We start from the raw sequence: 113,976 nt of genomic DNA, 5'->3' as shown, positions 1-113,976 counted from the left end.
TGGACGGGCGGCAGTAGTCGCGTTCTTCCTGGGAGTCTGGTTGTGATGGTGACCACTGGGCCAGTTTGGAGATTCAGGACAAGGTCGAAATGAATAGGCTATTTGTTGTTCTGTGCTTTGGGCTCGTGGCGTGCAATTACGATGTGGGAGAGTGCTGGGTCCGCGGTGAGGGAAACGAAGGTGCCGGCGGTAGCATCATCACCCCGACAGGAGGGGATGGGGCCTTCGGGTATGTGCCGAGAAGGCCGCAAAACGCACCGGTGGGAAGCGGAGCATCAGAGGCGATGGCAGGGTGCACTCCCGACTGCAAAGAGGCGTGCAAGGAAAAGTGTGACAAAATCCATGATCGATGCCACGAAGACTGCACCAAATATGACCGCACTCAAAGCTGTCGCAAGAAGTGCAACGACGAGTATGCCTCGTGCCTCAGGGACTGTGACCGAAACTGCTAGGAGGATCAATGCTGGAGCTCACCACGACATTTACACCCGCGGACGGGAGCTCGCCTCGAACCATCACGCTCCGGATCAGCGACGTGCGTCCGGACCCGGATGGCTTCACGTGGTCCATTGCCGTTGATGTGCTTGGGTTCAAGTACGATGACAGTGTGCGCCTGAAACAGGTGGACTGGGCGGCTGCGATTGAGGACGCAGGGCGATTTATCAAGAGGATGGTGGCAGACAAGGTGGAACTTGCAGGCGGAGGAACGCTCGATCCGTCTATTCTTCCTCCGGAAACATAGACCTTCGACTACACGATGCCGCGCGGCGACTACTGCGATGGCGGCCCGCGGCACCGCGGGAGCGCGCCCTCGCGCGTACAACGGCGACCTCCGCGGCACGGTCGACGACAGGCTCGGCGTCGAGCGACGTGTCCGCTGCTCGGTCGCGAGCTTCAGTGCGATCGGCGCCATCGTCGACGGCAGCCAGCTCGTGGCGACCTTGCCCGACGTCTTCGCGGCGCAGCTCGTGCGGCAGCGGCCGCACCTTCGCAGCGCGCCCTTTCCCTTCGCGCACCCCGCCGGCGGCATGGACCTGCTCTGGCCCGCCGCGCTCGACGGAGACGACGCGTGCGCCTTCGTGCGCGCCGCGATCATCGATATCGCCAAGCAGCGATCGTCGGTGTGACGTCGTACGGCGGGAGCGAGGGATACCCGTGCACGAGCGGCTGGCACACACCGGTCGACCGCTACGTCGACTTCATCGACCCGTTCGTCAACGCGCCGTAGGCCCGCGGCGCCCCGAGCGAGACCGCGGGGACGCGCGCCCTCCCTACCGCCCCGCGGGGCCGAACCGGCGCGCGTCGGCCGGCGTCCCCGGCGGCGGCGCCTCCGGGACGAGCTCGCCGCCGTGGGTCAGCACATGCCAGCGCTCGTCCCGCGTGTACCAGGGCTCGCCCCGGAGCTCTGGCGCAGGCTTCGGAAGCACGCCGACCCGCACGCGACCGTCGTGCACCTCGATCCGCATCAGATTCTGGGACACCTCGACCCCGCGCACCAGGGCGAGCACCGGGTGACCCGGGCGATCCAGCGACACATCGAGGCGCCCGCCCGCCGAGGCCGCGGGCGAGCTCGCGAGGAGCGCCGCGCCGCCCGGAGCCGGCATCGCCGCGACGCCGTCCGGCACCACGACGCGCCGCCACGCCTGCGGCGCGCCCAGCGGCAGCGGGCTGCGCACGAGCGCCTGCAGCGGCTCGCGCTGCGGGGCGCTCGCGTGCCGCATCCGCTCGAGCAGGAGCAGCGTGCCGTCCGGCGCCGCGATGATCCGCCCGATCGCGTCGGCCGGGATCGCGTGGGTCCCCTCGGCGCGCCACGGGCCCTGCGCGCCCCGCACGAAGAGCGCCGCGCCCCCGCCTGCGGCACGGCAGACGAGCACGCCGACGCCGGCCGCGTTGCGCAGGTGGACCGGCTGCGCGCACCCCTCCGGCGCCGCGACGGGCGTCACGGCGCCCGCGCGCTGGTCGACGACCGCGAACGTCGGCGGCCGCACGAGGTGCGCGGCGCATTTGCCGCCCGGCGGGACGCGCGCCGGATCGCAGAGGCCGTCGCCGAACGCCGCGAGCCACGTGCGCGTCGGCGGCGGCTGCCGGAAGTCCAAGCGCAGGCACAGCGCCCCTTCGCAGCCACCATAACCGCCGCCGCCCTCCCCGATGCCGGTGAGCCCGCTTAGCATCCCGGCGACGTCCTTGCACTGCGGCTCCCGTCCGACCGCCGCGGCGCCGCGCGCAGGCGGCTCGGGCGCCGGCGGGACGAGGGCCGAACGGCGAGCGCCGGCCTCCCGGGCGATGATCGTGGTGTAGAGGCTGAGCGCCAGGCCGAGGGGCGGCGGGTGGTACAGCAGGTCGGCGGGAGCGGCCCGGGTCCACGCCCGGCCGTCGCGGCTCAGCACGGCGGGGCAGACCCGATCGCCGTTCCAGATCCAGGAGCCCGCGCGCTCGAGCGTGCGCGGCTGGAACGTGGACCGCGCCCAGGTCTGCCCGCGATCCGACGAGACGAACGTGCCCGGGGGCGCCGCACGCCCCGGCGGCGCCGGGCGCCCGTGCGAGGGCGCCTCGGCGGGCACGCGCGCGACGAGCACGCCGTCGGGCCGCACGAGCACCGCGCGCACCGGCTTGCCCGGCGCGACGACGGCCGAGGTGAAGGTGCGGCCCTCGTCCGCGGAGACGCTGACGCGCTCCCCCGCCGCGGCCGCGATGAGGCCGCCGGCCGCGTCCCAGGCCGTCGCGCCGGGGACGCTGCCGCGCAGCTCGAAGCCGTCGGGCCGGAGCGCGGCGCGGACGTCGGCGGCGCGGTGGAGCGCGCCCTCGGGCGTCGCCGCGTAGAGGGCGTCGTCCCGCTGGCCCGCGACGCCAACCCAGATGAAGCCCGCGGGCAGCTTCAAGGGGCCGACGACGCCGAGGTCCTGGTGGACCGCGAAGGCGCCGACAGCGGCTGCGCCCGGGGCGCCGGCGCCGCTCGCACTGTCGGCTCGCCCTGCGGCGCCGGCGCCGTCTCCAGGTGCGGCGAAGACCGCGACGCGCGCGCCGAGGGCGATCTCGCGGTGCTCGCTGAACAGGTCCCGCTCGGCCAGCTCGCGTTCCTGCTCGTCGAGGGGCGGCTCGATCCAGGGCGCAGGCGGGATCGCGGCGGCCGGCAACACCAGCGGGGCCGACGGATCGACGGGACCGCCGGCGGGCCCGCCCTCGGCGCGCACCGACGCCTCCGGCGGGGCGGGAGGAATGGCGACCGACGCGGGCGCCGCTGGAGCCGGACCGGCGGCAGGACCACACGAGATCGCGAGCAGCGCCAAGGTGAAGGGCGAAAGCCGTCGAGAGATCTTCAGGGAGAGCCTCCTGCTCCACCTTTACCAGGCATCCCCGACCGGATCACCAGGCCGCGCCGCGCGGGACCGGCGGTGACGGTCTGCGCCCGGCTCGCGTGCGCTCGGCGGCATCGATCCCGTCGGGGCGCGCTCGCCGAAGGGAGACGGGAGGTGGGGGACGGTTTGCCACGGCAAACTCGTCCTGGCCAACGCGGTGTTACTGCGCGCCGATCGAGCTGAGGAAGTCGTAATAGGCGTCGATCTTGTCCGCGGGGACCACGTCGAGGCCGGTGTTGACCCGGAACTCGTCGATCATCTGCGGAGCGAGGATCGCCTTGGTCGCGTCGAGGCCGATGGCTCTGATGCCATAGAGGATATACGGCACGAGATACCCCTCGTAATGCAAGCGCCGCTTCAGCGCTTCAGCGCCACCTCGTTCCGCAGCGCCCTGCGGCGGCTCCGCCCGAAGCGCCGCGGCAGCGCCGCCGCGCCCGACGAGCCTGCGCCGCCCGAGCCTGCGCCGGTCGAGCCGACAGGTGCGCCGGTCTGACGCCGCGCCGGATCGAGAACGCGGCGCGCTAGCGCTTCGGACCCGCCGCAACCCCTCCGTCATTCCGGCAGGAGCGCCTCGCTCAGCCGATCGCGCTCCGCCACGGCAGGGCTCTCCTCCGGGAAGACCAGGTTGACCTGCTCTGCGCCCCGCGCGAGGCACCGCACGAAGTCGGCGAGCCGCGCCAGGTTCTCATCGGCGCGCGCGTTGGCCGCTTCGGGAGCGCCTGCGAGGGGCTGCGGCGCGGGCCTTCGGCCTGGGTGCGGCGCGGGCGGGAGCGCCGGGGAGACCACGCCTGCGCCGAGGGCGCGCGCCGCGAGCGCGCTCGGTGGAAGCGGCGCGCGGCTGCGCGAGAGCTCGCGACTCCGCGCGACGGCGGGCGGCCGGCGAGCCACGCGCGCCGCGCCGCGGCGGCCTCCTTGTGCGGCCGCCGCGCTCGGATCACGAGGCGCGCAGTCGCCCGTGGCGGGTGCGGGCCGAACGCCTGCGGCATCTGCCGCGGGCGCGGAGCGCCCGTCGGCAGCAGCGGCTGGTTGGGCGGCTTCATGGTTCAATCCTCAGGTGGATGCCAACCCGCGATAACCCAACCCCGCCGGGCTTCCACGAGCTCGGCACGATTCAGGCGAACCGCAGCGATCGTAGCTCGGCCAGTTGGCGTCTTGCCGATGATAAGAGATCCCTCCGCGCTCCAGCCGAAATGATCCAACCAGACCTGCTGTCGTGGGTTGAAGAGACGCACGACTTCCCCGGTGTGCGGGTCGGGAGCGGCGATTCGATTGCCCTTGTGATCGTTGCACATCGAGCACGCGAGCCAGAGGTTCTCCCTGGCGGTAGGTCCGCCCAGCGACTCAGGGATAATGTGATCGATCTCCATCGGCGCGCCGATGATACGCGCCGAGGTCAGGCAATAGCCGCAGCGATGGCGCGCCTCACTGGAGACCTGCTCACGCAGCGCCCTCCCGATGTAGCTACGGCTCATGTCCTTGGTGAAGCCACGAGACGTCATGACCTCGCTGTTTGAGCAGGGCGGCAGATCGGGAACGAACCAACATGATCCGCGTGTACTCCTTCATGAGCGTCGCGAGCGCCTCGATGTCCGACGCAGAGAGCCCTTCGCTCTGGCGCTTGATGTGCAGTTCCTCGAGGTCCGCGGCCTTCTCCGGGGCGAGGCTCTGCCTGGCGGCCCGCCATAGATCCTCGTCATCTAGCAAGTGCAGCGCCGCGATGGCCTCCGCCATGTCGACCGGCAGCTCGTCGGGCTCGTCCGGGAGGGAGGTTGCCACCGCATCGACGAGCTCGGCCTCGACGGTTCGTTGCGTCTTCTGCGCACGGCGAGCCAGGCGCTCGTACAGCGGCTCGGGCAGGTTCACGGTAACGGCTTGAACGGCCATGTCCTAGTTTACGATAGGCCGCCGAGGCAGGCAAGCTCGGCGGCGCACGGCGCCGCCGACGCGCGGCCGGCCGATCTCCTCTGCTGCGCCATGATCGGTACCATCGTCTGCCCAACGCCCTGGCAATCAGCCCGCGCTTGCGCCGCCGAGCGGAGCGAGGCTGCGCAAGCGTCGGCTGCATTGCCTTGTTGGGCGGCACCTTCGCCCCCAGCACCTCGTCGACGGACGAGGCCGTGACCACCAAGCCGGCCCAGACGTCCAGCTCGGCGGCTCCCGCCTTGTCGATCCGTGTAACGGTTGCCACGAGGAGGTGCCTGAAGCGTTGGCGGAGCTGAAGGAGGAGCGTTCCCCGCTTGCCGAGGCTCTCACCCTCTTGACGTTCCTCACCGACGTCCCTGGTCTCGTCCCTCTCGCCTGAGCATCTCCGCCGTCGTCATGATCTCCTCCGTGGCCTCCCGACCCAGTCTCAAGACAGTCGAACATGGCGTCGAAGAGCGCCTTGGGGTGATGCCGCCGATTAGTGACGTGAGCCGTACTTTCGGCGGCTTACGTCGTGGCAGTCGCGGTACTTCCGACCGCTGTTGCACGGACATGGCGCATTCGGCTTTGCGGGTGGTACGTACATGGGCACTTCCCTACCATCCGGGCCGAACCCCCTGATGCGCAAGCCCGCGCTGCTCCAAGACCCGTCTGGGTGCGCAAAGACGATGTCGGGTCCCGGCTCCGTCAGGCATACCTTTCGAGCGTGATAGTACGATGGGACCAGCCCGGGCTTGTCTCGCCAAAGAATACAAGAGAGCAGTTGCTCCCCGATGGCGCCCTGTGCGCGAGGGCGGTTGGCGAGCTCACGCATCAGGGCTACGGCGCGCCCGATGACGTGCTCCGGCGGCAGACGGCGCGCGAGCAACTCGCGAACGGGTCGCAGCACCTCCACTCCCCAAGGGAAGGTTCCAGCCGGAATCACCCACTGGTGATCCTCGGGTAGTTCCGGCGGCTCGTTCATGCACGTGATGGTGAATTCGTCATTAGGTTTCTCCAGCGCACCATTCTCGAAGTTGCTCACGAGCGCCACCGCGCCGAGTGGCGGCGTCCCGTCCACGTAGTGCATGTAAGCCGAGAAGATGAACGTCGTGCGCCGCGAAGCCGCGGCTACCCTCTGTATGTCGGGGCACGTCCGGAAGTGCGCGGTCGCACGCTCAGAAAAACGCTGCAAGATGCCGCCTAGGCTGTAGTCGGGTTGCCCGCACGCCGACAAGGTCTGCCGCAGCCAGCTGCGCATGTTGAAGCTTCCCGCTTCGGCGAGGCCGGTGAAGCTCACCAGGGCCGATCCGTTCCCGAACACCAGGTTGCATATCTTCGTAGCGTCGTCGTTAACGAGCATCTTGCCGGCCGTGAGTCGCCGGTCGCATGCCTGGATGATGTAGTCCCGGCTGCCCATCGAGAGGATCAGCGTCATCTCGAATCCGCTTTTCTGATCTGGCGCATCCGCCCACCGTAGCACGTGGAACGTAGAGGATCCAAAGGGGTTCCTGCGGCCATTGACGTAATGCCGACACCCGGGAGAGGAGCCCCCTCGGACGAACTTCGCCAACTTCTCTGTCTGAGGGGCTTCCTTATGCGTCCCTCCAGGAAGTTGATCAGGATGGCCCCCCGCCTCCTCCATCTTCCGCCGGGCCTCTTCCTTTTGTCATGCCGACGGCACCGAACCTACCCTGTACCGCGGCCTCCGACGGGGACCAGAACGCGTCGGATTTCTCCAGATCGGGATGGCCGCCTACACCACCCGATGCGCTGTCCGAGAGCGCCCGGCACAGCGCGCGGAGCAGGCCGCGTGAGTGGCGCGGCTTGGAGAACGCGGCCTTGAACAGCGCGTCGTGGGGCGTGGTCGTCACAGCGCCCACCATGCCTGCGGTCAGGTCGCGTCGCTACGGAGATCGACAGGCTCCACCCCGTGCCGGCCGCCAACGAGCGGCACCGCATCGCTGCACATTCATGGCGGCTCCCGGGGTTCGGTCATCTCGGGTCGACGCCCGCCCAACGCCCTGGCAATCAGCCGCGGGGCACGCTGGCGAGCGGAGCGAGCCAGCGTGCCCCGCGGCTGCATTGCCTTGTTGGGCGGGAAAGATCGGAAGGTCAAGACGGCGGCCCCAGCCTGGCCGCGATCCGTTTTGCGACACGCTCTCCCAATTTTCCAATGGAGTGCTTTCGCAACTCGGCCATCTCCTTCTGAAGTCGCTCACGGATCTTTTGGTTCTTCGAATGGGACAGAAGCTCCAGTCGCAACCAGACATGAGCATCGTACACGCGGCGCCCTACGTGAGGGGGCTGCTTGTATGGAGAAAGATATGAGGGAAGGCGAATATCGTCTCCGGCACGGATGCGGTCCAGAAAGTCAACAAGACTGCCCAGTCGAGGAGAAGGCTGCCTGGAAGCCTTAAGAATAACCTCAACCTCCTGCTCTTCTCGGGCGAAAAGAACTGCCGTCACAGTGCGACGAATTTCCGGCAACGAGTCAAAATCCTGATTGTCCAAACATGACAGCAGAGTCCTAAGCGAACGCCTGTCGCTAATCCAATAGAGCACCAACGCCGCCAGGGCGCGCGGGCGCTCGCGTCCGCTACCGAATGATTCGTTGACGAGAAACTTCTTCGCACAGACCTTGATCCGCTTGTGGAATGCAACAGGAGGAGAATTGGCAAGAATCGATTCGAACCAGGCGATTTCAACATTCTCGTAGATCGATTCCCGTTCGCCGACAAACTTCGAGAAGATGTCGATCAAATCCTGCCACCTGTTGCGTGAGGCGAGGTACTCAAAAATTCGCTCCGAAAGCAAGGGCGCGTCCAGAAGATCGAGGTAGCACTGGTTGAACGTGACGACATCCAGGCCAAACCGCATCGACTGGGCGTACACTCTCTTGGCAACCTTGTCCCAGTGTCCCTTCCTCGACGCCAATCGCGAGTAGACAGATCGGAGTTCCGCTTCAACCACGTGAATTCTGTAGATGGCCTCGAAAATCCGCAGGAATCTGACCGCGACAATCCGCGGAAACGTGACCCTCGCGTCCGCAGAGAAATGACCGCGGCGCCCGCGGGAATCTCACCCTGGGCGCCGCGGAAATCTGACCCGATCTCGCCCGGGTCAGCGCCGCTTCGTTGCCGCGGGCGCAGGCGGCTCTGCGGCCTCCGCCCTCGGCCTGGAGCGCGCCTCGCTCATGGCCAGCGACTCCTTCTGCCGCCACGAGTCGGCATCGATGTCGAGGATGTGGCAGTGCTGGACGAAGCGGTCGATCAGCGCCGAGACGCACGCCGCGCCTGGAAACACCGTGCTCCACTGCTTGAATGGCAAGTTCGTCGTCAGCACGAGCGAGCGGCTCTCGTGCCTGCGGCTGATGATGTTGTAGAGCAGGTCGGCGGACTGACGGCTGCACGGCAGGTAGCCGATCTCGTCCAGGATCAGCAGCGACGGGGCCGTGTATTTCCGCAGCCGCCGCTCCAGGGCCGGCAGCGACTCCTGCTTGAGCAGATCGGCGAGCGCGGCCGACAGCGTCGTGAAGCGCACGGTGTAGCCGCGCTGGAGCGCGAGCATGCCGAGGTTCTGGGCGAGCATGGTCTTGCCGACGCCGCTCGGACCTCGGAGCAGGACGTTGTGCCCCTTGGCGATGAAGTCGAGGGTCATCAGCTCCTCGACGAGCTCACGCTGGATCGTGCGCGGGTGGTTCCAGTCGAAGCGTTCAAGGGGCTTGAAGGCGCCGAGGGTCGCCGCCTTGGCGCGCGCGGCGAGGTTGCGCTCCGCGCGCTCGCGGCGGGCGATGGCGGCGAGCTCCTCGAAGGTCTGCACCGGCGACAGGCGCGCCGTGGTGGCGTGCGCGATGAGCGCGAGCAGCGCCTCGCGCGACACGCGTACGCCGAGAGAGCGAATCAGCTCGGCGACGTCATCGTTGGGCATCGTAGGACTCCAGGTCGTGGGGGATCACGTCGCGATCGGGGACGTGGGCTCCGAGATCGATGTCGATGGGGACGGGGCCGTCGGCGGCGCGGCGGCGCTCCTCGCAGAGCACGGCGAGGGCGCCGGGATCGTGGGTGCCGCGGGCGATGGCCTCGCGCGCCGCAGCGCCCAGGATCTCGACGCCGTACAGGTCGAGAAGGCGCAGGGCCTTGGCGGTCATGAAGCCGACGTTGCGACCGGCCTCGACCCAGCGCGCTTGCAGGATCTCGAAGCCGGGGATCGCGGCGCCGAGCCGATCTCGCCCCTTGGCCTCGCGCGCGGCGCGCTTGTGGTCGAGCAGCTCGGCACGATGCTCGGGCGCCTCGATGATCTGGCGTCGTCCCCAGCAGCGCGCGTGCCGCGCTACCTCGGTGCTGCCGTCCGAGAGCCGCACGGTCCTGTCACTGGCGACGAGCGTCAGCGTCTTGCCGTGGTGGATCGACGGCGCCGAATAGCGGTTTCCGTCGAAGTGCACGAAGGCGGTCTTGTCGACGGACACGGGCTCGACGAGGTCGGTCTCCGGCAGCGGGTCGGGCAGCGCGAGCAGCCGCGTCCTTTCCTCCGCGAGCACCTGGTCGACGCGCCGCTCAGGCCACCGCGGGTGCGGGCGCACGTTGGCGATCTCGTCGAGGAAGGCGAGCAGCTCGGCGTTGCCCTGATCGAGGTCACGAATCGTCCGCGCGGCGAAGAAGCGGTCGCGCAGGAAGCGGATCGCTCGCTCAACCTTGCCCTTGTGCTGCGGCTTGCGCACGGCGCAGAGCCGCGGCGCGACGCAGAGCTGCCCGGCGAGCGAGAGCAGGTCCGGGTGGAAGCGCACCGCGTCGCCGTGGCGCTCGATGACAACGGTCTTGGGGTTGTCGAAGAGCCACTGTCTGGTCGCGCCGCCGAAGTAGCAGCACGCGCGCACGAGCGAGCGGCGGAGCGAGCTCGCGGACAGATCGAGCACGAGCTCGCCCCAGATCGCGCGCGAGTACGACAGGACCATGACGAAGGCCCAGAGCTGACGCGTGCCTCCCGCGACGCACAGCTTGCCGATATAGGCCCAGTCGATCTGGGCCTGCTCGGCGATGAGCGGCTCGACGCGGAGGAAGGCCTCGCTCTGAGGCGCCGGGCGCACGAGCCGGACATGCCGTCGCACCGTGCGGATGCTGCCCTCGTAGCCGCGCTCCACCAGCATGTCGTACAGGCGCGTGGCGCGGAGCCGGGGATACTGCGTCAGCGTCTCGATGACGAAGGCCTCGTAGCCGCGCAGCGGCAAAGGCACCTCGCTCATCGCGGCCTCCGCGTCGCGAACGATGGGCAGCGAGCGCGCCCCCTTGCCGAGGCCGAGCACGCGCTCGACGGTGTCGTGGTGCAGACCGAGCTGCGTCGCGATGGTGCCGACCTTCCAGTGCTCGGCGAAGTGCAGGCGGCGGATCTCCGCCTCCTTGGCCTGGTCGATCGTCATCGACCGAGGCTCCTGCGAAGGCGATGCTCGCCACGGAAGTTACCGATCCCCGGCAGCCGTTGACCACGGCGGGGCGGGGCGTCCATGAACAGAGGCTCGACAACGTAGTGAAGCGTCGCGCGCGCGACGCCGAGGCCGTCGCACAAACCCAGGGCGAACAAGACGTCCTCGGACTCCGCAGAAACGACAGCGCGGACCCTCTGATCGTGCCAGAGCGCCATCGACTCGCACAGCATGGGTCCGGCGAACCGATGCGCCGGCGTGGCCACCGACCGCAGCCGGGCCTTCATCACCTCGTCGGGCCCCTGCGTCAGCAACACCCGCGTCTCCCGCGGCGTCGCGGAGATCGTCATCACCAGCTCGTCCATCCCTCGACTCCTGCGGGCCGGCGACGGCCACGTCGTCCCTCGACGTCGGCGCGCCGGCCCGCGGGCACACGCTGGCGGACGGGGGCAAGTTATCGGAACCCGTATCCATCACGCGCCGGCCTTGTCGGGCGCGGTAGGCACGCTGGTGATCGCGGTGATCGAGGCGCCCCTCGGGGGAGCGCTGGTGCCGCAGCCGCGCCGCGCGCTGGGCCCGCTGGCGAGCCGCGTCGCGGCAACCGCTGCCGCAGTACATCTGCCCTCGATCACACCGCCCGCAGACGAAGAAGATGGCGGCGCAGAGCCCACAACGGGCGAGCCGGAAGCTGCCTTGCACGAGTCCCCGGACGAGCGCGCCGAGAAGTTGCCCTCGGCGGCTGGGTCGTGCGAGACAGGCCGAACATCGGTCTGTCGCCGATCCCCGGAAGGCCCTGGTCGCTACCCAGGGCCTTCGTCTTTTCGGCGCGCTGCTTGGGCGCGATCTCTACCGCCGCCCCTCGCGCTGGCGAACTTCCCGGCCGCCGGCGCTCGCCCCAGGCGTAACGACGCGAGGGTCACAAATCTGCGGATCGGGGTGGCCGTCTACAGAATTCCACCAAAATCATCCGCCGACTTCAGCTGCTCGAGTACATCCAGTTCGTCGTTCGCCGTAAGGTGAAACGTCTGCTCCACGTCCACGGGGCTCAAGAATTTGGTTTTTCCTGAGTTCAGAGTGAGCCGGTGCCTATTGAGCGACTGCACCAGATGGCGCACCGTGTGGCGCGCTCTGGTTCGGTTGGGCACAATGATCGTCTGGTCATCCATCCACCGAACATAGTTGTGATTTCCGGCCTGCTTGATCATGTGGCGATCATGCTCAAAGAGAAAGACGTGAGCGAGCGGCCTGGAACAGTCGTAGAAGTCAACAGGAAGGCCAACGTGGGGCGTCGGAGAGTGCCCGGCGCGAGGCCGCAACACATCGAGGAGCTTACCCAGGATGCCCGTAACCTCGCGGGGGAGGCCGTACTGCGCAAGGCAGTCAAAGAGGAGAGTGTGTTGGATGCTATCGAAGTAGTTTGCAATGTCGGTTGTAATTACGACGTGATCAATCTTGTTCAGCAGAAGCTGCTTCGATACTGATTGTAGCGGAGCCAGATGTGGAAGAAGTATTGATAGTCTTCGTTGGAGATCTTGTCGACCTTCGGTCCGATGGCATGCTTGCCGTGACGCTGGGAAAAGAAGGCGTTCTCGGGCTCATACGGCCTGGCGCTGGCATAGATAGCGTCCGCAATGTGTCGGTACACCAACACATCAGTAAGGATGGGCACAGTGAGGGTACGGAAGGCGCCTCGCGACTTGGACTCTTCGGCGCGATCAGGGTTGGTCGGGTAATAGGAGCCATCTCGGAGCGAGTGCCAAAGGGCACGGATCCATCGGCTCGCACTTGCCTGCATGTCGAGGTGGTCAATGCAATCTCTCACATAGTGCTTGTGGAATTCCTTGCAGAGACGTGACCAGGTTTTCAGGAGAAGAGGCTGCGTGAAGAGCTTGGCGAAGGTCAGAGATGGCAGTGCCAGGCTTGCTTGCGCATACCGTTCACGAGGCGGCGCCTTCTTGGTGGTGTCACTACGCGGGGCACGTTCGGCCGGGACTGGTTGGCCCTTCGGCGCCGGTGCCCGGCCGCTCTTCTTCGGCGCCGGTGCCCGGCCGCTCTTCTTCGGCGCCGGTGCCCGGCCGCTCTTCTTCGGCGCCGGTGCCCGGCCGCTCTTCTTCGGCGCCGGTGCCCGGCCGCTCTTCTTCGGCGCCCGCCTTGAGTCCGGACCGGGCGGCCCATTTCTGGGCGCCGTAGCGCTCCTGGGAGACTCTGCGTGCTCTCGGGTGGCCATCGACAAAGGTCCGCGTGTTGTCCGCCGGCGCCCCGGTAGTGCACCAGAGCGCCCGCAAAATTGCAAGTCCCGTCGGCCAGGCGTGTGGATCGATGGGTCCGATCTGCGTCACCGCAGCTCGGCGCGCCTCCGCCCAACGCCAGCTTCTGCCGCGGAGCGAAGCGACGTCGGCAGCAGGCGCTTGTTAGCCGGGCTCCGGCGTTCATGGCAAGAATGTCAGTACATCGGCTTCTGACGCAGATTTTCCGGAAAGCTCCACTCGAATTGGTTCGGCGTGAAGGAACGTCCAACCGCTGCTTGCATGCGTCGTTTGCCGGAAGACGATGTCGAGGTAGCCCCCCCGGAACCACCACCCGAATGGCGCGCCACTCTGCCCCATGAGAATCCATGTCAAGGAAGAACGCCCTGCTGGGACGATTGATGGGCTTTGAGGCGTCCCGAGCCAATTCGCCCCCGCATCCCTGTCGGGAGCCGTCGGATTGGGCTCAAGGCGCAGAGTGACTTCATGATTTGTATACCGAGAAACCGCGGACCAATCGGATTGCACAACATTCGTTTGCACGGCAGCAAACGCAGCGTACGATGGGCCTGGTTGGTACTGAGCCGCAAGACCAGTCCTGAGAATGTCGTTGAGATAGCGATAGAGACTCTGCGAGTTAGAATTGATCCCTACCAGCTTGAGTTCCATCACATGGTCTGGATAGTTGGCCGACGAAGTTCCCGCCCAAGCGACATCAAACTCTTTTCCGCGATATTTGAATTTCCCCTGTGCCGACTGGCATGGAAGTACCAGGCCATCTTTACCATCGCCCCAATACGTACGTGCAGACAGCATCGATGACGTGAGACGTGCAACCTCTCTGGCGAGTTGCGGCTCGCCCGCACTGACGGGGAGCTGGAAACTAGAGACTAAGGGTCGAAGTGGCACTTGTTCCTCCGGCTAACGATTTGCCGGTCTGCCGCGACGCGAAGCGGCGTCGGCAGCAGCGGCTTGTTCGGCGGCTCCGGTACAGCTACGGTCGCTGAGCAGGTCGAATCTCGAAGAGTTGACGTGCTCGGAAGAAGCATACGTCGAACTCCAGGAAGAAGTTGATCTGGCCCAGAATGATGGGCACGGTGTCTACTCTTGCCCAGGCGAACGCCAAGCGCACCGGGGCGAAGCTCGCCACGGCCGCCGACACGAGGACGGCGCGGGCCTCGGCTATCGCCAGGTTCCCGCTGAGCTGCACCGCGGTGGTCTGCTGGTCCCAGTCGAGCCCAAGGTTGACACCGACCATATAGGGCAAGACGTTAACAGCAGCCCCCGTATCGAGCAGGCCCAGCGCTGGCACGCTGCGCCCTCCCACCAGCGTCAGCGGGAGCATCGGCGCAAGGCTTCCGGCACCATGCTCGGAGGCCCGTGCAACGAAGGGGAACTGCTGACCCGTAGCGGGCACGTCGCCGCTCCTACTCGGTATGCAAGGTCTGGAGGAGCGTCTCGGCCGCCGCGAACGCCTGATCGGGCGACCACACCGGGTAGGACTGGCCTGCCTGGAGCGATGGCGGCCCCTCCGCCTCCGCGAGTTCCTGCGCGAGGAACTGGATCAGTTTGAGCTTATCCGCGCGCGGTAAAGACTGGATATACTGGAGCATTTCCACGAGGGACATGACGCATTTCCTCGGTTATCACTCTTACCATGGGTCGACCATCGCCGCAAGCACCGCCGCGGTGAGCAGCCCGTCGGGCCCGGGCTCGCATCCGCGATCCATCAGCGCATCGACACTCCGGACAAGGTGAGAAGCTGCTGCCGGTCACGCGCTCCTCCGAGGTACGAGCTGGATCCCTGCCTTGCGGTACGCCGCGTCTGGATCCGGCCGGTTACTTCGGTGGCCCAGCAGGGTCAACTCGGCGTCTTCGGACTTTAGAATCCAGGCTACCCGCAAGCGACCCTTGAGGACCGCAAGGACCGCGCTTTCGCTCTGCTGCTCGCAGCAAGCGGCGCGGATGGCGGAGACCGGAACGACGTGTTCAAAGTGAAAGATCTCGCGCCCCGCATCGAACGACGGCTGATCGTGCCAGTTCCGCGTGCGAAGGTCTACCTGGAGGTGCTCGGCCTCGGCCAGCGCCGCTTCGCTCACCTCCGGCTCGATGAAGTTGGTGCACTTCTTGATGTCGTCGGACATCGATTCGAGCAAGCGGGCGCGTTGGCTAGACGACAGCTCGACGGAGTTCAGCGTGCTGGCCTTGGCGTAGAGCGCGCAGGCGAACGGCTTCAGAAGCTCGTCAATTGACGCCATGAATGAGTATCTCCCTTGATGGTCCACAATTCCTGTGGCCGATGCGCCGGTCCAGTCGGTAGAGATAGCGCCGCCGCGGCCGCGCCGCCGAACGTCGCAATCAGTTGTGTCGCAGGGCCTAGCGGCGGGTTATGGCATGTAGGCGGCGAAGCGCCGCGGCATATCTGCGTATTCCCGCGAATAGGTCGCGACGCTCCGCGGCATATCTGCGTATTCCCGTGAATAGGCAGCGACTTCCGCGACCTATCTGCGCATCGCCGAAGATAGGCCGCCGCTGCGGAGACCCGGCGAGGGCGGGGCATCGGCAACCCCGCGGATCCTGCTACCTGGGGGGCGAGGGCGGCGTCGCGGTCGAGATACTCCAGGGGCGCCAAGCGCGATGGTTTCCCGTTGGAGCGTTCTGTGGAGGGTACGGGCGGCGTCGTCATGCTTGGAGTCCACAGCGTTCGCGAAGATTGACAACGAGACGACCCTTCCGTTGACGTCGAGCGGCAGCCGCCGAGCGTTGTAACCGCGCGGCAGCGGGTCGCGTCTAGAACGGTCTTTCTGGTCCTCGGTATCTCCCCAGCTACACCCATGGCTACCCCGACCTGCGAGGGCAGCGGAGACACCGCCCTGTGTCGAGAGCAGCCCGTTCGGCAGGGGGGACTACCGCCAAGGGGTAGGGGCCGGCGGCAGGGCGGGGACCGCACCTGCGCCTACATCACGTTGCGTCTGAGCCTGCTCGCGTGGCTCCTGGTTGCGCCAGCACGCCAGCATGCAGACTCGGCACCCAGATCGGCCGCGGCAGCTCGGTTCCAGCCGCTCGCTCGTCGTAAAGCCTCGTGGAGCCCCGTACCCTGGCGTCACCCTCGGCGCCCGCGCCCCGTGGTCCCGCCTACGCCGGGCCTGCCCCGGATCCAGCGTCGCCGAAATTCATCAGGTCACACGCAGGGCACACAAAAGAAAAAAGACACGGCTCTCGCCGTGTCTTCTTGGTGGAGGCGCCGGGAATCGAACCCGGGTCCGCAAGGCATCCAGTCTACCTTCGTTCACGTGCGTAGTCGCCATGCGCCGGCGACGGCGTTCGTAGATTCGGCTACGACCTATCCCTCACTGAATCTCGGCCGCGTTATCGAGGGCGTCCTCACGCGACCCAGCCCTGTGGTTGACACCCTTGGAGTACTAGGACGACCTTCTCCTCGGATGGCTTAGCGGTTCTTAGGCCGCAACAGCGTATGCGTTGTCGTTCGCACTTGTAACGTCCCGCTTGATAGGCGGAGCAGGAGCCGCCAGCACGCAGACAGACCTTCAGTCCCCACGTCGAAGCCGATCGCCCCCTCGTGGTTCGTTCAGACGGACCAAACATTGCTAGGAACTGGGCTGCCGTCAACCCCTTCGCGCCAGATCGCTCCGTCGCTGGCGGTCTTTCCCGGGGCTCCGTCTCGTTCGACGTGGGGCGGGGCGGCTCCTGTCGGCTCCGCTTGTCGTCTCTGTCGGCTCCGCTCGCCGTCCTGCCGCTCGGGTCGTCGTCTTTCCCGTTCCGCTCGTTCCTGCGGGCTCCGAGCTCCTCCGGTTCCGAGGGGTCGCGCCTCCCCCTCGCTCCGGCGGGCCTCGCCCTCCCGCCCGACCCCCCACCGCGCCCTGTCCTGGCCTTCCAGCTCCCTCGCCCGCCACCCGCCGCCCTCGTTCGTCTGCCCGCCGCGCTCGACGGCTCCCTCCGGCTCGGCTAAGACCCGGCGGTACGGAAAAGGAGACGTGCACGTCATGGCGAGGATGGTCCAGTGCGTGAAGCTCGGCCGGGAGGCGGAGGGGCTGGAGAAGCCGCCGCTCAAGGGCGAGGTGGGCAAGCGGATTTACGACAACGTCTCGAAGGAGGCGTGGAGGATGTGGCTGGAGCACTCGAAGATGCTGATCAACGAGTACCGCCTCGACCTCATCTCCGAGGCTGGCCAGCGGATCTGGATGACCGAGCTCGACAAGTACTTCTTCAGCGGCGGGGGCGAGGCCGCGGCGCCTCCCCCCGACTACGTGGCGCCGAAGGACAAGCAGGAGTAGCCGTCACGGCGCGCCCGTCACGGCGCGCCCGTCTCGGTCACCCTCACGGCAGCGGCCCTGGCGTCGGCAGCGCCCCGCCGCTCCGCACGTACTCGATCAGCGCCGCGCCCATCTGCTTGTCGACCTTCTCGCACTTCGCGCTGACGGCCCCCATCGTCGCTCCCTTGCACTCTCGCCGCCGCTCCGCGATGAGCGGCCCCAGCTTCTCGTCGGCCTGGAACGCGTCGCGCGTCTTCTGGTCGAGGCTCTTCCACGGGATCGGCGCGAACTTCGGCTTCGGCGGCACGTGCTGCCGCACCTCCTCCGTCATCAGCGACGCGCACGTCCCGTCCCACCGCAGCACGTCATAGCCGCCCCCGGCGCCGCTCACGACCATGCCCCCGGTGTCGGCCTTCCGGCGAGAGAGGATCAGCACCTCCTCGTCGAAGAGCAGCTTGTCGTTCGAGGACGACCCGCCCGACGCGTTCCACGCCTCGGTGTCGCGCGTGAGGTACCCGCGCGTGAACGGCGTCCCCTTGGCGAACAGGCTGAGCGCCACGTCCGGATGGAACCCGCTGCATAGCCGCTTCACGAACCCCGCCGGCGGCAAACACATGTTGTCCTGCTGCTCGCACGTCGTCGGGATCTGCCTCGACGCCTCCGCCGCGGCGTCCTCCTTCTTCCCGTCCTTCTCGCCCGCCTCCGCCGCCGCCTCGCCGCCCGCCTTCTCGGCCGGGGCCGCCGCCTCGGCCTCCGCAGGATCCGGCTCCGCCGGTGGAGGCGTCGCCCCGCCGCACGCGACAACAAAACCCATCACAAAAAGCGCAAAAGAGCTCTGGACAGACCGCATGGCCCACGAACCTACCGGAGCCGGCCCGCCCCTCCGCATGGAAAAACAACCCGAGCCCGCGACGCAATGCGCCAGCGCAGCGTCGAAGCTGCATGGCGCATTGCAAAAATTTTGCCGCACGTTCGCGACGCAATGCGCCAGCAGGCCAGACAGCAGGCCAGACAGGTTCAGTTTTCCGACAGCGCTTGACACGAAGCTTCCTTCGGCGGAGTCTGCGCTGATTCCGGCAGGAGGTGGTCGTGCTGGATCTTGCTTCGTCAGCAGTCTCGTCCGCGTGCAATGGCGGTTCGCGTAAGTGCAAGTCTCACACGGACGCTCGCTCGAGGCGAGGACGGGTGTCCGCTGGTCTCGGAGGGTGTGCGATACTCGCCTCCTTGGCTCTCCTCGCCGGCTGCGGCGCCGCCGAGGAGCAGTTCGATCCGTGGGGCACCGGCGAGGTGATCACGGGCGCCGGCGGCGGCTCCGCCTCGGGCGGCTGGATGGGCGACCCGGACGACTCGGACGGCGCCGGCATCGGTGGCGGCTGGCCTTCAGGGAAGCTCGGCCCGCCGTATCCCATCGTCCTCGCTCACGGCTTCTTCGGATTCGAGGACTTCGCCGGAGCGGGATACGTCAGCTACTTCTACAACCTCAAGCACACGCTCGCCGAGGGCGGTGAGGCCGTTTACACCCCCTCCGTCGATCCGTTCAACGGCTCGGCCTACCGCGGCGCCCAGCTCATCGCGCGGATCGAGAAGATCCTCGCCGAGACGGGGCACGAGAAGGTCAACATCATCGCCCATTCGCAGGGCGGCCTCGACGCCCGCGTCGTCGCGCACGAGCGGCCCGATCTCGTCGCCTCCGTCGTCACGGTCGCGACGCCCCACCTCGGCTCGAAGATCGCCGACATCGCGCTCCAGCTCGTCGCGCACGAGCGCCTGCAGGACGTGCTCGACGATCTCCTCAACGCCATCGGGGCGCCGCTCTATGATCAGATTGGCAACGAGACGAGCGTCTTCGCCTCGCTCGAGCAGTTCTCGACGCCCGGCATCGCGGAGTTCAACGCGAAGTATACCGACGCGCCCGGGGTGTTCTACGCCTCCTTCGGCGGCCGGACGGATCGCGCGGTCGGCGGCAGCGATTGTCTTTCGCTCGACCCGGCGCCGTTCGTCGCGCAGTTCGACGACGGCCTCGACCCGGTGCACCCGCTGCTCTCGCTCACGGAGACGATCCTCGACGGTGGCTTCGGCGCGTCGATCCCGAACGACGGCCTCGTGCGCGCGCGCGACGCGCGGTGGGGGACCTTCTGGGGCTGCCTGCCGGCCGACCATTTCGACGAGATCGGCCAGCTCTTCGGCCAGAGCCCGGGGGAGGGGAACACCTGGCTCTACATCGACTTCTACCGCTCGGTGATCGAGCGGCTCCGGCAAGAAGGCTTCTGAGCCCCCGCCGCGGCGCGGTCCAACCCCGCCGCAGCGCGGTCCAACCCCGCCGCGGCGCGGTCCATCCCCGCCGCGGCGCCGTCGAAAACCGCCCCGAACGTCGCCCCGTCCAGTACCATCACCCGCCGATGCTCAAGGCGCTGTTCACCGGCTCGCTCCCGCTGCTCGCCCTGCTCAGCGCGGCCTGCAGCGCCGACGTGCGCCGGTTCCCCCTGCGCGACCCGATCTGGCGCGACGCCGATCTGAACCCCGTCTCGCTGCCCTGCCGGCCCGACCCCGAGGCGTCGAAGGACGACCCGCAGCACCGGCTCTGCACGCCCGAGGAGTACGAGTCGTCGTTCGCGTGGGACGCCGCCGACAACCTCGTGTTCCGGCCGGTGGCGCGGTTCTTCGCGGTCGAGCCTGGCGGCGAGTCGATCAACGTCAACAGCCTCGACGAGGTGCCCGACTCGAGCTGGTTCACGAACCGCATCGGCAAGCGGCCGATGACCGCCGAGGAGCTCGTGCGCGGGCCGTGCGGCGACAGGACGCTGGACCCCGACGCCCCTGACGGCTCCTGGGTCATCGACATGGGCAAGCCGAACGGCGCGAACCCCGGTTTCCGGGTCAAGGTCGAGGGCGTCGGCAAGTTCATGCTCAAGGCCGACCCCGCGGACCAGCCCGAGCGCGCCACCGGCGCGACCGCCATCGCCGCGCGCCTCTACCACGCGGCCGGCTTCTGGGCGCCCTGCGACTCCGTCGTTTACCTGAAGCCCTCGGTCCTGAAGCTCTCGCCCGGGCTCACCGTGACCGACAACAGCGGGATCTCCAGGCCGTTCGACCAGGCGGCCCTCGACGGCGTGCTGGCCAAGGCCGCGAAGCGGGGCGACAGGATCCGCATGGTCGCCTCGCGCTGGCTGCCGGGCCGCGCCCTCGGCCCGTTCCGGTACGAGGGCACCCGCGAGGACGACCCGAACGACGTCGTCCCGCACGAGGACCGGCGCGACCTGCGCGGCGGCCGGGTGCTCGCCGCGTGGCTCAACCACTTCGACTCGCGCGAGCAGAACTCGATGGATGTCTGGCTCGCCGAGGACGGGGACGACAAGGACGCGTCGCCGGGCCACGTGCGCCACTACTACATCGATCTCGGCGACTGCTTCGGCAGCGAGTGGGAGTGGGAGGGGATCTCGAAGCGCCTCGGGCACGCGTATTACTTCGACGCCGAGTACGTCCTCCTCGACTTCCTCACGCTCGGCATCCCCGAGCGGCCGTGGGACCGCGCGAGGTACGACCCGCAGGGCGACATCTTCGGCTTCTTCAGCGACCGCGACTTCCGGCCCGAGGACTGGCGGGGCGGCTACCCGAACCCGGCGTTCGCGCGGATGACAGAGCTCGACGGCGCCTGGGCCGCGCGGACGCTCGCGCGCTTCACGCCGGAGCTCATCGAGGCGGCGGTGCGGACCGGCGACTTCACGGCGCCGCGGCACACAGCGTTCCTCGTCGACAAGCTCGTTCGCCGGCACCATGCGATCATGGCGCGGTACCTCACGCGGCTGTCGCCTGTCGCCGACGTCGCCCTGTCCTCCCCGGCGGAGCTGTGCGGCGTCGACCTCGCGCGGCGCACCGGCGTCGCCCGCCCGCACGATCTCCGCTACGAGGCCGCGCTGTACGCCGGCGACGCGCTCTCCCTGCGCGCGCGGCCCGCCGTGCGCCCTTCTCCGGACGGCCGGGTGTGCCTCTCGCTCCCGCGCATCGCGGCCGACGGCGGCGCGCCCGACGACGCGCCCTCGCGCTACGCCATCGTCGATGTCCTCAACGGCCAGGCGCGCGGCCCCCTGCGCGCCCACCTCTACGACCTCGGCCCGCGCCGCGGCTACAAGCTCGTCGGCATCGAGCGCCCCGACGACGCCGACCCGCCCGGGTGAGCTCTCTGGCCGCGCGCCTCCGCCCTCGACGTCTGCAACGGTCTCTCTGCCAGGGGAGGGGAGAGAAAATGAACCACAGAGGCACAGAGGGCACAGAGGGAAGAGAAAGAGATTTTGTTATCTCTCCTGCTCCCCTCGTGCCTCCGTGAAGGCGCAAGGGATCAGAGAAAAAGAACCCTCGTTACTTCTCTCGCCGCGTGGGCGCATTCAGCGCGCACGGGCCGAGAAATCCAATTCTCTTTCTCTCTCTCCCCTCTGTGCCCTCTGTGCCTCTGTGGTTCATTTTCTCTTCATGAACCCAGAAGAACCCGCTCCACAGCGCCCCCAGGCGCCCTCTCCGCGACCGCGCCCCCGGGGACCCCTTGCCGCGGAGCGCTCAGAACCCGCGGCTGGCGCCGGCCATGAGGCGCAGCTCCTGCAGCCGGGCCCCCTGCGCGAAGGTCTCGGTCGCCGAGCCGATCAGCAGGTCGAACGAGTGGTCGCGCGCGCTGCTCGTGCGCAGGCCGAGCGTGAACGACATGCGGAGAAGGTCGAGATCGAAGTCCCGGAGGTGCTCGCCGAACACGTTGCCCGCGGCGACCTGCACCGCGCCGTCGACGAACGCCCAGATCGGGTAGCGGTACTCGAGCGTCGCCGCGGCCGCGCTCCGCCCGTGGAGTCGCCCCTCGCGGAAGCCTCGCATCGGCGCGCCGCCGCCGAGCACGGCGAGCTCGGTGAAGGGGACCTCCGCGACGCCGAGCGGGTCGGCGAAGGCCGTTGAGACGGACAGGCTCACGATGCGGTCGTGCCCGGTGAGGTCGACGAACCCGCCCAGCGAGCCGCCGTAGCGGACCCACCGGCTCTCCAGCGGCCGCTCCAGGTCGGCGGCGTGCTCCCCGAACAGCTCCAGCCGGACGCCGTGGCCCCGGGCCGGCCGCGGCCGCCGCGAGTCGAGGGCGGCGCTGGCGCCGATCCGGTAGGCCGTGTAGCCCGTGTCGAACGCGGGGGGCAGCGGATAACGGCCGTTCGCGACCCGCCAGCCCACCGTCGGATCCTCGCCCCAGACGTCGTCGAACTCGACCGTCTTCGCGCCTGTGTACGCCTCGACGAAGCTGAACGCGTCGAAATCCGCGTGGAGCGTCAAGCTCCCCTGGAAGCTCTGGGCGCGGTAGCGGGCCGAATCGCGCTCGAGCGACCTCGGCCCGATCCCCGCGAACAGCCAGTCAGGCCGGGTGTCCGTCTCCCCGCGGAGCTTCACGTACGCGCGCGAGCCGAGCGGGATGCGGTCGGCGACCGTGAGCCTCAGCCAGTCGATGCCGCCGGTCGCCGCGTGGACGCGGAGCTCGTTGCCGGGGAAGAACAGGTCGTCGTAGAAGAAATAGACGCCGATGCTCGCGCGAAGGTCGAACTCGAAGAACGCCGTCGGGACGATGCCGATGGTGTTGTTCGGCCCGAAGGTGAAGATGTCCTTGAGCTCCTCGATCCACTCGCCCTTCTCCGCCGCGACGGTGAGGAAGCCGAGCGGCCGCCGGACCAGGTACTCGCTGACGAGGTAGGCGGGGAAGAACACGACGCGCGGCACCCAGAGCAGCGCGTCGCCGACGCTCGTCCCCTCGTCGGGCCGACCATCGTAATCCGGCAAGGGGCGCTTCGCGCTCGGCGCCTGCTGCGCCTGCTGCGCCTGCTGCGCCTGCTGCGCCGCGCGCACGCGGCGGGTCCCGGGCTGCGCGTTGCCGGCCCCGGGCTGCGCGTTGCCGGCCCCGGGCTGCGCGTTGCCGGCCCCGGGCTGCGCGCCGCCGCCCCCGGGCTGCGCGCTGCCGCCCCCGGGCTGCGCGCTACCGCCCCCGGGCTGCGCGGCGTCCGCCCCCGCCTGGGGCAGCGCCAGCGCCTCGGTGCACACGGACAGCAGCGCACTGCCGGCGAGCGCGGCCGCGCGCCGCCGCCACACCGTGCCGAGCGCGCGCGTCCATCCCTTCTGTCTGATGCCCAATCCGCCTCGCCTCTCGCACGGGACCCCGTGACGGCGCGGGAGCATAGCGGAGTTCCCGACCCGGACGACCTTTGTCTGTATCCACGCGCGGCGCGCGCGTCGAGAGCCTGTACGGGCCTTCACAGAGCCTGCGCCGCGAGGGAGGTTGCCGGCCGGGAGCAGGCTCGATAGCCTGCCGCGCGCGGGCATCGGTCCAGTTCCGGTGCCGCCGGATCGGCGGTCTTCCCGGGATGGAGCGGCGCGTGGCGAGCACAGGCGAGAGCGAGAAACAACCCCCGGGCGCGCTTCACCGGCTCCTGTCCATCTTCGCCGAGGTGAGGCCGCGCGAGGTCTTCAGCGTGCTCATCCTCACGCTGAACGTCTTCCTCCTGCTCACCGGCTATTACCTCCTCAAGGTCGTGCGCGAGCCGCTGATCCTCGCGGGCGGCGGGCTCGAGATCGGCGGCCAGAAGCTCGACCTCGACGGCCCCGAGGTGAAGGCCTACGCGGCCGCCGGCCAGGCGCTCCTCCTCGTCGGCGTCGTCCGCGCCTATGGCGCCATGGCCAGGCGCTTCGGGCGCATGCAGCTCACCACCGCGCTCACGCTCTTCTTCGCCGCGAACCTCGTCCTCTTCTTCTTCCTCGCGCGCCTCGGCGTCCCGCTCGGGGTGCCGTTCTATCTGTGGGTCGGCTGCTTCAACCTCACCGTCATCGCGCAGTTCTGGTCGTTCGCCAACGACGTCTACACCCCCGAGCAGGGCAAGCGGCTCTTCGCCATCGTCGGTATCGGGAGCTCCCTCGGCGCCATGTTCGGCGCGCAGATCGCGAAGCGCGTCTACGTGCCACTCGGCCCCTACAACATGATGCTCGTGGCCGCGGGCGTGCTGCTCGCCTGCCTGTGGCTCACCTACCTCGTCCACCGCGACGACCTCGCGCGGCCCGGCGGCGCGAAGGCCAGCGCCGACGCCCCGCCCGGCGGCGCCTCCGGCGGCTTCAAGATCATCGCGCGCGACCGCTATCTCCTGCTCATCGCCGGCCTGACGCTCGTCCTCAACTGGGTGAACTCGACCGGCGAGTACATCCTCGATCGCACCCTGATCGAGTCCGCCACGAGCGCGCTCGCGCCGGGCGGCGAGGCGCGCGACGGCGCGCCACAACCTGCCGCCCCCGGCGCGGCCCCGGCCCCCTCCGGCGCGGCCCCGGCCCCCCCCGGCGCGGATCCGTCCGCCCCGCTCGCGGTGGGCGCGCCGGTCTACCTTGTCGACCCGCAGGCGTCGCGCCTGCTCGAGGGGAAGGTCACCGCCGTCAAGGGCGGCGCCTTCGACGTCGAGGCGGGCGGCAAGGTCGTCGAGGGCGCCGCGAAGGGGCTCGTCCACCCGCGCACCGAAGAGGGGAAAAAAGAGGCGCTCGGCGCCGTCATCGGGATGTTCAAGGGAGACTTCTTCTACTGGGTGAACACCCTCGGCGTCCTCCTCCAGCTCTTCCTCGTCTCCCGCATCTTCAAGTACCTCGGCGTCCGGTTCGCGCTCTTCATCCTGCCGACCATCGCCCTGCTCGGCTACGCGTCCCTCGCCGTCTTGCCGGCGCTCGCCGTCGTGCGCGTCGCGAAGATCGCGGAGAACAGCACCGATTACTCCATCCAGAACACCGCGCGGCAGGCGCTCTTCCTGCCCGTCGGCCGCGACGCCAAGTACAGCGCCAAGGCGGCCATCGACACCTTCGTCGTCCGCGCGGGCGACGTGCTCGCCGCCGGCGGGGTGATCGCCGGCCACGTGCTCGCGCTCTCCACCCGCCACTTCGCGATGATCAACATCGCGCTCGCGGCCGCGTGGCTCGCCGTCGTCGCCGGCATCGCCAGGGAGCACCGGCGGCGCACCGCCGACGAGGCCGAGGCGCCGCGGCCCGACGACGCGAGGGCCGCGTAACCTCAGCGCGGGGCCGCGCCCGCGCTCGCCTTCCAGCCCTCGTACGCCTCCATCAGGGCGAGGTACAGCCAGCGGCCGATCACCTCGGCCCCCGCGCCCGACGGGTGCGCGAGGTCCGCGCCGCCGAGCCCGCGCCGCGCCCAGATCCCCATCGAGCCGGAGCCGCCCATCGCGCCGAACGTGTCGAAGTAGCCGCAGCCCACCTGCTCGGCCACCCGGCGCTGGATCGCCGCGAGCTTCGGGATCACCGGGCGGCTGCGGTACACCTCGCCCTTCTTGTCGGCCCTGTCCATCGGGCCGACGAGCAGGCACGACGACCCGGGCAGCGCCGCGCGCACCTGGTCGAGCACCGCCTTCATCGTCGACTCGACCTGATCGAGCGGGAACAGCTCGCCGTCCTCGCTCTCGTTCATGCCGTACTGGAACACCGTGAGCGACGGGCTCCGCGCGCGGAGCTGCTCGGCGAAGTGCGCGTCGTCGCTCTTGTCGAGGAAGCGGATGCGCGCGCCCTGGATGCCGATCGCGTCGAGCACCACCCCCGGCGTGTCCCGCTCCATCCACACGCCGAACGCGCGCACCCCCGGGCCGCGCGCCCACACCTCGAGCATGTGCGGGCCGTCGGGCACCTCGTACGTCGCGATCGCCGAGGCGGCCTCGTCGGCCCGCGTGTCGATCACCTCGCGGGTCTCGCCGTCGATCTTGATCTCCATCGGCCCCCCCTCGGGGTGCTTCAGGTAGTCGACGGCGAACCGCGACACGGCGCGCCCGAACGTCCCTGTCTCCGCCGTGGCGAAGCGCGAGAACACCCCCGCGCCCTGCGAGCGGAACGACACGCCGCCGAGCCCGTAGAGCCCGTCCTTGGCGTAGGGGCCCACGACGCGGCTCACCTGCCAGCCGGGGCCGGCGAGGCGGACAACGTCGTTGTGGAAATACCCGGGCCAGGCGTTGGCCATCAGCATGAACCCGTGGCCCGCGTCGCCGAACCGCTTCTGCAGCTTGCGCCGCAGCGTCGACGTCACGAAGTCGCTCGCCACGATCGAGTCGCCGAAGTAGGTGATGCGCGCGATCGACCCCGGCGCCTTGCTCTCCACCGCGGCGAGGGCGCGGAAGAACGGCTTCATCGCCTGGCCGCTCGGGTCCTCGATCGGGCGCGGCGGCTTTCCCTCGAGGGCGACGGCGGCGGGGACGATCTCGGCGGCGGCGGCCGGCAGCGCGACCTCCTCCGGCTGGCGCAGCTCGGCCTGCTCGGTGGTCTCGACGACGAGCGTCGTCTCGCCGACCGACGCCGAGGGCGCCGCGGCGGGGACCACGACGAGCCCCTTGCCCTCGGGCAGCGGCGTGAGCAGCCGCAGCCGCCACAGGCTCGGGTGCGCGTAGGGCACGAGCACGAGGAGCGCGAGCGTCGCCAGCGCCGCGGCCGCGGACGAGGCGAGCCCGTTGCGCGGCGGCGAGGCCGCCGACGCGCGCGCGTCGTCCGCGGGGCTGGCCGCGTCGTCGCCCGAGGGCTCGATGGCGGGCGCCTCGCGAGCGGACCGGTCGTTGCCCGAGTGCCCGCTGGCGGACGCCTCGCGAGCGGACCGGTCGTCGCCCGAGGGCTCGCCTGCGGGCGCCTCGCGGCTGGGCGGCTCGTTGCTGGGCGTCCCGTGGACGTTCGCCTCGTGAGCGGGCGGCTCGGGGGCGCTTGTGCTGCGGGGGGATGTCATCGACGCGCGCGGAAAGGACGGACGGGGGATACGCTCCGGCGGCGCGACGCCCTGCTCAGGGCGTGCGCTTCTCCAGCTTGTCCAGGGCCGCGCTCGCCTTGTCGCGGCAGCTCGCGTCGCCCTGGTGGATGCAGATCGCGCGCAGCAGCTTGATCTCGCTCGCCGACGCGCGCCCGCCCCAGACCTTCGGCTCGAGCGCCTTGCGCTGCGCCGGGTACGAGCTCGAGTCGAGCGGCGAGCCCCCCTGCGCCGTGCCCGACTCCGCCGCCTTGGGCGCCGAGGCCGAGGCCGAAGGCGCCGGCGTCGGCGCCGGGGGCCAGAACGACGGCGGGCCGCCGTGCGGCACCGGCTCCGGCTCGGGCGGCGCGTCGGGGTCCACCTGCCGCCGCAGCTCGGCCACCTTCTCGCGGAGCGCCGCCGGGACGCTCGTCGTCTTGGCGATCTCGTTGAGCAGCCCGAGCTTCTCGGCCTTCGTCCCGGCCCGCTCGACCTGCTCGAACATCCGCTCCGCCCAGCGCTCCTCGATCTGCTTCTCGACGTCCTTGAAGCGCTGCGTCTCCCGGATCGGCGCCGTCTCGGCGATCTCCTGCAGCTTCCGGTGCGCGGCGTCGACGTCCCCCGCCTGGAAACGCTCCAGCACGGCGTCGAGGATCTGCGCGTCGCTGCCGCCCACCTCCGGCGCGGTGGGCCGCGTCTCGGGCTGCGGCACCGGCCCGTCCGAGCGCGCCCGCGTGACGGCGACCACGGCGATCGCGAGGATCACGGCGACCGCGAGCAGGATCCCCATCACCTTGCTCGCCCCGCCCGATCGCGACGACGCCGCCGCAGGGACGACGCTCCCGTACGACCCGGGCGCCGCGGAAGCGCCCGGCGGGCCGTCCGGCCCCGCGCGAAAGATCTTGCCCGCCGCGACGAAGCGGAGGCGCACGTCGCCGAGCTCCAGCGCGTCGCCCGCCTCGAGGAGGCCCCGCTTGAGCTCGACGCCGTTGATGCGCACGCCGTTCGCGCTCTGCTTGTCGACGACCTCGTAGCGGCCGTTGCCGAGGCTGATGAGCTCCGCGTGCAGGCGGCTCACGGAGCTGTGGTTGATCGAGATCGTCGCGTCCTCGGAGCGCCCGACCGTGAAGCGCTCGCCGTCGAGCGGGAACTCCGCGCCCGGCGTCGGGCCGACGACCATGACGAGCCGGTTCGGGCGCGTGTGGAGCGGCAGGTGCGCCGTGCTGCGGCTGCCAGGCGGCGGCGTCGGGCTCGTCACGGCGGACGAGAGCGCCTCGTCGACGATCTCGATGCGGTAGTCGCCGAGCTGCACGAGGTCGCCGTGGCGCAGGTGCTGCTCGCCGGTGACGCGCGCGCCGTTGACGTACGTGCCGTTGTAGCTGTTGAGATCCCGGATGACCCAGCCCTGGCCGTTCTTGGCCAGGGTCGCGTGGCGGCGCGAGACGTTGCGATCGGTCAGCCGGATCGAGTTCGACTCTCCGCGCCCGAGCGCATACTCCTCATGGGCGAGGGGGAGCCCCGTCTGTTTCCCCTCGTCATCCTCGATCGTCAGCTTCCACATAGCGGGTTCGGGGCATTCAGGCGAAGCCAGGCTCGCTCCGCGAGCCTCCGTGGATCCGTGGCACCCACCGCTCGCCGCGCGAGCCTCCTCAGCGAGGCCCGACTACTTTAGCGAGTCCGCCTCCGGGAAGGCAACGACGGCGCGCCAGCCTCTGCCGGGCGGCCGGGACCGCGCCGCCGCCATCCGCCGCCGTCGCCGGACGAGGCGCGGGCGCGCCCCGCGAGGACCGGCCGTCGGCTGCCCGCGCCGCCCGCGCCGGCGCTGGCGGCGGCGCGATCGGCGACGCGCCCGGTGCGCCGCGCGATCCGCGCGCGCTGCAGCCGACCGGCGGGGCGACGCGCGCAGCCGCTCGTCGACCGGCGCCCGCGCGGGCGCTGGCGTTCCGCCGCGGCCGCGCGCAACCTCGGCGGAACGCCAGCGCCCGCGCTGCATTCCGCCCTGGACCTCGGGATTCTCGGCGCGCCGCGGGTCAAGCGCCACCGCCCACGGGCCGGAACGGGTGGAGGAACGCCGAGAGCGCCCCCGGGTTGCGGGTCTGCAGCCAGAGCCTTCCGTGCCCCTGGAACTCGCAGACGAGCCCCTCGCCCGAGAGGAACAGGCCCTTCAGGCCGGCCAGCTTGCGCACCTGGTACCGCAGGCCCTCGGTGAACGCGAGCAGGTGTGTGTTGTCGCAGATATATCCCTCGTGCTCGCGGCCGACGTCGATCGTGTGGATACCGCCGTAGCTCGAGAACCAGATGAGCCCCTCTCCGTAGGCGCGGAGCAGCGACAGGCCGCCGGCGAAGAAGCCCTTCGCCCCCTGCCACTTCGTGTCGAGCGTGATGCCCGGCGTCGAGGCGAGATAGGCGCCCGACTGGAGGAAGACCTCCATCCCCGAGCGCAGGATGATGCGCTCGATCGACCCCTCGGGGGCGGGGGCGAGCCGCATCGACTGCATGGGCGCCGTCGCCGTGAAGGTGTTCTGGAAGAGGCTCTCTCCCGCCGTCACCCTGCGTTTCAGCGCGCTGGCGAGCCCGCCCTGGAGGCTCGTCTTCATGTCGATCGCCGTGTCGCGCGCCACCATCGCGCCGCTCTCGGCGATGATCTGCTCGCCGGCGTGCTCGAACGTCACGTGGAGCACGCCGAACTCGGGGTTGTCTCGGATCTCGTCGCGCACGCTGTCTACCGTTCGTCTTCCGTCTGTCCTTCGTTCGTCCCGGCGTCCGTCTTTCCCGTCCATTCACGGTTGCCGCGGGGCGAGCCGCGCGCCGATCGCCGCGCCGTAGCGGCCGGCGTTGCGCGACTGGACCCACAGGCTGCCGTGGCCCTCCACGTGGCAGACGAGGCCCTCGCCCGAGAGCCACGTGCCGAGCCACGTCGACGTGTTCTTGCCGATCCGGCACGAGAGCGTCGACTCCCACGCTGCGAGGTGGCCCGTGTCGACGACGACGTGGCCTCTCACGGGGACCTCCTCGAGCGCGCCGAAGGCGCCGATGATCATCTGGCCCTGTCCCGCCGTCTCCAGCGCGAAGAGCCCCGCCCCCGAGAAGAACCCCCGCAGCCCGCCCGAGCGCGTCTTGACCTCGACGTCGGGGCTCGACGCGACATAGGCGCTGCTCTGGACGCACCATTGCCTGTCGCCGACGTCGAGCACCGCCATGTCCCCGGAGAGCGGTGTCGCGAACAGCACCTCTCCGGGCGCGCCCTCCGCCGTGAACGCGTTCCGGAAGAACGACTCTCCGGCGAGCATCCGCTTCAGGCCCGACATGATGCCGCCCGACTGCGTCTCCACGCGCACGTTCGTCGACATGCCCACGAGCGCGCCGCTCTCGGCGATCACGCGCTCGCCCGGCGCGAGCCGGCACTGCGCGAGGGCCTGCGAGGGTCGGTAAAGGAGGTTCACCTGCATCGGACGTCTCCCCGCTCGCTCAGGGAGGCAGCAGCGGCGCCAGCCAGCCGACGAGCGCGCCGGCGCTGCGCGACTGGATCAGCACGCGGCCGCGGCCGGTGAGCTCGCACACGACGCCTTCGCCGGAGAGCACGAGGCCCATGAGCCCGCCGCCAGGGCTCCTGATCTTGAGCGCCAGCGACGCGTCGAACCCGACGAGGTGCCCGCCGTCCACGACGAGCGACCCGTCGCAGGGGAGCTCCTCGATCGCGCCATAGCTCGTGATCCACAGATCGCCGACGCCGGAGGCCTCGATGAAGAAGATGCCCTCGCGCGCGAGCACGCCGCGCAGCCCACCCCAGCGCACCTTGACATCGATGTCGCCCGCGCTCGCGAGGTAGGAGCCCGCGCTGAAGAGCATCGTCTCCCCCCGGAGCGCGACGTGCTTGACCCGGCCGCTGAGCGGCGGGGCGAGCCACACCCACCCGCCCTCCGGCGCGGAGATGTGGTTCACGAAGAACGTCTCGCCGCCCGCGACCTTCCGGAGCAGCGCGATGAAGAGCGCCTTGAGCCGCCCGAAGAGCCCGGCCCCCCGCCCGGCGTTGAGCCGCACCTCGGTCCGCAGGCTCGGCGAGCGCGCGACCATCGCGCCCGCCTCGGCCATCAACGCCTCGCCGGGGCCGAGGGTGACCTCCAGCAGCGCGGACGACGGCTCGTGCTTGGTGCGATGCTGCATTCGTCCACCCGCGGGGCACGTACATATAACGGAGCGACGCCGGAAGCGAAAGCAGGAAGAAGGTATGTCGAGGTGAGCGCGTCACACCGTCACGCCGTCATCCGGTCACGGGGTCACGCTGTCCACGCCGTCACGTAAGTTCCAGCTATTTCTGTCCAGCGTCTCGGTCGCGCTGACTTCCACCCTCTGGCGTGGCTAGACTGAGCGCGTGAGCGACAGGCGATTGACGGCCTCCGAGCCGGCGCCGCGCACGGAGCCGCGCAGCAGCCAGCAGGGCCACGGCTCCGGCTTCGTCTCCGCGCCGCAGCGCATCGCCGGGCGCTACGAGATCCTCGGCCTGCTCGGCACCGGCGGCATGGGCAGCGTGTACCGCGTCCGCGACGTGGAGCTCGACGAGGTGGTCGCCCTCAAGATGCTGCGGCGTGATCTCGCTGACTCCGCCGGCATGCTCGAGCGCTTCCGGCAGGAGGTGAAGCTCGCGCGCCGCGTGACGCACAGGAACGTCGCGCGGACGTTCGATTTCGGCGACCACGACGGCGAGAAGTTCCTCACGATGGAGTGCGTCGACGGCGAGTCGCTGCACAGCGTCCTCGCGCGGACGGGCCCGATGCCGGCGCAGCAGGTCATCGGCATCGGCTGCGCGCTCTGCGACGGGCTCGGCGCGGCGCACGCGGCGGGCATCGTGCACCGCGACCTCAAGCCCGAGAACGTGCTCCTCGACCGGGGCGGGCGGGTCGTCATCACCGATTTCGGCATCGCCCGCACCTCGTCCGGGCCGAGCGCCGGCGAGTCGTCGGGCTTCGTGCTCGGCTCGCCCGCCTACATGTCGCCGGAGCAGCTCACGGGCGAGCCCGACATCGACGCGCGCACCGACATCTACGCGCTCGGCATGATCCTCTTCGAGTGCCTCACCCACCGGCGCGCCTGGCCGGGCTCCGGCGCGATCGCGGCCGCCATGGCCCGGCTGCGGTCCCCGCCGCCGGACCCGCGCGCCGTCCGTCCGGACGTGCCCCTCGCGGTGGCGGACGTCGTGCTGAGGTGCATGGCGATGCGGCGCGAGGACCGCTACGCGAGCGCCGCCGAGGCGCACCGCGCGCTCTTGCTCGCGCGCTCGCGCGTGTCGATCGCCCCGCAGCCGGCCCAGTCGCTCGTCTCCGTCATCGCGTCCTCGTCCGCGTCGTCCTCGTCCGTGCCGACGGCGCCGCAGCCGATCGAGCAGAGCCCGACCCGGGTCGCCGCGGCGCAGCCCGAGGCGGTCACCGCGCAGCAGCGGCTCCAGTCGCCGACGCTGGCGGCGCCGGTGCCGGCGCCGACGCCGTCGCTCTCGTCGCTCTCGTCGCCCTCGTCGGATTCGTCGCCCGCGCTGAAGACGGTCGCCGTGCTGCCGTTCCGCAACGTCGGCGCGCCGGACGACGAGTACCTCGCCGACGGCTTCACCGAGGAGCTGACCGACACCCTCTCGATGACCGCCGGCCTCAAGGTGCGCCCGCGCGCCGCGGTGGCGCGGGTGCGGCTCGACGGCCGCGACCCCAGGGACGTCGGCCGCGAGCTCGGCGTGCAGGTCGTCGTCGAGGGATCGATCCGCCGCACCGGCGGCGGCTACGCCCAGGACGCGCCGCGCTCGCAGCCGCTGACGCCGCGCTCTCGGCCGGTGTCGCGCCTGCTGCCCGGCGGCGTGCGCGTGACCGTGCGGGTGATCAGCGTCGAGGACGGGTTCCAGCTCTGGGCGAAGCGGTTTGACAGCTCGCCCGAGGCGCTGCTCGCGGTGAGCGACGACGCCGCGGGCGCCATCGCCGACGCGCTCACGGTCGACGTCGCCAGCCGCGACCGCGAGGCGCCGAGCGACCCGCGCGCGATCGACCTCTACCTGCGCGCGCGCCACCAGCTCCGCCACCTCTGGTACGGGGACGCCGCGCCGGCCGTCGCGCTCTTCGAGGAGGCGCTGTCGTTCTCTCCGAACGACCCGAACATCCTGTCCGGCTACGCCATCGCGTCGGCGCGGCTGATGGCGGCGCGGGGCGACGGCAGGGCGCAGCTCGCGAAGGCGCAGCAGGCCGCCGAGCGGGCGATCGCGCTCGCGCCCTCGCTCGGCGAGCCGTGGGTCGCGCTCGCGACGGTGCGCTTCAGCGCGTGCGACCCTGTCGGCGCCGTCCCGGCGCTGCGCAAGGCGCTCCAGCGCGCGCCGAGCCTGGCCAAGGCGCACGAGCTGCTCGGCCGCATCCTCCTCGAGGCCGGGCTCGTCGAGGAGGCGGTCTTCCGGCTGGAGACGGCGCTGTCGCTCGACCCCGTCGAGCTGTTCCCGCGCTGGGAGCTCGCGCGCGGCCGCGCGCTGCACGGCGACTGGTCGGGGGCCGCAGCCCTGCTCGACCTGCCGGCCGACGACCCGTCGAGCCGCTTCCACAAGGCGGTGATGCGCGCCCGGTTCGGCCTGTGGCGCAACCGGCCGTTCCCGATCGACGACCTGCCGATGGCGACCGAGACCATCCCGATCCAGTACGCGCGCATCTACCGCGACGTGCTGGCGACGTCGCGGCTATCGGACGAGCAGCGGGCGTTCTTGCGCGCGAAGGCGGACAGCTCCGAGCCGGGCAGCCGCCTGCGCCCGCTGTTCCTGCAGATGTACGTCGAGATCCTCGCCTACCTCGGCGAGGACGAGGCGCTCTTCCCCGCGCTCGCCGGCGCTGTGGAGGCGGGGCTCTTCGACGCCCTCTGGATGCAGCGCTGCGCGGTCCTGGAGCGCGCCCGGTCCGACGCGCGCTTCGCTCCGCTGCGCGCGCGGGTCGAGGAGCGCGCCGCCGCGATCCTCGCCGCGCTGAGCGCCTGAGGGCCGCCGGCCTCGCCGCGCTCGAGGCCAAGAGGGCCGCCGGCCTCGCCGCGCTCGACGCCTGAGGGCCGCCGGCCGCGCCGCGCGGGCGGCGGCTCAGCCCCTGCGCGCGTTCTTCGCGCTCCGCGTGAGGGCGGGCATCAGCACGTCGCCCTCCACGTGGCCGGAGACGTCGAGGATCGTGCGCCCCTCCGCGTCGCGCCCCGGGCGCTCGCGCGTGTAGCGCTCGGCGGGGGCGGCGAGCACGACGCCGAGCTCGCGCGCCGCGGTCGTGAGCTCGGCCGCGAGCGTCTCCTCGACGATCCGGGCGCGCGCGCCGCTCGAGGTGCCCGGGGGGATGGCGACGGCCACCGATCCGGTGACGCGCCCGTCCTTCGCGAGCAGCCCGTGCGGCGAGCCTGTCTTCTGCGCGAGCTTCAGCGCCACGCGCGCGGCCTCGACGCGGTCGCGCGCGGCGGCGAGCGACGCGGCGCCGCGGCGGAGGATCTCGTGCGCGTCGGCCGACGGATCGAGGCGGTAGTCCTCGGCGAGCCGCGCGTTCTCTTCGCGGATCCGCGCGACCTCGGCCTCGGCGGCCGCGACGTCGGCCTCGTACTGCGACAGATCGATCGAGCTCATGGCGTTGTTTCGTCACCCTCGGTTCGTGAACAGGAGGCTCCCGGCGAGCAGCACCCCTGCGGCCGCGGCGCCGTAGAGGCAATAGCGCGCGAGCGCCGCGTGGCCAGCGAGGTAGAGCTGGAGCCCCGCGAAGCCCGCGGCGATCGCGAGCGCCGCGTAGATGAGCTGGCGCACCCCCGTGTAGACGAGCGACGCGGCCTGCGACAGCCCGCGGATCCTCACCTCGGCCTCGCCGCGGTTGGCGCGCGTCAGGTACTTGCGCAGGTCGTCCGGGATCGTCAGCGCCTTGATCCCCATGTCCTTCGCGGCCTCGAGCGCGATCTGGGCCCAGTCGCGGTTGCCGAGGACGAAGTCCTGGACGTAGGGGCGCACGACATCCATCGGGTTGAGCTCCGGATCGAGCTGCGTGCACACCCCGGTGAGCAGGAGGAGCGTGCGCTCGAGCAGCACGAAGTCGCGCGGCACGTGGAAGGCGCCGGAGAGCTCCTTCAGGCCGATGTTCATGCGCCGGAGGTCGATGAGGCTGTCGATGCCCTTCTGCGGGTCGAGCTTGATGTCCTTCAGGTTGAAGGACTCGAGCTTCACCTCGTCCTGGAAGCGCTGGTGGAAGAACTCGACGACGCGCTCGCTCACGTCGACGGTGTCGCGCCGCGACAGGAAGCCCATCTTGCGCAGCGCCTTGATGATCCCGTCCGTGTCGCGGCGGATCACGGCCTCGAGGAACTCGGGGATGCCCTCGCGCATCTCCTTGGAGAGCTCGGCGACCGCGCCGAAGTCGAGGAGGATGAGCTCCCCGCCCGGCCCGACGAGCATGTTCCCCGGGTGCGGATCCGCGTGGTAGACGCCGTCGACGAAGATCTGCTGGCAGAAGACCTGGACGATCTGCCGGGCGAGCGCCTTGCGGTCGACGCCGTTCGCCTCGAGCGCCGCGACGTCGCCCACCTTGATCCCCTCGACGAACGTCGTCGTCATCACCCGGCGCGTGCAGTAGGCCGCGATGGGCGTCGGGAAGCGCACCTGCGGCTGGCTCGCGAAGTTGTCGGCGATGCGCGTGATGTTCCTGGCCTCGCGCACGAAGTCGAGCTCCTCCAGGATCATCGAGCGGATCTGGTGGTAGTAGGCGTCGAGCCCCTGCACCGGGACGAACTTCGCGACGATCGCCATGATGCGGCGGATGGTGAGCAGGTCGAGGCGGACGATCTCGTCGATGTCGCGGTGCTGCACCTTCACGGCCACGCGGGTGCCGTCCATGAGCCACGCCTCGTGCACCTGGCCGAGCGACGCGCTCGCGAGCGGCTCTTTGTGGAAGCGGGCGAAGAGCTGCTCGATGGGTCGCCCGAGCTCGTCGGCGATGCGCGCCGCGATCTCCTCGTAGGGGCGGGGCGGCACCTGGTCCTGGAGCCCCTCGAGCCCCGCGCGCAGGGTCGCGGGGAGGAAGTTCGCCATGATGCTGAGCATCTGGCCGACCTTGATGAAGAGGCCCTGGAGCTCGACGATGGTGCGCTCGATGCGGCGCGCGTTCTTCGCGTGGACCTCGTCGACGCGGCCCTGCGCCCAGGCGTCGCCGAGGAGGCGGCGCAGGAAGGAGAACCAGAGGTAGCTCGCGATGACGGTGAACGTCGTGAGGTAGGCGCGGACGAAGCGCCCGCTCTGGGCGGCGTTCTGCCGGAACGACCGGGGCGGCGCGGCGGGGCGCGGCGGGAGCGGCGTCCCGCGAACCGCCGCGGGCGGCGCGGACGGCGCGGCGGATGGCACGGGCGGCGTGGACGGCGCGGCGGACGGCACGGGCGGCGTGGACGGCGCGGCGGACGGTACGGGCGGCGTGGCGGGGGCGCGAAGCAGCCCGGAGGACGAGCTCAGCTCTTCGGGGGCGGCGCCGTGTGACACCGCGGCAGCCTAGCACCGGTCGGCGCTGGCCCGCGAAAACGCGGGTGCGCTGCGGTGCGCCATCCGTCGACGTGCCCGCGCGCCCGCGCCGTCTGCGCCCATGACCGCGCGGTCGGCGCGTCATCCGCCGACGCGCCGGCGCCGGCGCCGGCGACGCGCCCGCGCCGTCGGCGCGTCACCGCGCCTGCGCCATGGCCTCCGCGAGGGCGTCGTAGGCGGCGGGCCGCGCGCGGCGGATCGCGTCGGAGGCGCGCGTCGGGTGGACCCGGTTCGTGAGCAGCACGCCGACGAGCTCCGCGTCCGGATCGATCCACAGGCTCGTCCCGGTGAACCCGAGGTGCCCGAAGGTCCGCGGCCCGAACCTGGCGCCGGAGCTCGGCCTCTCGCCGCTCCTGCCGTCGAACCCTGCGCGCAGCGACCCGCCCGGCCGGGGCGCGACGAGCCGCCCGACCTCGTCGCGCGAGAGCCACGCCGGCCGCTCGCCCGCGAGCGCCTCGAGCAGCGCGACCCCGAGCCGCGCCACGGACATCGCGTCGCCGAACAGGCCCGCGTGCCCGGCCATCCCATCGCGCGCGATCGTCCACGCGTTGTCGTCGTGCACGGCGCCGCGGATCACGCCCCCGCGGAACGCGACGTCCTCCGTGGGGACGACGCGCTCGTCGAACCGCGGATCGCGCCGCCTGAGCGCGCGGGCCGACGCGATCTCGAGCCCGAGCGGCCCTGTCACCTCGCGCGCGACGATCTCGTCGAGCTCGTCCGCGCCGCGCCGCGTGACCGCGGCGCCGAGCAGCAGGTACCCGAGGTCGCTGTAGACCGGCGCAAACCCGTCGCCGGGCGGATCGCCCGCGCACGCCTCGCGCCGCCCGTCCGCGCACTCGAGCAGCGCGCGGCGTGGATCGATCGGCGCCGCGTCGCCGGCCGGGTGGAGCACGCGGTGCGCCTCGAGCCCTGCGCGGTGCGCGGCGAAGAGCTCGAGCGGCACGCGGCCCGAGCGCGTTCCCGCGAGCTCGGGCAGCACCCGCCCGAGCGGCTCGTCGAGCCTGACCTCGCCGGCGCGCGCGAGCCGGGCGAGCGCGAGCGCCGTGAGCGGCTTCGTCACCGACGCGAGATCGAAGATCGCCTCGCCCGTCGCCGCGGGCGGCGTCGTGCTGCGCGCGCCCGCCGGCGGGCTCTCCTGGAACCAGAGGCGCCCGGCGGCACCGAATCCGTACTGGACGTTGTCGCGGGTGCGCACGGCGGCGGCGACGCATGCGCAGGGGGCGGCGTTGTGTTCCTCGACAACGAGGGCTGCGACCTGCGTGAGATCGACGAGGGGCATGCGTGGCGATGAGAAGGCCGCCGGTGTGCCCCTGTCAAACGGGCTCGGGTGGCGGCCGGACAGGGGCCCGAGAAAGGCGGAACGAGCCCCTGAAAATGTCGAGCGGTGCGGGCGGTCCTGCTTCAGGATCTCGCCGTGACTTCCCCCACGAGCACCGAACTGCGGGCCGCCGTCGCGTCGCTCGCCGCGCTTGCGTCGAGGTATGACGGTCGTCGTCCCGATCGCTGGTCGCCGGTCCCCGAGCAGCTCGACGCGGCGGTCGCGCACGACATCGAGCTCGCCGAGGCGGGGCGCGTCGCGCGCGCGCCGCTCGTGGCCGAGCTCGCGCGCCGCTTCGAGTTCCCCGCGCACTACCTCGACGCGATCCTTCTCGTCCCGCGCGAGCGCTTCGTCTTGCCGGAGGATCTCGCGGCGTCTGCGGACGACACCCCGTTGCCGCTCGATCGTGCCGGGCACGCGACCGTGAGCGCGCCGCACGCGTACCTGCTCACGTACAGCCTGCTCGGCCTTGCGCCGGGCGACCGTCTGCTCGAGCTCGGCACGGGGACGGGCTACGGCGCTGCGCTCGCGCGGCGCATCCTCGGCCCTGCCGGGCATGTCACGTCGATCGAGATCGACCCCGCCCTTCACGCGCGCGCCGCGCGGCTGCTCGGCACGCGGCCGGATCCTCGGGGCGACGACGCGGCGCTCGCGTGCAGCAGCGCCGGGCCGGCGTTTGACGGCGCGAGCGTCACGCTGATGTGCGGCGACGGCCGTTCGCTCGCCGAGCGTGTGCTGTCGGTCGGCCGTGCGCTCCCCTCGGAGCGGCCGTGGAAGGTCGCGGTGACGTACGCGCTGACCGATCCGCCCACTGCGCTCGAGGAGCAGCTCGCCGACGGCGGTGTCCTCGTCGCGCCGGTCGGCGCGTGGGAGGGCCACCAGGAGCTCATGCGCGTCGAGCGCCGGCAGGGCGCGCTCCTCCGCGAGGTCCACGGGGCGGTGCGCTACGTCGCGGAGCGCGGGCGAGGGTAGCTGCTCGTTGGGCGATGCCGGGGAGCGCGGCCGCCGGCCGCGGGCCAACCCGCGGCTGCCCGGTGGATTGCGCGCAGGTGTGCGCCCGACGGCTGTCGAAGGCTGGTCCTGCGCGCCGCGTGGCCTCCTGGTTCACGGCGAGGCGCCGCAGCGGCGCGGGGAGGCTCCTGTACCCGGCTCCGATCCCGGGTTAACGAGAGAGCGGCGATGCTGACGGAAGCAACCTTCAAGAATTTCAAGCTGCTTCGAGACGTGAGGCTGCCACTCGGTCGGCTCAACGTGCTGGTCGGCCCGAACGCCGTGGGCAAGAGCACCGTGCTGGAGGGGATGCACACCCTGCTCCAGCTTGCCGCCGCGAAGCCCGGATGGTCCGCGAGCATCCATTCGGGGGTGCTCTTCAAGGGCAAGGGCGCGGTGGAAGACCTGGTCGCGAAGCCGGACGCCACCGAGCTCGAGCTGGGAGCCGTCCTGGAGGACGGAAGACGATTCTGTCTTCTCGCGCGGGCCGCGGAAAAAAAAGAGCCGCAAGTCGAGTGGGGCCGCCTGTGGTTCGGCAAGGAGGGGCAGGAGACGGAGCTCTGTCTGCCTTGCGACGACCAGAAGGAAGAACAGCGCTTCTTTGAGGGCCCCCGCGAGGCGGAGCTCGGATCGGTCGCCCGGCTCAAGCTGCACGCCGAGACGCTCGCCGCGGAGCACTACTCTGAAGAGGAGATCCCGGGCGTCGGGCACGACGGTGAGGGCCTGGCTTCCGTGGTGCAATACCTGCAGGGGCTGCGAGACGGGACCCTGGAGTCGATCGAGCACGACCTGGCGACCATCGTTCCCGGCGCGCGGCGTATCCGCGCGCTTCCTGCTCGCGTCCGGCGCCGGGAGAAGCAGCGGATATCCGTCGATGGCCAGGACTTCTGGGCCGATCGGTCGCGCGACGTCACCGGCGCCCGCTTCGAGGTCGAGTGGGAAGGGCTGGGGTGGGTGCCGGCCGGTCAGCTCTCCGAGGGGACGCTGCTCGCCCTCGGCCTCATCACGGTCGTGCGCTTCGACGCGCCGCGCCTCGTCCTGCTCGACGATCTGGACAAGGCGCTGCACCCGGTCGCGCAGCGCAAGCTCATCGCGCACCTCCGTGGCGTCCTCGACGCGACGCCTCACCTGCAGATCGTGGCGACGAGCCACTCGCCGTTCCTCCTGGATGAGCTGCGCGTGGAGGAGGTCATCGTCATGAGCCGCGGAGCGCGTGGCTCGGCGCTGCGCCGGCTCGACGAGCACCCGACAGCGCAGAAGCGGGGGGCCTATCTTCGTCCGGGTGAGCTGTGGAGCCTCGTCGGTGAGGGGTGGGTGAGCGAGGGCGGAGGGTGAGCCCTCCCGCGCTGGGAATCGCCGCCGAGAGCGCCGGCGATGTGCGGATCGTCCAGATCCTCGTGGACCGGGTGCTCATCGGCGAGATCGGCTGGGTGGCGGAGACCTTCGAGGGGTGTCGGGCGTCGATGGAGGACGGCCTATCCCCGTGCCGGAGCTGGCGAGGTGTGGAGGGCTCCGGCTGGCTCGACCTCCACCGCGCCTCGGAGCTCGCCCGCGAGCGTGGGCTCCGCATCTACGGCAGCTTCGCGGGGGCTCCGGGGGAGGCCGATGCGCGGATGCACCGAGCCGCGCTCCTGCTCTTCGCGGAGGAGGCCGAGCCGCCCGTAGCCGTGGTGCTCGCACGCGATCTGGACCGCCGGTCGGAGCGCGCCGAGGGGTTCGCCCAGGCGGTGGCGGCCGGGAGCTGGCCGTTCAAGGTCGTCCTCGGTGCCCTTCCAGAGCCCGAGATCGAAGCCTGGATGATCGCGGCGTGGATCCCCGAGGACGACGCTGAGCGCAAGCGGCTTGCGGCTCTCCGCGGCGAGCTCCACTTCGACCCCTGTACGAAGCCGGAGCAGCTCACCTCGAAGAACGAAGCGGACCGCAAGGATGCGAAGCGGGTCCTCGCGGTGCTGACCACCACCGGCCGGGATGCCCTCGCGCGCTGGCAGGACGTTCCTCTCGAACGTCTCGAAGCTCATGGTGGGGCGTGCGGTCTCGCTCGCTTCGTGCACGAGGTGCGGGAGCGTCTCGTGCCGATCGTGGAACGCGGCTGAGGTGCCGCCTCGGCCGCGGGTCGGTCGTTGCGCTTCCGGACCCGATGCTCCGTCGCCTCGAGCACGGGAGCCGTCGCGCGACGTCGCACCGAGGCGCCACGTCGTCCGGGTCGACCCGCAGCATGTCCGGGTGGCACACCCCTCACGTCCAGATGGCGCACCCCCATGTCCAGATGGCGCACCCCCATGTCCAGATGGCGCACCCCCATGTCCAGATGGCGCACCCCCATGTCCAGATGGCACGCTCCCGTGTCCAGATGACACACCTCCCTGTCCAGATGACGCTATTTCGCGTCCGGGTGGCACACCTCCGTGTCCAGGAGCGAGCTGTGACAGTCCGTGCCAGCCGTTCAGGTGACGGCGCATCGAGCGCCGTGCAGATCGGTGCACGGCCCCGGCGCTCGTCGGCACCTCGGAGCTGCCTTCCGGCGTTGCGGTGAGCGCCGGCGGGGGTCTCCGCGCGGCGGGGGCGGGTGGGCGCGTCGAGCGCCGACCGAGGTGCCATAAGGTCTCAGGGGGCTCCACGTCACAGGCGCGCCTTGTGTGGCGCGCGACGAAACGTCTCAGGAGGCATGGCCCGAAGGGAGACATGCCGGGCGGTGTTCTCAGCGCAAGCGCTTCGTCCCCCGTCTTGGCGGATGGCCGAGCGCCCACCCGCCCCCGCCGCGCGGAGACCCCCGCCGGCGCGTGCAGTTCGGATCCCGCTCGCCAGCCGTCCGCGTCCGCGTGCGCGCCCGCCGTGCGCGTCCCACGTCGCACCACCACCGCGCCCTCTGGATCAGAGAACGCCCCACCGTCTTTGACCCCCGGCCTCGCGGAACTTTATCCTGGCGTTCCCCGAGAGGCGGGGCCGCCCCGGCGCGTCGGCTCGGCCCGTCGCGGACCAGGGAGAAGACCGGAAGCACTATGGCGGAGTTCGTGTGGGAGGCGCGCGGCCGCACCGGAGAGATCCGGAAGGGCACGATGGAAGCCGAGAACGAGGCGGCGGTGCAGAACCGGCTCCGCGCCCAGCAGCTCAACCCGACCCGGGTCAAGAAGAAGAGCGCCGCGCTCAACATCAACCTGAGCTTCGGCTCCGGCGTCGAACCCAAGGACCTCGTCAAGTTCATCCGCCAGTTCGCGACGATGATCGACGCGGGCCTCCCCCTGGTCCAGTGCCTCGAGATCCTCTCGAACCAGGAGCCGAACAAGATCTTCCAGGCCGCGCTGCGCGACATCAAGAACACGGTCGAGCAGGGCGCCACCTTCAGCGACGCGCTCCGGCGCCACCCGAAGATCTTCGACGACCTGTTCGTCAACCTCGTCCAGGCCGGCGAGGTGGGCGGCATCCTCGACAGCATCCTGAACCGGCTCGCGATCTACATCGAGAAGCGCGTCAAGCTCGCGCGCCAGGTGCGCGGCGCGCTCGCGTACCCGATCGCCGTCATCGTCATCATGATCGTCGTGATGGTCGTGCTGATGTCGTTCGTCATCCCGTCGTTCGAGACGATGTTCGCGGAGTTCGGGGCGAAGGACGCGCTCCCGCAGCTCACGAAGATCGTCATCGCGGCGTCGAAGGCGTTCGTCACCTACCTCCCGCTCCTCATCGTGCTGGGGATCGCGGGGACCGTCGGCTCGGTCTACTTCTACCGCTCCCCCGCCGGCAAGCGCATGGTCCACCGCGTCCTGCTCAAGCTGCCGATCCTCGGCCCCGTCATGCAGAAGATCGCCGTGGCGCGCTTCTCGCGCACGCTCGGCACCCTGCTCGGCTCCGGCGTCCCGATCCTCGACGCGCTCGACATCGTCGCGAAGACGGCCGGCAACGTCGTCGTCGAGGAGGGCCTCATGTACTCGCGCCAGAAGATCTCCGAGGGGAAGAACATGGCCGAGCCGCTCGGCGAGATGCAGGTCTTCCCCGGCATGGTCGTGCAGATGGTCGCGGTCGGCGAGCAGACCGGCGCGCTCGACACGATGCTGAACAAGATCGCCGACTTCTACGAGGAGGAGGTCGACGTCGCCGTCTCCGCGCTGACGTCGCTCCTCGAGCCGCTGCTCATGGTCGTCGTCGGCGGCATGGTCGGCGTCGTGCTCATCTCGATGTACCTGCCGATCTTCGATCTCGCCGGCAAGATCAAGGCGGAGTGATGTCGCCGCCGGCCGCCGCGCCCGGCGCTCCCGGCGGCGACGAGGCGCCGCTCGCGAGCCGGCTCACCTGGCTCATCGCGCTGCGCCTCGCGGTGCTCACGGTCTTCCTCGTCGTGACCGCCGCGGTCTACCTCGGCGGCTTCACCCCCGGCAGCTTCTCCAGCATCGTCGCGCTCGTGACGGTCGCGGCGGCGTACGGCGTCTCGGGGATCTACGCCGTGTTCCTGCGCATGAACCGCGCCCTGCGCGCGATCGCCCGCGCGCAGCTCGTCACCGATCAGATCACCTGGACCGCGCTCGTGTACATCACCGGCGGGGCCACGAGCGGCGCCACGTCGCTCTACGGCCTCACCTGCCTCACGGGGGCGATCCTCCTCGGGCTGCCCGGCGCGATCGTCGCGGCAGCGTCGGGCGCGTCCGCGTACCTCCTGCTGTGCGCCGCGCTCGGGCTGCACCTCGTCGGCGTGCCGCCGGATCAGCCCTCCGGGGCGTACGTGACGCACTGGGGCGAGCTCCGGTACCCCATGTTCGTCAACCTGCTCGCGATCATGGTGGTCACGCTGCTCGCGAGCTACCTGGCCGAGCGGCTGCGCGCGACGGGCGGCCGGCTCGTGCAGGCCACGGCGCGGGCCGAGCAGGCCGAGCGGCTCGCGGCGCTGGGCCGCCTCGCCGCGGGGCTGGCGCACGAGATCCGCAACCCGCTCGGCTCGATCGCGGGCTCGATCGAGCTCCTGCGCACGGGCGGGACGCTCTCGGACGAGGACCAGAAGCTCTGCGAGATCATCGAGCGCGAGACGGCGCGCCTGAACGACCTCGTGGGCGACATGCTCGACCTGTCGCGCCCGCGGGCGCCGGCGCTCGAGGCCGTGGACCTCTCGGCGACCGCCCGCGACGTCGTCGTGCTCGCGGGCCGGTCGGGCCGGGGCGGCGACGTCGAGGTCCGCTTCGAGGGCCCGCCGTCCGCGCCCGTGACCGCCGACGCCGCGCAGATGCGCCAGGTCGTCTGGAACCTCGTGCGCAACGCGATCCAGGCGAGCTCGCCGGGGGCGGCCGTGACCGTGCGGCTCTCCCGCGACGCGGGCGCCTGGGCCCTCGAGATCCGCGACAGGGGCCGCGGCATCCCCGCGGGCGCCCGCGACCGCCTCTTCGACGCGTTCTTCACGACCCGCACGCACGGCATGGGCATCGGCCTGGCCGTGGTGAAGCGGATCCTCGACGATCACGGCTTCGCGATCGAGGTGGACAGCCGCGAGGGCGAGGGCACCGCGTTCCGGGTGAAGATCCCGGACCGGCCGCTCGAGGCGGGCGCGGCGGAGCCCCTCGAGGTCGCCGCGCCCGCCGCGCCGCTCTCCGAGCCGCTCCCGCGATCCCGCTCCGCCGTCTGACGCGGAAGCGCCCGCCGCCGCGTTCGCCGCGCGCCACACCGGCCGTGTGGCGCGCCGTTCACGCGCCGTCGCGCGCCTGTCGGCGCGCTGCCCACGCGCCGTCCGCGCGCCCGGCGCTCGCTGGCGTGTCGACCCCGGCGCACCGCGGCAGATTGCGGCGGAGCCCGCTCCCGCGCATGAATAGCCCGCGATGACCGTCGTCTGCCCCTCGAGCGCGGACCAGCGCCGGCGGATTGCCGTCTCTTTCCGCGGTGTTCATGGAGAGCCGGGCCAGGACGTCATCGAGCCGCCGGCTCCCGTCCGACCTGGCAGGCCGTTTGCCTGGCGTCTAGAGACGGGGCGAGCAGTACAAGCGACCGAGGCCCGCCCGCGGCTCGCAGGGAGAGAAGGAGATCACACGTGACACGCAGGATGAACCACCTCTTCGCGGCGACGTTCTCGCTGCTCGCGCTCACGCTCGGCCCGGTGGGCCTCGCGAACGCCGGCCCGGCGACCGACGTCGTCAAGGCCAAGCAGACGGCCCTGTTCGACCTCCTGAAGCAGGGCGGGGGCGAGAGCCAGAAGAAGGTCGGCGCGGTCTTCGACGAGATGCTCGACTACTCGGCGCTGGCGGAGAGCTCGCTCGGCAGCGAGTGGGCCGCGAGGACCGACGCCGAGAAGAAGCAGTTCACCGACCTGCTCAAGCAGCTCGTGCGCAAGGCCTACGAGCGCAACCTGAAGAAGACGCTCGACTTCAACGTCGAGTACACGGGCGAGAGCGAGAGCGGCGGCGTCATCACGGTCAAGACCCGGGCCGTCTCGAAGAAGGACGCGCGCGAGGAGCCGGTCGAGATCGCCTTCAAGCTCTCCCAGAAGGGGGGCACCTGGCTCGTGCGGGACATCGTGACCGAGGGCGTCAGCCTGGTGGGGAGCTACCGCGCGCAGTTCACGAAGATCATCAAGAAGGACGGGTTCCCGGTCCTCCTCCAGAAGATGAAGGACAAGCTCGCCAAGGGCGACGTCTGACCCGCCCGCAGGCGCCGCTCGCCGCGCCGCCGCCGGCGCTCGCCGCGTGAGCCCGCCGGGCGGCGTTCCGCAGGAGCGCGCCGCCGGGCGCGCGGCGCAGCCCGGCCGCCCTGACCGCCCGCGCAGCGGTTGCCGTGAACTCGCCTGAATTGCCGCAGGGTTGATAGCCTTGGCGGGTATGGCTGCTGGACAGAGGCGCGGCAGGTCGGCGCGCGCGCTGGGCCTGCCGCCGTCGCTCCGCGCGCTCGCGCCCGGCGGCGGTGCGGCCCCGCGTCCGCCCGACGACCGCCCTGTCCTCCGGCTCGCCGTCAGCAAGGGCGCGCTCGCGATCGAGCTCGGCGAGCCGTTCGCGCTCGGCCCGCTCCGCGTGACCGAGCTCGTCGTGCGGCTCGCCGGCGTCCGGTTCCCCGTCGATCTCTCCGGCGGCGTCGCGCGTTTCCGGCACCGCCGCGGCCAGCTCGCCCAGATCGCCGTCGAGGCGCAGGGGACCGACCTCACCGCCTGGGCCGCGCCGCGGCTCCGCGGCTTCTTCGGCGAGGGCACCCCGCAGCTGCTCATCGCGCCGATCGAGGACGGCGCGCTCGTCGCGCTGCGGTCGGGCGAGGCGGCGCTCGCGTTCGACGTCGCCGTCGCGCCGGCGGAGCGCGCGCTGAGGCTCCTGCCGGAGCGCGCCCGCGGCGTCGGGCTCGAGGCGCCGCCGCACGCGCTCGCGCTCCGCGCGCTCTCGCTGATCGCGGGCGCGCACGGGCGCCTCGTCGAGGGCGCCGTCGTGCTGGACGCCGCGGTCGAGCGGATCGTCCGCGTGCTCCTCCCCGCGGCGGGCGCGAGGGCCCCCGCGGTGGCCGGGGTGCAGTGGACAGCGACGGCCGCCGAGGCGGGCCGCTTCCGCGCCGAGGGCGCGCTCGGCGAGATGCCGCCCGCGCTGAGCGATCGGGCGCTCCGGGCGCTCGAGGTGGCCGAGCTCGCGGGCGCCGCCGACGAGCTCGCGCTCGCGGGCGGGCTCGACGAGGCGCGCCACGCCTACCTCTCCGCGCTGGAGCGCGCCCCGCGGCACCCCGAGATCTCCTCGCGCCTCGCCTGGCTCGACCTCGTCATCGGCGAGCGCGCCGAGGGCGCGCTCTCCACGGTCGTCGAGGCCATGCCCGCCGTGGACGCCGGCCTGCTCGGCGGCGCGCTCCTCGAGGCGGTCGGCGACCGCGACGGCGCCTTCTCGGCGCTCGCGCGCGCCGCGCACGCCGAGCCCTACGGCCCGCTCGCGGCGCTCGCGTGGCTCCGCGCCGCGCGGCTCGCGGACACGTTCGACGTGCGCCTCGACGCGCTGAACCTCGGCGTCGCGCGCGCGCCCGGGCTCGAGTCGCTGCGCTGGGCGCGGCTCGAGGCGCGGCTCGACGTCGCCGACGTGCGGGGCGCGCTCGCCGACGCCGAGCACCTCGAGGCCTCCGCGCGCGGCCCCGACGCGCGCCACGCCGTCTACCGCAGGGCCGCCGAGATGGTCCTCGCGCGCGGCCACGCCGCCGACGCGCGGGCGCTCTTCGAGCGGGCGCTCCGTTACGCGCCCGAGAGCCCCGACGCCGTCGCGGGCCTCGCGCGCTCGCTGCGCGCGGCCGGGGAGGGGAGGCGCGCGCTCGACCTCCTCGCCCGCGCGCGCGCGCTCGCCGCGCGCAGCGGCGCGCCCGCCAGCGCGCTCGATCTGGAGCTCGCCCGCGGCCTCGCGGAGATCGCCGGCGACCTCCCGGCGGCGGTCGCCCGCGCGCGGGCGATCGCGCCCGGCGCGCCGGAGGCGCTCGAGGCGCGCCTCCTCGAGGGCCGCTGGTGCGCGGAGCTCGGCGATCTCGGCGGCGCGTCGGTCGCGCTCGGGCGGCTGCGCGACGCGGTGGAGCTCGCGCTCCAGGGCCGCGGCGCCGACGACGTCGGCTCGGCCCGGGGCCGCGGCGCGCCGCTCGGCGGCGGCCCGGCCGCCGTCGCGGCCATGCTCGCCGAGGCCGCCGAGATCGAGGAGCAGTCGCGCGGCGATCTCCTCGCGGCGCAGCGCCACCTCGGCCTCGCGCTGCGCCTCCGGCCGCGCGATCCGGGCATCCTCGCCTCGTTCCGCCGCGTCTCGGGCGAGCTCGCGCCGCGCGCTGCCGCGCCGTCGGTCGGCGCCGCGCCCGGCCCTGCGCCCCCGCGCCCCCGCGCGACGGAGCAGCGGATCGAGGTCCACGTCCCCGCGCCGCGCCGGCGCACGCTCCCGCCCGAGCCCGTGGAGATCGCCTCGGCGCCGGCCGTCGCGCCCGTCGTCCCCCGGCCGCCGGTGGCCCCCACGCCGGTCGACGCCGGGCTGTTGATCGAGGAGATGCCCACGCTCGACAACGCGGACACGTCCACCGAGCTGACCGCGCCCGTCCCGCCCAGCGTCACGCTCGCGGAGGGGCAGTCGCCGCTCGCGCGCGGGGGCTTCGACGACGAGCTCCTCGCCGATCGGCTCGCCGATCGCGTCCGCGCCGATCCGACCGACCACGGCGTGGCGATGGCGCTCGCCGACGTGCTCGCCCGGCTCGGCCGCGATCTGGACCTCCTCGCCCTGCTCTCGGCGCGCATGGAGGAGGGGGACGACGCGGTCCGGCAGGAGATCGCGCCGCGCCGGCGCGACGTGCTCGCGCGGCTCGCCGCGAGGGCGCGCGACGAGGGGCGCGACGCCGAGGCGGAGCTCTACGAGATGCTGCTGCACGCCGACGTCAGCTGAGCCTCCCCTCCGCGGCCCGGCTCGCCGCGCGCCGGTGGCCGCCGCGTCGCCGCGCGCCGGTGGCCGCCGCGTCGCCGCGCGCTGCCGCGCGCTGCCGCGCGCTGCCGCACGCTTGGCCCGCGCGCTGCCGCACGCTTGGCCCGCGCGCTGCGCTCGTGATAGCCGGATCCCCTGCGCAGCGCGCGCAGCCTTGGAGGTGCAGCATGGCCGACGAGCTGTCGAACCGCGGTAAGCCTGGGGGCTCGCCGTGCGAGCCGGGCGCCTCGCCCGCGAGGGCGGGCCGCCCGATCATCGTGCAGAAGTATGGCGGGTCGTCCGTCGCCGACGTCGACAGGATCGGCAAGGTCGCCGATCGCGTCGTGGCCGCGAAGCGCGCTGGCAACGACGTCGTCGTCGTGGTCAGCGCGATGGGCAAGACGACCGACGGCCTGCTCGCGCTTGCCCGGCAGGTCGCCGGCGCAGGCGGCGCGGGCGGCGCGGCCTCGGATCCTCCCCGGCGCGAGCTCGACATGCTGCTCTCGACGGGCGAGCGCGTCTCGATGGCGCTGCTCTCGATCGCGATCCAGGCCCGCGGCTTCGAGGCGATCTCGTTCACCGGCTCCCAGTCCGGCATCCTCACGAACGATCGCCACTTCGACGCGCGCATCATCGAGGTCCGCCCGTTCCGCATCGAGGACGAGCTCGCCCGCGGCCGCATCGTGATCGTCGCCGGCTACCAGGGCATGAGCTACCGCCGCGAGATCACGACGCTCGGCCGCGGCGGCTCCGACACGACCGCGGTGGCGCTCGCGGCCGCCCTGCGCGCCGAGCGCTGCGAGATCTACAGCGACGTCGACGGCGTGTACTCGGCCGACCCCCGTGTCGTCCCGGACGCCCGTCACCTTCCCGAGCTCGACTGCGCCGTCCTCCAGGAGATGGCCGAGTGCGGCGCCAAGGTGGTCTGCGCCCAGGCGGTCGAGTGGGCGCGCCGCTCCGGCGTGGCCCTTTACGCCCGCTCGACCTTCGACGCCGGCCCCGGCGCGCGCGAGACCGTCGTGCGCCGCTTCGCCTCCGGCACGGCGCCTCCGACGATCGCGGCGCGCGCGATCGTCGCCGAGGGCAACGTCGTCCTCGCGCGTGTCCCTGGCGGTCACCGGCTCGACGCGCTCCTTCGCGCCGCGGGCGAGCTCGGGGTGAGCTTCCGCGATCTCTCCTTCGGCCCCGGCGGCGGCGCCTTCGTCCTCCCGCTGCTCAACGTGCCCGACTGGCAGGGCGCGAAGCGTCAGCTCACCGCGCTCGCGCCGTCCCTGGAGCTCGTCGAGGGCCTCGCGTCCGTGAGCGTCGTCGGCGACGGCCTCACCGCCACCGCCGAGCCGCTCGCCCGTTTCCTGGACGTCCTCGAGCGCTCCGGCGTCGTGCCTCGCTTCACGGTCGCCGGCCCGCTGCGCCTCGGCGCGCTCGTCGACGCCGCCGACGCCGCCGACGTCGCCGCCGCGCAGCGCCAGCTCCACGCGGCGTTCGTCGAAGGCTGAGCTCCCGCCGCCCAGCTCTCACCGCCGGCGGCCGGGCCCCTCGGAACCCCCTGTGGCGTGGCGCGCCGTCCTACAGCGATGAACGGGTTGAATCCGCCTGAAACGAGCAGAACTTGGAACCGCCAAGACGCCGAGGACGCCAAGCCATTGTCTTCTTCTTGGCGTCCTCGGCGTCTTGGCGGTTCATTTCTCGCTCGATCAACGTGATCGTCGTTCTAGTGCTTGCGCTGCCTGGTGAGCGCGACGAGCCCCGCCGAGCACGCCACCCACACGACCTCGCGCGACGCATCCCAGGCGATCGCCGCCCGCGCTCCCCCCGCCGCGTCCTCCTCGGCGTGCCCCGTCGCCTCGATCTCGGCCACGAGCGTGGGCGCCGCGCTCGCCGGCACATGGACGAGCTGCGCCTTCGGCTCGCCCTCGCGCGCCACGAGCGCGAGCAGCGGCGACCCCCGGTGGTCCCCCGCGAACGCCAGCGCGAGCACCAGCGGCAGCCCCTCGATCACGCGGAAGTTCTCGCCCCCGTCGCGCGACACGCACAGGAGCCCCGCCCCCGCCAGCGCGACCGACCGCCCCCCCGCCGCCGCCGCGAGCCGCCCGTCGACGGCCTCCGCCGCGCGCCGGGCCGCGCCCGACAGCGGCACCGCCGGCGAGCCCTCGTCGTCGCCGCGGAGCCGCTCGAGCTGCGGCCCCGCCGGCGTGCTCGTGAGCGCCACGATCACCCCCTCGCTCGCGCTCATCCGGAGCACGCCGTCGCGCAGCGCGGGCCCGAGCGACAGCGACAGCGCCCCCCGCGACGGTGACGCCTCGCGCCGCGAAGGCCCCGGCGTCACCGCGGAGCCGGCCTCCGGCGGCACCACCACCGCGCCCGCCGCGGGCGACCACAGCGTCTTGCCGGACAGCACCCAGAGCCGCCCCGGCGTCATCGCCAGCGTCACCGGCGCGCCGCCCGACCCCCACGCGCCCAGCGGGCTCGCCGTCTTCCCCCGGTCGTCGCTCAGCAGCAGGTTGCCCCGGCGCGTGGCGATGAGCAGCGCGGCGTCCGACAGCGCGATCGACGACGCCGACGCGTCGACCCCCGCGCGTCGCGCCGCGAGCGCCCCCGCGTCGACGACGAGCACCGTCCCGCGATCACCCCCCGTCCGGTCCGCGCGCCGCGCGCGACCGCCCGATCGCGCGGCCGGCTCGCCCGTCAGCCCCGGCTCGGCGCCCGCGCCCCCGGCGACGACGTGGCCGCCGGCCACCGCGAGCGTGCTGCACGGCACGGCCGCGCCGGCGCCCTCGACGACGACCCACGGCAGCGCGTCCCAGACCGGGGCCTGATCGTCCGCGAGATCGGGCAGCTCCTCGAGCAGGTCCTCGCCCTCGTACGCGCCGTCCTGATCCGCGTCGAGCGCCGGCAGCTCGCCCTCGTTCACGTCGTCCGACGGGTCTTCCCCGGTCCCCTCGGCGCCGCCGTCGTCGCCGTGCGCCCCGCCGTGCTCGTCGACGTCGTCGTGATCGTCGCCCTCGTGCCCGGTCGCCTCGTCGGACAGCCACGAGCCCGCGTCGGCGTCCTCGATCCCCTCGTGGAGCGCGCCCACGTCGACGCCCTCTTCCGCGGCGTCGTCGCCGCCGGCCCCGCCCTCGTCCTCGGCGATCTCGACGTCGACCTCGAGGTCGCTCGCGTTCACGTCGTCGAGCCCGCCCTCCGCGTCGTCGAGCGTCTGCAGGAGCTCCTCGAAGCTCTCGTCGCCCTCCTCCTCCTCGTCGTGCCCGAGCGGCGGCAGGTCGAGCAGCTTGCTGTCGTCGTGCTCATCGCGCTCGTCGTGCTCGCGCTCGTCCTCGTCGACGGCGCTCTTCGGCTGCGGCGCCGGGCACGCCTCGAGGCGCCCGGCCATTCGCTCGCTGCAGGATCGGGGGGCTGACATCGGCGGGAGTGTAGCGCCCCTCGCGGCGTTTTCGCCCCGCGCGGCGCACCGCGCGGGCCTCCGTGCGGGCGCGCTGCGCTCTCCAGAGCCCGCCCGCCGACGACCGCGGCGGCCGCTCCCTCCCGGCCCGGACAGCAGCCGGCCCGCGCTCTGCCGGCCCCGCAGGCGGCCTCCCGGCGCGCATCAACTCTGTACAATCTTTGTTGCACCTGAGCCGTCGGAGCAGATTCAGTGATATTTCATACACAATGTGCGGCACACGTACCTCAATTTCCGGATGATTTCATGCCGCCCCGGAGCTGGCTGTTTGTATAATCTTTGTTTATGATATTTGACGAAGAATGGCCGTGCTCCTAGAGTCCGTCTTGCCATGTTCGACATCGTCGTCTCCTCCGCGCCGGCAACGCCCTTCGCTCATCGCGTCGCGTCGGCGCTCCGCGAGGCCCGCATGCGGGTGGTCACCTGCGAGCTCTCGCCGAGCCGCCCGCCGCCGGACGCGCTGCGGGTCGACGCGGCCGTCGCGTGCGCGCAGAGCCCCGCGGCGCTCCTGGACATCGCCCGCTCGCTGCGCGCGGTGCTCGACGGCCCGCCGCCCGTGATCGGCGTCAGCTCCTCGCGCGCGATCTTCTCCATGGCGGAGCTCTCGGGCGCGCTCGCGGACGACGTCCCGGGCGCGGTGCTCGCCGCGCAGGTGCAGCGGCTCGCGGCGCAGGCCGAGCGGCAGCGGAGCCGCGTCATCCTGCGCGGCGAGCTCGACGACGTGGGGCTCGACGGGCTCCTCGCCTCGCTCGCGTCGCGCAGCCGGAGCTGCTTCATCCGCGTGCGCGCCGGCGCGCTGCGCGCCGAGGTGACGGTGGACGCGGGGCGGCCCGTCCACGCGCGCGCCGACGGCGTCTGGCCCTCGGAGCAGTGGACCGACGCGCTCGTCGCGCTCGGCGACTGGCGGGGCGCCACCTTCGAGGTCGTCGCGAGCGAGGCGAGCGGCGCGCAGCGCGGCGAGCGCGAGAGCCAGAGCCCCCCGCCGTTCCCCTCGGACGACGCGACCGACGTGGCCCTCGCCGCCGCGGTGGTGAACGCCTGCACCGCCTACGCGCGCGCCTGGCTCGGCCCGCCGATGACGGCGCGCCTGCTCGCGGCGTCCTGGATCACGGCGCGCGAGCACCACAGCGCGCTCGACGCGTTCGCGATCAGCGGCGACGCGATCGTCTCCGTCGCCCAGATCGATCGCGCCCGCTCGGCGATCCCCCAGGCGGTCGCCGCATGGATCGTCGCCTTCTTCGACGCGGCCGCGGAGAAGGTCCCCGCGCGCTTCCAGCGCCGCCGCATCCGCGAGGTCCTCGGCGGCCTCACGCGCCTCGTCGAGCAGGTCGGCTGGGCGAGCGTCCTGTTCGAAGGAGTCGAGCGATGACCCAGGGTATGACGCAGGGTTCGACGATCGATGAGGTGCCGGAGGGCCTGAAGGAGCCGCTCCCCGCCAGCGTGGAGCGCCTCGCCGAGATGACGGCGCAGGAGGTCGACGACCTCCCGTACGGCTTCATCGTGCTCGACGAGGAGGGCGTCGTGCTGCTGTACAACCGCTACGAGCAGCGCATGAGCCGCCTGCCGTCGGAGCGCGTGGTCGGGCGGAACTTCTTCCAGGACATCGCCCCCTGCACGCGGGTCGAGGCGTTCCTCGGCCGGTTCCGCGCGCTCGCGCAGCAGCCGCCGGGCGCGACGGACCGGTTCGCGTTCCGCTTCCACTTCCTCCACGGGGCGCAGGACGTCTACGTCCAGTTCGCGCGCGCGCCCGTGCGCCGCGTGTTCATGACGGTGCACCGCGTCCCGCTCGAGCACGACGAGCACGAGCGCCCGGCGACGATCCGCCACGAGCGCGAGCGCGGCCGGCTGAGCGGCCCGCTCGGCGCCATGTTCCCGCTCGCGTGGGACCAGGTCGCCGCGCTGCTCGCGCGCGTGGGTCAGGGCGCCGCGCGCGAGCTCGGCCGCGGCGTCGGCCGCAAGATCGCGGGCGTTGCGGAGCACACGGTGGTCGAGGCGGGGGCGGCCGCGCTCGACAAGGCGCCGGTGCTGCTCGCCGTCGGCGCGCTCGACCAGGCGCTCGCCGAGCTCGGGATGGGTCGGCTGGCCGCGGATTTTTGCGTGAATCCCCCGCGCGTCGCCTGCTTCGTGCGGCCGCCGGTCGAGTCCGGATCGGTCGAGCTGTCCGCCTTCTACGAGGGCGTCCTCGAGACGACGATCAGCGCGGCCCTCAACGCGGCGCACGTCGCCCGGTGCATCGAGGGGGCCGAGCTCGCGGCGACGCCGTGGCGCTTCGTCGTGGTGCCCATCGAGCGCGCCCACGAGCTCCGCGCCCTCGAAGGTGAGCGGCCCGACGATCTCGCGAAGCGCTTCGGTCTCCTCGAGAGCAGCTCGGGGGCCGCGGATCGCGGGGGGATCGCGGCCTCTTGACGCGGGGCGGGCGCCGGACATCCCCGGCCGCCGCCGACCGGTGTGCCCGCTGGATCCCTCCGGCGAGCGGTGCTTAGCTCCGCCGTCTCATGCGCCGGCGCGACAGCAATTCAACGCGCATCGCCTCCGCGTCACCGGCCGGCGAGCGGTCCTCGGCGGCGCTCGGGCCTGCCCGCGGCCCCCTCTCGATAGAGGAGGCGAGCGCCGGGATGCTCGTGCAAGACATCGTGGTCCACCCGGCGGACGTCGTGTTCGTGAAGGGCATCGTCGAGGCGAGCGATGGGGTCGCGCTGCTGCTCGCCGACCGCGGCGGGGAGCTCACGCTCGCGGCGCCGCAGGGGCGGGGCGACGAGTTCGCCGAGCTGCTGCTCGATCTGGAGCGGGACGTCGGGGTGCGGCGCCGCGGCGCGACACGCTGAGGGAGGCATGACGGAGCGCCGCGACCCGAGCTCGGTCGATCTCACCCAGGAGTCCGCGCTGGACCCCGTCGTCCACGAGGGCGCGGCGCAGGGCCTGCCCGCGGCGTCGGGCGCGCTGCTCGATCCGCGCATCCTCGCGGCGTGGCGGGAGTGGCTCGCCGCGCTCGCGACCGACGCGGAGGCCGCCATCGCCGCGGCCCACGTGTACGGGGAGCTCGGCCCCGAGGCGCGCGACGCGTGGCTCGACGTGCTCGCGGAGGACGCGCCCAAGCTGCCGGTGCCGCCCGTCGCGATCTACGCGCCGCTGCTGTCGGTCGAGAGCGACGCGGCGCGCCGCGAGCGGATCGAGGTCGCGATCGGGGAGGGGGAGCGCGCGTCGGGTCCCGTCGGCGGCTTCGCGCTGCGCGGGATCGCCGCGGGGGGCGACCGGGTGGTGGCGCTCGTGACGCCGCTCTACCTGCGCTTCGTGCGGGTGCTCTGGTGCCGCTATCTCCCCGAGGACGGCATCGCGTGGGCGCGGCACGACCCGATCGTCCGCGCCGAGGAGGCGCCCGGTCCCGGCATGGTGCTCGACGGCGCGCACCTCGAGGCGACGCCGATCAAGATGGTGATCGAGGAGCTGTGCCACGCGATCCTCGCGCAGCAGCGAAAGGGCGCAGAGCTGCCGCCGTCGCTGCAGCTCTGCGCGGATCTGTTCGACGCGCACCTGGAGGGGGATCCGCTGCCATGAGGCCGCTCGCGCCGCTCGTCGTGCCGCTGGTCCTGCTCGCGGTCGGTTGCGGGGGCGGCGGCGACGCGGTCCGGGAGCCCGCGGCGGGCCCGCCGGCGGCCGCCGAGGTCCCGGCGCGCGGCCCGGTGCGGGCCTTCTCGTACGAGACGCTCGACGGGCGCGAGCTCTCCACGGCGTCGCTCGCGGGCAGGTTCAGCGTGATAGGGTTCGTCGCGACGTACGACGTGGCGTCGCAGGCGGAGGCGCGGTTCCTCGCCGGGCTGTTCCGCGATCACACGCCGCGGATCAACGCGGCGCTGCTCGTCCTCGAGGCGAGCGAGAACCGGCCGTTGATCGAGGCGTTCGTCGCCACGCTCAAGCTCCCGTACCCGGTGGCGCTCGCGGACGCCCCGACGATCGCGGGCGAGGGGCCCTTCGCCGGGCTGCACCACGTGCCGAGCGTCGTGATCCTCGACCCGGAGGGGAGGGAGGCGTTCCGGCACGTGGGGCTCATCACCCAGGAGGCGCTCGAGGAGGTCCTCCGCCGTCTCGAGCGCGAGGGCGTGCGACCCGCGAGGTAGGTGGCGGCAGCGCCGCGGGCTGGCGGCTGCGTCATTTTCCAGGCCAGCGCGTGACCGGCTGCGCGATGATGGCGCGCATGCTCGACCACATCGGCTTTCCCGTTTCGGACTTTGCGCGAAGCAAGGCCTTCTACCTGGCGGCCCTGGCTCCTCTTGGTTACGGGCTCGTGATGGAGATCACGCCCGAGATGACCGGCGGCGCGGGCAGCCATGCTGGCCTGGGGCCCCCTGGCAAGCCGGATTTCTGGATCGGCACGGGCGCTGGCCTGCAGGGCAGGCTGCATGTCGCCTTCGTCGCGAAGACGCGGGCCGACGTCGACGCCTTTTACGAGGCCGCGCTGGCGGCGGGGGGCGTCGACAACGGTCCTCCGGGGGTCCGGCCGGAGTACCACCCGAACTATTATGGCGCCTTCGTGCTCGATCCGGATGGGCACAACATCGAGGCGGTGTGCCATGGGCCGTGAGCGGTGATGGCTCCGGGGGGGCCTGTTGAGCCACGGGCATCGTGAATTGATAGGAAGCGAGATTTAACGCAAAGGCGCAAAAAAACAAGAGAGATGAAGGAGGCCTGATCCTCTCTCCTTGCGCCTTTGCGCCTTTGCGCCTTTGCGTTGAATCTCCTGATCCCCTGTCGACCCGGTTGACGCCGGCGTTCCGCGCGACCTCGCGATCAGAGCCTGCTCAGGAGATCCGTCTTCTTCGCAGCAAACTCCTGCTCGGTGATGATCCCCTTCTGCCGTAGATCCGCGAGCCGCTCGATGGCAGCGAAGATATCCGCCTCCTGGGCCGACGACGCGCGGGCCGGGGCGGCCCCGGCCTGCGCCGGCGCGGCCGCAGGCGCCTGCTGACCGGCCGCGTCGCCGGAGATGATCGGCAAGCTCTGCACGCTCACCACACCGTACTGGCTTGTGAACGTGACCGACGCCCCCGACCCCTGCTGCTGCGACACGCCGCTGATCTGGTGGTCGAGCGTGTCATAGACGCTGACGCGGCCGTTGACGTCGACCGCCAGACGCCGCGCGCCGGGGAAATAAGCATACCGGATGTCGTTCTGCGACCCGGTCGAGCTCGGCACGCCGAGATCACCGGGCCACCAGCTCCCCGAGCCCCCTCCCGACGCCGGGACGAACAGGCTGACCGGAGAGCTGCCGAAGCCGCCACTGCCACCTTGCTGCTGCTGCTGCCCACCCTGCGTCTGGGACTGTTGGCTCGCGGGCGCCGAGGCGAAGGGCTGGCTCGCCAGCAGACTGGACAGCTCGGAGCACAGGCCCTCCACCTTGGCCTTGAGCCCGCTGTTGAACATGTCGCCGATCATGGTCATGCCGCCCTGCATCCACTGCCCCGAGCCGCCGAGCTCGGGGTGGTAGAACTGCGCCATCGTTCCATGACCGTTCACGAGCGCCTGCAGCAGCGTCATCACCGCGTCGGTGCTGACGAAATAGCGCTGTGACAGATCGGAAACTCTCCGCTGACCTTCGGGGGTGAGTGACTGCATGGGAAGGCGCTCCAGATGAGGAAGCGCCGAGCGTGGCACGGCGGTCTATCGCTCGCAATGCGTGGTGCGATCGCAATGCGTGGTTCGCTCGCAATGCGAGCCGACCGCCCCCAGGAGCCAGGCTCATGGCGCCTGGCTCGTGGCGTGATTCAGCCAGCGAGCTTGCGCGCGCTCGCGAGCTGGACACAGATCGCGACGACCTCCATCGCGATCCGGATCTGATCGAGCGGCGGCATCGACGGCGCGATCCGGATGTTGCGGTCGCGCGGATCGCGGCCGTACGGGTACGTCGCGCCGGCGCCGGTGAGCTTCACGCCCGCCTTGTCGGCCAGGCGCACAACCTCCTTGGCGCAGCCGTCCGGGGTGTCGAGGCTGACGAAGTAGCCGCCGCGCGGCGAGGTCCAGGTGGCGATGCCCTTGCCGCCGAGCTCGCGCTCGAAGATGCTCGTCACCGCCTCGAACTTGGGCCGCAAGAGCTCGGCGTGCCGCTGCATGTGGCTGAGCAAGCCCTTGTAATCCTTGAAGAATCGGACGTGCCGGAGCTGGTTCACCTTGTCCGGGCCGATGGTCTGGATGCCGAGGTGCTTCTTCGCGTCGGCCACGTTCGCGGGGCTCGACGCCATCGCCGCGATGCCGCTGCCGGCGAACGAGATCTTCGACGTCGACGCGAAGACGATCGGCCGGTTGGGGTTGCCCGCGGCCTGGCACGCCGACACGATGTCCGCGAGCCGGTCGCCCTCGGCGTAGAGGTCGTGGACCGCGTAGGCGTTGTCCCAGAAGAGACGGAAATCCGCGGCCGCGGTCTTCATGCTCGCGAGCCGGCGGACGACCTCGGGAGCGTACGTGGTGCCGGTCGGGTTGCTGTACTTGGGGACGCACCACATGCCCTTGATGGACGCGTCCTCGGCGACGAGCCGCTCGACCTGCGCCATGTCCGGGCCGGCGTCGCTCAGATCGACCGTGATCATCTCGATGCCGTGGTGCTCGCAGATCGCGAAGTGGCGATCGTAGCCGGGGCTCGGGCAGAGGAACTTGACCTTCGGCTGCTTCGCCCAGGCGCCGCTCCCGTCGGGCACGCCGTGGATGAGCGCGCGGACCACCGCGTCGTGCATCATCGTCAGGCTGCTGTTCCCGCCGACGATGACCTGCGCCGCGGGCACCTCGAGCATCTCGGCGAAGATGGCCTTCATCTCCGGCAGGCCGTCGAGGCCGCCGTAGTTGCGCGTATCCGAGCCGTCCGAGGCGACGAGGTCCTTCGCGCCGGGCAGGGCGAGCATGCCGTTCGCGAGATCGAGCTGCTCGGACGACGGCTTGCCGCGCGTCATGTCGAGCTTGAGCCCGCGGGCTACGAAGGCATCATAACGGGCCTCGAGCTCTTTCTTGAGCGAGGCGAGAGCATCCGGGGACAACGAGCGCAGTTCGGTCATGGCGGCCGATGTCTAGCAGAACTTCGCGCGCGCGTCGCGACCCGCGTGGATCCCCGCTGTTCGCCGCGGAAATGCCGCAGCCGGGCCGCCCGCCGGCCGGCCCGCCCGCGCGCCGTCGGGCCCGGCGCCTCGCCCTGCCTGGGCCCGCTGTGACAGGCGCCCTCGACATGATGCGTTTTGCCACGAGCGCCCGGTCACATCGCCTCTGCTCACGCGTGCAGCCGTGGTGGCCGGCGCTGGTATGCGCGCTGCATGGAGGCAGTGACACCCCGTGATCTGACGTTCAGAGGAGGATCCATGGCTGTCGAGGCCCTGCGCAAGAATCACATGATGGCTCACCTGCTCGGCGCGCTCGAGCGCGGCGAATCGATCGGGCGCTACGGCCGCCTCGTGTTCGCGATGATCGCCCACCACTTCCTCGATCGCGACGAGCTCATCGACTGGCTCAGCCGCGATCCCGAGGGGGGCGCCGAGGAGGCCCGGTCGCTCGCGATGCAGGTCGAGCGGCGCGGCTACAGCCCGCCGCGGCGCGACCGCATCCTGGAGTGGCAGCGGCAGCAGGAGTTCCCGATCATCCCGAACCCCGACGACCCCGACGAGGGCAATGTCTACAAGGACCTCGAGTTCCCGGAGGAGGTCTATCAGCACATCAACGAGTACTATGAGCAGAAGGCGGCGAGCTGACGGCCGCGGCGCGCAAGGCCCGAAGCCGCCGCTCGGGCGGCGCCGCCTGCTGGGCATGGGGAGTGCTGGCGTCGCGGCGGGGCTCTTCGGATGCGGGCGCGGTCAGGCGACCGCGGGCGCGCCCGGGCCCCCGCGGGAGGACCAGGGAATGAACGCCGGCGACGAGAAGAACGACCCTTCGCGCCTGAGCGCGCGGCCCCGGAAGACGCCGGGGGACGGGCTCTCGCCCGGGCTTGCGCCGCTCGGGCTGGCCCCGCGGCGCGACGGGCTGCTCTACGTCCCGGCGGGCTACCGGGCCGACCGCCCGGCCCCGCTGGCGGTCCTGCTGCACGGGGCCGGGGGCAACGCGCACCACGGCATCGCGCTGCTGAAGGACCTGGCGGACGCGGCAGGCCTGCTGCTGCTCGCGCCGGACTCCCGCCACGCGACATGGGACATCATCGCCGACGACAGGTACGGCCCCGACGTCGCCTTCCTGGACCGCGCGCTCCACCAGCTCTTCCGCGACGCGGCGGTCGACGCGGCGAGGGTCGCGATCGGCGGCTTCTCCGACGGGGCGTCCTACGCGCTGTCGCTCGGGCTCACCAACGGCGATCTGTTCACCCACGTGATCGCGTTCTCGCCGGGCTTCATGGCCCCCGCCGAGCAGCGCGGCAGCCCGCGCATCTTCGTCTCGCACGGCACGCAGGACCAGGTGCTGCGCATCGACCCGTGCAGCCGCCGCCTCGCGCCGCTCATCCGGCGCGCGGGCTACGATCTGCGCTACAAGGAGTTCGCGGGGCCGCACACGGTGCCCCCGGAGATGGCGCGCGACGCGCTCGAGTGGTTCGCGCCAGGGACGGGATGAGCTTTCGTCGGTGAGGACCGTCGCCCGGCCGGAGGGACGTCGGCGAGGCCAGGGGGCCGCCGCGCGACCCCCCGGCGACCGCCTCACTCGGCGGCGATGGGCTCGTCGCTGTACGCCGTGTGGCGCACCTCGGGGTTGTTCTCGAAGTACGCCTTGCCGGCCAGGCGCTTCACCAGCGGGCTGAAGCGCTCGGCGGCCTTGCCGGCGAGGAGGTCGCGGGCCAGCGCGACGTCCTCGCGCGCCCGGGTGAGCGTCTCGGGGTCGGTGAGGAACTCCTTCGCCGCCATGGCCCTGGCCGGGGCGGCCTTCACCGCGTCGCGGAGCGCCCCCGCCGCGGCCCTGGCCTTCACCACGGCGCGCTCGGCGGCCGACTGCTTGATGAGCGGCGCCACCTCGTAGACGAGGTTGGCGGCCGACCCGGCGACCCGGTGCGGCGCGTGGTGGAGCGGGCTCGCGTACTTCGGGTTCTTCTCGAGGAACGCGCGCACCTCGGCCTCCGTGACGCCCGCCTCCTCGTAGGCGCGCGCGAGCTCCTGCTCGGCCAGGATGCGCGCCTTGAACATGTACATCTGGATGCGCGAGTAGAAGTTCGTCGCGCCGTCGCCGCTCGTCTCCACCGCGCAGAAGATCGTCCCGGGGTAGCGCGAGGTGATCAGCGACTGGACGCCGTCGGAGACGCCCGACGAGGGCATGCACCCGAACGGCTTCACGCTCACCGTGACGTGCGCCTTCGACTTCACGGCGTTCACGATGAGCTTGCCGACCTCCATGTGCCCCTCGCCGCCGCGGAGGTCGTTCGAGTAGTAGTCCTTCGCCACGTCCGCCACGAGCTCCATGTCGGGGAGGTGGTAGTCGAAGAGGCCGAGCGGCAGCGCGAACGCCTGGAAGCCGACGCGCAGCGCCCCCTCGGCGAGGCGCATCGTCGCGAGGCGCTTGGCCACGCCGAACTCGTCGAGGCCGGCGAGGCCGTAATTGCCCTCGTCGGCGCCGCGCAGATCGCGCCGCTCGCGGGTGTCGCGGGCGCACTCCCAGATGTTGTAGAGCAGCCACGCGGTCGTGAGCTGGATGTCGTTCTCGCCGCCCTCGCTCTCCAGGAACCTCTGGAGGGCGTAGTTGCCGTCGCCCTCGGTCGTCATCGCCCAGAACTCGCCGATGATCGACGTCTTCGCCTTGGGGCGGAGCTTGTCCACCTTGACGGCCTCGAACTCCTTGCGCGCCTCGTAGAGCGCGCGGAAGACGTTCGTCTGCTCGAAGAGCGCCTTGTAGAGGATGCGCTTCGCGCTCTCCATCGCGCGGTTCGTCGCGCCGGGCTCGATCTCGTAAGGCCGGATGCGGTAGCCGAGCGCGTTCAGCGTGTCGCCGCAGACGATCGCCTTGATGATCGCGATGAAGAACGCAGGGTTCATCTCGAGGCCGACGTCGTCGCCCGTCGCCTGGGAGAGGCCGCCCGTCTGCTGGAACAGCATCACCCGGAAGCCGTCGAAGCCGGCGTCGCGGAGCGCCTTCCGGTACTCGGTCACGTACATGCCGAAGCGACACGGGCCGCACGCGCCCGCGGTCAGGAACACGTAGTTCTTGATGATGTCCTCGGTCGACATCCCCTGCTTGTCGCGCAGATCGATGAGGTACTTCACCAGGCCGCCCACGGTGAAGTACGTCGGGTTGCACTGCCCGCGGTTGCCGAACTCCTTGCCCGTCTGGAGCCCGGCGTTGTCGCTCATCCCGAAGTAGTGGACGTTGTAGCCGAGGCCCTTCAGCGCGCCCTCGCACAGGAAGTCCTGCGCGGCGGTGAGGCCGCTGATGAGGAGCGTCACGTTCTCGCGCTCCTTCTTCGTCATCTTCGGCTTGAGCATGTTGTCGACCCACTGGCGGCGCTCGGCCTTGAGCCCGAGCCGCTCGCGCTCGGCCTCCTCGAACGCGCGGAGCTCCGCCTCGATGTCGATGTCGGCCTTGTTGGATCTCGTCTCGCCCACCAGAGGAAGGCGCGTCTTCTGCGTGCTCGTCTGTTCCATGGCGTGGCTTCCCTTCGCTTGGATGCGGGGAAGGGCGGACGCGCCGTCCCCCCCTCGAACTCGGCTTTCTTTCACGCTTCCAGGGGGACGACGGTCCCGTCGGACTGCTTCTTCTTGAGCTGCACGAGCCCCGTCTTCGGCGCCTCGGGCGGCGACGCGGGCGCGACGTAGCTCCGCACCCGCTCGGCGAGCGCGGCGATCTCCCGCTCGAGCGCGGGATCCGTGATCTTGCGCGCCGCCTGCTGCTCCTGCTTGAGCCGGAGCAGCTCGAGGCGCTTGCCGTCGATGCGGTGCGCGAGCTCGGCCTTCTTCTTCGCCGCGTCCTCGAGCGCCTCCTCGTGCAGCTTGAGGCTGTGCGCGTACGTCTTCACGCGGATCTTGATCGAGCCGCCCGGCTTGTTCGCGTCGATGTCGTGCAGCGCCGCGTACGGCGTGGCGCTCGCGCTCACGATGCTGTCGATGATGCCGTACGTCGGCGCGTCGTGGCCGCACTTGAAGCTCGAGAGGTCGAGCAGCACGACGTTCGGGTGGCGGGCGGCGAACTTGACCGCCCAGACCTTCTGCGCGCTGTTCGCCGAGTAGTTCTCCGGCCAGACGTCGTTGATGTCGAGCGGGTGCTGGCCGTTCGCGATCTCCTCCTTGAAGTACCGCGCGAGGTACTCCATGTCGCGCGGGATCGACCGCACCGAGAGGATCGGGTAGCCGAGCACCTGGAACTCCTCGGGGATGCCGTGGTTGAGCCCAGGGTCGGAGTGGTACGGCCGCCCGACCATCAGGATGGCGACCCGGTTCTCGGCCTCGACCGTCTCGAGGATCGCCCGCCCCTTGTCCTGGAGATCGCGCTCGAACTGCGACAGCGCCCGCATCCCCTCGCGGTGCGCGTGGTCGCTCTCGTCCTCGGTGATGCCGAGCCGCGGGCCCCACGTCTCGAACATCCGGCGCGCCGTCAGCGTCATCTCGGAGAACGTGAGCGGCGGATCGAGGTACTCGATGCCGCGCGTCTTGAAGAAGTCGATCTCCTTCGTGAACGCGGCCTTCATGACGTCCGGCACGCCCGCGACGATCGGGCAGCTCGTCTTGTCCATCACCCCCTCGCCGAAGCTCGGCACGTGGGTGAGGATGGGGAAGAAGATGTAATTGAGCTTCTTCTCCTCCGCGTGGTGGTGGAACAGGAGGTTGTGGATGTGGGCCTGCGCCACCTTCGAGGGGAAGCACGGGTCGATGGAGCCGTATTTGCCGCCCTCGACCCACATCTCCTCGCTCGTCGCGTCGCTGAAGACGACGTTCTGCTTGGGGACGCCGAGCGCCTCGAAGTAGGCCCGGTAATAGGGGCCCGTCGAGTAGATGTTGAGCACGCGCGGGATGCCGATGCGCACGCGGCGCAGGCGCTCGCGCACCTCGGGGCCGCTGCGCCGGAACGGGCGCGTCGTCTCCACCCGGCGGATGCCGAGGAAGCCCTTCTTGAGGACCGTGTCCTTCATCGGCGCGCCGTCCTCGGGCAGCGGCGCCGTGTCGTAGAAGTGCCGGAAGGCGAGCTTCGACTCGTAGTCGACGAGGTTCGGGAACTGCTTCGCGATCTTCTTGCGCTCGGCGACGAGCGCGAGCATCGCCTGCTCGCTCTCGACGGTGCCCTTCTCGCACGAGAAGCCCGAGATGTAGCGGCTCGTCGTCCCGTCGGGCCGCTTCGCGTCGATGAACGTGCGCTTGCACTCGTTCGGGCAGAAGTGGCAGACGGTCTCCTCGTCGTTCTTCGTCGTGTACTCGAGGGCGATCGCCGCGTCGATCCCGATGAAGGTCGACTGGCCCCTTCGCTTCACGACCCGGAGCGTCTCGAACGCGGCGCCGAGCGCGCCGGCCTCGCCCGTGTGCGGGTGGACGAAGACCTCGGCGCCGGGGACGCGCTCCTTGATGTAATCGACCTGCGCCTTGACCGCGGCGAGGTTGTACTGCGTGCCGCCCTGGAGCACGTAGCGCGTGCCGAGCGCCGCGAGGCGCGGGATCTGCACGACGTACTGCCACACGTTCTTCGGCAGCACCTGGGCAAGGCCGGCGAGCAGCTCCTCCTTCGAGAAGCCCTCCTTCTGGAAGTTCACCCGGTCGGTGTCGAGGAAGACGGCGCAGCCGTAGCTGAACTTCGGCGCGAGCTCGGCGCCGAACGCGGTGTCGGCGTACTCCGTCACCTTCAGGCCGAACTGGTCGGCCATCGCCTGGAGCAGCATGCCGTTGCCCGCAGAGCACGAGTTGGAGAGGCGGAAGTTCGCGATGTCGCCGTTCTTCATGAACAGGACCTTGATGTCCTGTCCGCCGATGTCGCAGATGACGTCGACGTCGCCGAAGAACTTCACCGCGCTCATCATGTGCGCGACGGTCTCGACGATGTTGACGTCGGCCCGCATGCACTCCTGGAGCACGTCGGCGGCGTAGCCGGTGCCGCCGAAGCCGAGCACCTCGAGCGTCGCGCCCTGGTCGATCACGTACTGCCGGAGCTGGGCGAGCAGCTCCTTCGCGTCCTGGATCGGGTTGCCCTTCGAGAGCTGGTAGGCCTTGCAGACGATGTTGCCTTCCTCGTCGATCAGGACGGCCTTCGACGAGGTGGAGCCGCCGTCGAGGCCGATGACCCCGCGGACCACCTGGCCGGGCGAGAGCTTCATCGGCGTGAACTTCGGGATGCTGTAGAGCTTGCGGAAATCCTCGACCTCGTCGCGGGTCTTCACGAGCGGCGGGCCCGCGCTCTCGCCGAGCCGCGCCTTGCGGCCGTTCGTCATGTACTCGACGAGCCCCGCCTTGCCGGCGTAGCGGCCGACCTCCGGGGCCTCCTTGAGCCCGTACACGCACGCGCCGAACGCCGCGTAATACTGCGAGTTCTCGGGGACGAAGATCGTCTCCTCGATCGGGCGCTCCCTCGGCCAGGCGTAGCCGCGCTCGTCCCACGTCTCGGGGATGCGCTTGCGCCAGCACTCCTGGAGGAAGGGGAGGTAGGTGTTGGGGCCGCCGAGCAGGATGACCTTGTGCTTCAGCGTCGAGCCGCGCGTGAGCACCGACAGGTTCTGGAGGACGATCGCGTCGGCGAGGGAGCAGAGGATCTCCGTCGAGGGGATACCGCTCTTCACGAGGTTCACGATGTCCGTCTCGGCGAAGACTCCACACTTCGCGGCGACGTGGTGGAGCTTCGAGTCGTCGAAGTGGATCTTCACCACCTCGGTCGACGGGAGGCCCACCTTGATCATGCACTTGTCGATGGTAGCGCCCGTGCCGGAGGCGCACTTGTCGTTCATCGACGGGGCGGCCGTCTTGTCGCCCGACTTCTCGTCCTTCTGGAAGATGATGATCTTCGCGTCCTGCCCGCCGAGCTCGATGACGCTGCCCACGTCGGGGTGGAGGTTCTCGACGGCGAGCGTGACCGCGTTGACCTCCTGGACGAACTTGGCGCCGAGGCCCGGGCAGAGGGGCGCCGCGCCGGAGCCCGTCATGAACACCCGCCAGCTCTCCCGGGGGGACGCGGGGAACGCCGCCTCGATGGTCTCGAGGAGCTCCAGCACCTTCTCCGGCTGCTTCGTCTGGTGCCGCTGGTAGTCGCTCCAGAGAATCTCGAGCGTCTGCGGATCGAGCACGACCGCCTTCACCGTCGTCGATCCGACGTCGATGCCGACCACGACCGGATCCTGGATCTGCCTTCCCATCGGGGCTCCTCCCACCGCCGTCGCCGGCCACCAGCGGTCCGACTGACTGGCTGGTCAGTCGTGATGGCTACAACGGGAGGCCTGGAAAATCAAATGATTCGGTGGGTCTACGTCGTCGTCGAGCCCGCATACGGGGCGATTTTCCCGGGAATCTTTGTCCGGGGCGCAAGGTTTCGCCGTCGGGTCTGCGGCCGCACCTCGTGCGGCACGCCGCGATTTTTCCGGTGTTTCGCGGCGCGCTGCCGGCTGACGCGCTGGTCAGCGCGCCGGTCGCTGCTGGATCCCCGCTCGATCGTCGTTCGATTGTCGTTCGATCGTCGTTCGAGCACCGTTCGAGCACCGTTCGATCACCGTTCGATTCCAGGTGACGGGCCGGTGATGGTAAAGCGACCGGCCCATGAACAAGTCCGAGCGCCGCCAAGCGCTCCTGCGCGCGGCGCGCACCGTGTTCTCCGAGAAGGGCTATCACGAGGCGAAGGTCGATGACATCGTCGCGCTCGCCAAGGTCGCAAAGGGGACGTTCTACCTGTACTTCCCCGACAAGCGCTCGGTGTTCGGCGAGCTCGTGAGCGGGCTCTTCTCGCGCCTCGGCGGCGCGATCCTCCGCGTGGATCCGTCGGCGGACGTGGAGGCGCAGGTCAAGCACAACATCCGCGCGATCGTGGCCGTGCTGCTCGACGATCCGGCGCTGACGAGCATCCTCCTGTCGCACGCCGCCGGGCTCGATCCCGCGTTCGTCAAGGAGCTGCGCGCGTTCCGCCAGGAGGTGAAGCTGCTCCTCCAGCAGAGCCTCGCGGAAGGGCAGCGGCTCGGCATCATCGAGCCCGGGGACACCGAGCTCTACGCGACGTTCACGATCGGCGCGCTGAAGGAGGTGCTGTTCGAGAACGCCCTCGAGGAGCAGGCCCGCCCGCGCGAGCGGATCGTCACGGCGCTCTACGACCTCCTGCAGCGCGGCTACCTCCGGATGGACGCCGGGCGCGCGGCGCAGGGCGGGGAATCAGGCGGTGAAGGCGTCGAAGCTGGTGACGAGGGGGGACGAGGCGAGCGGGACGCGCGGGGGGCTCGGGCCGGCCGCGCGGCCGCGCCCGAGGACGCCGCGGCCGAGGCGCCGGAGCGGCCGAGGCCGGCGCGCGGACGCGGCGCCCGGGCGAAGGCGAAGGCGAAGGCGAAGGCGGACTGACCGGCGCGTCAGTCAGGTGGGTGACGAGGGCGGTCAGGCCGACGGCGTACGGCGGGCGCGGCGCTCGACGATGTGCTCGATGAAGTTGAGGAGGGTCCGGGTGCCGAGCTGGTCCGGGGCGAGGCGGGCGAGCAGGGCCGGGACGTCGAGGCCCTCGGCCTCGAGGATCTCGCGCCGCCAGGCGATGTAGCCGGCGATGACGTCGTGGTCCATCTCGGGGTGGAACTGCACGCCGTAGCAGGTGTTCGAGAAGCGGATCACCTGGTGGTCGTCGAGCTCGTTGAACGCGAGGCTCCGGGCGCCCTCGGGCAGCGTGCCGACCGTGTCGATGTGGGTCGCGTGCGTCTCGAAGCTCGACGGGAGCCCGTCGAAGAGCGGGTCGTCGGCGCGGCGCTGGACGCGGATGCGGCCGATCTCGCGGCCGCGCGGGTTGCGGATGACCTCGCCGCCGAGCGCCTGCGCGAGGATCTGGTGGCCGAAGCAGATGCCGAACGTCGGGGTGCCGGCGCGCACGACGTCGCGCAGCCACGCCTCGGCGCGGAGCATCCAGCCCTCGCGGTGGGGGACGTTGGCGGACGAGCCGGTGATGACGAACGCGGCGATGCCGGGGCCCTCGGGCGCGGGGAAGTCGTCCGTGCGGGCGTCGAAGGTGGCGTAGCCGCCGCGCCAGGCGGCCCCGATCGTCCGCTCGATCAGGTCCGCGAAGTGGCCGCGCCGCTCGAGGACCGGAGGGACGGGCTCGCCGGTCTTCACGATGACGATCTTCTTGTCCTGCTCCACCCTTTCAACATAGCAGAGCGGCCCGCCCGGCCAGGGCGGGACTTGGCAGCGCGGGGCGGGGGCGCGAAGATGCTCCGGCATGTCTGCCTATGTCGTGTCGCGCCCGGTATGGCGCCGGTTTCGCCCGCGTTTCCTGGCCCGCGCCGCGGCGCACGTCAGGGCGGGCGGCCACGCGGCCATCGTCCTGCCGGACGACCGGGTCGATCTCCTCCTCTCCGTCGACGCGCAGGGCAAGCTCACGGAGCTCGGGCTGTGGTCGCTCCTGTCGATCGAGCAGCAGCGCTTCCGCCGCGTGAGCGAGGGGCCGGCGCTGGGGCTCGCGACGGCGCGGGTGAAGCGGCAGTACGAGGGCTCGGTGCTCGACTGGTGCGAGCGCGACAGCGTGCACCCGGGGGCGCTGCGCGAGGTGGCGCTCGACTGCCTCGAGTGCGGCGCCTGCTGCCACGACGCGAACGTGGTGCTCGACGGCGACGACCTGTCGCGCTGGCGGGAGGCGGGGCGGGGCGATCTCGCGGGGCGCGCGTACGTGCGGCGGGCGCGGGACGGGAAGATCACGCTGCGCTTCGCGGCGACCGGGCGCTGCCAGCACCTCTGCGAGGACATGCGCTGCGCGATCTACGAGCTGCGGCCGGACAACTGCCGCGCGTTCGTCGTCGGGAGCGAGGCGTGCCTGTCGGCGCGCGAGGAGACGCTCGGGATACGGGACGGGGCGCCGGCGGAGCCGTAGGCGCGGGGCGTCGTTGGAGCGGCAGGAGCGGGGCGCGCCGGGCGTCGGCGGAGCGACAGGCGCGGGGCGTCGGCGGAGCGATGGGCGCGGGGAGTCGGCGGAGCGATGGGCGCCGGCGAGCGCCTCGCGCGGCCCCGCGATCTCGTGACAAGGGAGCGTGCGTGGAGACCTTCATGGACACAGGGGATCGGACGTCAGCGGCGCGGCTCCGCGCGCAGCGCATCGCGGGGCTCCTGATCTTCCTCGCCAACGGCTTCTGCATGGGCACGTGGGTGACGCGCATCCCCGACTTCAAGCGGGCGCTCGCGCTGAGCGAGGCGACGCTCGGCAACGTGCTGCTCGCGCCGGCGCTCGGCGCGTTCCTGGGGATGCCGGCGGCCGGGTGGCTCGTCGCGCGCCTGGGGAGCCGGATCGTGGCGGTGTCGGCGGGCGCGGCGTTCGCGGTGAGCCTGTTCGGGCTGGCGTTCTCGCGGTCTCCGCTCGAGCTGTTCCTCGCGCTGACGTTCTTCGGGGTGTCGAACGGGGTGATGGACGTGTCGATGAACGCCAACGCGGCCGAGGTGGAGCAGGCGTGGGGGCGGCCGATCATGTCGTCGTTCCACGCCCTCTACAGCGTCGGGGGCCTCGCCGGCGCGGCGGCCGGCGGGGGGCTCGCGCACGCGGGGGTGACGCCGGCCGCGCACCTGTCGCTCGCGGCCGTGGCGGCGCTCGTCCTCGTCGCGCTGCTCTCGGGCTGGGTGCGGCCCGGCGTGCCGGCGCGGGATCTCCCGAAGAACCCGTTCGCGCTGCCGCCGCGCGCGATGTGGCCGCTCTGCGCGATCGCCTTCCTGTGCATGTTCGGCGAGGGCGCGATGGCCGACTGGAGCGCCGTGTACCTGCGCGAGACGCTCGGCACGACGGCGGCCTTCGCGGCGACGGGGTTCGCGGCGTTCTCGGTGGCGATGGCGGCGGGCCGCTTCCTCGGCGACGGGGTGAGCAGCCGGCTGGGCCCTGTCGCGGTGGTGCGGGGCGGAGGCGCCCTCGTGACCGTGGGGCTCGCCGCGGCGCTCGTGATCGGCCACCCGGTGGCCGGCCTGATCGGGTTCGCGTGCGTGGGGCTCGGGCTGTCGTGCGTCATCCCGACCGTGTTCAGCGCGGCCGCGCGCACCGGCCCCACCGGCGCGTCGATCGCGGCCGTCGCGACGTTCGGCTACCTGGCGTTCCTCGGCGGCCCGCCCGTCGTCGGCCACATCGCCGCGGCGACGAGCCTGCCGATCGCGCTGTCGCTCATCGTTGTCGGGGCGCTCGCCATCGCGCTGCTCGCGGGCTCGGCGGGCGGGCGGGCGGAGGAGCAGGCGCCCGCGCGCGGCGATCAGGGGGTGGGCGCGCCGTCCTGAGCCGGCGGGGCGTCGGGCGCGGGCGCGCCCTCCGGCGCGGGCGCGCCCTCCGGCGCCGGCACATCCATCGCGCAGCGGAAGCCGATCCAGGCGTGCGCCGTCACGGGCGCCGCGGCGGTGCGGTACGTGGCGGAGAGCTTCTCGGGGCCGTCGAGGAAGCTGCCGCCCCGGACCACCTTGAGCGGGAACGACGGGTCACCCTGCGGGTCCTCGCCGCCGGGCGGCGGGAAGACGAGGCCGTCCGAGACCCACTCGGACACGTTGCCCGCGAGGTCGTAGATGCCCTCGGGCGTGCGATCGCTCGGGTGCGCGCCGGACGCGCAGGTCGCGACCTCGGTGCCGCGCGCGAGGCAGCCCTCGTTGCGGTCGTAACAGGCGCGCTCGCACGTCGGCGCGTCGTCGCCCCAGACGTAGGCCCGCCCCGCCGCGCCGCGCGCCGCGACCTCCCACTCCGCCTCCGTGGGCAGCCGGCGGCCCCGGAAGCGGCAGTAGCTCTCGGCCTGGGAGTAGTCGACGCAGTTCATCGGGTGGCCGGTCAGGTTGCGCGGCTCGTTGCAGCGCCGCGACCATATCTCGGCCTCCCGCTGGTCCTCGGACGGCGCCGGCGCCTTCGCGCCGGGCTGGAGCTCGGGGGTCAGCGAGACGTGATCCGCCGTCGAGCACATGCGCTGCTGCATGCAGGCGCGGTAAGCGCGGACGGTGACCTCGTTGCGATCGATGTAGAAACCGCGGGTGAGCGTCACCTGGCGCGCCTCGCCCGCGGCGCCGATCGTCGTCGTGAGCGGCGCGATGTAGACCATGTCGGCCGGCGGCGCCGGGAGCGCCGCGGGCGCGGCGGCCGACACAGCGGCCGAGGCGCTCTCGGCGGGGGCGGCGGTGGCGACCGCCGTCGCCGCGGCGGCGCCCGGCGCGGCGCGGGCGGTCGGCGCTGCCGGCGCCGAGGAGCGCGCGGCGGGCGCGCGCGCCGGCTTCTTTGCGGGCGGCTGCGTCAGGAAGTACGCCGCGGCGCCGGCGCCGCCGAGCAGGAGCGCCGCGAAGAGCCAGGGCAGCGCCGCGCGCGCGGGGCTGCGGCCGCGCTGGGGCGGGGCGGCGTGCGGCGGGCCGGCCGCCGGGGGCGGGGCGGCGTGCGGCGGGACGGCCGCAGGCGGCGCGGGGGGCGGGGCGGCCCCGTGGGGCTGGCCGGCATCGGACGGCGTGGGCGGCGGGCGGGCCGCGGGGTAGCCGGCGGGCGCGACCGTCTCGATCATGGAGTCGTCGACCTGCGCGGTCCGGGAGCCGCCCGTGGCGAGCGCGCCGGCCGCGCTCGCGGAACCGCCGGTGGCCCCCGCGGCGCCGGCCGAAGGCGGGCCGCCGTGGCTCACCTTGACGATGGCAGGCCGCGCCGGCGCGGGCGCGAGCGAGTCGACGAGCATCGTCGGCCCGACCGGCGTGCCGGCGTCTCCGGCAGCCCCGCCGAGGCCGCGCGCCGTCGCGTGCTCCGCCGAGGACGGCCCCCTCGCGTGCTCCGCGCCGGGGGCGGCGTACCCCGCGCCGTAGCCCGCGCCCGACCCGGCGCGCTCGCCGCGGGCCGCGGCCGTCAGCGCGTCCCAGAACTCGCCAGCGCTCGTGAACCGGTGCTTGGGCTCGATCGAGAGCGCCCTGTCGAGCACGCGCTCGATCGCCTCCGGCGCGTCCGGGAGCCCGCGCGCCCGCAGCGTCGGGCGCACCGCCGGATCGGCCGAGGCGATGTAGAGCTGCGTCGGGTCGTCCCCCTCGAGCGCGCGCTGGCCGCTCACGAGCTCGACGAAGATGAGCGCGAGCGCGAACACGTCGGTCCAGGGGCCGGTCGCGCCGCGGGCCTTGTTGAACTGCTCCGGCGCCCCGTAGCGCGGCGTGAACGCGCTAGGCCCCTGGCGGGTCGCCGCGAGCGCCTCGGTGAAGGTGGGGTGATCGGCGAGCACCTTCGCGATGCCGAAGTCGAGCACCTTGAGCGTCCGCGCCCCGCCGACGACGGAGAGGAACAGGTTGGCGGGCTTCACGTCCCGGTGCGCCACCTTGTGCGCGTGCGCGACGGCGAGCGCGCGCGCGGCCGGCTCGAGGAGCTGGAGCGCGTCGGGGATCGACATGCCGGCCTGGCCGCGCTCGCGCCGATCGCGGAGGTACTGGCCGAGCGTCTCGCCCTCCAGCCACTCGAGCACGAGGTAGGGCACCCACACGCCGGCCTGGGTGGTGAACGCCCCAACGTCGAGCGCCTGGACGATGCCCGACGTGGCCCGCGAGAGCCGGTGCAGGATCCGCCCCTCGCCGCGCAGCGTCTCGAGCAGCGCGTCGCGCTGTGCGGCGTCGAGCGAGGTCGGCAGCTTGAGGCACTTGATGGCGATGAGCTCGCCGAAGCCCTCGTGAATCCCGCGGTACACCACGCCGAAGCCGCCGTCGCCGACGACGGCGGCGACGCGGTACTTCCCCTCGATGGTCTGGCCCGCGAGGCCGAACGGGTCGTCGGACGGCTCCACCATGCCCCGCCTCCTAGCGCGTCGCCGTTCGCAGGCAAAGGGGCTTCCGCGCGGCGGGCGTCGGCTCGCGTCGCTTGCGTCGGCCTCCGTCCGCTTGCGTCGGCCTCCGTCCGCTTGCGTCGGCTTCCGTCGGCCTCCGTCCGCTTGCGTCGGCCTGTGGCGTTCGTTCACGCCTGCTTGCATCCGGCGGCCCGCGGCGCCATGCCGGCGGGCATGAAGACACCGCGAGCGCTCGTGATCCTTGCCGAGGGAGCTGAGGAGATGGAGACGACGATCCTCGTCGATGTCCTCCGGCGCGCCGAGGTCGAGGTCGTCCTCGCCGGGCTCGACGGCCCAGCGCCGGTGCGCTGCAGCCGCGGCGTGCGCCTCGTGCCGGACGCGGAGCTCTCGGCGGCGGCGGGCGACTTCGACGTCGTCGTCCTCCCGGGCGGCAAGGGCGGCGCCGACCGGCTGGCCGCGTCGCCGGCCGTCGGGGAGCGCCTCCGCGCGCAGGCGCAGGCGGGCCGCGCCGTCGCGGCGATCTGCGCGGCGCCGATCGCGCTGGCGGCGCACGGGCTCTTCAAGGGCAAGCGGATGGCGTGCCACCCGTCCGTGAACGACGTCGTGTCGGCGCACGGCGAGCTCGTCGCGAGCCCCGTCGTCGAGGACGGGCAGCTCGTGACTAGCCAGGGGCCCGGCACCGCGCTGCCGTTCGCGCTCGCGCTCGTCGCGCGGCTCCGCGGCGAGGAGGTCGCGGCGAAGGTGCGCGCGCCCCTGATGCTGCCCTCCTGAGCGGCAGGGCGGCCGAGCACGGCGCCCGGGACTCTCGAGCGAATTCGCCGCCTCTGCCAGGCGGCTGACGCCGCCGCGACATCGTGTGAAGGTCGTGACGACCACGCGGTCGTCGCCCGCGCCGCGCGCACGGGGGAGCGCCGCTGGGCGTATTACCCAGAGAAGCTCACGCACGCCGAGTGCGCGCTGTTTCCCGAACACCTGGTCGTGAATGGCGTGAGCGGGCCCTTCCTGGGCGCCGCGAAGCGCGGGCGGCGCCATCCCGCGAGATCGGGCACGCGGATGTCGCCGCTGAAATCGATGCGCGGCTCGACCCGGAAGACCCAGCCCCCGGGACCGCCATCTTTCCCGAACCGGAAGGGCCCCCCGAGCAGGCTGGTCAGGTTCGACTGCGCGGCGGAGAGAGGGTTGTTCGGCCGCGGGCGCACAACGAGCTCACCGCCGACGATCTCGCCGGTGTAGCCCTCGGGCACGGCGTCGAGATCCTCCCACGTCTTCGGCAGATCCCTCGCGGCTTCAACCATGAGGGCAGCATAGCCCAGCGGAGCGGGCCGTCGGCGGCCGGCCGGGCGCCCGCGCCCGTGCGGCGGGCTGGAGAGCCCATGTGCCGCGAGACGACGCCGCTCGTCGTCGTACGTTTGCAGGATCACAGGCGCGCGCGGTTGGTCTTATACTCCGCCGCGTGCTGCCGCTGCTCGCCCTCTCCGTCGTCGTCGTGCTGTGCCTTGGCTACCGCTTCTATGGCCGCCTCGTCGCGCGCAACTACGCGCTCGACGACAGCGCGGTGACGCCCGCGGTCAAGGTGAACGACGGCGATGACTACGTGCCGACGAAGCCGTTCTACCTCTTCGGGCAGCACTTCAGCGCCATCGCCGCCGCGGGGCCCATCGCCGGGCCGATCCTCGCCGGCCAGGCGTTCGGGTGGCTCCCCTGCATCCTCTGGATCGCAATCGGCGTCGTGTTCATCGGCGCGGTGCACGACTTCTCCGCGCTCATCGCGAGCGTCCGCCACGGGGCCGAGAGCGTCGCCGAGATCGCGAAGCGGCACATCGGCCGGCGCGCCTGGCTGTCGATGATGGTCTTCATCTGGCTCGCGCTCTCCTACGTGATCGTCGCCTTCACGGACATCACGGCGAGCACCTTCGTCGGCAAGACCGAGGAGTTCGAGGGCGGCACGTTCCAGTTCAACCCCGGCGGCGCCGTCGCGGCGGCGAGCGCCGCCTACCTCGGCCTCTCCCTCGTCATGGGCGTCGTCGATCGGTTCCTCAAGCCGCCGCTCTGGCTCACCACCGTGATCTTCGTCCCCGCGACGCTCTTCGTCGTCTGGATGGGCACGCAGATCTCGACCGCGTTCGTGCTGCCCGTCGACAACCCGCAGCGCGCGTTCGGCCTCATCATCCTCGTCTACTGCTTCGTGGCCTCGCTCCTGCCGGTCTGGCTGCTCCTCCAGCCGCGCGGCTACCTGGGCGGGTTCGTCCTCTACATCGCGCTCGCCGTCGGCGTGATCGGGATCTTCTTCGGCAACCTCCGGTACCCGGGGGAGTTCGAGCTGCGGCAGCCCGCGTTCACCACGTGGGACGCCGGCGGCGCGACCGGCATGCTCTTCCCGTTCCTGTTCGTCACCATCGCCTGCGGCGCCTGCTCCGGCTTCCACGGCCTCGTCTGCTCGGGGACGACGTCGAAGCAGATCTCGAAGGAGTCGCACACCCACGCGGTGGGCTACGGCGCGATGCTGGCCGAGGCGTTCGTCGCGCTGATCGCGCTCGCGACGCTGGTCATCGTGGCGCAGGGGACGAAGCTGCCCGGCCCGGGCAAGATCTACGGCGACGGGATCGGCAGGTTCCTCACCGTGATCATCGGCAAGGAGCACTTCATCTTCGCCGCGACGTTCGGCGCGATGGCGTTCTCCACCTTCGTGTTCGACACGCTGGACGTCTCGACGCGCCTCAGCCGCTACATCCTCGAGGAGCTGTTCCACTGGAGGGGGAAGGTGGCGTCCGCCGCGGCGACCGCGCTCTCGCTGGCGCCGCCGACGCTGTTCATCATGACGGCGCGCCCGCCCGCGCCCGGCGTGCGGCCCGCGTACCTCGATTTCTGGACGCTGTTCGGCACGAGCAACCAGCTGCTCGCGGCGCTGACGCTGCTCGCGGTCACGGTCTGGCTGCACCGCGAGAAGCGGCGCATCTGGTACACGGCCGTCCCGATGGTGTTCGTCATGGCGATCACGGTGTGGGCCCTCGTCCTCCAGGTGCGGGGCGCGTTCGCCGCCGTGAGCGCCGAGGGGCTCTCGCTGAACGCGACGACGCTGAACGGCCTCGTGGGGCTCGCGCTGATCGGGCTCGCGGTGTCGCTGATGGTCGAGGCGGTGAAGGCGATGCGGAGCGGCCCGGCCGCGGAGCCGGCGGCCGGGCCGGCGCGCTGAGCACGCCGAGCGCGCCGGGCGTCGTCACCCCGCGGCGGCGCGCTCGCGAAGGCGCTGCTCGGCGAGCCGCTCGGCGGCGACGTGCGGCGGCGTGCCGTCGGCCTTCGCCATCTCGAGGACCCGCAGGACCGTGTCGTGGATGGCGTGGACGCGCCGCTCGACCTCCGCGCGGGACCAGCCGAACAGATCCGCGCCGCCGCTCAGCACGCCGCCCGCGTTGGCGACGACGTCGGGCACGTAGAGGACGCCGCGCGCCGCGAGCGCGTCGCCGTGGCGCGGCTCGAGGAGCTGGTTGTTGGCGGCGCCGGCGACGATCTCCGCGCGGAGCGCCTCGACCGTGCGGTCGTCGAGGACGCCGCCGAGCGCGCACGGGGCGAAGATGTCGGCCTCCGCCGAGGCGATCGTGTCCGGCGGCGCGACGGAGGCCCCGAGCTCGGCCGCGACGTGGCGCGCGCGCTCCGGATCGACGTCTGCGACGATGAGCCTCGCGCCGAGCCGGTGGAGCTCCGCGGCGAGCCGGCCGCCGACGCTGCCGCACCCCTGGATCGCGACGGTGCGGCCCGCGAGGTCGTCGCTGCCCCAGCGGTGGCGGGCCGCGGCCTGGATCGCGCGGAGCACGCCCCGCGCGGTCCACGGCGACGGGTCGCCCCCCTCGCCGGCGAGGCCCTTGACGTGGCGCGTCTCGCGCCGGATGAGCTCCATGTCGGCGGGGGTGGTGCCCACGTCCTCGCCGGTGATGAACCTGCCGCCGAGGCGCTCGATGAAGCGCCCGTGCGCGCGGAAGAGCCGCTCCCGGTCGAGCGGCCCCGCGCCGCTGCGGAGGATGACCGCCTTGCCGCCGCCGACGTCCATCCCGGCGAGCGCGTTCTTGTACGTCATCCCTCGCGACAGGCGCAGCGCGTCCACGAGCGCGTCCTCGTCGCTCGCGTACCCGAGGAGCCGCGTCCCGCCGAGCGCCGGGCCCAGCGCGGTGCTGTGGATGGCGATGATCCCGCGGTAGCCCGCGGCCTCGTCCGCGCAGAACAGCACCTGCTCGTGTCCCGTGGCGGCGAGGGTGTCGAAGAGCTTCATGGGGTTGCGCTGATCCTACCAGAGCAGGACAGCGAGCGCGCCACGGCGGGGCGAGTGGTGCGAGCTGTCGGCCGGGCGATCGAGGTGCCGTGTCGCGGCGCCGGTGCGACGAGGCGCCGTGCCATGGCACGGTGCCAACGCGGTGTGCCTCATGCGCCCGCCCGGCGTGCTGGCCGGCTGCCGTCCGCTCCCGCGCGCCGGAGGCGCTTTTCTGGCTGGATTGGCGATGTTTCAGCGCAGCGGCGCTCGGCGCCTGTGCGACGGGTGATCGCGTGGCGCGTTCGTTGCTGAGTGCGTGGGCAGGGGTGGTTCGAAGGCGATGAACCACGACGCCTCGGAGCGGGCGGACGCTGATGTCCAGATCTCGCCCCAGGGGACTTGGAGAGCTCGAGCGCTGCCATGCTGCTCGAGCGGAGGAAAGCCATCATGATGAGGAAGCCCATCGTTGCATGCTCGATGCTCTTGTCCTTGCTGGCAGCCGGCTTGAACGGCTGTGCCGCGTCGGAGAGCGAAGACGTCGACGGAGCGCTCGGCGCGGAGGGGGAAGGCGGGGAGGAAGAGATCGGGACCGCCGAGCTCGCGCTCACGGGTACTACCCCGGTCTGGACCCTGGTCGCCGACCCCGGGAACGTGTACACAATGACGGCGACGACCACCGGAGAGCTCTACGCCCTGAAATGGGATCACGAGGTCTGGCTCAATCGATCCGGTGGCGCGAACTGGCTCTGGGACTACTTGAGCGATCCCAAGTATGCGCGCGACATCGCCGCGACCGGCCCGTATGGCAGCGGCAGCGTGTATGTGCTCAGGTTTGAGCAGCAGCTCCTCAAGAACTCATGCGGCGGGGGCGCTGGCTGCTGGACTCACGTCGACACGCCCACGGACGCCGCGTACATCGGTGGCGGTACATCGCTTCTCGCCGTCAACGTCGACGACTCGGTCTGGAGATGGAACGACGCCGGGCGTTCCTGGTCACGCATCGGCGCCTTCACGGGCGCCACGGAGATCAGCGTGACGAGCTCTCGGTACTGGGTGCTCACCGAGAACGGCAGGATCTTCCATAGCGCAGACACCCGGTTCGGCAGCTTCACGGAGCTCCCGGTGCCCGATGACATTCGTGGAAAGATCCATGATATCTCGGCCAGCGGCAATGACGTGCTCTGGGTACACACGGACCCCTGGGACGACCGGCTGTTCAAGGTCACGTTCCCGGAGTCGAACTGCAAGGACGGCGTCGACAACGATCGGGACGGCGCCAGTGACGGGTTCGATCCCGACTGCACCGATCAGCTCGGCGCGGACGTCTGCCGGCACTTCGCGCGTGACGGAGATTTCTGCGTCAATCGGCTGTATCCCGGCCATGGCGTCGTGGCATGCGACGGGAGGACGTATGTGGCGGCGAGCTGGGGAGAGTGCGTCCAGGTTGGCGCCGGAGGCAGGGACCACATCGAGTTCCCCGACTGAAGCGGCACCTCGAGCGCCGCCGGGGCCGAGCCGCACGGGCGGCGCCGGCCTCGCCCGCGCGCGGGGGCCGCGGGGCGACCTCCGAGCGCGCTCGCGCGGGCGCCGCGGGGCGGCCTCGGAGCGCGCTCGCGCGGACGCTGCTCGGCGGCCCGGGGGCTGTCGACGTCCGAAAATGGCCGGCGGCGCGCCCGTCGCCGGGGTACGCCCACCCTCGTGAGGCTCGACGAGGATGCCTGCTACCGCGCGCTCGAGACCCGCGACGCGCGCTTCGACGGTCGCTTCTTCACCGGTGTGCAGTCGACCGGCATTTATTGCCGCCCCGTGTGCCCGGCGCGGACGCCGAAGCGGGAGCGCTGCGTCTTCTTCCCGTCGGCGGCCGCCGCGCAGGAGGCCGGCTACCGCCCGTGCCTGCGCTGCCGCCCCGAGGCCTCGCCAGGGACGCCCGCCTGGCTGGGCACGTCGGCCGTCGTCTCGAGGGCGCTCCGGCTCATCGCCGAGGGCGCGCTGGACGACGCCGACGCCCCGGCGCTCGCCGCGCGGCTCGGCGTGGGCGAGCGCCACCTGAGGCGGCTCTTCCTGCGGCACGTCGGCGCCTCCCCGCTCGCCGTCGCGCAGACGCGGCGCCTCTTGTTCGCGAAGAAGCTCCTCGACGAGACGGCGCTCTCCATCACCGAGGTCGCGCTCTCGTCGGGGTTCTCGAGCGTCCGCCGCTTCAACGACGCGATCCGCGCCACCTACGCGCGGACGCCGCGCGAGCTGCGGCAGGCCGCGTCGCGGCGGGGCAGGGGCGCGGCGCGCGCCGACGGCGGCGCGCCGGACATCGCGCTGCGCCTGCCGTTCCGCCCGCCGCTCGACTGGGGCGCGCTCGCGGGCTTCCTCGGGGCGCGCGCGATCCCCGGCGTCGAGTCCGCGGGCCCCGGCGTCTACCGCCGCACGGTGCGCGTCGCCGGCGGGCACGGCGTCGTCGAGGTGCGCCCGGTGCCCGGCGAGCCTTGCCTCCTCGCGCGGCTGCGGCTGCCCGGCACCGAGGGGCTGATCCACTGCGCCGAGCGCCTGCGGCGGCTCTTCGACCTCGGCGCGGACCCCGACGCGATCGCCGCGCACCTCGGGGCCGATCCGCGGCTCGCCCCGATCCTCGCGGCGGCCCCGGGCGTGCGCGTGCCCGGGGCGTGGGACGGCTTCGAGCTCGCGGTGCGGGCGATCCTCGGCCAGCAGGTGAGCGTGCGCGCCGCGACGCAGCTCGCGGGCCGCCTCGTCGCGCGCCACGGCGAGCCGCTCTCGCTCCGCGGCGGTCTCTCGCCCGAGGACGGCGGCGAGGACCTCCGCTTCGTGTTCCCGGCGCCCGAGGCGCTCGCCGCGGCCGACCTGACGGACCTCGGCCTCCCGCGGGCGCGGGCGGCCACGATCACCGCGCTCGCCGCGCGCGTGGCGGCCGGCGAGGTCGCGCTCGACGCCTCGCGCGGCCTGGACGAGACCGTGCGCGCGCTCGCCGGCGTGCCCGGCATCGGCGCGTGGACAGCGCATTACATCGCGATGCGGGCGCTGCGCGAGCCGGACGCCTTCCCGGCCACGGATCTCGCGCTGCGGCGCGCGCTCGGCGGCGTCTCCGGCGCGGATCTCCTGGCGATGGCGGAGGCGTGGCGCCCGTGGCGCGCCTACGCGGCGATTCTCTTGTGGACGGCGGACGCGCAGGGAGCGCGGCCCGCGGAGAGGGAGGTGTCGGGTGGAGCTCTCGCTGGATGAGGTGGAGTCGCCGATCGGGGTCTTGCTGCTGGCCGTCGGGGGCGGCGCGCTTCACGGCCTCGATTTCGCGGATTGCGCCCCGCGCTTCCGCCGCTCGCTCGAGGCGCGGTATGGCGTCGTGGCGCTCCGCGCCGCCGTGGATCCCTGCGGCTTTTCCGGCCGGCTGAGGGCGTACCTCGACGGCGACAACGGCGCGCTCGCGGCCATCCCCGTCGAGCCGGGCGGCACGGCGTTCCAGCGCCGCGTCTGGGCGGAGGTTCGGCGGATTTCTCCTGGAATGACAAGTACTTACGGCGATATCGCCGCGTCGCTCGGGCAGCCGTCCGCGTCCCGGGCCGTCGGCCTCGCCAATGGCCGGAATCCGGTCTGTCTGGTGATCCCGTGCCATCGCGTCGTCGGGGCCGGCGGCGAGCTCACGGGCTATTCCGCCGGCATCGAGCGGAAGCGATGGCTGCTCGCGCACGAGGCCGGCGCCCCTGCGCGCCGCTCCGCCCTCGCGGCTCGCCGCGAGGGCGAGCCGCGGCCGTGAAGGATCAGAACATCGAGCAGAGGTCGTTCGGGAGCGTCTTGGGATTGGCGCAGCCGTCGGGCACGCAGTGCCCCGGTCCGCCGCTCATGTCGCACACGTAGGACGCGGGGAAGCCGAGCGAATCGCACGCTGCCTCGGAGTGGCACTCGGAGACGCAGCAGTCGTCCCAGTCGAGCGGGCACGAGGCGTCCACGTCGGTGTGAAGGCCCTTGGACTCGCAGTAGCCGGGCGAGCTTGTGTTCGTGTAGACGCACTGGGCGTGCGGCAAGTAATGGTCGAGCTGATCGTAGGCGCAAACGTACGTGTCCGGCTTGCCGCCTCCCGCCTTGGCGCCGCAGTTGTCGAGGCAGATCCACGGCACCTCGGTGAGCCGCTCGCGGCCCGCAGGCGTGGCGGAGCTCGGCATGCACCGGCCCGGCAGGTCCGATTTCCAGTTGCTCTCCGAGGCGAGGTTGTTCGTCGCGCCCCAGCAGATCAGATCATCGCCGAGCGCGCTGCAGGCGTCGTCGTTGCTGCACGGGCAGCCCACCATCGTGTCCACGCCGCAGGTCCGGCAGACGGGCACGTTGCTCCCGAGGCTCGGCGCCATGCCGCAGACGACCGACCCCTTGGGCAGGCCGGCGCTCTCGTCGACGCAGAACTGCCCGACGCCGCCCATCCCGTGCGCGAGGTAGCTCCCCTCGCCGTCGGGGTAGCGACCGTCGTCGTCGAGATCATGCACGTGCGGCGTCTTTGTGACATCGGCGCAGGGGCAGCCCGGGTAGCCGGCCCCGTCCTCGGGGTCCTCGAACGGGCAGTCCGGGTAGGCGTACGGCTCCTGGCACGCGAAGCCGCTGGCGCCGTCCTGCAGGGCATAATGGTCCCACCGGACGCGGACCTTCGAGGGCATGTCGACGTCGTCCAGCGCCTCGCGGAGCTTGTCGTAGTAGTTGTCTCGCGCGAGCCCGCCGTTCGCGATCGCCCTGCCGTAGACCTGGCGCATCGTGGCCGTCGACGGCGAATCCGATTCGTACGGGGCGTGCCAGTGCCAGTAGAAGCGCGCCCAGTCCATGTTGACGGACTTGCCGGCCTTGTCGGGCGTGTCGCAGACGTTCAACAGGCGACCGCCGCAAGGAGGCGCGTGCTCCATGTTGGCCGGTGAGCCGAAGAAGCTGAAGACGGCCTCATCGGTGCTCCGGTTGTTCCAGACCAGCGTCGCGTAGAAGTGCGCCATCCCCTCGCGCGCGCCGATGGCGCTCCACTCCAGGGAGTTGGGGGTGTATCCGTTCCCCGTCCCGCAGACGGTCTCCTCGGGATCGACGAGGCTCGAGTCCGCCGCCGGCTCCGCGGTCTTCGTGTGGAGGAGCATCCAGGCGTGGCCGAGCTCGTGGCTCACGACGAACTTCTGCCGCCGGTGATCGGAGGGCGAGCAGGTCGGGCTCGTGCCGTCGTGGATGCGGACGTGCGCGAGCCCGTTCGCGAGATCGCTGAAGTCGTGGTGCGCGGACGAGTTGTTCCCTCCCGAAGACCCGCAGGTGTTCACCTCCTCGATGTCGATCTGCTTGTTGGCCAGGCCGAAGCGCGATCGATACGCCGAGAACGCGGCGATCGCGGCGAGCGTGGCCCGCGGCGTCTCGTTGCCGACGTTGACGACGAGGGGAGAGCCGAGGGTCGGCACGATCCCCTTCTCCACGAAGGAGAACGTCTTGCCCTCGGCGTCCCGCACCCGCGTCACGTTGCCGCTGGAGTCGGTGGCATAGGCGTAGACGCGCAGATCGAAGGGGCCGCCCTGGGGGTGGGTGAACGTGAAGCAGCCTGTCGTCGGGTTCGTGTCGAAGACCTGCGAGTAGCTCCCCTTGGTGAGCCTGACGCGGACGCCGCGCGCCGTGACGACGTGCGAGCCGCTCGGATCGTTCCAGTGGTCCTCGGTGATCGTCTGGCCGGCCTGGGTGACGACCGTCCTGCCGCTGTCGGTCAACCGGATCTCCCACTTGATGCAGAGCGAGTACACGTTGGCGGCGACGTCCCCCGGCCCGCCGAACCCCGCGCCCGGGGCCGCCGCTCCGCCGTCGTCGTCCGGCGCGCCGGCCTCCGCGAGCAGATCGGCGCTGTACGGGAGCGCCGCGCCCTGCTTGATCCGCACCGTGTACGTGTCCGGCTCGTCCGGCCCAGACGCCCTCAGATCTCCGCTGTGATACCGGTCGTGAAGCACCCGCTCGCCGTAGGCGATCAGGACAGAGGTCGCCGGATCGCGGTGGAAGTAGAGGATCGGCGCGACGATCGGCTCCGCCGGCCCGGCGGGCGCCGCTCCGCCGGCCGCGTCGAGGGCGAGCGGGACGGCGGAGGCGCTGGCGGTGATCTGACCCGCGTGGCTCATCGCCGCGGTGCGGAGGCCAAAGGCGCGCACCGGGATGGCGAGGGTCGTGCTCTGACCGGGGTCGAGCCGCGCGACGGTGAAGCGCTGAGCTCCCTGCTGCGGCGTGCCGGCGTCCGCGCGGACCGTGATCGTCGCCTGCACGGGCGCCCTGCCGGGGTTGTTGACGACGAGGCTCACCTCCTCTGTGCCGAGCCTCGTCGACGCTCCCTCGTCGGGGACCGCCGCCCACGCGAGCCGGAGGAGGGGCCGGTTCGCCGTGTCATCGACACATCCCCCGTCCGCCGACGTGATCGCCTCCACGCTGCGGCCGGCGGGGACATCGCCGGATCCATCGCACCCCGCGACCGCGGCGAGGGATGCAAACAAGGTGGTGACCACCCCCGGAGCCCAGGGGGGTTGTTTCATGGTGCTCATGACCCTTCTCTTTCCGATGCGTCCGCAGCCCCGAGGCCCGTTTGCCCGGGGGAGCGCAGGGCGCCGCATCCGCGTGAAGCGGCCAGTCGCAACGGCCGTGCCGCTGGCCGCGGCGGGCTCGGCGCAGCCCTGGAAGGCGCGCGGGACGCAGGGAAACGAGGGGCCTGATTCCGGGACGGGCGTGCGACACGCCCTGTGCGGGCTGACACGGCGGTGTCACGTGTCAGCTGCGCGAGCGGGGGTGTCGAGCGCCCGCCCCGCGGCGGCCTCCGACGTATCCGGTTGCGCGGCCACGACCGGCAGGCGCGGGGACCCGCGGGCTCGACGGAGCGGCACCTCCAGGAGCCGCTCCGCGTGGCCGCCGGCGCGCGGCCGGCCGGGGAGGGGAGGCGGCGCCGTGGGCGGCCGCGGGGAGGCCGAGCGCCCTTCGGCGAAGGCGATCGTCGCGAGCGGAACCCACTGTACCGGGCTCGAGGCGGCGCCGTGGTCCCGCGGGCGTGATCGCCCTATAGTGGTCGCCCTGGATGCAAGGGGGCGTGCTCATCGCAGAGCGCTTTGTCATCGAGCGTGAGGTCGGCGCCGGCGGCATGGGCGCCGTCTACCGCGCGATCGATCGCACGAGCGGCGCCCCCGTGGCCCTCAAGCTGGTGACGTCCGACGATCACAGGTTCCACGCGCGCGCCCGCGTGGAGGCAGAGGTCCTCGCCGCGCTCGACCACCCCGCCCTCGTCCGCCTCGTCGCGAGCGGCCGGATGGGCGACGGGCGCCCCTTCCTGGCGATGGAGTGGCTCGACGGCGAGGACCTCGCCGCGCGCCTCGCGCGATCCCCCGTCACCGTCCGCGAGGCCATCTCGATCGGCGTCCGCGTCGCGGAGGGGCTCGCCGCGACCCACGCGCGCGGCGTCGTGCACCGCGATCTCAAGCCGTCCAACATCGTCCTCCCCGGCGGCGACGCTGCGCAGGCAAAGCTCGTCGACTTCGGTATCGCCCGCATCGGCCACCTCGGCCGCCGCCTGACCGCCACGGGGGCGCTCCTCGGCACGCCCGGCTACATGGCCCCGGAGCAGGTGCAATGCGTCGGCGACGTCGGCCCGCCCGCCGATCTGTTCGCGCTCGGCGCCGTCCTGTTCGAGTGCCTCACCGGCTGCCCCGCCTTCCTCGGCGACACCCCGCTCGCCGTGTTCTCGAAGATCCTCCTCGACGAGCCCCCGCGCATCGAGGCCTTCCGCGCGGGCCTCCCGGCCAGCCTCGGCGACCACATCGCGCGCTTGCTCGCCAAGGCGCCCGCCCAGCGGCCCACCGCCGGCGAGTGCGCCGCCGCCCTCGCCTCCCTGCTGCACGCGCACGGCGACGGCGCTCCCCGGAAGGTCCCCGCCGCCGCCGCGATGCCCTCGGGCGAGCAGCGCCTCGCGTGCGTCCTGCTCGTCCGGCCCGCGCAGGCGCCGCCGGGGGTCCCCGCCGGGGACGCGTCGCCCACGGTCACGGTCGATCCCGACACGCTGAGCGCGACGCCCCCCGTCGAGCACGGGGCCGGGGGCGACGCGCTCGCGGCGCTGCGCGAGGCCATCGCGCCGTTCGGCGGCCAGGCCGATCGCCTGCTCGACGGCGCCCTCGTGGCGCGCTGGTGCGGCGTCGGCGCGGCGCGCGACCAGGCAGGGCGCGCCGCGCGCGCCGCCCTCGAGGCCGCCCAGCGCCTGCCCGACGCCGCCATCGCCCTCGCCAGCGGCCTGACCGACGTGCGCGGGCTCCTGCCCCTGGGCCCCGTCCTCGATCGCGCCGCCGCCCTCGTGGAGGCGCCCGGGGCGCCGCCCGGCGCGGTCCTCGTCGACGAGGTCACCGCCGGCCTGCTGGACGCCCGCTTCGAGCTCCGCGCCTCCCCTGCCGGCCTGCACCTCGTCGGGCGGCGCACCTTGAACGACGGCGAGGCGCGGCTGCTGCTCGGCCAGCCGAGCCCCTGCGTCGGCCGGGAGCGCGAGCTGCGCGCGCTCGCCGACCTGCTCGACCAGTGCGTCGACGAGGCCGTGGCGCGCGCCGTGCTCGTCGTCGCGCCGCCCGGCATCGGCAAATCCCGCCTCCGCCACGAGATGCTCGGCCTGGTGCGGCGGCGCGGCGACGTCGAGGTCTGGGCGGCGGACGCCGACGAGCTCGGCTCCGACACGCCCTATGCCCTGCTGGGCGCGGCGCTCCAGCGCGCCGCCGACGCCCACCCCGGCGATCCCGTCCAGGAGCGGCGGCGCAGGCTCGAGGAGCGCGTCGCCCGCCACGTCCCGGAGCCCGAGCGCGCGCGCGTCGCCGTCTTCCTCGGCGAGATCATCGCCGCGCCGTTCCCCGCCTCCGCGCACCCGACGCTCGCGGCGGCGCGCCGCACGCCGGCGATGATGGCCGAGCAGATCCGCCGCGCCTTCCTGGACCTGCTCGCCGCCGAGACGGCTGCCCACCCGCTGATGCTCGTGCTCGAGGACCTCCACTGGGCCGACGTCTCCAGCGTCGAGCTCGCCGGCGCCGCGCTCGCCGCGCTGCGCGACCGGCCCTTCATGGCCGTGGGCCTCGCCCGCCCCGAGATCCACGACCGCTTCTCGACCCTCTGGGCCGAGCACGACGTCCAGGAGATGCGGCTCGGCAGGCTGACCCGCCGCGCCGCGGCGCAGCTCGTCGCCGGCGCCCTGCCCGCCGCCGACGACGCGCTCGTCGCGCGCCTCGTCGACCGCGCGGACGGCAACCCGCTCTACCTCGAGGAGCTCATCCGCGCGGTGGCCGAGGGCCGCGGCGACACGCTGCCCGAGACCGTCGCCGCCATGGTGCAGGCCCGCCTCGAGATCCTCCCCGCCGACGAGCGGCGGGTGCTCCGGGCGGCCAGCGTCTTCGGCGATGTCTTCTGGCGAGGCGCCGTCGAGGCGCTCGTGGACGGGGGCGCGCCGGACCAGGAGCCCTCCGCGCACGGCCGCGCGGGCGCTCACCTCGCGTCGCTCGTCGCAAAGGAGGTGCTCGTCCGGCGGCTCTCGAGCCAGCTGCCCGGAGAGCCGGAGTTCGCGTTCCGTCACGCGCTGCTGCGCGAGGGCGCGTATGCGATGCTGACCGCGGACGGCCGCGCGCTCGGCCACCGGCTCGCGGGCGGGTGGCTGGAACGGCAGGCGGCCCCGCGCGGCGCCGCGCCGTCGTCGCCGGGGACCGGGGCCGAGCCGCCGCGCGCCGCCGCGCGGCCCGACGCGGCGAACGAGGCGAGCGCGGCGCGGATCGCGCGGCACTTCGAGCTGGGCAGGGCGCCGGATCGCGCGGCGGCGTGGTACGCGCGGGCGGCGGAGCACGCGCTCCGCGCGGGCGACCCGGGCGACGCGGGGACCTGCGCCGCGCGCGGGCTGGCCCTGCTGGCCGAGACCCCGCGGACCGAGGGCCGCCTGGACCAGGAGCTCGCGCTGCAGATCTTCCTCGCCACGGCGCTGGCCATCACGCGCGGCCACGCGGCGCCGGAGGTGGAGCGCGCGTTCTCCCGCGCCCTCGAGCTCTGCCAGGGGGAGGAGGACGCCCACGCGCGCATCGTGACGCTCTTCGGGCTCTGGCGGCTCCACATCGGCCGCGGAGAGCACTGGACGGCGCGCGCCTTCGGGGAGGACCTGCTCGCGCTGGCCCGGACGCGGGGCGGGCCCGAAGCCGCGCTGGCCGCGCACCACGCGCTCGGCAAATCGTGCTTGTTCCTGGGCGAGCACGGCAACGCGCGGCAGCACCTCCAGACGAGCGTTGGTCTCTACGATCGCGCCCGTCACCACGACATCAGCTATTTCTACGGCGGGGACTTCGAGGTCCAGGGGCTGTCCTATCTGGCCATCACGCTCTGGGCGCTCGGCGCGATGGATCAGGCGCTCTCGACGACCCGGCGCGCGTGCGCGATCGCGGAGGGGCTGGGTCACCCGTTCACCGTGGTGCTCGCGCTGTCGCTGGCCGCCGTCCACCACCAGGTCCGCCGGGACCGGCGGACAACCCTCGAGTACGCGGAGAGGGCGCTCTCGCTGGCGACGAGGCACGAGTGTCGCCATTACGTCCAGGTGGCGACCATCCTGCGCGGGTGGGCGCTCGCGGAGCGCGGGCAGCGCGAGGACGTCGTGGAGGAGATGCGTCTGGCGATCGCGGACCAGCGCGCCGAAGGGACCCAGATGTCGATGACCCACCTGCTCGCCCTGGAGGCCGAGGCCCGGGCCGCTGTCGGGCAGGAGGCCCGCGCGCTCGCGACCCTGGCCGAGGCCGAGGCGACGATGGACGGGCACGCCGAGCGCTTCTGGGCGCCGGAGGTCTACCGCCTCAAGGCGGCGATCCTGCACGGCAGCGCGGCGCCCAGCGACACGGCCGCGGAGGATTGCCTCCTCCGCGCGCTCGACATCGCGCGCTGCCAGGGCGCGCTGACGCTCGAGCTCCGCGCGACCGCGAACCTCGCCCGGCTCTGGCGGGTCCAGGGCAACGCGGAGGAGGCCCAGGAGGCGCTCGCGGGCGTCCTCGCCCGGGTCGCCGAGGGCCCCGGCACGAGGGACGTGGAGGAGGCGCGCGCGCTCCTCGAGGAGCTGTCTCGAGGGCCGAGGCGGCCGGCGCGCGACCCCACCCGCGCCATCGATCCGAGGAACCCTTCGCCATGAGCACGAAATCGGTCTCGGTGCCCCCTGATCTCCACCCGCTCTTCGAGCGCGCGGAGCAGTACACCCGCGCGTATTTCGCGCAGAAGCGCGAGCGCCCCGAGGAGGGGACCATCGAGGTGTCCGGCGAGCGCTACGTGCTGGTCCGGGCCGCCTCGATGTCGGTCGAGTTCGTCGACCTCATCCTGTCGCTCTATCACGAGGGGAGCGAGGGCGAGGCCCGCAAGGTCGCCTTCGACTTCCTGTTCGACCTCGCGCACACGAGCGCCAAGGCCGATGCGCGCCATTTTCATCAGAAATTCGGCATCTCGGATCCGGTGGAGAAGCTCTCGCTCGGCCCAACGCACTTCGCGTACACGGGGTGGGCGTTCGTGAATATCGACGCGGCGAGCCGGCCCGTGCCCAACGAGAACTTCCTGCTCATTTACGATCACCCGTTCTCGTTCGAGTCGGACGCGTGGGTGCGGCGGGGGCGCCGCTCGGAGGGCCCCGTCTGCGCGATGAACGCGGGCTACTCCTCCGGCTGGTGCGAGGAGAGCTTCGGCATCCCGCTCATCGCCGCGGAGATCGCGTGCCGCGCGGCCGGAGGCGAGACGTGCCGGTTCGTCATGGCGCCGCCGTGGCGCATGAGCGAGCACCTGACCCGGTATCTGCGCGGCGCGCCCGCCGAGGCGCAGCGGCGCGACATCAACGTCCCGGAGTTCTTCCAGCGCCGCCGCCTCGAGGACAAGCTCCGGCGCAAGCAGCGGCACATCGACGCGCTCGCCGCGGAGAACGCGCGCCACGAGGAGGAGATCCGGCGGCTGCGCGCCGAGCTCGATAGCGCGCACGAGCGGCTGCGCGCGCTCGGAGGCGGCGCCGCGCCGGAAGGCCCGGCGGGCTGAGGCGGCTCAAGGCTCGGTGTCGGCGCGGCCCGGAGGCGCGGCGCGGCGGCGCTTGATCCACCGGCAGAGCTGGGTCCGGTGCACGCCGAGCGCCCGCGCCGTGCGCGCGATGTTCCCGCCCTCGCGGCGGAGCGCCTCCTCGATCACGGCGTCGGCGGGCAGCGACACCCCGCGCCGCGCCGTCGCCCCCGTCCGCGCCGCCTCCGGCGCGGGCTGCGGCGGGGGCGGCGCGGGCGCGAACGAGGGTGGCAGCGCGGGGGGGTACGGCAGGTGCTGCGGGAACGAGGAAGGCGGCAGCGCGGCCGACGGCGATGGGGCCAGCGGCGGGGCGACCGCCTGCCCTGCCGAGGGCAGGAGGTGCGCCGCCGTCACCCACCGGCTCTCCGCGCTCCGCGCCTCCTGCGCGGCCGCCTCGAGCTCCGAGAGGAGCTCCCGCACGTTGCCGGGCCACGCCCGCAGCAGGCAGGCCTCGATCAGCGAGGCATGTGCCTTGAGGGGCGCGAGCGCCTGGCTGCGCGCGCCGGCCGCCTCCGCCTCCCTGCGCAGCACCTCGTCCACGTACCACGGCATCTCCTCGAGCCGCTCTCGCAGCGCCGGGAGGACGACGCCCCTTCGCGCGATGCGGTAGAGCAGATCCTCGCGCAGCTTGCCTGCGGCGACCTGCGCGCGAAGGTCCTTGAGCGTCGCCGAGACGAGCGCGAAATCCACCTTCACGGGGCGCGCCGCGCCGATCGGGATCACCTCCTTGGCCTCGAGCGCGCGCAGCAGCTTGGCCTGCACCCCGAGGTCCAGCTCGGCCACCTCGTCGAGGAAGAGAACGCCCCCGTGCGCGGCCTTCACGTACCCGTCCCCGCCCGCCTTGGCGTCCGTGAACGCGCTCTTCACCCAGCCGAAGAGCTGCGCCCCGGCCATGTCCCCCGAGAGGGTGGCGCAGTTGACGGCGACGAACGGGCCGTCGCGCCGCGGGCCGTACCCGTGGAACGCCCTCGCCGCGTGCTCCTTGCCGGTCCCGCTCTCGCCGGTGATGTGCAGCGCGGCGTGGGAGCCCGCGGCCCGCGCGATGGACGCCCACACGCGCGCGAGGGCCGGGCCGACGAGCGTGCCGTGCACCCTGGAGACGCCCGCCCGGAACGGCTCCACGTCCGCCTGGAGCAGGAACACCGAGGAGCCGGTGCGCACGACCTTCAGATCGGCGCCGGCGCGCGCGCCCTCCAGGCGCTCCCCGTCGACCCAGGTGCCGTTGCGGCTCCCGAGGTCCTCGACCTCCCACAGCCGTCCGTCGAAGCGCACGTTCGCGTGCATGCGGGAGGTCTGAGGATCGCCGACGACCCCGCCCTCGCCGCGCCCGATGCCGAGATGTCCGTCCCGGAGGGGCAGGACGTCGCAGCGCGGCGCATCGACGGAGAAGATGCACACGAGGCCCGGCGTGGGCCTCGCGGAGCGCGAGCCGCTCGCCTGGACGCTCAGGGGCTCTTCCTGGGTGGTCTTGAGCGGAGGGGGGGCCACGGTGGTCCAAGTGTACACCACGGGGTCGGGCCTCGCGGGGCCGGAAGCGCCGAGCGCACCGAGGCGTCGTACGGGGCGGGATTGCCCGTGCACTTGCGCCGCTGGTATGAAGGCCTGCGGCAATCGCCCTCCGCCCGCGGCGCCCTTGACGTCCTTCTGCGCCGGCGCCATGCGCTCGTGGCTCGGCGCAGCTCCCGCGTGAAACTTCCATGTCCCTCGAGCCTGCCGCTCGTCCTGAGACACCGCTGTACGAGGAGGGGTGGAGAGTAGCTGCGATAATGAACGACGGATCGCGAGAACGCGCTTTATGCGCTCGGAGGGATCGTGGTGGGGGTGGCGGCGCGAGAGCTCGGCGGCAGAGAGGCCGCGTCTGCGTCTCCTCTCAGGAGCAGCATCTCAGCCCGTTCCCGTTGTTGCACGGGTAGGTGCCATTCGGACAGCTGATGGCAATCCAGCCGGCGACGCACCAGCTCGCGAGCTCGCCCTTGTCGCACGAAGGCGCCTTGTACGTCGTGCAACCGGGCCCTTCGATGCAGCTCGCACAGTAGCAGGCTCTGACCTCCTCTTCGGGGGCGTCCGAAACGTCGGTTGGACCCTGCGGGAACGCTGCCTCGGCAGGTTTGTGGCCAGCGAGAGCAACGAGCGAGATGAAGGCGCTGGCAAACATAAAGGCAATGATCTTGACCGGTCTATTCTTCATGGTTTCCTCATTTCAAGGGCCCCGCGGCCCCGGTTGGTTGCGTTGTGAGGTTGGCCTTGTCGTTTCTGTACATGTCGCTCACGCGGAGTCGACGGCCCCGACGGGAGCGCTGATGCATGCGTTCCGGCCCTCCTGAAGGCTGAACGCAATTTGCGATGTCGCTCTTGATGAGGCTGTACGTCGCCTCCGTTATGCGGGGACTTGCGCGACGCTCCGGTTCCTCGCCTCGGCTGCGAGCGCCCAGGCGTCCAGGCGCTGGACGTGGATCAAGGCCGCGCCGAAATGCCGGTGCGCGAGCGCGGCGTCCCGGAGCGGGATCTCGGCGCCGCCCCGGAGCGCCGCGTCGATCTGCGCGGCGCAGCGGCCGAGGGCGCGCAGGCCGAGCTCCACGTCCAGCGACGCCCTGACCGCGAAGCGCACGCAGTGCGGCGTCCTCGCGTCGCGGCGGAGGATATCGACAAGCGCGCTCCTGGCGTGATCGAGCGAGCGGCCGAAGAGCTGCGCACAGGCTGCTCGCTCCCTCGCCGCGTGCAGCGCCGCGCGCGCGTCGGCGTGCTCTACCCCGCGGTCCCCCGCGCCGGCGAGCGCGCGTGCGGCGCGGAGGTGCCGGCCAACGGCCGCCGACAGGTCCTTGACGCGCACGAGGCCCACCGCCGTCTCCTCCTTCCTATCGCAGAGCTCGAAGAAACCGAGCCGCTTGCACACGAGCCCTTTCCCACCAGGCACCGGCTCGGGCTCGCAGAACTCGGGGACCGCGCAAGGATCCCACCCGCTGAGGAAGTCGTCGAACGGCGGCGGCGGCAGCGGCACCGGGGCCGGCGGCTGGCCCTCCTTGCCCAGATACTCGACATCGCCCGGCTCCACCACCTGCATGACCAGGGTGTCCGCGAGCTCGGCGGGCGGGGCCAGCGGCGAATAATCTCCCGCGAGCGGGAACTCGAAGAAAGGACTCGCCGAGCCGTCACCCAGGGGAGCGCCCTTGAAGGTGTAGTACGGGAAGGGATAGAGAGATCCACCGAAGCTCTGCCAGTAGTCATCCAGGCTGGGCGACTCCTTGCTGGGCAAGGTGGCGACCGCCTTGCCGTCCTTGGCCCAGAACCAAGCGATCGGATCCTTCCAGCGGATGGCGTGGGTCCCCTTGGGTATCACGTCCGTGTTCCCATATCCATCGCTCGGGTCGAACACGACGCCGTCGACCTCGATGGTGCCTGCCTTCCCCCAGATCGAATGAGCCGTGAAAATCAGAAAGTCCATGACGTCCTCACCTCGTTTTATATGGTTGACGATCGCCGAAGCCATGCGTTGTGGCGTATGTACGATGTTTGGCGCCCGTAAGGCGGCTACGCCGTTCTGGGCCTATGAGTCCTCCCTGTCGTGTCGCCTCAGCAACCCATGTGCCCGGCGCTGCGAGGCCGGGTCGCCTGGCCTCATGCCAGAGATCTTCCTCGGGCCGACACGCCAGGGCTGACACACACGGGTGACACGTGTCACGCCGCGTTTCCCGTATCGCGCTCGTCGAGCTCCCACCGGCCGAGGAGCGTTTGGGCCTCCGTCACGCCTGTCGTATCGAACCCCGCGACCGAGCCGCCCCTCGCGGCGGCGGGGCGGGACCATCCATGGGCCCGTGCCCGGCAGCAGAACGTCGACGGCTCCGCCTGCAGCACCTCGCCGAGGCCGCCGGGAGCCACGGCCACGGCGTCCGCCGAGCGCGAACGTCATCCACACCGGGAGGAGCGCCGCGGCGAGCGCGACGTGCACGAAGGTGAGCGCGCCGAACGACGAGATAGGCCGCCGCTGTTCCCGCTCGCGCCGGGCGAACAGGGCCACGCGCGGCTCGGTTATCGGGTGAAGCTTTACGACACGTCGTACATCGAATGGATCCGTATGCCGGAGTTTCCGGCGGAGCGGGCGAGTGAACGCGTCCGACGAGGCGTTGCATGACCCTCGTGACACACGAGATCGGCTCCCATCCAGTCGGCACGGAAGCTGGATCGAAGCTGGATCGGAAGCTGGAACGGCTCGCGGCTGCGTGACCGAGCGATGCACGCCGAGCCTTTCGCCGAGGAGGGAGCTACATACCGGAGGTCCTCACCAAGCATCCTGACATCGTGATTGCGGTGCTCGAGGGAGGCGGGGCGCGCTGTGGCCCCGGGCAGGAGCCGAAGATCTTGAAGGCTTGCCCGCCGACGCGTTTCTGCGCCACCTCGTCGGGCGAAGTGTGTGTCTACGGCCTCGAAGACATCGGCACGATGACGCAGATATCCCGGGGGATCTCGCCAAGCGCGTTTGTGACCGGCAGGAGGCCTCGACCGGATCCGCGTCGAGCGGGTGTACGCTTGCATCCGAGCCCACGGCCGGGGCTGCCCTCGTTCCGGGCGCGGCAGCGGCGCTCCTCGTCGCCAGGCGCGTTGGACAGCGACGCCGCTCAGCCCCGGGTCTCGATGCGGCAGGGTGCGATCGACATGATCGCGGCCGAGGGGTTTGACCACGAGCGCCGGTCGTGAGCACAGTCACCACCGCGAGCTACCGTGCATTGGCGTGACCTCACGGGCTCGCCTGCCCAGGCGGTACACGGTCGCGCGCGCGGGTCCCCGCCCGTCGACACGGTCTTGACACGATGCTCCCGATTTGTGCTACGGATCCACGAAGCCACCCGACGCTGCGATGGCGGCCCGGCCCGCGCCGGTCCGTAGAGCGTCCCTGGTGGCCTGCGCGACCCGAGACCACCGGGACGGCCTCCGTGGTCGCCGAGGTTCGGTACGACATGGCTGGGACGAAGAAGGGGCCCACGACGCTGCCCCTGCTCACGTTCGTTCTGCGCAACTACAAGAATTTCAACGCCCGCGCGACGCGCGACGCGCTCCTCGCCTACTGGGAGCACATCGAGCGCGGGGGGAAGATGTTCTGGGCCGTGGCCGGGGCGATGTCTTCGGCTCAGCTCGGCATCACGCTGGCGCCCGCCATCCGCGCCGGCCTCATCCACGGCCTGTCGGTGACCGGCGCCAACCTGGAGGAGTCGCTGTTCCGCCTCGTCGCGCACGACGAGTACCGCGACTTCCCCGACTACCGCTACTTCACCAAGCAGGACGACACGCGGATCCTCGAAAACCGGATGCGGCGCGTGACCGACACCAGCATCCCCGAAGACGAGGCTTTCCGTGCGGTGGAGAAGCACATCGTCCCCATGTGGGAGCGGGCGACGGCGCGCGGCGACCGCCGCTTCTGGCACGAGTACTTCTACGAGCTGGTCCAGGCGGTCGAGCCCGCGCTCCACCGCGGCCCGCCCGAGGAGTGCTGGCTGCTCGCCGCCGCGGAGGCCGGGCTGCCGCTGGTGGTCCCGGGCCACGAGGACTCGACCTTCGGCAACATCTTCGCGTCCTACGTGCGGCGGGGCGAGTGCAGCGCGAGCATCGTGAAGTCGGGCATCGAGTACATGGCCGCGCTGTACGATCAGTACCGCGCGCTCAGCGCAGGCGCGGGCGTCGGGTTCTTCCAGATCGGCGGGGGCATCGCGGGCGACTTCCCCATCTGCGTGGTGCCGTCGCTCAAATACGATCTCGGCGAGCCGGCCCGGCCCTGGGCCTATTTCTGCCAGATCTCCGACTCGACGACATCCTATGGCTCGTACTCGGGCGCCACGCCGAACGAGAAGATCACCTGGGACAAGCTGACCGCGGACACGCCCATGTTCGTGATCGAGTCGGACGCCACCATCGTGGCGCCGCTCCTGCTCGGAGCGCTGCTCGAGTGCAAGCGCGACCCGGCCGAGGCTCGGGCCGTCATCGAGGCGCACGGCGCGTGAGCGCCGGCGGCTCTCCTTATCCCTGAAGCGAGGTTGTAAGACGATGAGCAAGAAGAAGGTCCTGATCACGGGCGGCGCGGGCTTCCTGGGGATCAATCTGGTGCGGCACCTGCTCGAGCGCGGCTATGAGGTCACGTCGCTCGACGTCCTGGACTTCGACTACCCCGAGCGGTCGCGTATCCGGGAGGTGCGCGGGGACATCCGCGACGCGGCGGTCGTCGACGCGGCGATGAAGGGGCAGGACTTCGTCGTGCACACGGCGGCGGCGCTGCCCCTGTACACGCCGGAGGAGATCTACACGACCGACGTGATCGGCACGCGCGTGGTCATGAGCGCCGCGCGCCGCCACGGCGTCGAGCGCGCCGTGCACATCTCTTCCACGGCCGTGTACGGCATCCCCGACCACCACCCGCTCTGCGAGGACGACCGGCTCGACGGCGTGGGCCCGTACGGGCAGGCCAAGATCCAGGCCGAGGTCGTGTGCCTCGAGGAGCGCGGCCGGGGGCTCGTGGTGCCCATCATCCGGCCCAAGTCCTTCATCGGACCGGAGCGGCTCGGGGTCTTCGCCCTGCTCTACGACTGGGCGCTCGACGGCAAGGGCTTCCCCATGATCGGCGACGGCAAGAACCGCTACCAGCTCCTCGACGTGGCCGATCTCTGCGAGGCCATCACCCTGTGCATGACGAAGGACGCGGCGGTCGCCAACGACACCTTCAATATCGGCGCGAAGGAATTCACCACCATGGGCGAGGACTACCAGGCGGTGCTCGACGCGGCGGGCAAGGGCAAGAAGATCGTGCCCTTCCCCGCGGCGCCGGCGGTGCTCGGCCTGCGCGCGCTCGAGGCGATGGGCGTCTCGCCGCTCTACAAGTGGGTCTACGAGACGGCATCGAAGGACTCCTTCGTGTCGATCGAGAAGGCCGAGCGGCTGCTCGGCTTCGCGCCGAAGTACTCGAACAAGGACGCGCTGGTGCGCAACCTCGAGTGGTACCGGGCGCACCGGAGCGAGTTCGAGAGCCGCTCGGGCGTGACCCATCGCGTGCCCTGGAAGCAGGGCGCGATAGGCCTGTTGAAGGCGTTCTTCTGAGCCAGCTGGGGCCGGGGCCGTCACCGCGCTGGCCATGTTCGACCAGGCCAGCGCGGCGGGACACGTGGTCGTCGAGGTGATGACATGGATCGGGAGCGAGGGTTGCGGTCGCGCATCGAGCGCGCAGGAGCGAACGTGGCGAGCCGGCTGGGCTGGGTTCCGCGGGGCGATGGCGGCAGGACCCCGGCGCCCGCCGGGCCGCGCGGCGTCGAGGGCGACGAGGAAGAGGCGCTCGACGGCTGGGGCTTCAAGGACACGCGCTTCGTCGTGAAGCCGGACGGGCACGTGACGCTCACGGGACGCCGCTACAACATCAGCGGGCTCGATCTACCGAAATTGCTGCCGTGGCTGTCGGGCATCCTTCAGGCCCCGCTCGCCCACGACAACCGCAACGTGCCCCACTATCCGCCCGCGATCCCCGCCGCGCGGCGCGACGAGGCGCTGCTCGAGGCGCTCCGCGGCTTCCTCCGCGACGATCAGGTGAGTGATGAGCCGCTGGTCCGGCTGCGGCATGGCCACGGCCACACAGGGGCCGAGATCTGGGCGATCCGCTACGGTCACCTCCCCCGCGTGCCCGATCTCGTCGTCTTCCCCGAGGCACACGCCGAGGTGGAGCGCCTCGTCGAGGTGGCGCACGCGCGCGGGGCCTGCCTCGTCCCCTTCGGCGGCGGTACCAACGTCACCGACGCCCTGCGCTTGCCCGTCGACGAAGCGCGCGTGGTCATCGCGCTGGACATGCGCCGCATGAACAAGCTGCGCTGGGTGGATCCGGTGAACCGCACGGCGTGCATCGAGGCGGGCGCCACCGGCCGGCACATCGCCGCCGAGCTGGCCAGGCACGGGCTGACGCTCGGACACGAGCCCGACAGCGCGGAGTTCTCGACGCTCGGCGGGTGGATCGCCACGAACGCCAGCGGGATGAAGAAGAACCGCTACGGCAATATCGAGGACATCGTGCTCGATGTCACGGCGGTGACGACTCGAGGCGTGATTGAACGCCCCGCCGTGGGCCCGCGTGAGAGCGTCGGTGTCAACCCGAAGACCTTCCTGTTCGGGAGCGAGGGGAACCTCGGCGTCATCACCAGCGCGGTGGTCAAGGTGTGGCCCCTGCCCGAGGTAAAGCGCTACGCGAGCGTGATCTTCCCGGACCTCGAGCACGGCTTCAAGTTCCTCTACGACCTGCAACAGAGCGGCGCCGTCCCCGCGAGCGTGCGCGTGATGGACAACACCCAGTTCCATTTCGGACAGGCGCTGAAGCCGGCCTCGAAGGGGCTCGCCGCGCGGCTCAAGAGCCGAGCCGAGGCGCTCGTGGTGACGCGGATCAAGGGCTTCGATCCGCACAAGATGTGCGTGGCGACCGTCGTCTTCGAGGGCACGGCCGCGGAGGTCGCCTTTCAGGAGCGAACGCTCCGGGCCATCGCCGCGCGCCATGGTGGCCTCCAGGGAGGCGCCGCCAACGGGGAGCGTGGCTACCAGCTCACGTTCGGCATCGCGTACATCCGCGATCTGGCGTTCGAGCACTGGGCCATCGCGGAGAGCTTCGAGACAAGCGTGCCATGGTCGCGCGCGCTCGAGCTCTACGAGCGGGTCAAGCGCCGCGTGGAGCTCGAGCACGAGCGCCGCAAGCTGCCCGGACGGCCCTTCTTCACCGGTCGGCTCACGCAGGTCTATCCGACCGGCGTCGCGATGTACTTCTATCTCGGCTTCTACGCCAAGGGCGTCGCCGATCCCGTCGCGGAGTACGCCGCCCTCGAGCATGCGGCGCGCGAGGAGATCCTCGCCTCCGGCGGCACGCTCTCGCACCACCACGGCGTGGGGAAGATCCGGCAGGATTTCCTCGACGAGGTGTACTCCGAAGGCGCGCGGACGGTCATCCGCGAGGTCAAGCGCGCGCTCGATCCGGACAATCTCTTCGGCGCCTCGAACCACGGCGTGCGCGGCGCGGTCGCGCTGGCCGGCGAGGCGGAGCAGGCGCCGTGACCGCGCAGCCATCGGCGACGCCGAGCGCCGCCGAGCCTCCGCCCGCCCGCTCCCCCGGCGCCCCGGCCGCCTACTTCTTCGCCCCGAACAGCGCCGCGATCGTCGGATAGTCGCTGTCCTCGACGGCCCCCTGGATCACGCACGTCACCTGCCCGCCCGGCGCCGCGATCGCGTGGATCGGCAGCTCGGTCGTCTCCTTCACGCCGAGCGCCTTCAGCCACCCCGCCCGCTGGGACCCTTCGGGGAGCCAGTACGACGCGCGCACCCCCGTGCCCGGCTGCGCCTCGAGGAACCGCGAGAGCTGCCGCTCGTCGTCGTCGATCGAGATGAACGCCAGATCGATGAGCACGCCGGCCGCCCGGAGCTTCTGCTGCCACCCGAGCAGCCGCGGCATCTCCTCCAGGCACGGCTTGCACCACGCCGCCCAGAAGTTCACCCACACCCACTTGCCCACGCCGAACTGGATGTTCGCCGGCAGCGGCTCCGCCCCGTTGGCCGCCACCGCCGTGAGCCCCCCCGACGAGGGCGCCGGCCGCGGCGACTGCCCCGCGCACAGGAGCCGCGGCGCCGCCGGCGCGGCCGGCGCGGCCGGCGCCGCCCCGGTGGCCGTCGCCGTCGCCGTCGCCGCGCCGCCCGGCGCCGTCACCGCGTTGCTCCGCCCCTGGCCTGGCGTCGGGGGCGGCGGCAGATCCGCCTTGTCCTGATCGCACCCGCCCGCGAGCCCCGCGGCCACGGCCAGCGCCACGAGGGCGCCGCGGACAGCCCCGCTCCGCTCCATCGTCCGCCTCACAGCTGGCAGTCCACCCAGGAGACGAACGCGCTCCGGTTGATGGCCTCTGCCGTACATGCCTTGTTCTTCCGCGAGACGTTCCATTGGCAGTATTCCGCCCCGAGCTGGGCGAACTCGTTCCCGAGCCACAGCATCCCGACCTTCTTGTCCAGGTCCTGCTCCTTGAACTTGTCGGAGATATCGAAGAGCACGCTGTTCGCGCGCTTGTGCGACAAGGTCCGGTTGAACTCCGGCGTCCCCGTCTTCGACGCCCGCGCGACGATGAAGAAGTAGCGCGCCCCGCGCCGATCGAGCCACATCTCCTCGATCATCTTCCTCCCCTCGTCGTCGAGCTTCTCCGACGCGTCGTCGAACATCACGACCCCGCCGCGCCCCTTCAGCGGCGTGAAGAGCGCGTTGAAGTCGTCGTCGCTGATCGACGCGAGCGTCTTCACGTCGGCGGGCTGGCACCCGCGCCGCGCCTCGGCCCCGACGAGGCCGCAGGCGTTGAGCACCCGCTGCAGCACCGTCTTGAACGCCGGGGTGCAGTACGGCGCCTCGGCGTCGTTCGCGATCGCCACCGCCGGCCTCACCGCCGCGGCGACGCCCGTCTTCAGGCGCTGCGACGCGGCCTGCACCTGCCCGTGCACCGTCACGCCGGACGCGACGAGCATCGCGCACCCGGCCACGATCCCGATGATCCCTGCGCCTCTCATGACCACCTCACCTCGTCCGGAGGGCCGGCGCGAGCTGCCTTATCGCGTACGACAGCCCGATGTCCGTGTCCTCGTCGCAGAGCCGCGTCGTCCCCAGGAACATCTGCGGCGTCGAGACCGGGAGCTTGTTGTCCACGATGTAGCGGAGCATCCGGTTCAGCCGCAGCGTCGTCTCCTTCGAGTCCATGCACACGTCGAGCCCCGGCCAGCGCTGCCGGATCGCCGCCTGCACGTTGGCGACCCCCGCCCCGGCCTTCGCGCCCTCGAGCAGCTCCTCCTGGTTGTCGTAGGCCCACTCGAGCACATCCAGGGCCCGGTGATCGCTGCAAAGGATCGCCTTGGAGAGCAGGCACGCCCCCGGGTGCACCGGCCGGTCGAGCATCCAGTTGCAGTCGCTGTCCAGCGGGAAGAGCACCAGCGTCACGTCGAGCTTGTCGAACACGCCCTCGGACACGAGCCGCTGGTGGAACGCCTTGCACGTCGGGCAGAGCGGATCGACGAAGATCGTCGCCGGCTGCACCGCGCCCGGGTGCTTCACGTGGAGCAGCGCGTTGTTCGGCTCGGTCGGCTTCTCCAGCTTGCCGCAGCCGGTCAGGTAGCTCGCGTAGCTCGGCAGCGCGCTCGCGTAGAGCAGCGCCGGCGTCACGGTGCACGCGCCGAGCGCGACGAGCCACCCCGGCAGGAGGAGCTTCGAGCCCATGGGGCGCGCCGGCGCGGCGGGCGCGGCGCCCGGCGGGTCGCCGAGCGACGCGCCGAGGGGCGCCATGGGCACCGTGGGCCCCACGCCGGCCGCCCCGGCGCGCGGCGCCGCGCTCGACCAGGCAGCCGCCCGCGCCTGCCTGCGGTCGTCGAGCAGCGCCCAGATGCCGCCGGCCGCGAGCAGCGCCGACGAGATGTACATGCCCACGCACGTCTTGCAGAACACCCCGAGGCGCACCGCCGAGATGACCGCCATCATGATCGACACGGCGAGCGGCGTCAGGCCGGCGGCGAACAGGAAGTGCGCCGCGCGCCGCGGCGCGTGCTGGCCGGAGAGCAGCACGTACAGCGCGAACGCCGCGAAGAACGCGAACGCGCCGAGCGCGAACAGCGAGATGGGGATACCGCCCCAGAAGTCCTCGCGGAACAGGGCGGAGTAGGGGCTGTACATCGCCACACGGCAGGCCGTGTCGGCGCCCTCCGTCGCGCTCAGGCCGGGGATGAAGCTGCAGTGAAGGTCGTGCACCTGCCGGTCGAGGTGCCGGATGTAGTCGAACGTCGACGAGGCGCTGAACGCCAGGCCGAGCAGCGACCCGCTGAGCGCGAGCGCCGCAGGCCAGCGAGGGCTACGACTGCGTGACATGGCGCTTGTCGTTACGCGAGGGCAGGCAACGCGTCAAATAGGACGCCCGCGTGATCAGGCATCCCCCGATGCGCACGACCCCGGTCGGCTCGTATTTGTACGAGCTCTCTGTCCAGAGGACTCGCCCTCCTCGAAGTCGACCTCGCGATCGACAGCGCCCACGCGCACCGCCTGCCGCCCGCGGTCGACGCGGCGCGTGCCGACGCGCGCGGCGCCCTCTCGCGGGGGCGGCGACCCGTTGCCCGCGCGATCCGCCGCTGCTAGGAGCTGCCGCGGGGGATCCGGGACCAGAGCTACCCCCATGACGACCCCTGCACCCGGCGCGGCGAGCGGCGCGCCCCGCCCCGTGAGGCTCGGCCCGTTCGACGCCGAGTTCCTCGCGGATCTGCCGTACGACCCCTCGGTTCTCTTCTTCGACGAGCTCCTCGAGGTGGACGCCGCGAGGAGCCTGGTGCGCTGCCGCATGCCGACGGACAGGCCGATGCCGCTCGTCGACGCGCAGCGGGCGCACCCGGTGCTGCACCCGCGCCACGTCGCCGGCGGTATCATGGTGCACGCGACCGGGATGCTCGGCTTCGTGCACGCCTACCACCTGCTCGGCCTGCGGCACCGCGAGGGGTGGATCGGTTATGGCACCAACATTCATCGGGTGGTCTTTCGCAAGCTCGTCCGGCCGGGCGCGCCCATCGAGGCCACGTGCGTGGCGACGCGCTCCCGGCTCGGTGTGAGGCGGCACATGATCCGTTATGAGTTCGAGTTCCGTCACGAGGGCAGCGTCTGCTACGAGGGTGATCAGACGGCCGTGTGGATGCGCATGCAGGACGTTCCAGCCATGGATTCTCCGACCGAGATCGAGGGGAACGAGCGATCCCTCGCTTGACCCGCGCGTCAGGCTCGTCTACCGGCCCTCCCATGCCTGATTTCGATGCGGGATCGATCGTCCCGTCCACACGCGATCTTCTCCAGGTGATCTCCACCCGCAGAAAGAGCATGGCTCTTGTCGGGCTCGTTGGCTCGGAAGCGCCGGCGGAAGATGCGGCGCGGCTGCATGAGCTCAACATCTCGGCGCTCGCGTTCGCCGAGGCGGGGCCGGCGATGCAGGGGGCCGCGCGCGCGACGAAGACCGTGCCGTCGCTCTGCCTGTCGAAGGTGAGCGATCGCGACGGCGCGCTCGCGGCGCGCTTCCACGGGGCGGACGGGGTCTGCATCGACGCGCTCCTGCCGCTCGACGACTGGGACCGGCTCGCCAAGGGGGCGAGGACGATGCGCATGCTGCCGCTCGCGCTGGCGGAGAGCCCGGAGGGGGCCGAGGCCGCCGCGAAGGTCGGCGCGCGCGCGGTCCTGGTCCGGGGCGCCACGGCCGAGGCGGTCATCGCGAGCGTCGCGTCGCTCCCGAGGACGCTCACGGTCGTCGCCGAGGTGCTCTCGGCCGACGCCGACGCGCTCCGCCGGCTCGTGGGCCACGTCGACGCGGCGATCGTCCCGCCGTCGGTCCACACGTCGGCCCAGTTCCCGGCGCTCGTCGCCGAGGTCGATCCCTAGAGGGCGCGGCGGACGGCGGCGGCGGCGGCCGGCGAAACGTCGCGCCACCCCTCGACGGCCCGGGCTTCCTCCTCCACGATCCGGCCCCGATGGACCCGACCCACGAACTGGACGAGCAGCGGCGCGCGCTCCGCGAGGGCGCCCTGGTGCAGGCCATGCCCGAGCTCGGGACGCTGATCGTCACCGGCTCGGACCGACAGAGCTGGTTGAACGGCCTCGTCACCTGCGATCTCGCGCCGCAGAAGCCGCTCCCCGCCGGGGTAAGGGCCGCGCCGCCCGCGGGCGGCGCGTACGGGCTCAACGTGGTGAAGACGGGGAAGATCTTCGCCGAGGTGTGGATCGTCGTCGCGGCCGATCGCATCTACGTGGGCGCGCTGCGCGACCGGATCGAGCAGCTGCGCGAGACCTTCGAGCGCTACCTCATCATGGAGGACGCCGAGCTGGAGGACGCCTCCGACGGGCACGCCTGGGTCTTCGCCCACGGCCCGCGGTCCGCCGATCTCGTGGCGGCCGGGCGCGCGGCCGGCGCGGAGGCCGCGATCGTGGACTGGACCGGCCTCGGGGGCGCGCTGTTCGTGGCGCCGCGGCCGGCCGAGGGCGCGCTCGTGGCGGCGCTCGTCGCCTCGGGCGAGGCGGGCCCCGTCCTGCCCACGACCGCGGCCGCGTGGGAGGTGCTCCGGGTCGAGAACAACGTCCCGCGGTTCGGCGCCGACTTCGACGACCAGAACTTCCCGCAGGAGGCCTCGCTCGAGGAGCGCGCCGTCTCGTTCAACAAGGGCTGCTACCTGGGGCAGGAGACGGTGTTCATGCTCCAGATGCGCGGCCACGCCAAGAAGCGGCTCGTGCAGCTCGCCGTCGAGGGGGAGGGCGACGTGCCCGCGGGCGCGGAGATCGCGCTGCCCGACGGCGCCGCCGTCGGCGCGGTGACCAGCCAGGTCAGGGATCCGCGCGGGCAGCGGGTGATCGCGCTGGGCTACGTCAAGTACAAGCACGCCGTCCCGGGCACGGCGCTCCAGGTCGCCGGCCGGTCGGCCGAGATCACGCGCGCCCCCAGCCAGGCGCCCTCATCGAGCGGCGCGGCGCCGCGGCGGTGAGCGCGCGGGCGACACGCAAATACGTAAGCTGAATCACGTCTCACGCGGCCCTTCGGGGGTCGTGCGGCGCGCAGACTTCTCGAGCGGCCGAGCGGGCGCTGGGCGTCGTGACAGAGCCTCTCTGTGCGCCGGGCATCCCTTGATTTTTCATCGATCCAATCCTCGTTTGCGCGTCAGACAAATAGATCGAAGAAACGGACGCGTGAGAATTTTGATCGTGAATGGGAAATGGTCTGTTCCTGGAGGTAATGGGCAGACCACCTCCCGCTCGTCACCGAGCTCCAGGCGCAGCGACGGAGATCAGGGGAAGATCTCCCGCTCCCCGTACACCGCCGCGAGCCGCTGAAGCGCCACCGCGTACGCCGCGAGCCGCAGCGTGCACTTCTTCTGCCGCGCCATCTCGGCCACCTCGCGGTAGGCCCGCTTCATCGCCTTCTCGAGCCGGGCGTCGACCTCCTCGAGCGTCCACGTCTCGGAGCGCTTGTTCTGCACCCACTCGTAGTAGCTCACCGTCACGCCGCCCGAGTTGGCGAGGACGTCGGGCAGGATGTCGATCCCGCGCTCCAGGAGCACCTTCTCCCCCTCCGGCGTGCACGGCCCGTTCGCGCCCTCGGCCACGAGCCGCACCTGGAGCGAGCTCGCCTCCTCCACGCCGACCTGGTTCTCCAGGGCCGCCGGGATGAAGATGTCCGCCTTGAGCCGGAAGAACTCCTCGCGGCTTATCGACTTGCCCGCCGGATACCCCGCGATCGAGCGGTGCTTCCTCACGTAATCCTGCAGCTTGTGCGGATTGAACCCCTCCGGGTTGTAGAGATACCCGGTGTGGTCGCCGACCGCGACCGTCGAGGCGCCGAGCTTCGACAGGAGCACGGCCGTGTTCGAGCCGACGTTGCCGAACCCCTGCACGAGCAGCGTCGCGCCGCCGAGGTTCACGTCGTTGTCCTCCGCCCACTCGGTGATGCAGTGGACGACCCCTTGCCCCGTGGCCTTCTCGCGGCCGTACGTGCCGCCGGACGCCACCGGCTTGCCCGTCACGACGCCCTTCACCGCCTGCTTGAAGAGCTGGCCGACGGTGTTCATGTACGTGTCCATGGCCCACGCCATCGTCTTCGCGTCCGTGCCGACGTCGGGCGCCGGGATGTCCGTCTCCGGGCCGATGTTCGAGCCGAGCGCATGGAAGAAGCGGCGCGTGATCCGCTGGAGCTCGGCGCGCGACACCTCGTTCGGGTTGAACTTGATGCCTCCCTTGCCGCCGCCGAGCGGCAGGTTCATGAGCGCGCACTTCCACGTCATCATCGCGGCCAGGGCCTTGATATCGTCGAGCGACACCGACTCGTGGTAACGGACGCCCCCCTTGAACGGCCCGAGGAGGTTGTTGTGCTGGATCCGGTAGCCCTTGAAGAGCCGGATGCTGCCGTCATCCATCCGCACCGGGAAATTGACGATGATCTCGTTCTTGGGCTGGCTGAGGATCGTCGTGATGTAACCCGGCAGCTCGATCAGACGGGCAGCCTCGTCGAGATAACCCTGGACGACTTTGAAGAACTCGTACTTGGGTTTCTGGATCGGTGCAGGCGCGGTGCTCACCGACGTCGTGGGCTTGGCACTGAGTTGATCTTCCATGGCTCTGTAACTTTCTAGTGCGCGCCGGCGCCCGGTTCAATGTCAGGGGGCTTTCATGCGGCGCGTTATGGGGTGTGCGGAGGCTCGGGGCGCCGCGTCAGGCCGGGACTGCGCGATGCGGCGCCGCGTTACGGCGGCGAGACCGCATCGGGGAGGGCGAGGCCCCGCGGCGCGGGCGCGCGCCGCCGAGGCGGCAGCAGCGCCGCGCGGGGGGTGTTCACGTCCTCGCCCACAGCACGTACAGGTACGTGATCGTCCCGGTGACGAGCAGCGCGTCGACCCGGTCGAGGATGCCGCCGTGGCCCGGCACGATCCCGCCAGAGTCCTTGATCCCGAAGGAGCGCTTGAACAGCGACTCCCCGAGGTCCCCGGCCTGACCGAGGCCGCCCGCGACGATCGCGAGCGCGAGCGCGTCGACGAGCGGCAGCGAGCGCAGGAACCAGAAGTGCGCCAGCAGCGCGCCGAGCACCGCGAAGGCCAGGCCGCCGAGGGCGCCCTCCACGGTCTTCTTGGGGCTCACCGCCTCGTAGAGCTTGTGCCGGCCGAGGAAGCGGCCGGCGAAGTAGGCGCCCGTGTCGGAGAACCACGACAGCAGGAGCGCGAGCACCACGAAGGAGGGGCCGTCGGCGCCGGCGTCGCGCCGGAGCAGCGCCAGCGCGCCGAGCCCGCCGCCCACGTAGAGCGGGCCGAACGTCATCGCCAGCACGCGCAGGGCCGCGGTGCGCATCTCCCCGAGCCGCATCAGCGTGACGAGCATCGCGACGAACGGGAGCAGGAAGATCAGCGCGAGGAGCGCGCCCGGCGAGCTCGTGTAGCGCCAGAGCACGAAGGTGACGCCGAGGGTGAGCGCGACCCCGACGAACCGCGCGACGCGGTCGTCCGCGTGCGTCATCGCGAAGAGCTCGAGCGCGCCGATGGCGGCGGCGACAGCGACGAGCGCCGCCCACCCCCAGGCGGGGCCGAGGTAGAGAAGCGAGAGGAGCAGGGGCGCGGCGACGATCGCGGTCATGAACCGCATCGCGAGGTTGGAAGCTGCCAAGGGTCAGACCCCCGTCCGTGAGCCGCTGTGGGGCGCGAGCTCGCGCGCGCGCCACGGCCGGCCGGCGTCGCGCGCGCCGTGCGCGCGCCCGGGCTCGCCCCCGCCGCCGCCGCCCCCCTCCGCGCCGCGCCCTGGCCCGGCGGCGTCGTCGCGCTGCGGCTCGACGGCGCCGATGCGCTGCTGGTAGGTCGCGATCGCCGCGAAGAGGTCGTCCTCGGTGAAGTCCGGCCACAGCCGGTCGGTGAACGACAGCTCGGCGTACGCGGCGCCGTAGAGAAGGAAGTTCGAGAGCCGCTGCTCGCCGCCGGTGCGGATGATGAGATCCGGCTCGCCCACGCTCAGGCTCGGCAGCCGCGCCGCGAGCAGCGCGCCGTCGATCGCCTCCGGATCGAGCCGGCCGGCGACCGCCTCCATCGCGAGCTCGCGCGCCGCGGCGGCGATCTCCTCGCGCGCGCCGTAGGAGAGCGCAAGCGCCAGCGTCATCTTCATGTTCGTGGCGGACGCCTTCCGCAGCGGGTCGAGCACGTCGCGCACGACCTCGGGCAGCCGGCTGATGTCGCCGATGGCGACCAGGCGGATGTCGTTCTCCAGGATCTCGCCGCGCTCGCTCATCAGGAACTCCCGCAGGAGCCCCATGAGCGCGTCGACCTCGTTGCGGGGGCGCGCCCAGTTCTGCTCGCTGAAGGCGTACAGGGTCAGCGCCTCGACGCCGAGCCTCCGGCAGACGCGCACGATCCGCCGCACGGCGGCGCTGCCGGCCTTGTGGCCGGCCTCGCGCGGCTCGCCGCGCAGCTCGGCCCAGCGGCCGTTGCCATCCATGATGATTCCGACGTGGCGCGGGAGATTTCTGGCTTCTACGAGGTTCATCGGCGGGGGGAGTTTCCCTTGTTGACTACCGACTGTCGACTGTTGAGTCTTCACGCCCATGAGCACTGGGGTTGGTCTCACGGTCACGCTGCGCGTCAGGATGGGCGCGCACGACGCACATTACGCGGGGGAGCTGTGTGACGGCGCGCGTATTCTCGCGCTCTTCGGCGACGTCGCCACCGAGCTCCTCATCCGCCTGGACGGCGACGAGGGTCTCTTCCGTGCGTACGAGGCGGTCGAGTTCCTCGCCCCGGTCCGAGCAGGCGACTTCATCGAGGCGACCGGGGTGGTCACCAAGGTCGGGACCACCTCGCGCGCGATGGCGTTCGAGGCGCGCAAGGTGGTCGCCAGCGTCCGCGAGCCCGGGGTGGCGCCCTCGGCGGCGGACGCGCTCGCCGAGCCGGTCATCGTCTGCCGGGCGATCGGGACCTGCGTCGTCCCGAAGGAGCTTCAGCGCCGGCCGCGCCTCGTCCTGCCGGCGCTGTCCGCGCCGCCCCCGGAGCACGCGCAGCTCCCGGAGCCGCGGCCGATCATCACGCCGCCGCCCCGGGTCATCGTCACGCCGCCGAACAGCGCCCTCATCCTGACGGCGGCGATCGTCGGCGCCGAGACGACCCGCGCGCAGACGCCGCACCTGCCCGTCACGGCGCGCGAGCTCGCCGACGAGGCGGCGCGCTGCCGCGACGCGGGCGCGGCGGTGATCCACCTGCACGTCCGCAACCCGGACGGGTCGCCGAGCCAGTCGCGGGCGCTGTTCGACGAGGCGATCGCGGCCATCCAGGAGAAGACGGACGTCGTCATCCAGACGTCGACAGGGGGCGCCGTCGGGATGGGCGTCGACGAGCGCGCCCAGCCGCTGCTCTGCAGGCCCGAGATGGCCACCCTGAACTGCGGCACGCTCAACTTCGGCGACGGGATCTTCGACAACACCCGGCCGCTCATCCGGGACATGGCGGCGCGCATCCGCGAGGCGGGGAGCGTTCCTGAGCTCGAGTGCTATGAGGTCGGCCATATCCACGAGGCGCTCGGCCTGTTCGCCGAGGGGCTCCTGGAGGAGCCGCTGCACTTCCAGTTCGTGCTGGGGGTGCCCGGCGGCATCGCGGCGCGAGAGGACGTGCTCCGTTTCATGATCAGCCAGATCCCGCAAGGCGCCACCTGGGGGGTGGCCGCCGTCGGCCGCCACCAGCGCCCCATGACCGAGCTCGCCATGCGGCTCGGCGGGCACGCCCGGGTCGGGCTGGAGGACAACATCTACCTGGACAAGGGCGTGCTCGCGGAGGGGAGCGCGCCGCTCGTCGCGCGCGCCGCCGCCTTCGCGCGGGGCATCGGCCGCGAGGTCGTCGACCCGGATCGCGCGCGCCAGCTCCTCGGGATCCGCCCGCGCGGCGCGGCGGCCCAGCCCGGTTCGATCGGAGGAGGGAGCGCGCTCGCGCAGGGATGACCGACCGATCGCTCTCCAGATGGGCCGATCACCTCCGCGGCCGGCTCCCGATCGCGCTCGGCGTCGCCGTGCTCGGCGCCGCCGCGCGGCTCGCCACGCCGCCGCCGCCCGCCCGGACCACGGACGCGATCGCCGGGATGCTCGGGGAGGCGATCGGCGGGACGGTCAGCCCGGACGACTTCGTCTGGGAGGAGCGCGGCGGGTTCCTCTCCGACGCGCTGCTGGGCCGCCGGGTGCTGTTCCTGGGCGTCCCGCGCGCGGCGGACGGCGCGGCGCAGGCGGCGCCCCCGCCGGAGGGGCGCGGCGCCGCCGACCTGTACCGCGCGCGCGTGCGGCTCACGCGCTCCGGCCGGCCGGTGAGCCTCGGCGGCGTCCGCAACCTGACCGAGACGCCCCTCGGCGACGACCGCGACCTCGTGGCCCGCGGCCGCCGCGTCGCGGTGACGACCTCGGCCTTCGGCGCCGTCCAGGGGATCACGCTGCTCGATCTCGGTGGCGACGCGGCGACGCGGCCCCTCGGCGAGCGGCTCCGCGCCGCGATCGACGGCTGGATCGAGACCGGCAGCGCGGACGGCGCGTCGCGCACCGAGATCTGGTTCGACGACCCGCCTCCGTCGGCGCGGCTCGACCTCGCCGACGAGGCCCTCGTGATGGCGCTCGGGCCCGAGGCGGTGCCCGCGGCGCTGAGCGCCAGCACCGGCGAGATCGAGACGGGCGGCCGCGATCCGTTCGGCGCCCACGCGCACCGCGTCCCGCGCCCGGTGCCCTCGTTCGTCGAGCTCGCCGGGCCTTCGGCCGGGCGCCTGCTCGGTCCGGGGGCCGCCGCCGCGGTCGAGCGGCTCGCGCTCGCCGCGGACCGCGCGATGTCGGGGCTCCGCGCCGAGCCCGCCGCCGCGTACCTGACCCACGGCGCGGCGTCCCCGGAGCCCGCCCCGGAGGGGTGGCCCTCGCTCTGGCCGCCGCCGCCGGTGCTGCCGGCGGTCGATCCCCCGCTCCCGGGGGAGGGGGCCTGGACGCTCGTGGCGCCGTCGCTCCCGCGCGTGCTCCCCGGGATCGAGGGCGATCCGCAGCGCCCCGCGAGCCCGTTCGCCGCCACGACCGTCCGTCCCGACCCGGAGCGGCGGGAGATGCGCGTCCACCTGCTCGCCATCGACACGCGGCACATCAAGTTCACCCTGCAGGCCGGCTTCGAGGCGCCCCGGCCGACCGTCGGCCCGCGCGGCACCGGGAAGCTCCCCGACGCGGCGACGCTCCGCGGGGCCATCGGCCTCGGCGCCGGCGCCGGCCCGCGCCATCCGGGCGCGCGCCCTGCGGGAGCGGCGGAGGCGGAGGCGCTCGGCATGGTCGTCGACGGCCGCGCGCTCGTCCCCCCGCGCGACGGCGCGGCGACGCTCGGGGTCGACGCCTCGGGCCGGCCGTACATCGGCGCGTGGCCGTCCGACGCCGACCTCCAGCGCGTGCCCTGGGCGCTGTGGCAGCGCCCCGCGTCCGTGGGCCCTGGTGCGCTCCGCAGCGAGGGGCCGAGGCGCTTTCCGTGGGCGCTCTGGCAGGGCCCGTCGCTCTTCGAGGCGGGGAGCGCCGCGGCCCCGCTCCCCGCGCTGGCCCTCGCCCCCGCGGCGAGCGCCCCGCGCGAGCCGGCGCTCTCGCCCGGCGACGGCGACGCGCTCGTCGTCGAGCGCGCGGCGCTGTGCGTGACCGACCGCGGCTTCGTCGTCCACGCGTGGGGCAGCGCCCTCGACGCGGCCGCCCTGAAGGCGGCGCTCGCGCGCGCCGGGTGCGTCGCCGGCGTCTCGCTGGGCAGGGCGCCGGACGCGCTCGGCGTCTCCTTCCTGAGCGCCCAGCAGGACGGCCGCCTGACCGCCGAGCGCCTCGACCCCGCGATGTCGATCGCGCCGCCGGCGCACGTCGCCGCCGCCTCCCCGGGCCCCTTCCTCTACTTCGCGTCGCGGTCGGCGGACGGCCCGCCACCGCCCGATCTGTCGCTCCCGGGCGAGCGCGTGGCCTGGGCCCCGGACGGCGGCGCGCAGCCGCCCCCTGCGTGGAGCCCGGCCGTCTACGCCGTCACCTCCGCGCACCTCGGCGCGCAGGTCCGCGTGCACGCCTTCGCGCCGGATCGGTTCCTGTTCCGCCTCCGCGCCGGCTCGCGCGAGATCTCGCCGAAGACCGCGCCGAAGCTCGCCGCCGGGGTGCCGGAGGACGAGCGGCAGCGCGTGCTGGCGGCGATCGGCGTCGGCACCGGCCGACGGCGCGGCCCGCGCGGTCTCGCCGTGGGCGGCACGGTCGGCCTCCGCTTCCGGGGCGAGGGCGGCCTGCTGCTCGTTCGCGGCGGCCGCGTCGAGATCCGCCCGGCCGGCGGCGTCGAGCTCGCGCCGGACATGGACGCGACCGAGCTGCCGCTCACCGCCGACGACGGCCGGCTGCGGCCGGAGGCGCGCGAGATCGGCACCATGCGGCGGCGCGGCGCCGCCTGCGTGCTCGAGGACGGCACGCTCCTCGTGGCGACGACGACGTTCGACAGCGACGAGGCGACGACCGAGGCGCTGCTCGACCTCGGCTGCGCCCGCGTCGTCGCGCTCGATCGCGGCGCGCACCGCAACGCGTTCGTGCACCGGGCCTCGGGCGACCCCGCCCTGCAGCAGGCTTACGACGAGACGGCGCTCCTCGCTGTCGGCCTCGCGATGCCCGGCCGCGCGCGCCGGCTCACGCGCGACGCGCCCCCCTGAGCGGCGGCGGTCCGGGGGCGGGCCGCCGCGCCGTTCAGCCGAGGGGCGACGCCACGGCGTTCCGTGGCGGGCCCCCGCGTCGCTCCGTGGTGGGGCGGGCCGACGCGTCGTTCAGGCGTGCGACAGCATGCCGCGCAGCCGCCCGAGCGCGCGCGTGTGGAGCTGCGACACGCGCGGCTCGCCGACCCCGAGCTCCGCGCCGATGTCCTTCAGCTTCGCCCCCTCGAAGTAGTACATGCCGATCACGCGCCGCTCCCGCTCGGGGAGCTGCGCGATGGCGAAGGCCAGCGCCCGCCGGGTCGCCTGCGCCGAGATCGCCTCGATCGGGTCGTCGCCGCCGGCCATGTGCGCCGACTCCTCGGTGGGCGTCACCTCGCTCAGGCTGACGAAGACCGTCGCCCCGCAGGACGCGCCGGCGGCGCCGGCCGCCTCGACCGCCTCGCGCGCCCGCCGCGACAGCCAGTCCTGCGCGCGGAGCTCATCGACGATCGCGCCGCGGATCCGCAGCTTCGCGTAGCCGGCGAACGTCTCGCCGTCGCTCCCGCCGTTCTTGCGGAGCGAGTCGACGAGCCCGAGCATCCCCGCGCTGAGCAGGTCGTCGCGCTGGACGTTGGGCGGCAGGTGCCGGGACACCTGGCGCACCAGCTTGCGGACGAGCGGGAAGTACCCCTTCAGCACCTCGGGCCGGAGCGGCGCGCACGGCGCCTCGCTGTCGCGCGGCCCGCCCGCGCAGGCCGCCCCGGTACAGCACGGCGGGCCGCCCGCGCCCACCTCCGGCGCCGCCGACGCCCACGCCTCCTCGACCGCGCAGGAGGACGCCGCCTCCGCGCTTTCCCACAAGTCGCAGCTTGACGCGATCTCCGCCGGTTCCCATGCATCGTGCGCCGCGCCGGGCGCCTCGACCGCGAGGCCCGGCGCCGCATCGAGCGCGCCGCGGTCGAGAGACCGGGGCGCATCGATCAACGCAGGCAACGCAGGCAACGCAGGCAACGCAGGGTTCAGCGCATCGTCCAGCGCGTCGTCACACGTGTCGACCGGGCACGCCGTGCCCATGATGACCGGCTGGACAAACTCTTCCCCGTCACAGCACGGGTGGAGTGACCTGAGAGGAGGATACCCCTCCCGCTGCAGTCGGGTCGATTGCTGCACGTGAGGTGGATTGGTGCCACAACTCTCGCAGCGTGCAAGCTGGAGCCGTGCAATTGTGTCTGGTGCGGATGTTCAGTGTGTGGAGAGTAGCCAGCGAGCTGAGCTGTTCACCGTCCCGCCGGTGAAGCCGCGGTGGCCGGGGTGGGTGCTCCTGAACCCAGGCTCTTCTGTGTGTCCCCGACGCTGCGCCCCGCATCCAGGTTTGTCCCTGTAGTATTCATGGGTTGCGGTGGAGTGGCGCGGGGCTCGCCTGACCCATACACCTCTTCTTCCGCCGAGAGGGGGACATCCCGCGCCGCCTCGTCGGCGCCGACAGAGCCCCTCGCACCCGCGTAACGCGGCGGCTCTCCAGGCCTCGAGTAATCCACCCAGTAGACCTTATCTGATCTGACGTCCAGGTGAACGAACGTCGAGTTGGGATAATATCCCACGCCGGCGTTGCGAAACCCTCGGCAGAAATCGCGGACCACGGTGTTGGGCACGCCCTCGACCATGAAGTCGACGGCGCGACCGAAGTTGTGGTTGGAGTGCGGGGTGTACTGGGTGGGAGAGTAGGGGCGATAACCGCTCACGATGCGGATCGTCCTGCCGCCGAAGTGGTCGCTCACCATGCCGAGGAGCGTGGCGAGGCGAGGGTCGATGGGGATCTGCGCGGTCGGCGAGGCGCGCATCAGGCGGCTGAGCTTGGGGAGGGCCTTGGGGACGAGGCGCCCCTTGGGCGAGAGGAGCCGGAGCTCCAGCCGCTCGGTCCCGCGCACCAGGCGGACCCATCCGGGGCGCTTGGGCCGCTGCGCGTAGCGCTTGCCCGGCGGCGTCGCCTTGTCGGCCTTCACGTCCCGCTTCGCCGGGCCCTTGCCGGACGAGCGGGCCTCGGCGGGCCGCTCCTTGGCGCTCGCGCCGCGGCTCCGCTCCGGTCCGTCGCGCCGCGCGGCTGCCCGGGCCGGCGCGGACCGCGCGCCGGGCTTTCCCCGCTCGGGGATGACGAGGACGAGGCCCGGGTGGATCTTCTGGCCAGGCTTGAGCCCGTTCGCCTCGCGGAGCGCGTCCACCGTGATCCGGTACCGCTTCGCGATCTTGCCGAGCGTCTGGCCGGCGTAGACGGTGTGCTCGCCGTCCTCGGCGACCGCCGCGGCGGGCGCGGCGATCAGGGCGAAGGCCGCGGCGAGGGCGGCGAGCGTGGACCGAAGCCGCGAAGGCCGGCGACGGGGCTCCATCGCGGCGCCAGCGTGGAGGCCGCGGGGACCGCAGAAACGGGAGAACTCCGGATGCATGAGGGGACTCTGACCTGACGTCATCCGTGCCCGACGACCGAGCCCCGGACGGTGCTACCCTGGGCTGGCGCGCGCCGGCCGGCGATCCCGGGGGCGCCCGCACCGCGTATCGAGGTTCGATAGGCGGGCGAGGGGCAAGCGTAAAGCGGTTTTTTGCCCCGCGATCGGCGGTGGTGCGAAGCTTCGCCGGAAGCGACCAGAAGCCATCAGCTACCAGAGGGGATGGGCGCGCGAGCGCCGGGCAACGCGGCCCGGGCTCTCCTTTCTTCATCGTGGCGGGAGCGGACCAGGACGGACGGGATGTCGGAAGGCAAGAACTTGATCGGGGTCGACATCGGATCGAGCGCGATCAAGGTCGCTCAGATCAAGGAAGGCCGCAAAGGCTACGGCCTCGTGCGGCTCGGCTACGCGCCGCTCGCCCCGCAGGCGATCGTCGACGGCCACGTGATGAACGCGCAGGCCATCGTCGAGGCGCTCGGCCGGGCGTTCTCCGAGGCCAAGATCCGCCAGCGCGAGATCGCGCTCAGCATCAGCGGCCAGGCGGTCATCATCCGCAAGATCACGGTGCCGCTCATGACGGCCGCGGAGCTCGACGAGCAGATCCAGTGGGAGGCCGAGCAGCACATCCCGTTCGACATCAAGGACGTGCACGTCGACTACGAG

The 113,976-nt window shown here is 72.0% G+C and carries 89 protein-coding genes and 1 other RNA gene (1 of these 90 cut by a window edge); 43 read left to right on the top strand and 47 right to left on the bottom strand.

Annotated elements, in window-relative coordinates; genetic code table 11:
- Positions 1-460 precede the first annotated feature (460 nt).
- Both WMF24_RS33170 and WMF24_RS33165 read left to right on the top strand, forming a co-directional pair.
- Positions 461-742 (top strand): hypothetical protein, encoded by a 282-nt coding sequence (locus WMF24_RS33170; RefSeq protein WP_437731437.1) that lies wholly within the window; start codon positions 461-463, stop codon positions 740-742.
- 37 nt (positions 743-779) lie between these two features.
- Positions 780-1,127 (top strand): hypothetical protein, encoded by a 348-nt coding sequence (locus tag WMF24_RS33165; RefSeq protein WP_437731436.1) that lies wholly within the window; start codon positions 780-782, stop codon positions 1,125-1,127.
- Between the two features lie 144 nt (positions 1,128-1,271).
- On the opposite strand, the gene WMF24_RS33160 is transcribed toward WMF24_RS33165, so the two are convergent.
- Entirely contained in the window at positions 1,272-3,191 is a 1,920-nt protein-coding gene (locus tag WMF24_RS33160) for a hypothetical protein (RefSeq protein WP_437731435.1), read from the bottom strand.
- 325 nt (positions 3,192-3,516) lie between these two features.
- Positions 3,517-3,684, bottom strand: coding sequence for a hypothetical protein (locus tag WMF24_RS33155; RefSeq protein ID WP_437731434.1), 168 nt, complete (start codon positions 3,682-3,684; stop codon positions 3,517-3,519).
- A 15-nt stretch (positions 3,685-3,699) separates the two neighbouring features.
- On the opposite strand from WMF24_RS33155, the gene WMF24_RS33150 reads away from it, so the two are divergent.
- Positions 3,700-3,849, top strand: coding sequence for a hypothetical protein (locus tag WMF24_RS33150; RefSeq protein ID WP_437731433.1), 150 nt, complete (start codon positions 3,700-3,702; stop codon positions 3,847-3,849).
- A gap of 59 nt (positions 3,850-3,908) precedes the next feature.
- Here WMF24_RS33150 and WMF24_RS33145 read toward each other — a convergent pair whose 3' ends face one another.
- The 14 genes from WMF24_RS33145 to ssrA all read right to left on the bottom strand — a co-directional run bounded on the left by WMF24_RS33145 (position 3,909) and on the right by ssrA (position 16,501).
- Positions 3,909-4,142: a hypothetical protein gene (locus tag WMF24_RS33145; RefSeq protein WP_437731432.1), complete on the bottom strand. Its 234-nt coding sequence runs from the start codon at positions 4,140-4,142 to the stop codon at positions 3,909-3,911.
- Between the two features lie 257 nt (positions 4,143-4,399).
- Complete coding sequence (locus WMF24_RS33140) at positions 4,400-4,855, bottom strand: HNH endonuclease (protein WP_437731431.1); 456 nt, start codon at positions 4,853-4,855, stop codon at positions 4,400-4,402.
- A complete protein-coding gene (locus WMF24_RS33135) occupies positions 4,818-5,240 on the bottom strand; it encodes a hypothetical protein (protein ID WP_129344495.1) in 423 nt (140 codons plus the stop codon). The genes WMF24_RS33140 and WMF24_RS33135 overlap by 38 nt, the downstream gene beginning before the upstream one ends.
- Before the next feature lie 517 nt (positions 5,241-5,757).
- Positions 5,758-6,696: an SEC-C metal-binding domain-containing protein gene (locus tag WMF24_RS33130; RefSeq protein WP_437731430.1), complete on the bottom strand. Its 939-nt coding sequence runs from the start codon at positions 6,694-6,696 to the stop codon at positions 5,758-5,760.
- 677 nt (positions 6,697-7,373) lie between these two features.
- Complete coding sequence (locus WMF24_RS33125) at positions 7,374-8,138, bottom strand: hypothetical protein (RefSeq protein ID WP_437731429.1); 765 nt, start codon at positions 8,136-8,138, stop codon at positions 7,374-7,376.
- Between the two features lie 243 nt (positions 8,139-8,381).
- Positions 8,382-9,188, bottom strand: coding sequence for an IS21-like element helper ATPase IstB (gene istB, locus WMF24_RS33120; protein ID WP_437730019.1), 807 nt, complete (start codon positions 9,186-9,188; stop codon positions 8,382-8,384).
- On the bottom strand, positions 9,175-10,674 hold the full coding sequence (gene istA, locus WMF24_RS33115; RefSeq protein WP_437730020.1) for an IS21 family transposase: 1,500 nt from the start codon (positions 10,672-10,674) through the stop codon (positions 9,175-9,177). Before istA ends, istB begins: the two co-directional genes overlap by 14 nt.
- Positions 10,671-11,042, bottom strand: a complete 372-nt coding sequence (locus tag WMF24_RS33110) for a hypothetical protein (protein WP_437730021.1) — start codon at positions 11,040-11,042, stop codon at positions 10,671-10,673. The genes istA and WMF24_RS33110 overlap by 4 nt, the downstream gene beginning before the upstream one ends.
- Positions 11,043-11,621: 579 nt before the next feature.
- Complete coding sequence (locus WMF24_RS33105; RefSeq protein ID WP_437738883.1) at positions 11,622-12,101, bottom strand: RNA-directed DNA polymerase; 480 nt, start codon at positions 12,099-12,101, stop codon at positions 11,622-11,624.
- Between the two features lie 32 nt (positions 12,102-12,133).
- Complete coding sequence (locus WMF24_RS33100; RefSeq protein WP_437731428.1) at positions 12,134-12,904, bottom strand: hypothetical protein; 771 nt, start codon at positions 12,902-12,904, stop codon at positions 12,134-12,136.
- Positions 12,905-13,917: 1,013 nt separating this feature from the next.
- A complete protein-coding gene (locus WMF24_RS33095; RefSeq protein WP_437731427.1) occupies positions 13,918-14,268 on the bottom strand; it encodes a hypothetical protein in 351 nt (116 codons plus the stop codon).
- A gap of 82 nt (positions 14,269-14,350) precedes the next feature.
- Positions 14,351-14,551 (bottom strand): hypothetical protein, encoded by a 201-nt coding sequence (locus WMF24_RS33090; RefSeq protein ID WP_437731426.1) that lies wholly within the window; start codon positions 14,549-14,551, stop codon positions 14,351-14,353.
- Positions 14,552-14,695: 144 nt separating this feature from the next.
- Positions 14,696-15,181: a hypothetical protein gene (locus WMF24_RS33085; RefSeq protein WP_437731425.1), complete on the bottom strand. Its 486-nt coding sequence runs from the start codon at positions 15,179-15,181 to the stop codon at positions 14,696-14,698.
- Positions 15,182-16,156: 975 nt separating this feature from the next.
- Positions 16,157-16,501: a transfer-messenger RNA gene (gene ssrA / locus WMF24_RS33080) on the bottom strand.
- Between the two features lie 426 nt (positions 16,502-16,927).
- Here ssrA and WMF24_RS33075 point away from each other — a divergent pair.
- Entirely contained in the window at positions 16,928-17,218 is a 291-nt protein-coding gene (locus WMF24_RS33075) for an oxidative damage protection protein (protein ID WP_437731424.1), read from the top strand.
- A 43-nt stretch (positions 17,219-17,261) separates the two neighbouring features.
- Here WMF24_RS33075 and WMF24_RS33070 read toward each other — a convergent pair whose 3' ends face one another.
- A complete protein-coding gene (locus WMF24_RS33070; RefSeq protein WP_437731423.1) occupies positions 17,262-18,011 on the bottom strand; it encodes a hypothetical protein in 750 nt (249 codons plus the stop codon).
- A gap of 410 nt (positions 18,012-18,421) precedes the next feature.
- Here WMF24_RS33070 and WMF24_RS33065 point away from each other — a divergent pair, with 410 nt between their 5' ends.
- Together WMF24_RS33065 and WMF24_RS33060 are read left to right on the top strand one after the other, a co-directional pair.
- The gene (locus WMF24_RS33065) at positions 18,422-19,468 is read left to right on the top strand and encodes an esterase/lipase family protein (protein WP_437731422.1); all 1,047 of its coding nucleotides are present in this window, start codon (positions 18,422-18,424) and stop codon (positions 19,466-19,468) included.
- A 128-nt stretch (positions 19,469-19,596) separates the two neighbouring features.
- On the top strand, positions 19,597-21,372 hold the full coding sequence (locus WMF24_RS33060; RefSeq protein ID WP_437731421.1) for a hypothetical protein: 1,776 nt from the start codon (positions 19,597-19,599) through the stop codon (positions 21,370-21,372).
- 376 nt (positions 21,373-21,748) lie between these two features.
- Here WMF24_RS33060 and WMF24_RS33055 read toward each other — a convergent pair whose 3' ends face one another.
- Positions 21,749-23,341, bottom strand: coding sequence for a BamA/TamA family outer membrane protein (locus WMF24_RS33055; RefSeq protein ID WP_437731420.1), 1,593 nt, complete (start codon positions 23,339-23,341; stop codon positions 21,749-21,751).
- 242 nt (positions 23,342-23,583) lie between these two features.
- Here WMF24_RS33055 and WMF24_RS33050 point away from each other — a divergent pair, with 242 nt between their 5' ends.
- A complete protein-coding gene (locus WMF24_RS33050; protein WP_437731419.1) occupies positions 23,584-25,245 on the top strand; it encodes an NTP/NDP exchange transporter in 1,662 nt (553 codons plus the stop codon).
- Positions 25,246-25,247: 2 nt separating this feature from the next.
- On the opposite strand, the gene WMF24_RS33045 is transcribed toward WMF24_RS33050, so the two are convergent.
- The 5 genes from WMF24_RS33045 to WMF24_RS33025 all read right to left on the bottom strand — a co-directional run bounded on the left by WMF24_RS33045 (position 25,248) and on the right by WMF24_RS33025 (position 31,109).
- The gene (locus WMF24_RS33045) at positions 25,248-26,948 is read right to left on the bottom strand and encodes a GDSL-type esterase/lipase family protein (RefSeq protein WP_437731418.1); all 1,701 of its coding nucleotides are present in this window, start codon (positions 26,946-26,948) and stop codon (positions 25,248-25,250) included.
- A gap of 55 nt (positions 26,949-27,003) precedes the next feature.
- Entirely contained in the window at positions 27,004-28,506 is a 1,503-nt protein-coding gene (locus WMF24_RS33040; RefSeq protein ID WP_437731417.1) for an FHA domain-containing protein, read from the bottom strand.
- A gap of 469 nt (positions 28,507-28,975) precedes the next feature.
- Positions 28,976-29,662, bottom strand: coding sequence for a TIGR00266 family protein (locus WMF24_RS33035; protein ID WP_437731416.1), 687 nt, complete (start codon positions 29,660-29,662; stop codon positions 28,976-28,978).
- A 63-nt stretch (positions 29,663-29,725) separates the two neighbouring features.
- Positions 29,726-30,394 (bottom strand): TIGR00266 family protein, encoded by a 669-nt coding sequence (locus WMF24_RS33030; RefSeq protein ID WP_437731415.1) that lies wholly within the window; start codon positions 30,392-30,394, stop codon positions 29,726-29,728.
- Positions 30,395-30,413: 19 nt separating this feature from the next.
- Positions 30,414-31,109, bottom strand: coding sequence for a TIGR00266 family protein (locus tag WMF24_RS33025; RefSeq protein WP_437731414.1), 696 nt, complete (start codon positions 31,107-31,109; stop codon positions 30,414-30,416).
- A gap of 208 nt (positions 31,110-31,317) precedes the next feature.
- Between WMF24_RS33025 and WMF24_RS33020 the strand changes: the two genes are divergently transcribed.
- Entirely contained in the window at positions 31,318-33,933 is a 2,616-nt protein-coding gene (locus tag WMF24_RS33020; protein ID WP_437731413.1) for a protein kinase domain-containing protein, read from the top strand.
- A gap of 96 nt (positions 33,934-34,029) precedes the next feature.
- On the opposite strand, the gene WMF24_RS33015 is transcribed toward WMF24_RS33020, so the two are convergent.
- The 3 genes from WMF24_RS33015 to WMF24_RS33005 form a co-directional block, all read right to left on the bottom strand.
- Entirely contained in the window at positions 34,030-34,551 is a 522-nt protein-coding gene (locus WMF24_RS33015; RefSeq protein WP_437731412.1) for a hypothetical protein, read from the bottom strand.
- A 12-nt stretch (positions 34,552-34,563) separates the two neighbouring features.
- Positions 34,564-36,438, bottom strand: coding sequence for an ABC1 kinase family protein (locus tag WMF24_RS33010; protein WP_437731411.1), 1,875 nt, complete (start codon positions 36,436-36,438; stop codon positions 34,564-34,566).
- 175 nt (positions 36,439-36,613) lie between these two features.
- Positions 36,614-37,756 carry a serine hydrolase domain-containing protein gene (locus WMF24_RS33005; RefSeq protein ID WP_437731410.1) on the bottom strand — a complete coding sequence of 381 codons (1,143 nt, stop codon included), beginning with the start codon at positions 37,754-37,756 and terminating at the stop codon, positions 36,614-36,616.
- Between the two features lie 135 nt (positions 37,757-37,891).
- Between WMF24_RS33005 and WMF24_RS33000 the strand changes: the two genes are divergently transcribed.
- The 8 genes from WMF24_RS33000 to WMF24_RS32965 all read left to right on the top strand — a co-directional run bounded on the left by WMF24_RS33000 (position 37,892) and on the right by WMF24_RS32965 (position 49,625).
- The gene (locus WMF24_RS33000; protein ID WP_437731409.1) at positions 37,892-38,767 is read left to right on the top strand and encodes a protein-L-isoaspartate O-methyltransferase family protein; all 876 of its coding nucleotides are present in this window, start codon (positions 37,892-37,894) and stop codon (positions 38,765-38,767) included.
- A gap of 207 nt (positions 38,768-38,974) precedes the next feature.
- The gene (locus WMF24_RS32995) at positions 38,975-40,120 is read left to right on the top strand and encodes an AAA family ATPase (protein WP_437731408.1); all 1,146 of its coding nucleotides are present in this window, start codon (positions 38,975-38,977) and stop codon (positions 40,118-40,120) included.
- Positions 40,117-40,878, top strand: a complete 762-nt coding sequence (locus WMF24_RS32990; protein WP_437731407.1) for a hypothetical protein — start codon at positions 40,117-40,119, stop codon at positions 40,876-40,878. Before WMF24_RS32995 ends, WMF24_RS32990 begins: the two co-directional genes overlap by 4 nt.
- A gap of 906 nt (positions 40,879-41,784) precedes the next feature.
- Entirely contained in the window at positions 41,785-43,002 is a 1,218-nt protein-coding gene (locus WMF24_RS32985; RefSeq protein WP_437731406.1) for a type II secretion system F family protein, read from the top strand.
- Positions 43,002-44,387 carry a sensor histidine kinase gene (locus WMF24_RS32980; RefSeq protein ID WP_437731405.1) on the top strand — a complete coding sequence of 462 codons (1,386 nt, stop codon included), beginning with the start codon at positions 43,002-43,004 and terminating at the stop codon, positions 44,385-44,387. The genes WMF24_RS32985 and WMF24_RS32980 overlap by 1 nt, the downstream gene beginning before the upstream one ends.
- Positions 44,388-44,786: 399 nt before the next feature.
- Positions 44,787-45,392: an MlaC/ttg2D family ABC transporter substrate-binding protein gene (locus tag WMF24_RS32975; RefSeq protein ID WP_437731404.1), complete on the top strand. Its 606-nt coding sequence runs from the start codon at positions 44,787-44,789 to the stop codon at positions 45,390-45,392.
- A 178-nt stretch (positions 45,393-45,570) separates the two neighbouring features.
- Positions 45,571-48,114, top strand: a complete 2,544-nt coding sequence (locus WMF24_RS32970) for a tetratricopeptide repeat protein (protein WP_437731403.1) — start codon at positions 45,571-45,573, stop codon at positions 48,112-48,114.
- 203 nt (positions 48,115-48,317) lie between these two features.
- On the top strand, positions 48,318-49,625 hold the full coding sequence (locus WMF24_RS32965) for an aspartate kinase (RefSeq protein ID WP_437731402.1): 1,308 nt from the start codon (positions 48,318-48,320) through the stop codon (positions 49,623-49,625).
- A gap of 215 nt (positions 49,626-49,840) precedes the next feature.
- On the opposite strand, the gene WMF24_RS32960 is transcribed toward WMF24_RS32965, so the two are convergent.
- A complete protein-coding gene (locus tag WMF24_RS32960) occupies positions 49,841-51,532 on the bottom strand; it encodes a hypothetical protein (RefSeq protein WP_437731401.1) in 1,692 nt (563 codons plus the stop codon).
- Between the two features lie 370 nt (positions 51,533-51,902).
- Between WMF24_RS32960 and WMF24_RS32955 the strand changes: the two genes are divergently transcribed.
- The 6 genes from WMF24_RS32955 (at position 51,903) to WMF24_RS32930 (ending at position 56,150) form a co-directional block, all read left to right on the top strand.
- Positions 51,903-52,940, top strand: a complete 1,038-nt coding sequence (locus WMF24_RS32955; protein ID WP_437731400.1) for a DUF4388 domain-containing protein — start codon at positions 51,903-51,905, stop codon at positions 52,938-52,940.
- A complete protein-coding gene (locus WMF24_RS32950) occupies positions 52,937-53,977 on the top strand; it encodes a PAS domain-containing protein (RefSeq protein WP_437731399.1) in 1,041 nt (346 codons plus the stop codon). The genes WMF24_RS32955 and WMF24_RS32950 overlap by 4 nt, the downstream gene beginning before the upstream one ends.
- A gap of 89 nt (positions 53,978-54,066) precedes the next feature.
- The gene (locus WMF24_RS32945) at positions 54,067-54,396 is read left to right on the top strand and encodes a hypothetical protein (protein WP_437731398.1); all 330 of its coding nucleotides are present in this window, start codon (positions 54,067-54,069) and stop codon (positions 54,394-54,396) included.
- Positions 54,397-54,403: 7 nt separating this feature from the next.
- Entirely contained in the window at positions 54,404-55,126 is a 723-nt protein-coding gene (locus WMF24_RS32940) for a hypothetical protein (protein WP_437731397.1), read from the top strand.
- The gene (locus tag WMF24_RS32935; protein WP_437731396.1) at positions 55,123-55,686 is read left to right on the top strand and encodes a TlpA family protein disulfide reductase; all 564 of its coding nucleotides are present in this window, start codon (positions 55,123-55,125) and stop codon (positions 55,684-55,686) included. The genes WMF24_RS32940 and WMF24_RS32935 overlap by 4 nt, the downstream gene beginning before the upstream one ends.
- 77 nt (positions 55,687-55,763) lie before the next feature.
- Entirely contained in the window at positions 55,764-56,150 is a 387-nt protein-coding gene (locus WMF24_RS32930) for a VOC family protein (RefSeq protein WP_437731395.1), read from the top strand.
- 206 nt (positions 56,151-56,356) lie between these two features.
- Here WMF24_RS32930 and WMF24_RS32925 read toward each other — a convergent pair whose 3' ends face one another.
- A complete protein-coding gene (locus tag WMF24_RS32925) occupies positions 56,357-57,181 on the bottom strand; it encodes an SHOCT domain-containing protein (RefSeq protein WP_437731394.1) in 825 nt (274 codons plus the stop codon).
- Positions 57,182-57,330: 149 nt separating this feature from the next.
- Positions 57,331-58,608 (bottom strand): aminotransferase class I/II-fold pyridoxal phosphate-dependent enzyme, encoded by a 1,278-nt coding sequence (locus tag WMF24_RS32920; protein WP_437731393.1) that lies wholly within the window; start codon positions 58,606-58,608, stop codon positions 57,331-57,333.
- 297 nt (positions 58,609-58,905) lie between these two features.
- Between WMF24_RS32920 and WMF24_RS32915 the strand changes: the two genes are divergently transcribed.
- Together WMF24_RS32915 and WMF24_RS32910 are read left to right on the top strand one after the other, a co-directional pair.
- On the top strand, positions 58,906-59,292 hold the full coding sequence (locus WMF24_RS32915; RefSeq protein WP_437731392.1) for a hypothetical protein: 387 nt from the start codon (positions 58,906-58,908) through the stop codon (positions 59,290-59,292).
- 148 nt (positions 59,293-59,440) lie between these two features.
- Positions 59,441-60,139, top strand: a complete 699-nt coding sequence (locus WMF24_RS32910; protein ID WP_437731391.1) for an alpha/beta hydrolase — start codon at positions 59,441-59,443, stop codon at positions 60,137-60,139.
- Between the two features lie 83 nt (positions 60,140-60,222).
- On the opposite strand, the gene WMF24_RS32905 is transcribed toward WMF24_RS32910, so the two are convergent.
- Together WMF24_RS32905 and WMF24_RS32900 are read right to left on the bottom strand one after the other, a co-directional pair.
- On the bottom strand, positions 60,223-62,151 hold the full coding sequence (locus WMF24_RS32905) for a 2-hydroxyglutaryl-CoA dehydratase (RefSeq protein ID WP_437731390.1): 1,929 nt from the start codon (positions 62,149-62,151) through the stop codon (positions 60,223-60,225).
- A 71-nt stretch (positions 62,152-62,222) separates the two neighbouring features.
- Positions 62,223-65,831, bottom strand: a complete 3,609-nt coding sequence (locus tag WMF24_RS32900) for a BadF/BadG/BcrA/BcrD ATPase family protein (RefSeq protein WP_437731389.1) — start codon at positions 65,829-65,831, stop codon at positions 62,223-62,225.
- A 397-nt stretch (positions 65,832-66,228) separates the two neighbouring features.
- On the opposite strand from WMF24_RS32900, the gene WMF24_RS32895 reads away from it, so the two are divergent.
- On the top strand, positions 66,229-67,014 hold the full coding sequence (locus WMF24_RS32895) for a TetR/AcrR family transcriptional regulator (protein WP_437731388.1): 786 nt from the start codon (positions 66,229-66,231) through the stop codon (positions 67,012-67,014).
- Between the two features lie 33 nt (positions 67,015-67,047).
- Here WMF24_RS32895 and WMF24_RS32890 read toward each other — a convergent pair whose 3' ends face one another.
- Positions 67,048-67,875: a glutamine amidotransferase gene (locus WMF24_RS32890; RefSeq protein ID WP_437731387.1), complete on the bottom strand. Its 828-nt coding sequence runs from the start codon at positions 67,873-67,875 to the stop codon at positions 67,048-67,050.
- Here WMF24_RS32890 and WMF24_RS32885 point away from each other — a divergent pair.
- Both WMF24_RS32885 and WMF24_RS32880 read left to right on the top strand, forming a co-directional pair.
- A complete protein-coding gene (locus tag WMF24_RS32885) occupies positions 67,874-68,521 on the top strand; it encodes a YkgJ family cysteine cluster protein (RefSeq protein WP_437731386.1) in 648 nt (215 codons plus the stop codon). The two genes, WMF24_RS32890 and WMF24_RS32885, sit on opposite strands and share 2 nt — an antisense overlap.
- A gap of 173 nt (positions 68,522-68,694) precedes the next feature.
- Positions 68,695-69,897, top strand: coding sequence for an MFS transporter (locus WMF24_RS32880; RefSeq protein ID WP_437731385.1), 1,203 nt, complete (start codon positions 68,695-68,697; stop codon positions 69,895-69,897).
- Here WMF24_RS32880 and WMF24_RS32875 read toward each other — a convergent pair.
- Entirely contained in the window at positions 69,873-72,392 is a 2,520-nt protein-coding gene (locus WMF24_RS32875; RefSeq protein ID WP_437731384.1) for an SUMF1/EgtB/PvdO family nonheme iron enzyme, read from the bottom strand. The two genes, WMF24_RS32880 and WMF24_RS32875, sit on opposite strands and share 25 nt — an antisense overlap.
- A gap of 210 nt (positions 72,393-72,602) precedes the next feature.
- Here WMF24_RS32875 and WMF24_RS32870 point away from each other — a divergent pair, with 210 nt between their 5' ends.
- The gene (locus WMF24_RS32870) at positions 72,603-73,160 is read left to right on the top strand and encodes a DJ-1 family glyoxalase III (RefSeq protein WP_437731383.1); all 558 of its coding nucleotides are present in this window, start codon (positions 72,603-72,605) and stop codon (positions 73,158-73,160) included.
- Between the two features lie 152 nt (positions 73,161-73,312).
- Here WMF24_RS32870 and WMF24_RS32865 read toward each other — a convergent pair whose 3' ends face one another.
- Positions 73,313-73,684: a Uma2 family endonuclease gene (locus WMF24_RS32865; RefSeq protein ID WP_437731382.1), complete on the bottom strand. Its 372-nt coding sequence runs from the start codon at positions 73,682-73,684 to the stop codon at positions 73,313-73,315.
- A 158-nt stretch (positions 73,685-73,842) separates the two neighbouring features.
- Between WMF24_RS32865 and WMF24_RS32860 the strand changes: the two genes are divergently transcribed.
- Positions 73,843-75,582, top strand: coding sequence for a carbon starvation CstA family protein (locus WMF24_RS32860; protein WP_437731381.1), 1,740 nt, complete (start codon positions 73,843-73,845; stop codon positions 75,580-75,582).
- A gap of 24 nt (positions 75,583-75,606) precedes the next feature.
- On the opposite strand, the gene WMF24_RS32855 is transcribed toward WMF24_RS32860, so the two are convergent.
- Positions 75,607-76,653, bottom strand: a complete 1,047-nt coding sequence (locus tag WMF24_RS32855) for a Glu/Leu/Phe/Val dehydrogenase dimerization domain-containing protein (RefSeq protein ID WP_437731380.1) — start codon at positions 76,651-76,653, stop codon at positions 75,607-75,609.
- Positions 76,654-77,052: 399 nt separating this feature from the next.
- On the opposite strand from WMF24_RS32855, the gene WMF24_RS32850 reads away from it, so the two are divergent.
- From WMF24_RS32850 to WMF24_RS32840, 3 genes are all read left to right on the top strand, one after another.
- Complete coding sequence (locus tag WMF24_RS32850; protein ID WP_437731379.1) at positions 77,053-78,117, top strand: hypothetical protein; 1,065 nt, start codon at positions 77,053-77,055, stop codon at positions 78,115-78,117.
- Between the two features lie 213 nt (positions 78,118-78,330).
- A complete protein-coding gene (locus WMF24_RS32845) occupies positions 78,331-79,860 on the top strand; it encodes a DNA-3-methyladenine glycosylase 2 family protein (RefSeq protein ID WP_437731378.1) in 1,530 nt (509 codons plus the stop codon).
- Positions 79,841-80,389, top strand: coding sequence for a methylated-DNA--[protein]-cysteine S-methyltransferase (locus tag WMF24_RS32840; RefSeq protein WP_437731377.1), 549 nt, complete (start codon positions 79,841-79,843; stop codon positions 80,387-80,389). The genes WMF24_RS32845 and WMF24_RS32840 overlap by 20 nt, the downstream gene beginning before the upstream one ends.
- 4 nt (positions 80,390-80,393) lie before the next feature.
- Here WMF24_RS32840 and WMF24_RS32835 read toward each other — a convergent pair whose 3' ends face one another.
- Positions 80,394-83,150, bottom strand: a complete 2,757-nt coding sequence (locus WMF24_RS32835) for a hypothetical protein (RefSeq protein WP_437731376.1) — start codon at positions 83,148-83,150, stop codon at positions 80,394-80,396.
- Between the two features lie 545 nt (positions 83,151-83,695).
- Here WMF24_RS32835 and WMF24_RS32830 point away from each other — a divergent pair.
- Positions 83,696-87,781 carry a protein kinase domain-containing protein gene (locus WMF24_RS32830; protein WP_437731375.1) on the top strand — a complete coding sequence of 1,362 codons (4,086 nt, stop codon included), beginning with the start codon at positions 83,696-83,698 and terminating at the stop codon, positions 87,779-87,781.
- On the top strand, positions 87,778-88,662 hold the full coding sequence (locus tag WMF24_RS32825; protein ID WP_437731374.1) for a V4R domain-containing protein: 885 nt from the start codon (positions 87,778-87,780) through the stop codon (positions 88,660-88,662). Before WMF24_RS32830 ends, WMF24_RS32825 begins: the two co-directional genes overlap by 4 nt.
- 6 nt (positions 88,663-88,668) lie before the next feature.
- Here the strand turns inward: WMF24_RS32825 and WMF24_RS32820 are convergent, their stop codons facing one another.
- From WMF24_RS32820 to WMF24_RS32810, 3 genes are all read right to left on the bottom strand, one after another.
- Positions 88,669-90,168, bottom strand: a complete 1,500-nt coding sequence (locus WMF24_RS32820; protein WP_437731373.1) for a sigma 54-interacting transcriptional regulator — start codon at positions 90,166-90,168, stop codon at positions 88,669-88,671.
- Between the two features lie 382 nt (positions 90,169-90,550).
- Positions 90,551-90,868 (bottom strand): hypothetical protein, encoded by a 318-nt coding sequence (locus WMF24_RS32815; protein ID WP_437731372.1) that lies wholly within the window; start codon positions 90,866-90,868, stop codon positions 90,551-90,553.
- 189 nt (positions 90,869-91,057) lie between these two features.
- Positions 91,058-92,122, bottom strand: a complete 1,065-nt coding sequence (locus WMF24_RS32810; RefSeq protein ID WP_437731371.1) for a hypothetical protein — start codon at positions 92,120-92,122, stop codon at positions 91,058-91,060.
- A 1,510-nt stretch (positions 92,123-93,632) separates the two neighbouring features.
- On the opposite strand from WMF24_RS32810, the gene WMF24_RS32805 reads away from it, so the two are divergent.
- The 3 genes from WMF24_RS32805 (at position 93,633) to WMF24_RS32795 (ending at position 97,737) form a co-directional block, all read left to right on the top strand.
- Positions 93,633-94,670: a deoxyhypusine synthase family protein gene (locus tag WMF24_RS32805; RefSeq protein ID WP_437731370.1), complete on the top strand. Its 1,038-nt coding sequence runs from the start codon at positions 93,633-93,635 to the stop codon at positions 94,668-94,670.
- 43 nt (positions 94,671-94,713) lie between these two features.
- On the top strand, positions 94,714-95,757 hold the full coding sequence (locus WMF24_RS32800) for an NAD-dependent epimerase/dehydratase family protein (RefSeq protein WP_437731369.1): 1,044 nt from the start codon (positions 94,714-94,716) through the stop codon (positions 95,755-95,757).
- Between the two features lie 84 nt (positions 95,758-95,841).
- Positions 95,842-97,737 (top strand): FAD-binding oxidoreductase, encoded by a 1,896-nt coding sequence (locus WMF24_RS32795; RefSeq protein ID WP_437731368.1) that lies wholly within the window; start codon positions 95,842-95,844, stop codon positions 97,735-97,737.
- A gap of 70 nt (positions 97,738-97,807) precedes the next feature.
- Here the strand turns inward: WMF24_RS32795 and WMF24_RS32790 are convergent, their stop codons facing one another.
- From WMF24_RS32790 to WMF24_RS32780, 3 genes are read right to left on the bottom strand one after another with little or no spacing between them, the layout of a single operon-like run.
- Complete coding sequence (locus WMF24_RS32790) at positions 97,808-98,527, bottom strand: TlpA family protein disulfide reductase (RefSeq protein ID WP_437731367.1); 720 nt, start codon at positions 98,525-98,527, stop codon at positions 97,808-97,810.
- Positions 98,524-99,222 carry a hypothetical protein gene (locus WMF24_RS32785; RefSeq protein WP_437731366.1) on the bottom strand — a complete coding sequence of 233 codons (699 nt, stop codon included), beginning with the start codon at positions 99,220-99,222 and terminating at the stop codon, positions 98,524-98,526. The genes WMF24_RS32790 and WMF24_RS32785 overlap by 4 nt, the downstream gene beginning before the upstream one ends.
- A 7-nt stretch (positions 99,223-99,229) precedes the next feature.
- Positions 99,230-100,564: a vitamin K epoxide reductase family protein gene (locus WMF24_RS32780; protein WP_437731365.1), complete on the bottom strand. Its 1,335-nt coding sequence runs from the start codon at positions 100,562-100,564 to the stop codon at positions 99,230-99,232.
- A gap of 301 nt (positions 100,565-100,865) precedes the next feature.
- Between WMF24_RS32780 and WMF24_RS32775 the strand changes: the two genes are divergently transcribed.
- The 3 genes from WMF24_RS32775 (at position 100,866) to ygfZ (ending at position 103,200) form a co-directional block, all read left to right on the top strand.
- Entirely contained in the window at positions 100,866-101,444 is a 579-nt protein-coding gene (locus WMF24_RS32775) for a hypothetical protein (protein WP_437731364.1), read from the top strand.
- Positions 101,445-101,554: 110 nt separating this feature from the next.
- On the top strand, positions 101,555-102,106 hold the full coding sequence (locus WMF24_RS32770) for a hypothetical protein (protein WP_437731363.1): 552 nt from the start codon (positions 101,555-101,557) through the stop codon (positions 102,104-102,106).
- A gap of 89 nt (positions 102,107-102,195) precedes the next feature.
- Positions 102,196-103,200 (top strand): CAF17-like 4Fe-4S cluster assembly/insertion protein YgfZ, encoded by a 1,005-nt coding sequence (gene ygfZ, locus WMF24_RS32765; RefSeq protein ID WP_437731362.1) that lies wholly within the window; start codon positions 102,196-102,198, stop codon positions 103,198-103,200.
- Positions 103,201-103,500: 300 nt separating this feature from the next.
- Here the strand turns inward: ygfZ and WMF24_RS32760 are convergent, their stop codons facing one another.
- The 3 genes from WMF24_RS32760 to uppS all read right to left on the bottom strand — a co-directional run bounded on the left by WMF24_RS32760 (position 103,501) and on the right by uppS (position 106,729).
- Complete coding sequence (locus WMF24_RS32760; protein ID WP_437731361.1) at positions 103,501-104,823, bottom strand: Glu/Leu/Phe/Val family dehydrogenase; 1,323 nt, start codon at positions 104,821-104,823, stop codon at positions 103,501-103,503.
- Positions 104,824-105,040: 217 nt separating this feature from the next.
- A complete protein-coding gene (locus tag WMF24_RS32755; RefSeq protein WP_437731360.1) occupies positions 105,041-105,862 on the bottom strand; it encodes a phosphatidate cytidylyltransferase in 822 nt (273 codons plus the stop codon).
- 3 nt (positions 105,863-105,865) lie between these two features.
- Positions 105,866-106,729, bottom strand: coding sequence for a polyprenyl diphosphate synthase (gene uppS / locus WMF24_RS32750; RefSeq protein ID WP_437731359.1), 864 nt, complete (start codon positions 106,727-106,729; stop codon positions 105,866-105,868).
- Between the two features lie 58 nt (positions 106,730-106,787).
- Between uppS and WMF24_RS32745 the strand changes: the two genes are divergently transcribed.
- Complete coding sequence (locus WMF24_RS32745; protein WP_437731358.1) at positions 106,788-108,170, top strand: 3-keto-5-aminohexanoate cleavage protein; 1,383 nt, start codon at positions 106,788-106,790, stop codon at positions 108,168-108,170.
- On the top strand, positions 108,167-110,893 hold the full coding sequence (locus WMF24_RS32740; protein ID WP_437731357.1) for a hypothetical protein: 2,727 nt from the start codon (positions 108,167-108,169) through the stop codon (positions 110,891-110,893). Before WMF24_RS32745 ends, WMF24_RS32740 begins: the two co-directional genes overlap by 4 nt.
- Before the next feature lie 111 nt (positions 110,894-111,004).
- Here WMF24_RS32740 and WMF24_RS32735 read toward each other — a convergent pair whose 3' ends face one another.
- Both WMF24_RS32735 and WMF24_RS32730 read right to left on the bottom strand, forming a co-directional pair.
- Positions 111,005-111,733, bottom strand: coding sequence for a sigma-70 family RNA polymerase sigma factor (locus WMF24_RS32735; protein ID WP_437731356.1), 729 nt, complete (start codon positions 111,731-111,733; stop codon positions 111,005-111,007).
- Between the two features lie 416 nt (positions 111,734-112,149).
- Complete coding sequence (locus WMF24_RS32730) at positions 112,150-113,313, bottom strand: DUF882 domain-containing protein (protein WP_437731355.1); 1,164 nt, start codon at positions 113,311-113,313, stop codon at positions 112,150-112,152.
- A gap of 300 nt (positions 113,314-113,613) precedes the next feature.
- On the opposite strand from WMF24_RS32730, the gene pilM reads away from it, so the two are divergent.
- Positions 113,614-113,976 carry the beginning of a type IV pilus assembly protein PilM gene (gene pilM, locus WMF24_RS32725; RefSeq protein WP_437731354.1) on the top strand. Its footprint extends 699 nt past the window's final position, so 363 of the gene's 1,062 nt are visible here — the first part of the coding sequence; it begins with the start codon at positions 113,614-113,616; its stop codon lies off the right edge, out of view.

Source organism: Sorangium sp. So ce1335 (assembly GCF_051521615.1).
Taxonomy (GTDB): Bacteria; Myxococcota_A; Polyangia; order Polyangiales; family Polyangiaceae; genus Sorangium.
This window is presented reverse-complemented; position numbering and strand designations above follow the sequence as displayed.

What these genes read in the sequence shown, in the direction of transcription:
- WMF24_RS33170 (WP_437731437.1), top strand. Translation starts at nt 461, where the DNA reads ATGCTGGAGCTCACCACGACATTTACACCCGCGGACGGGAGCTCGCCT.
- WMF24_RS33165 (WP_437731436.1), top strand. Translation starts at nt 780, where the DNA reads ATGGCGGCCCGCGGCACCGCGGGAGCGCGCCCTCGCGCGTACAACGGC.
- WMF24_RS33150 (WP_437731433.1), top strand. Translation starts at nt 3,700, where the DNA reads ATGCAAGCGCCGCTTCAGCGCTTCAGCGCCACCTCGTTCCGCAGCGCC.
- WMF24_RS33140 (WP_437731431.1), bottom strand. Translation starts at nt 4,855, where the DNA reads ATGACGTCTCGTGGCTTCACCAAGGACATGAGCCGTAGCTACATCGGG.
- WMF24_RS33135 (WP_129344495.1), bottom strand. Translation starts at nt 5,240, where the DNA reads ATGGCCGTTCAAGCCGTTACCGTGAACCTGCCCGAGCCGCTGTACGAG.
- WMF24_RS33130 (WP_437731430.1), bottom strand. Translation starts at nt 6,696, where the DNA reads ATGACGCTGATCCTCTCGATGGGCAGCCGGGACTACATCATCCAGGCA.
- WMF24_RS33125 (WP_437731429.1), bottom strand. Translation starts at nt 8,138, where the DNA reads ATGCGGTTTGGCCTGGATGTCGTCACGTTCAACCAGTGCTACCTCGAT.
- istB (WP_437730019.1), bottom strand. Translation starts at nt 9,188, where the DNA reads ATGCCCAACGATGACGTCGCCGAGCTGATTCGCTCTCTCGGCGTACGC.
- istA (WP_437730020.1), bottom strand. Translation starts at nt 10,674, where the DNA reads ATGACGATCGACCAGGCCAAGGAGGCGGAGATCCGCCGCCTGCACTTC.
- WMF24_RS33110 (WP_437730021.1), bottom strand. Translation starts at nt 11,042, where the DNA reads ATGGACGAGCTGGTGATGACGATCTCCGCGACGCCGCGGGAGACGCGG.
- WMF24_RS33100 (WP_437731428.1), bottom strand. Translation starts at nt 12,904, where the DNA reads ATGGCCACCCGAGAGCACGCAGAGTCTCCCAGGAGCGCTACGGCGCCC.
- WMF24_RS33095 (WP_437731427.1), bottom strand. Translation starts at nt 14,268, where the DNA reads ATGCTCCCGCTGACGCTGGTGGGAGGGCGCAGCGTGCCAGCGCTGGGC.
- WMF24_RS33090 (WP_437731426.1), bottom strand. Translation starts at nt 14,551, where the DNA reads ATGTCCCTCGTGGAAATGCTCCAGTATATCCAGTCTTTACCGCGCGCG.
- WMF24_RS33085 (WP_437731425.1), bottom strand. Translation starts at nt 15,181, where the DNA reads ATGGCGTCAATTGACGAGCTTCTGAAGCCGTTCGCCTGCGCGCTCTAC.
- WMF24_RS33075 (WP_437731424.1), top strand. Translation starts at nt 16,928, where the DNA reads ATGGCGAGGATGGTCCAGTGCGTGAAGCTCGGCCGGGAGGCGGAGGGG.
- WMF24_RS33070 (WP_437731423.1), bottom strand. Translation starts at nt 18,011, where the DNA reads ATGGGTTTTGTTGTCGCGTGCGGCGGGGCGACGCCTCCACCGGCGGAG.
- WMF24_RS33060 (WP_437731421.1), top strand. Translation starts at nt 19,597, where the DNA reads ATGCTCAAGGCGCTGTTCACCGGCTCGCTCCCGCTGCTCGCCCTGCTC.
- WMF24_RS33045 (WP_437731418.1), bottom strand. Translation starts at nt 26,948, where the DNA reads ATGACATCCCCCCGCAGCACAAGCGCCCCCGAGCCGCCCGCTCACGAG.
- WMF24_RS33040 (WP_437731417.1), bottom strand. Translation starts at nt 28,506, where the DNA reads ATGTGGAAGCTGACGATCGAGGATGACGAGGGGAAACAGACGGGGCTC.
- WMF24_RS33030 (WP_437731415.1), bottom strand. Translation starts at nt 30,394, where the DNA reads ATGCAGGTGAACCTCCTTTACCGACCCTCGCAGGCCCTCGCGCAGTGC.
- WMF24_RS33025 (WP_437731414.1), bottom strand. Translation starts at nt 31,109, where the DNA reads ATGCAGCATCGCACCAAGCACGAGCCGTCGTCCGCGCTGCTGGAGGTC.
- WMF24_RS33015 (WP_437731412.1), bottom strand. Translation starts at nt 34,551, where the DNA reads ATGAGCTCGATCGATCTGTCGCAGTACGAGGCCGACGTCGCGGCCGCC.
- WMF24_RS33005 (WP_437731410.1), bottom strand. Translation starts at nt 37,756, where the DNA reads ATGCCCCTCGTCGATCTCACGCAGGTCGCAGCCCTCGTTGTCGAGGAA.
- WMF24_RS32995 (WP_437731408.1), top strand. Translation starts at nt 38,975, where the DNA reads ATGCTGACGGAAGCAACCTTCAAGAATTTCAAGCTGCTTCGAGACGTG.
- WMF24_RS32985 (WP_437731406.1), top strand. Translation starts at nt 41,785, where the DNA reads ATGGCGGAGTTCGTGTGGGAGGCGCGCGGCCGCACCGGAGAGATCCGG.
- WMF24_RS32980 (WP_437731405.1), top strand. Translation starts at nt 43,002, where the DNA reads ATGTCGCCGCCGGCCGCCGCGCCCGGCGCTCCCGGCGGCGACGAGGCG.
- WMF24_RS32970 (WP_437731403.1), top strand. Translation starts at nt 45,571, where the DNA reads ATGGCTGCTGGACAGAGGCGCGGCAGGTCGGCGCGCGCGCTGGGCCTG.
- WMF24_RS32965 (WP_437731402.1), top strand. Translation starts at nt 48,318, where the DNA reads ATGGCCGACGAGCTGTCGAACCGCGGTAAGCCTGGGGGCTCGCCGTGC.
- WMF24_RS32960 (WP_437731401.1), bottom strand. Translation starts at nt 51,532, where the DNA reads ATGTCAGCCCCCCGATCCTGCAGCGAGCGAATGGCCGGGCGCCTCGAG.
- WMF24_RS32955 (WP_437731400.1), top strand. Translation starts at nt 51,903, where the DNA reads ATGTTCGACATCGTCGTCTCCTCCGCGCCGGCAACGCCCTTCGCTCAT.
- WMF24_RS32950 (WP_437731399.1), top strand. Translation starts at nt 52,937, where the DNA reads ATGACCCAGGGTATGACGCAGGGTTCGACGATCGATGAGGTGCCGGAG.
- WMF24_RS32945 (WP_437731398.1), top strand. Translation starts at nt 54,067, where the DNA reads ATGCGCCGGCGCGACAGCAATTCAACGCGCATCGCCTCCGCGTCACCG.
- WMF24_RS32940 (WP_437731397.1), top strand. Translation starts at nt 54,404, where the DNA reads ATGACGGAGCGCCGCGACCCGAGCTCGGTCGATCTCACCCAGGAGTCC.
- WMF24_RS32935 (WP_437731396.1), top strand. Translation starts at nt 55,123, where the DNA reads ATGAGGCCGCTCGCGCCGCTCGTCGTGCCGCTGGTCCTGCTCGCGGTC.
- WMF24_RS32930 (WP_437731395.1), top strand. Translation starts at nt 55,764, where the DNA reads ATGCTCGACCACATCGGCTTTCCCGTTTCGGACTTTGCGCGAAGCAAG.
- WMF24_RS32925 (WP_437731394.1), bottom strand. Translation starts at nt 57,181, where the DNA reads ATGCAGTCACTCACCCCCGAAGGTCAGCGGAGAGTTTCCGATCTGTCA.
- WMF24_RS32920 (WP_437731393.1), bottom strand. Translation starts at nt 58,608, where the DNA reads ATGACCGAACTGCGCTCGTTGTCCCCGGATGCTCTCGCCTCGCTCAAG.
- WMF24_RS32915 (WP_437731392.1), top strand. Translation starts at nt 58,906, where the DNA reads ATGGCTGTCGAGGCCCTGCGCAAGAATCACATGATGGCTCACCTGCTC.
- WMF24_RS32910 (WP_437731391.1), top strand. Translation starts at nt 59,441, where the DNA reads ATGAACGCCGGCGACGAGAAGAACGACCCTTCGCGCCTGAGCGCGCGG.
- WMF24_RS32905 (WP_437731390.1), bottom strand. Translation starts at nt 62,151, where the DNA reads ATGGAACAGACGAGCACGCAGAAGACGCGCCTTCCTCTGGTGGGCGAG.
- WMF24_RS32900 (WP_437731389.1), bottom strand. Translation starts at nt 65,831, where the DNA reads ATGGGAAGGCAGATCCAGGATCCGGTCGTGGTCGGCATCGACGTCGGA.
- WMF24_RS32895 (WP_437731388.1), top strand. Translation starts at nt 66,229, where the DNA reads ATGAACAAGTCCGAGCGCCGCCAAGCGCTCCTGCGCGCGGCGCGCACC.
- WMF24_RS32885 (WP_437731386.1), top strand. Translation starts at nt 67,874, where the DNA reads ATGTCTGCCTATGTCGTGTCGCGCCCGGTATGGCGCCGGTTTCGCCCG.
- WMF24_RS32890 (WP_437731387.1), bottom strand. Translation starts at nt 67,875, where the DNA reads ATGCCGGAGCATCTTCGCGCCCCCGCCCCGCGCTGCCAAGTCCCGCCC.
- WMF24_RS32880 (WP_437731385.1), top strand. Translation starts at nt 68,695, where the DNA reads ATGGACACAGGGGATCGGACGTCAGCGGCGCGGCTCCGCGCGCAGCGC.
- WMF24_RS32875 (WP_437731384.1), bottom strand. Translation starts at nt 72,392, where the DNA reads ATGGTGGAGCCGTCCGACGACCCGTTCGGCCTCGCGGGCCAGACCATC.
- WMF24_RS32870 (WP_437731383.1), top strand. Translation starts at nt 72,603, where the DNA reads ATGAAGACACCGCGAGCGCTCGTGATCCTTGCCGAGGGAGCTGAGGAG.
- WMF24_RS32865 (WP_437731382.1), bottom strand. Translation starts at nt 73,684, where the DNA reads ATGGTTGAAGCCGCGAGGGATCTGCCGAAGACGTGGGAGGATCTCGAC.
- WMF24_RS32855 (WP_437731380.1), bottom strand. Translation starts at nt 76,653, where the DNA reads ATGAAGCTCTTCGACACCCTCGCCGCCACGGGACACGAGCAGGTGCTG.
- WMF24_RS32850 (WP_437731379.1), top strand. Translation starts at nt 77,053, where the DNA reads ATGCTGCTCGAGCGGAGGAAAGCCATCATGATGAGGAAGCCCATCGTT.
- WMF24_RS32835 (WP_437731376.1), bottom strand. Translation starts at nt 83,150, where the DNA reads ATGAAACAACCCCCCTGGGCTCCGGGGGTGGTCACCACCTTGTTTGCA.
- WMF24_RS32825 (WP_437731374.1), top strand. Translation starts at nt 87,778, where the DNA reads ATGAGCACGAAATCGGTCTCGGTGCCCCCTGATCTCCACCCGCTCTTC.
- WMF24_RS32815 (WP_437731372.1), bottom strand. Translation starts at nt 90,868, where the DNA reads ATGAAGAATAGACCGGTCAAGATCATTGCCTTTATGTTTGCCAGCGCC.
- WMF24_RS32810 (WP_437731371.1), bottom strand. Translation starts at nt 92,122, where the DNA reads ATGGACTTTCTGATTTTCACGGCTCATTCGATCTGGGGGAAGGCAGGC.
- WMF24_RS32805 (WP_437731370.1), top strand. Translation starts at nt 93,633, where the DNA reads ATGGCTGGGACGAAGAAGGGGCCCACGACGCTGCCCCTGCTCACGTTC.
- WMF24_RS32800 (WP_437731369.1), top strand. Translation starts at nt 94,714, where the DNA reads ATGAGCAAGAAGAAGGTCCTGATCACGGGCGGCGCGGGCTTCCTGGGG.
- WMF24_RS32795 (WP_437731368.1), top strand. Translation starts at nt 95,842, where the DNA reads ATGGATCGGGAGCGAGGGTTGCGGTCGCGCATCGAGCGCGCAGGAGCG.
- WMF24_RS32785 (WP_437731366.1), bottom strand. Translation starts at nt 99,222, where the DNA reads ATGAGAGGCGCAGGGATCATCGGGATCGTGGCCGGGTGCGCGATGCTC.
- WMF24_RS32780 (WP_437731365.1), bottom strand. Translation starts at nt 100,564, where the DNA reads ATGTCACGCAGTCGTAGCCCTCGCTGGCCTGCGGCGCTCGCGCTCAGC.
- WMF24_RS32775 (WP_437731364.1), top strand. Translation starts at nt 100,866, where the DNA reads ATGACGACCCCTGCACCCGGCGCGGCGAGCGGCGCGCCCCGCCCCGTG.
- WMF24_RS32770 (WP_437731363.1), top strand. Translation starts at nt 101,555, where the DNA reads ATGGCTCTTGTCGGGCTCGTTGGCTCGGAAGCGCCGGCGGAAGATGCG.
- ygfZ (WP_437731362.1), top strand. Translation starts at nt 102,196, where the DNA reads ATGGACCCGACCCACGAACTGGACGAGCAGCGGCGCGCGCTCCGCGAG.
- WMF24_RS32760 (WP_437731361.1), bottom strand. Translation starts at nt 104,823, where the DNA reads ATGGAAGATCAACTCAGTGCCAAGCCCACGACGTCGGTGAGCACCGCG.
- uppS (WP_437731359.1), bottom strand. Translation starts at nt 106,729, where the DNA reads ATGAACCTCGTAGAAGCCAGAAATCTCCCGCGCCACGTCGGAATCATC.
- WMF24_RS32745 (WP_437731358.1), top strand. Translation starts at nt 106,788, where the DNA reads ATGAGCACTGGGGTTGGTCTCACGGTCACGCTGCGCGTCAGGATGGGC.
- WMF24_RS32740 (WP_437731357.1), top strand. Translation starts at nt 108,167, where the DNA reads ATGACCGACCGATCGCTCTCCAGATGGGCCGATCACCTCCGCGGCCGG.
- WMF24_RS32730 (WP_437731355.1), bottom strand. Translation starts at nt 113,313, where the DNA reads ATGCATCCGGAGTTCTCCCGTTTCTGCGGTCCCCGCGGCCTCCACGCT.